Origin of the sequence: Prevotella pectinovora (assembly GCF_000834015.1) — a bacterium.
Lineage (GTDB): Bacteria > Bacteroidota > Bacteroidia > Bacteroidales > Bacteroidaceae > Prevotella > Prevotella pectinovora.
Window position 1 is genome coordinate 1 of the sequence record NZ_JXQI01000071.1, and the last position, 115,343, is coordinate 115,343.

The following is a 115,343-nucleotide window of genomic DNA, read 5'->3' on the forward strand; positions in this document are numbered from 1 at the left end:
GCTTATAGCCAAATCGGTACGATATGAGCCTGAAGCATAGCATTATGCCTTGTATATTTCGCCGATATTGAATATGAATGTCGGATTTCAAGAAGGATTTCGAAAGATTAGAGGCTTTTTGATAGGATGTAGTTACTTCCATACTCTATATCTCATAAACAAATAATAAACTTAGAAGTTGCGCCCGACACGGATTAGGGTATTTACTATGGGATTATTCAATGTTTTCAAAAATAAATACAACAATAACCGATCGGCGGATGATATTACACTAAAGAATGTTGAGCAAAGAGGTGAACCAACTGATTGAATGGTTGTTAATACATGGAAAATAAATGAAGTATGAGTTTGGATGGACATTTCTCAATAAAGAGACTGGTAAGTTGCGAAGAATCGTCTCTTTTTCTTTCAATAAAGGAGATAAAATAATGATGCTAAATTCAGAAAACAAAATCAACAAAGACAAATTGAACTTTATGGTCAATGGAGTATCTTTCAATATGATACTTGTTGAGCATGGTAGCTTTATGATGGGGGCAACGGAAGAACAAGAAGCCCCAAAAGATGTTGAGAAACCGGCACATAAGGTAATAATCACCAGAGACTACTATATTGGTGAAACTCTGGTTACTCAAGAATTATTTAAAGCTGTGATGGGCGACTTTCCTCTTTTTTTTGAGCCATCAGGATTCAAGGGAGAAGATCTGCCAGTAGAGCATGCGTATCGTACTTATTTCCAAGAATTTATAGGGGCTTTAAACTGGAAACTACGAACTGTACTTGCTGGTAAGAAATTCAGACTTCCAACAGAAGCAGAGTGGGAGTTTGCCGCACGAGGCGGAAATAAAAGCAAAGGTTATAAGTATGCAGGAAGTAACAATCTGTGCGAAGTGGCTTGGTATAGTGAAAACAGCAATAATGAGACACATCCTGTAGCAAAACTGAAACCAAACGAATTAGGCATTTACGATATGAGTGGCAATGTCTCAGAGTGGTGTCAAGACAAGTTTTATGAATATTCGCATACCCCCCAGACGAATCCGATAGGACTGAAAAACATAACGGATCCGATAGAAATAAACCATGAGGGATTACGTATATGTCGTGGTGGCAGTTGGTATAACGAAGCCACATTGTGTCGCGTGTCTGATCGAGGCTACATCACTCCTATGCCCACAGCTTGTATAGGTATGCGGCTTGTCCTCTCCGATTGTATATATGAAACTCCAGACGAGAATGCCTATGATACGCATATGTCTGAAGAAGAAAAGCTATATAGAAAATTATGTGTTCCACATTATCTAGATCAAGTATTTGTACATGATCTTGGAGAAGGTATAGCCTTGGTGAAACATGTGATGGGGACAGATTTTAAACCTCGTTATTTGATGGACAAAGAGACGAAATGCGCATATGAGTTCATATCAGATTCTGAGATTCTACTTACTGTTACTGACGAAGATATAGATTGGGATAGTCTTAAAGGGCAGCCACAAGAAGTTCTTGACATGGCGAAAGCACATTCGTTCCATTTTTCTGGGTATATACATCAATATTATAATGGTGTAGCAGAAGTGGAATGGTGGCTTAATCCTGATGGCGTGTACGATATTTATGAGGGAGGTGGTTGCATGCCAGATGATAAAGAAGTCAATCTATTTGGTGCTATTGATCGAAAAGGAAAGGTCGTAAAGAAGTTTCGCCTTAAAAAGATGACATGTAGATTCCAAAATAGAAGTTGTGTCGGCCCAGGGATGGAGATACGCAGCTACGGATTGGGTAAATTTATATGTTCTTCGAAATAGCTGATGGGAATGCTTTTTATTGGCTTTATGATGGTTTTTTGTGCCATAACGCCAGCGATTGTTCTTCGATTGTTTAACGGAGGATGAATGAAGAACGATCGAAGAGTGATCGAGACCCTATCGAGAATCGAACGAGAAGTTATCGAAAAGTAAAATTATAAACAATCAGTCTTGTTTATTCGCTGTCACCGAATAAAAATAGCGAATTTTATTTTGCGCCACCGAATAAAAATCATATCTTTGTAGGAAAAAGCAGAGTATGGATAAGGAAATATTTAGAACGATAATCTCTGAGAATCAAGAATATATAGGAAGCATACCGTTGGTGGAGCGTCCCCTTGACTTGGAAGAGTATGGCAACTATGTGTTTGTGGGTGTAAGACAGGCAGGAAAATCCTACTTGTTGTATCAACGTGTGCAGCAATTATTGGCAGAAGGAAAGCTTTTGGAGGACATTGTTTATGTAAACTTCGATGACGAGCGTCTGCAAGGGATGGCTGCTACAGACTTCGATCTCATAATTCAAGCCTATCACAGCATGTATAGCGGTCAGCCGATATTCTTCTTTGATGAGATACAGAATGTGGATGGTTGGGCTAACTTTGCGCGTCGTCTTGCTAACTTGAAGTATCGTGTTTATGTTACGGGAAGCAATGCCAAGATGCTGAGCCGTGACATAGAGACCGTTTTGGGAGGCAGGTATCTTAGTGTGAATGTCTTTCCGTATAGCTTTAACGAATACCTTACGGCTGTTGGTGTAAACATTGCAGGAGGATGGCAGTATGGCAGGAAGGCTAATGAGTTGCAGCGTCATTTCAGAACTTACTTTGAATGGGGAGGTTTCCCGGAATTGGTCAACTTCCGCGAGAAGCGCATCTGGCTCAACAGCTTGTACAACCGCATATTCTTCAATGACCTTATTGTGCGTCATAAGATAAAGAACGAGGATGCCCTGCGTCTGTGTGTGCGTCGTTTGGCAGAAAGCGTGATGCAACCCTGCTCGTTGAACAGATTGAGCAACTTGGTTAAGTCGACAGGTGTTCGATGCAGTGCGTCAACCATTATGGAGTATGTGAGATATTTGCAGGAGTCTTGTCTGTTGATATCATTGGACAACTATGCCTCTAAGTTCACAGAAAAAGAAACGGTGAAGAAGCACTATTTTGTGGACAACGGACTGTTGCACCTCTTCATCAACAACCCTGACACACTGTTGCTTGAAAACCTATGTGCCATAACATTATATAAGAAGTATGGCTGTGGCATCTATTATTTCAACCGCAATATTGAGGTTGACTTCTATGTACCCGACGAGGGTCTGGCTGTTCAAGCCAGTTATAGAATGAGCGACGAGTCTACATTGGAACGTGAGGTAAAAGCCTTGGTAGCCCTTAATTCTTTATATCCTCTGAAAAAGGCAATGATTGTGACATACGAGGACGAGGGAGTGATGGAGCGCGATGGGTTGAAAATAGAGGTTGTGCCTGTTTGGAAATGGGTGCTAAATGGTGTATAATGAGACATTTGATTCATCGTGCTTACAAAGCAATGTTTGAACAAAGTGAGCTTTATAGAAAAATAAGAATTTTTTTCTGATAGGATATGGTTACTTCTGATCTCTATATCTCATAAACAGACAAACTTAGAAGTTGTGCCCGACACGGATTAGGGAAATCGATATGAAGAAAATTAAGATTACAGAGCAGATACATGTCCTTGGAACTACGTTTAAGGATATTTACGAGATAGCAGACTATTCGTGTAAGGAAATGCCCAAGGATGATGTATATGTAGGACAGTTCGTGAAACATCATCTTTGGTTTGATGAATGTGATTATCTCAGCGACAATTATTGGCATCGTAGCTTTGTATTTGCAAAGTCAAAAGATGAGGTTGAAAACAAATTGGAAAAGTTAAGAGAGTATCAATTCCCTGAATTAAGGGAAGAATTGGCACCAATGATATACTGGGATGATGAATACGATGATATGAAAGTAACGGATGATATTACATTAAAATGACACATAAAGAAAAAAAACAGGCAAGGGGATAGCCAACACTTTGAATACGCATATATAATACAGGGCTCGTTTCAATGTAGGTGTCTTGTCAAGGCTTACTACTTGAAACGAGCCTTATTCGTATAACTAACATTAATATGAAAATAAGATATACAACAATAAGCAAGACTGGTAGAAGGCATAACAATGAGGATGCCTTCAAGGTCATTGATATGCCTGAAAGCAATCGGTTTGTGGGAATAGTCTGTGACGGTATGGGCGGTCATTCCTTTGGAGAGACAGCCAGTGAAACGGTATGCAATACTATATCTGACTTTTGGAAGAAGCATATCAGTATGCCCGATTGTGACTCAAAGGTGAAACTTGCTTGTAAGAAAGCGAGTTGTGCAATTGACAAAAAGACATTTGAACTTCATCATGCAGAGATGGGTACGACCATGGTCATGGTAAGTATTGAGAACGATGTGGCAACCATTGCACATATTGGTGATAGTCGTTGTTATGTACAAAGACCTGGTGATGGATTACTTTATCAGACAAAAGACCATATCCGGCTTGATTTCGGATGGGAGATTGTTGCCAAATGCTTCTTCTCTTACCGCCCCGAAGTGGCTGTACCAGATATTCGACAAATCCAGCTGAAGGCTGGTGACAGAATATTATTGTGTTCGGACGGACTATACAAAAGCATAGCTCCAGACATCCTGCAAGCAAGGATGTTGGACGACAAGCCCTTGGAAGAGATACTTGATGTATTTGACTTTCTCTGTCAAAAACAAGGTGATGACAACTATACGGCAATATTGATGGAAATAGAATAAAATAAGGATAAGATGAGAAAGATACTATTAGAAATTGATTTGGCTATCTGTTCATTGTGGACTATAGCCGCATTGGGAAGCAGAATAGCATGGGTCGCTACTCCTGCAACATGGATTGTAATGTTACTTATTATGTCACGTCTGCTGCTCTCGTTCACGCTTTACCATAGGGAAAAGAAATCATGGATTCCAGGACTGCTGTTCATGGGATTGGCAGCCTTCGCTGTCAGTACAGAACTTGACATAAAACTTAATGAACTTGCCTCAAAAGTATTTCCATTGTTGAACATCGACTTTGACCAATGGTGGTATGTAGGGCTTACTTTAGCTGTGGCTACATGGTTGTGGGTAGTTCCTTTGGCGGTCTTCCTCGTCAATATCTTCCGTAAGGGTTTTCTGACAGACACCTTGACATGGAAAGACGCACTTGGCAAACTGCTCTGGACGGATAAGACTGCAAGGACATACTGTTCCCTACTGTTGATAACAACAGGCACATTGTATGCTGGTCTCGCTATGAATGCGAGGATATGTCTGTTCGCCTGTGTCGTGGCTCCGACACTGAGTTTCCATCTGCTTAAAAGATATTATGGATTGGAGAAAGGAAAAGTGTGGGTGTTGGTTATATCCATGCTGATATTCTTCTTTGCCCAACCCCATGCCGGACTGTTGCGAATGTCCATGTTGGGCATCAGTTTTAGCATGGTGATCTATGTATGTAGTTCCTTCTACCAGGACAAGAAAAAATTGTTACTGTCCGTTATATCAGCCATCTATGTGGGCATATTGTTGCCAAGTTTGGCCATAGGCAACAACCAATATACCTGCTTCAATGTAGGAAGAACCGGATATTATTCCCTTGACACTTATCCAGGCATATTCAGCATAGAGGACAAGAAAACAGGGAAGATAGGACTGCGTAGCAGATACGGCCTGTTGGTGAAACCGGAGTATGATGCCTTTGTCTATCATACATCAAGACATTGGTTTGGTGAGTTGGAACTGCGTAAGAACGGATATTACACCCTCTATGACATCTGTAATAGCGAGTATCGTAAAGACAATCATATTAGCCATCAACTGCAGGACAGTATCTGTCAAATTGTAGAAGAGCACCTCTCGGAGTACGACTATAAATCTGATGAAAGACTGGAAGTAAAACTAATAGAAGCAAAGAACAGCCAAGTACGCACTCATATCAAGGCTTTGAAAAACGGATCTGTCATTTACGACTACGATGACAAGGAAGCGTTTATACCAACAGATTCCATTTCATATACTCCAGGAACAATAGTTCGTGACTCCTTAATCATGTTAAAATGGTGTCAGTTGAAATCACTTAGCTATGCACACAGTGCGACCACAAATGATTCCGCTGTCTATAACATTCAGGTGACGCTTGCGAGAGAAAACATGCCCAAACCAAAGGAGGCAGAAATGCTTGTGCAAAAAATCTCATGTTTCCTGAGGTGCATTCTTCCAAAGAACTAAAGCTAGCCATTGAAAATATCCGTAGGATAAAGAATGTGGATGAGGTGGCAAGAATAGAAATTAAATAACAAAAATGAACAACATGAAAACTACTGCAATATTCAAAATGTCGGTATTGTTTCTGTTTGTCCTTTCCGTAGTATCCTGTAAAGGAAATAAAGGCGGATTGGATAATCAGGAATCCGATACTGTGATGGTTGCTAAAGACAGCATTCCATTTGTCTTGAAACATCTGGATGTTGACAAGAAAAAAGTGATGGCATACGTTACCTGTTCAGAACATACGGTTGACTCCTTGCTATCCATCGCAGATACAGCGTATAGCAAAACTGGTAGCTACAGTCTGGAAGACTTGGGCATGGACAATGAAGAGTATAACAAGTGGATTACAAAAGCCTACAAAGACACCATTTCTATCGTTATTGCCCTGTTCGATTCATACGCAAGTATGGTCAATTCGGGTACGGATGAAGCAAGCGCATCCTTTGTCTGGCATGAGGTAGCACGACTACAGATGAAGCACTTCTATAAAAAAACAGGTGGCGAATGGCAAGAACCTAATAGTTACGAAAAACTATTTCGGGTAATTAATGGAGTTGTGGAAACATACGACTGTGGTACCCAAGCCGACATGAATATGGCAGCCTGGCGTTCTGTCATGCCTGTTGACTATCGGCTGATAGAAGCATACAAGCAACTGGCGGATCTGTGTAATGACAAAGAGACAACGAAACTCATTCACGATGACTATATGTACACGCTAACCACTTATCGGGCACATCGTGACGGCATCGACGAGTGGTATTCCGATCTGCCTCGTGAGCAAGGTACACTGTTTGAATGGTTGCTAAGAAGCAAACTCGAAAATATCAATCTACTCATCAAGAACTACAAGAGAGGAAAGATAAACAACAATGCTGTCAATAAGAACTTGCAGGAACATCTGTGTCTTGCAAACAAAAGACAGGTAAAACTGACCAAAGATTTTCTTGATAGAGAAAGAGATGAATTTCGATGATGTCAAGCCAATGAAGTGATAGATTGAGGTTACTTCTATACTCTATATCGCATAAACAAACAAATAACAAACTTAGAAGTTGTGCCCGACACGGATTAGGGTATTGAGAAATGAAATCGTTAGCAAGCATTTTTGTCGTATTGTTCAGTATTATGATCGCTGCTACAATTGTTAGTTGTGACTCAAAGCCTTCTACAGCGAATTCGTACGCAAGTGAGGATGTTTATGAGGAGGAAAGCCAGAAAACGTTCCAATGTACGCTATGTAGCGGATATGGCGTTTATGCAGGATATACTTGTAACAGATGTGGTGGAACAGGAGAGATTGTGGCTGATTATGTAGAGACACGTTCAAACTCAGATGTCTCCTTTAGAGGCCGGTCTTTCTATTATGGAAGGTGTAATAGTGGGTGCGGTTGCCAGATTTACGAGCATAAACCAGGTCAGACAGAGTGCGTTAATTGTGCTGCAAATGGGTGTTCAACCACAAAACTCTATCATAAGAAAGAATATTGATACATCTGGGCAATGAAAAATTTTGTTGCAATATTGGTTTCCTCAAAGTTAATGCAATGTTGAGTAAAACAAAACAGAATATTATGATGAAGAATTGGTGCATATATATGATGATGCTGTTGTTCTTTGCAAGTTGCTCTGAACAACAGATAATTGAAGAAACGGCTTCTTCAACAAAGTTGGCAGAGCATAAGAGCATGACTGATGCTCCCCAAGATACAATCATGTCATTGCTCTATCAAGCTCGCTGGGGCGATGGTTCGGCATATCTGAAACTGGCAGATTGTTATCGAGATGGTATTGGGGTAAAGAAGGATTTCTTTGGTATGATTACAATGGCTCACATGGCTGAGTGGCGTGGAGCAATCAATCGCATAGATGACTATATCTACGGCTTGCCAGATGGTAATGATTACAAAACATTATTTCTCCTTATGGATGGCTATAAGTCGTATATTCAAGAGGATCCAGACAGTATAGAGCATGTACTACGTGCGAGCGATAGTCCTGAAGCAAAGACACTCCTCGGAATGATTACTGTTGACCAAGGAGACACAATATCAGGGATGAATATGATAAAAGAGGCAGCAAATCAAGGTTGTTCCTTGGCTGAACTGCTGTTAACCATACCTGATTGGGAAGGCAGACTGAGAGCAGATGCAACAAAGCTTGGCATAATTGCTCATCGTGTACCTCTCGCCTATCTGATTCTTGGTGACCTCTATTATGAACCTGACGATAATGGCAAATCAAACATGCAACTTGCTGTAGAATACTACATGAAAGCAGAAGAACATGCTGTGTTGGACCGACATGGCGCAGAAAGAGTGCTCGACTATTACAGAAATGGAGGGAATGTCCAACTGACAGAAGACGATGTCAAGCGATTGGAACTGATTGTACAACCTAAAGATGTAGAGACGGAATGAAAACAATAAAACAAACAGTTAGAACATTATTACTATTAATGCTAATACTCTGTAACATAGGAGCCTATGCTCAGAGAAAAGAAGTTCTGATGAATTTACGTTTGTAGGTTGTTTCCCTGCTGATAATCCGAAATACAACATCGGTATGGTTGTCATTCGTCCTCGAAAACATCCTGCAACTTTTGGTATACTGGTGAACCTTTATACCTTTGGTTATAAGTGGCATAAACAAAAAAAAGACGTAATGTATTGTCTACATTACGTCTTTCGTAGTTGCGGAGGCAGGACTCGAACATGCGACCTCCAGGTTATGAGCCTGGCGAGCTACCAACTGCTCCACTCCGCGATATTGATTATTTGTGCATTTCTTGATTGCGTGTGCAAAGGTATGAAGTTTTTGGGAAACTGCAAAACTTTTCAGCGGAAATCTTTAGTATTTGGTGTAATATTGACTTGCATCAATGGAATAATGCCGTATTTGTTGATTCGAATCGGTATTTGGGACGTTTTGATGTGTGCGGTGAAGGGATTGCCGCAATATGATAGCGTTCCCATTCAGAATGTTTGGTACGAACGTGATGGATGCGGAGGAGAGATTGCGGCGGAATGGCTTATATGGGTCCGTAATATATGGACATTTGGGTTTGGCAGATTGTTGTCTATAGGTCGGTAGCGGATATTTCGGATTCGTGTCGGAAGGGCATTATATAATAAGGTGTGCAGGGCGTCTGTGGCAGGATGAGAAGAGGACATTCATATTTATAACACTCAAAAACAGTCATTAGCACGTTTAATTTGTCAGGGGTGAATGCTCGTGGTGAATGCTTGTGGATATCCAGTTTCCGTCCGGAGGTTTATGTGGCTAATAAAGGTGGCGACAGGTCGTAAACAGACTGTTGGGGTTAAAAAAGATGTAAAAACAGAACATAAATGGTTATTTATTTTGCAATTTCCATAGAAATAAATACTTTTGCACATGTTAATGGCCGTGTGCAAGAAGACGGGATGTGCATCGAGGGTACAATCGGTGTGTGTCTGAGCGCCATGGCCGGTGGAACATACACGGAACACTTATCATATTATCATGTCAATATCAAAGACCCGACAGAAGTTGGTTGATGTGGCAAGACAGTTGTTTGCCCGCAACGGATTCGAAAACACCACTATGAACGATATCGCCCAGGCTTCAGGGAAGGGGCGCCGCACGCTGTATACCTATTTCAGCAGCAAGGAAGACATCTATTATGCCGTGATAGAGGGAGAGCTGGAGCGCTTGTCGGACAAGCTTGACGAGGTGGCGGCGAGGAATGTCAGGCCTCAGGACAAGATCATCGAACTGATATACACCCATCTGAGCATGATAAAGGAAACCGTGGTGAGAAACGGTAATCTGAGAGCCGCCTTCTTTCGCAACATCTGGATGGTGGAGAAGGTGAGGAAGCATTTCGACGAGGATGAGATAGAACTCTTCCGCAAGGTGTATACCGACGGCAAGCGCGAAGGAGAGTTCGACATCGACAACGTGGAACTCGTAGCCGACATCACCCACTATTGCATCAAGGGACTGGAAGTGCCCTATATCTATGGCCGCCTGGGTCATGGCATCACTCCTGAGGCGAGCAAACCGCTTGTCGCCAAGGTGGTATACGGCGCGCTGGGCAAGATCACGAACAAGAATTCAGACAGTGCGCGTCAGGATTGAAGCATCAGACAGTTTTATCCTTCTCCGTGCTTAGGATTAGGTGACGGGTAGATAGAAATACAGTATATACATATTATAAATATAAATACAACGAAAATGGGATTATTAACTGGTAAGACAGCACTCGTAACGGGTGCGGCACGCGGCATCGGTAAGGCTGTCGCAATGAAATTCGCCCAGGAGGGTGCAAACATCGCATTCACAGACCTCGTGCTCAACGACGATATGGCAGCAGGCCTTGAGGCCACACGCAAGGAAATCGAGGCACTCGGAGTGACCTGCCGCGCTTATGCCGGCAACGCTGCCGACTTTGCCGAGACAGAGAAGACCGTGAAGCAGATCCATGCCGACTTCGGTTCTATCGACATCCTCGTGAACAACGCCGGAATTACAAAAGACGGACTTATGCTGCGTATGACAGAGGCTCAGTGGGACGCTGTGCTGAACGTCAACCTGAAGTCAGCCTTCAATTTCATCCACGCTTGCTCTCCAATCATGTTGCGCCAGCGCGGTGGTTCTATCATCAATATGGCTTCTGTAGTGGGTGTCCACGGCAATGCAGGCCAGTGCAACTATGCCGCTTCAAAGGCAGGTATGATTGCTCTCGCCAAGAGTATCGCCCAGGAGCTCGGACCTAAGGGCATCCGTGCCAACGCCGTTGCTCCAGGCTTTATCGAGACAGCCATGACAGCCCAGCTGCCAGAGGATATCCGCAAGGACTGGATGAAGAAGATTCCATTGCGCCGTGGCGGTCAGACAGAAGATATCGCCAACGTATGCCTCTTCCTGGCTTCAGACATGTCAAGCTATGTCAGCGGTCAGGTTATCCAGATCGACGGCGGAATGAACATGTAATTCAGATACATATCTAAGGTTTAGAGAAGCTCGTCCACTGTGCCTTCATTCCGGAAGGGTAGGGGTGAGCTTCTTTTTTTTGAAGTTTTTTATCCATCAGGCATGAACGTAGTTTACGAAGACAACCATATCATCATCGTCAACAAGCGTAGCGGAGAGATTGTGCAGGGCGACAAGACCGGCGACAAGCCGCTCTCCGACACCGTGAAAGAGTATATCAAGGAGGCGTATGCCAAGCCCGGCAACGTGTTCCTCGGCGTGGTACACCGCTTAGACCGTCCTGTGAGCGGACTTGTGGTCTTTGCACGCACGTCGAAAGCCCTGTCGCGACTCAACGACATGTTCCGTACGGGCGACGTGCATAAGACATATTGGGCGCTCACCAAGAACCGTCCGCCCCACGAGGAAGGAACGATAGAGAGCTGGCTCGTGAGAAACGAGAAGCAGAACAAGAGCTATAGCTACGACCGCGAGAAGCCCGGTGCCAAGAAGGCGATACTGAAATACAAGGTGATCGGTGCGACAGACAACTACACCCTCATCGAAGTGAAGCTCCTCACCGGCCGTCACCATCAGATACGCTGTCAGCTCGCCAGCATCGGCTGTCCTATCAAGGGCGACCTGAAGTATGGTGCCAAGCGCAGCAATCCCGACGGCAGCATCTCGCTGCTCGCCCGTAGGGTGGAGTTTGTGCATCCTGTCTCCAAGCAGCCGATATGCGTTGAGGCTCCCGTTCCGGAATTACCGGAGTGGAAGACGTTCGGGAATTGATGATTCCAGAACGGGGTGCCCCTTTGTTGGGGGCATATTTATGGCTTTATCAGTTAAAATATAAAAAATGTGAGTCTGCTCGCTTTAAATTTAGTATTTTTGCAAATCATTTGTGGAACATTTGCAAATCTATTATTGGCATAAAACATTAACAACAATATAACTTGATGAAACAATTTAGATTAGTTGACAATATACTCGGATGGCTCGCCTTCCTTATTGCGGCCTTTGTATATTGCAGCACTATCGAGCCGACAGCCAGTTTCTGGGACTGTCCGGAGTTTATTACAACAGGTTACAAACTGGAGGTCGGTCACCCGCCTGGCGCACCGTTCTTCATGCTCACCGCCAACCTCTTCTCCCATTTTGCCAGCGACCCGTCGCAGGTGGCGAGGATGGTCAACACCATGAGCGCCCTGCTCAGTGCCACGTGTATCCTGTTCCTCTTCTGGACCATCACGCATCTGACGCGTAAGTTGCTCCTCAACGGATGGGAAGACCTCACCAAGTCAAAGCTCATCGCCATCGAGGCAAGCGGAATGGTGGGTGCGCTGATATACACGTTCAGCGACACCTTCTGGTTCAGCGCCGTAGAGGGAGAGGTATACGCCTATTCATCAGCCTTCACCGCAGTGGTGTTCTGGCTCATTCTGAAATGGGAAGACCATGCCGACGAGCCCCATAGCGACCGCTGGCTCGTGCTCATCATGTATATGACGGGATTGAGCATCGGTGTCCACCTGCTCAACCTGCTCTGTGTGCCGGCAATCGTGCTCGTATATTACTATCGCAAATTCCCGAATGCCAACGGCAAGGGCTCTCTCGTGGCGCTCTTCATCTCGTTCATCATCGTTGCAGCGATACTCTATGGAGTAGTGCCAGGCATCATCAAGGTGGGCGGATGGTTCGAGCTCTTCTTCGTCAACACCCTCGGCTTCAGCTTCAACACAGGAGTGATAATATACATCATGCTGCTCGTGGCCACCGTGGTGTGGGCAATCTACGAGAGTTTCAACGGCAACAACGGCTTGAGGGGCAACCTCTCGTTCGTGCTCTCCGTTGGCCTGCTCGGTATTCCGTTCTACGGATTCGGATGGTCGGCAGTGGTAATCGGAGTCGTGGTGCTGACAATATTGTATCTCGCCCTGAAATACAAGAAAGACGGCAAATACCTCATCACCGCCCGTATGAAGAACACCATGCTGCTCTCCATGCTGATGCTGATGATAGGATATTCCACATACGCCGTAATCGTGATCCGTTCTACCGCCAATCCGCCGATGGACCAGAACTCTCCGGAGGATATCTTCACTCTGGGCAGCTATCTCAGCCGCGACCAGTATGGCGACCGTCCGCTGTTCTACGGACAGGCATACACCTCACAGGTGAAATTCGACGAAGACGGACAGTATTGCATTCCTTCTAAGACCATCGGAGAACCGGTGTACCAGCGTAAGGAGAAAGCAAGCAAGGACGAGAAAGACTCATACTTCATAGTGAACACCAAAGACAAATATAACTATGCCCAGAACATGGTGTTCCCACGTATGTACGACTCATCCCATGCCGATGCCTACGAGAGCTGGATGGGCGGAGTAGACGGATATAACGTGGACTACGACAGATGCGGAGAGCCTATCCAGGTGAAGATGCCTACACAGCTCGAAAACATCCGCTTCTTCCTTTCATATCAGTGCAACTTCATGTACTGGCGCTACTTCATGTGGAACTTCGCCGGTCGTCAGAACGACCTGCAGGGCAATGGAGAGCTGGAGCACGGAAACTGGATTTCAGGAATACCGTTCCTTGACAACTTGCGCCTCGGCGACCAGAGCAAGCTCCCTGACGACCTCAAGGAGAACAAGGGACACAACGTGTTCTATTGCTTGCCGCTGCTGCTCGGTCTTATCGGACTCTTCTGGCAGGCACTCGCCAAGGGCGACAAGGGAACAAAGCAGTTCTGGGTGGTGTTCTTCCTCTTCTTCATGACCGGACTCGCCATCGTGATTTACCTCAACCAGACACCTATGCAGCCTCGTGAGCGCGACTATGCCTACGCCGGATCATTCTATGCCTTCGCGATATGGTGCGGAATGGGTGTGGCAGCAATCATCGACCTGATAAGAGAGAAGTTCAAGAAAGACAATGTAGCATTGGCAGCAGCAATCTCGGTTGCCTGTCTGCTCGTGCCGATACAGATGGCAAGCCAGACATGGGACGACCACGACCGCAGTGGAAGATATACCTGCCGCGATTTCGGACAGAACTATCTCATGTCATTGCAAGACGAGGGCAATCCGATCATCTTCACCAACGGCGACAACGACACCTTCCCTCTCTGGTATGACCAGGATACTGAGGGAATCCGTACCGATGCCCGTGTCTGCAACCTGTCGTATCTGCAGACCGACTGGTATATCGACCAGATGGTGCGCCCGGCATACGACTCTCCGTCGCTGCCAATCACATGGCCGAGACTCGACTACTGCTCAGGCACCAACGAATACATCGAGGTGCATCCAGACGCCAAGCAGGAGGTGCTCAACTTCTATAAGGAGTATCCGGAGCAGGCAAAGGCACAGTGGGGCGACAATCCGTTCGAACTCAAGAACGTGTTGAAATACTGGGTGCGCAGCCGCGACAAGGACAGCCACTTCATCCCTACCGACACACTCTATGTGACGATAGACAAGGACGCCGTGCGCAAGAGCGGCATGATGATGGCGAGCGACACCATTCCAGACCGCATGGTAATCTCGCTGAAAGGCAAGAACGCCCTCTACAAGAGCGACCTCATGATGCTCGAGCTCATCGCACAGAGCAATTGGGTGCGTCCTATCTATGTTGCGATGACCGTGGGACAGGAGAACTACATGAACCTCGGCGACAACTTCATCCAGGAGGGACTCGCCAACCGCATCACGCCGTTTACCACAAACAAGGGCAACGCTAAGAACTTCGACACGGAGAAGACATACTACAACGTGATGAAGCGATTCAAGTTCGGCGGCCTCGACAAACCGGGACTCTATCTCGACGAGACCGTGATGCGCATGTGTAACACCCACCGCAAGCTGATGTCGACCCTCGCCCTGCATCTCATTATAGAGGGCAAGAAAGACAAGGCTGCCAAGGTGCTCGCCTATGCCGACAAGATGATGCCGGCATACAACGTGCCGGTGAACTTCATGAGCGGAGGTCTCGACTATGCCGCCGCCTACGCCGAGATCGGCAACAAGGCAAAGGCAAAGCAGATGCTCGGATATGTGGTGAAGAACGCGGAGCAGTATGCCAACTGGTATCTCTCGCTCAGTCAAGACCGCTTCCTCATGTCGCAGCGCGACTGCATGCTTCAGCTTTATGTCTTGAACCAGGCACTTGAGGTGGCAAACAGTTTCGACCCGGCTGAGGCTCGCCGCATCAACGGTATCCTGAACCGTGTGGCACAGCAGTATTCAGCAAGAGGCGGACAGATGCCGCAGGAATAAGATGAACTTTCAGACAGTCTATCGCATGACAGCCTACAACCCCATGATGACAGTGGAGTAGGGCAGAAACAGGCGATAGACTGTCTTCTCATATCATATCTCTAACGAGAAAACAACAAGACAAAATATGTTTATAGAGCAACCGGCAATATGGTTGCGCTGGCTATATCCCAGAGCGACATGGAGGATGGACAAGAATGAGCGTGCTGTATACCTCACGTTTGACGATGGTCCTATCCCCGAGGCAACACCATTCATTCTGAAGACTCTCGCTGAGTTCGGTGTCCATGCCACTTTCTTTATGGTGGGCGACAATGTGCGCAAGCATCCTGAGCTGTACGACCAGATCGTGGCGGCAGGTCATCAAGTGGGCAACCACACCTTCAACCACTGGGGAGGATTCAAGCATACCACGCGTTCCTACAGTGAGAATGTGCAGAAAGCCAACGATCTCATACATAGCCACCTCTTCCGTCCGCCACACGGATGGATGCGCTGGGAACAGTATTTCTGGGTAGGCCGCAAGTATCGCATCGTGATGTGGGATCTCGTGACCCGCGACTACAGTAAGTGGATGACAGCCGATGATATCGTTGCCAACGTGAAGCGCTATGCCCGCAACGGATCGATAATCACCTTCCACGATTCGCTCAAGAGCATCGACAAACTGCATTATGCTTTGCCCGAGTCGCTGCGCTGGCTGAAGGAACAAGGATATGAGTTCAAGACTTTTGAATAACAGATTATGGAGAATATAGGAAAAGACAAAGTGCTCGCCGCTGTGGTGCGCACTTTTTTTAAGTATTTCACTCTCGGAGTGATAGAAGGCAAGTCTGCCGACAGTGCCGACATGACCGTGTATGAGCCGAAGAACGTGAAGAAGGTGATGTCGGAGCATATCGAGGATGTGTCGAGGATTTTCAATCAGGAAGTGTTCTTCGCCATCTCCCGTATCAATTACGTGGAAGAAGAACTGGAGCGAGAGCTGCAGGCTTTCGTAGCTGCCGGCAACAAGACCACGCCGATGGATCTGATGCGCTTCGCCTGCCGTTCAGATGAGTTCTATGATGTGATGGTGTGCGAATACAAGCGCAATTTCGAGTCGCTGCTCTGTGGTTCCTTTGCCACACTCTCCAAGGCATGTGAGGGCTTCACGGAGTGTGAGGCGCTCGGTAGCATCGCCGTAGACATGGCTGAGAATATCATAAACAGAATTGCCCACCAGGCGTATGGCGAGGGAAAGAAGCTGGTGGCAGAGTGATTGCATAGCAGTCTGTCAATATAAACTGCTTTTGTAAGATTTGCTATTCGTCCCTCCCCTACGGGGGAGGTTAGGTGGGGGCTAGTGTAATTATGCGATGGTTATCATCTGTATTGTATTCTTTTCCACTGACTTCAGCCCCCTCTCGTTCTCCCCCGTAGGGGAGATGCAGATTACTTTTCTTGCATAAGTTGCTTTAGTATATTGCAGCTGCAGTTTACTTTTCTTGCATCAGAAGCTGTTAGTCTATGACGGCTCCAGATTGTCTTCTCAAACATAGGGGAAATGGTTCGAAATTGGGCACGGTGCTTGCCCATATTGGGCAAGCTGCTTTCTCACATGGGGCAAGCAGCTTTCTCACATGGGGCACGTTTCTTGCTTCGGGGGTTGCCCCTCTTGGGCACGTTTTTTTTGTCCATTATCAGTATAAAATAAAACAACGCGGTTCATGGTATTGTCCTATGAACCGCGTTGTATGTTTATCTTGATTGTCTTACATGTAGTGCATCATTTCCTTTGATGTTGTGCATCATTATCTTTGATGTTTCCCATCGCTGATTTTTGATGTCACATATCGATGTGCTTCACCTCTTTTATCTTTGATGCTTCACACCAATTGGAATCAGCCTTACTGCATGTCATATACCACCTGCATCAGCTTCTTTCCGATGGCGTCAGCCTCTTCCATTGTCTTCGCCTCGCTGTAGACACGGATGATTGGTTCGGTGTTGCTCTTGCGCAGATGAACCCACTTGTCGGGGAAGTCAATCTTCACACCGTCGATGTCTGTAACCTTCACGTCCTTCTCGCCGGCAAACATCTCCTTCACCTTCACGAGGATAGCGTCGACGTCGGTTGACGGAGTGAGGTCGATGCGGTTTTTGGCGATGAAATAGTTAGGGAAGGACTTGCGCAGTTCGCTCACCTTCATACCCTTCTTAGCCAGTGAAGAGAGGAAGAGGGCGATGCCCACGAGAGCGTCTCTACCGTAGTGGCTCTCAGGATAGATCACTCCGCCGTTGCCTTCGCCACCGATGAGAGCTCCCACCTCCTTCATCTTTGTCGTCACGTTCACTTCACCCACGGCAGCAGCAGTGTAGGTGCCGCCGTAGCGCTCTGTTACGTCTCTTAAGGCTCTTGTACTGCTCAGGTTAGAAACGGTGTTACCGCCACCCTTGGTGTTAGCCAGGATATAGTCGGCAACAGACACGAGAGTGTATTCCTCGCCGAACATCTTTCCGTCTTCGCAGATGAAAGCCAGACGGTCAACATCAGGGTCCACCACGATACCCAGGTCGTAGCCGCCCTTTGCCATCTCGCCCATGATGCCACCGAGGTTCTTCTCCAGCGGTTCAGGATTGTGGTTGAAATCTCCGTCTGGGATGCCGTTCAGAATCTTGTATTCCACTCCGAGAGCTTCGAAGAGATTCGGCAGTATGATGCCGCCCACAGAGTTGATGGTGTCTACGCATACTTTGAAATGTGCGTTCCTGATTGCCTCTCTGTCTACGAGAGCGAGGTTGAGCACAGAGTCGATATGCTTCTTGTTGAACGTGTCGTCCTTCTTGTAGTGGCCCAGATGGTCAACGTCGCAATAGTTGAAGTCTTCCTTCTCGGCAATCTCAAGCACTTCGTTGCCGTCAGCCTTTGTGAGGAACTCGCCTTCGTTGTTCAGCAGTTTCAGTGCGTTCCACTGGCGAGGGTTGTGGCTGGCTGTGATGATGATACCACCGGCAGCCTTCGACATTATAACGGCAAGCTCCGTAGTAGGAGTGGTGGCAAAACCGATGTCGAGCACGTCGTAGCCCATGCCAATCAATGTGCCGCACACCACGCTGCGAACCATCTCGCCGCTGATGCGTGCGTCTCTGCCCACAACGATGGTGTTGCTGTCAGATTTTCCGCTCTTGCGGATGAATGTGGCGTATGCCGTCACGAATTTCACTATGTCCAGCGGATTCAGCGTGTCGCCTGTCTGTCCGCCTATCGTTCCGCGGATACCGGAAATAGACTTTATCAGTGTCATATCTTTGAATTCCTTTTTATTGGTGAGTGAATTTTTTGTTAATTATAATCATCTGTGATGAAAAAAGGCAAGCTTTCGCCCGCCTTATTGTTTTGTATAGGTTTATCTTCCCCTTTCGTAAGTGATGTTGTACAGGCATGGATAAACACCGCTCGTAGCGTATTGGTGTCCCTGTGTGTGAGGCACGATGAGTCTTACCTTGGCAATCTCGTCGCCCTCCTTCTCCGGTCTGCCCACGTTGATGTAGGTAAACGGCACGAGCCATCCGCTTGGTACCGATGTGCTGCCATAGAGCGAATACATCAGACTCTCGCCGGCTTCGAAAGAGGCGGTGAATGTGCCGCTCGTGTTCTGCACGTTCATCTTGTCTACTACAGAGATGTAATAACCGATCATGTTGGTTGACTGCAGGGAGTCGGTCAGCAAATTGTATTCCTCGTAGCGGCAGAGCACAGTGGTTGTCTCGCCCTTTTCAATCTTCTTGCCGCATCCCTTGCGTATTATCTGCATGTATACGTTGGAGTCGTCGAGATAAACGAATTCGTTTTTTGCAGTGTCGGTGACGCAGCCATTGGCTTCAAACTCACTTTCTTTCAACACCTTGATGCCTTTTTCGCTGATATAGCGGTTGATGGCATTTCTCTCTCGCTTCTTCTGGTCGGCGTATGTCTCGTCGTCGCTGCAGCTTGAGAATACCGTTACTGCTGCCACGAGCGTCATCAGGAAGTATGCTATTTTCTTCATTGTCATTTTTATTCGTTGGAATTTATCCTTGCAAAAATACGAATATTTGTTCAAATACCTATTATTCTCACTGGCTTATTACGTTACTTTAACGTGGCGTCATTGTCATGAATGCATTGTGGCTTACCAGCGGAATTCTCTGATAGCCTTGTTCACAAGCATCTCAGCTTCGTCCATCGTGCAGTTCAGATGACCGCCGGAGGCATTGAGATGTCCGCCGCCGTTGAAGTATTTTTCTGCCATCTTGTTGCAGGGGAAATCGTCTACCGACCTCAGGCTCACCCAAATGGTGTCAGGCTTCTCTGTGTCTTCGCGCAGTGAGATGCTCAGTTTCATGCCCTTTATCTGCAGCGGCATGTTGACGAGTCCCTCGGCATCGCCCTTCATGAAATGGAAATGCTTCAGGTCGCGCCTTGTCAGAGTGAAATAAGCGGCATGGTATTCTGCGAATACGTTAAGTTTGGTATACATCACGTAGCCCATCAGTCTCAGTCGCCAGAGACTGTAGTTGTTGAACACGTTGCGGTATATCTTGTCTTTGTTGATTCCCTTTGTGAGCAGTTGGCTGATGATGAAGAATATCTCCGGACGGTTGGAGTTGTATGTGAAACCTCCCGTGTCGGTCATCATTCCGCAGTATATCGCCACTGCCACATCCTTGTCCATCTCCTCGAATCCGCCAAGCTGCCATATCAGTCGGAACACCAGTTCGCATGTGCTGCACGCCTCGGGGTGAGACACGCTGATGTCAGCATCCACCGTCGGGTTCAGATGATGGTCGATAAGCACCTTGTGGGCCGTAGATTCCGTGATGAGCGTTTCCAGTTCAGCCGTCCTGCTTGCATCGTTGAAATCGAGACACAGCAGCAGGTCAGCATTGCGGGTAGCCGCTTCTGCCTCCTCCTTTTTCTTGTCGTGTCTCAGAATGTCCATCGTGCCCGGCAGCCACTGCAGGAAGTTCGGGAACATGTCGGGCACGATGACCTTCACGTCTTCCTTTCCTCTCTGTTTCAGATAGTTTGCCATACCGAGTGTCGAACCGATGGCATCGCCGTCGGGACTGCGGTGTGTGTATATCGCAATATGATTTGCTTCATCGATAAGACGGTTGAGGCTCTCTACCTCAACCTCAGTAAGTAGGTTTATGTTCATCGGGGATTTATATTTAGTTTACGAGTAGATGAGCCGGCTTGTTTGCTTGTTAACCTGCTTGTCCGCTCGTCTACTCGTATACTTGTCTACTTGTCAACTCGTCAACTCGTTAACTCGTCAACTCGTCAACTTGAAATCTTAGAACAACTTCTTTGGATAAACGCCGTCGTTGACGAGCTTCTGTATGCGCTCCACGGTGCCAGGTCTGTCTTCTGGATAAGTCACTCCGAACCAGTTGCTTGTGGTGTCGAGCACCTTCACTGTCGCTGTGCCTTCGTTGATGAGCTTGTTTACCATCAGCGGGATGAAGAACTCCGACTTCAGGTTCGTCATGTTCTCTGGTTTTGAGAGGAACTCCTTGAAGAATTCGTCGCTGTATTCGAAATAGTCAGGAGTGAATCCCCATACGTTCATGGAAACAGGAGTGTTGTCGTCTACTGTTACCCACTTGTCCTCTTCATCCATATAGCTCACCTTGCCGTCGATGCGCATTATCTTTGTGCGCTCCACAACTGTGGTGAGGTTGTCGTCGGCGTCTTTAGAGCAGATACCGCGAGAAACGGTGCCGTTCTCCGACAGGGTGTTGCCAACGCGGAATCCCACCATGGCATATCTGTTCTTGCTTCCCTCCGGCAGTTCGCTCAGGAATTTGCCAATCACCATGAAGCAGTCGCGGTTGTAGAAGTCGTCGCAGTTGATAACGCAGAAAGGTTCCTTCACCACATCCTTTGCCATCATCACCGCATGGTTAGTACCCCATGGTTTCACTCTGTCCTTAGGGCAAGAGAAACCCTCTGGCAGTGCGTCGAGGCTCTGGAAGCAGAGTTCTGCAGGGATGTGTCCCTCATACTTCTTGAGGATCTTCTCTCTGAAGTCCTCCTCGAAGTCCTTGCGGATAATGAATACAATCTTACCGAATCCAGCCTGTATGGCATCATATATAGAGTAGTCCATGATGGTCTCTCCGTTAGGTCCCAGTCCGTCAAGTTGTTTCAGTCCTCCATACCTGCTGCCCATACCGGCAGCGAGCAAAACTAATGTAGGTTTCATAATCTTAATTTTAAATGTTATATTTATGTTGTTAGTCAGAAAATCATTTTCTGTTTGCTGTCAGAATCTTCTTTAGACAGTCGTGTTAGCAGTTTATTGGAACAGTTGTATTCCGAATACTATCAGTGCGTATCTTATGAACTTGCCCACCGTCATGCTCAATGTCGTCACGGGCAGGTTGGCACGCATCAGTCCGAGTGCCACCGTTATGGCGCTGCCGATTATGGGCACGAAGGCGAAGAATGCCATCAGTGCTCCGCGTCCCGCCATGAAACGCTGTGCCCTCTCTATCTTCTCCTCTTTGATGTGGAGATATTTCTCTATCCAGTCCATGCGTCCGAAGGTGCCTATCCAGTAGTTGAACAGTCCGCCGAGCACGTTGCCCACCGTTCCGGCTATGAGCAGTATCCATGGGTCGAGTCCCATCACCTTCAGTGCTCCTATCACCACTTCGCTGTTGAAAGGCAGCACGCTGCCGGCGAGCAGTGCCGATATGAACATGCCGAGGTATCCGAATTGTGCAAGAAATTCCGTCATGGCATCAAGTTGAAAATTGTTAAACCTAATGTCGCGAGACACATCACTATGAAAGTCACGTTTGTTAGCCAGGTCCTTGTCAGCGCCACATAGTGGGCGAACAGGCAGCTGGTGTTGACTATTATTATCGGCAGCAGATTGTCGAAATGCTGTGGCTGCAATATGATGAACACAAATGAGAGGATGTCCACCGTGATGAACATCTCGAATATCATCCTCGTGCGAATCTTGTCCTGGTAACTGTTGCGCATGTAGTGTATTATTCCTATCACCGCCAGCAGCACCACCAGTCCGAATGTCGCTATGCGGTGTATGTCGAGTGCCTCATATTGCAGGAGCGGTTCAAACTGAGCCAGTTCTGCGAAGTGGTCTATGAATGCGTCGAACTGGTTGGTCACCACATAGTAGCCCACAGCAAACCAGTATGGCATCACCAGTCCGAGCACTGTAGCCCAGAACATCCTGTGTGTCAGCGCCATCATGTTTGATGCCATCAGAATCCACAGGAAAGGCACGAAATACAGAATCTGCACGAAGAAGAGGCTTGCTATTCCCAGGCATGCGAATGAATAGAACGCTATTCCCGGTGCCCTCTTGTCTTGGTAAGAACGCAGCAGCGAGAGATAGAACAGTATGAAACACATACCCGTGGCGCAGCTCTCCAGCGAGCTGAACAGGAATGTGGCAGCACACGTCATTGCCACGAACGAGCATGACACCATGCGGCTGTATATCCTTATCAGCGAGTTGGTGTTGTTGAGCATCATCATCAGCAGCGTGGAAGCCACGAAGAACGCCAGCTGAAGGTATGCCCCTTCAGCCACGGTGCCCGCCCCCAGCCATACCGCTAAGCCATAAATGATCATCACCGGAAAGGCGAAGCGGCTCTCTGCCAGTCTGTTCTGTATTCTCTTTTTCATTCAGAAGCAGTTGTTTCCTACAAGTCCTGTCCGATGTCTCTTCTGAAGTATTTGTCAGTGAAGCAGATCTTGTTTGCCTCAGTGAACGATTTCTGCAGAGCCTCCTCCTTGTCCTTTCCGTAGGAGCTCACAGCGATTACGCGTCCGCCGTTGGTCACCACTTCGCCGTCTTTCATTGCCGTGCCGGAGTGGAACACGATGCTTCCCTCCACCTGGTCAACTCCGCTGATAGGGTAGCCTTTGGCATATTTCTCTGGGTATCCGCCACTCACGAGCATTACGCATACGGCAGCCCTCTCGTCGAATTCAATCTCCTTTTCTGCGATATTTCCCTCGGCAACACCTTCGAGCAGGTCAACGAGGTCGCTCTTTATCCTCAGCATCACGCTCTCCGTCTCCGGGTCACCCATGCGGCAGTTGTATTCTATCACCATAGGGTTGCCCTCCACGTTGATGAGTCCGAAGAATATGAATCCCTTGTAGTCGATGTTCTCCTCTGCAAGTCCCTCCACGGTAGGTCTGATGATGCGGTCTTCCACCTTCTTCATCCATTCCTCCGTTGCAAATGGCACCGGTGTCACGCTTCCCATTCCACCGGTGTTCAGGCCCGTGTCATGCTCTCCGATGCGCTTGTAGTCCTTAGCCTCAGGCAGGATTTTGTAGTCCTTGCCGTCGGTGAGCACGAACACCGAGCATTCTATACCGCTCAGGAATTCCTCTATCACCACCTGTGCCGATGCGTTTCCGAACATGCCGCCGAGCATCTCGCGCAGTTCCTTCTTTGCCTCTTCCAGGGTAGGGAGGATGAGCACACCCTTTCCGGCACACAGTCCGTCAGCCTTCAGCACGTATGGTGCCTTCAGCGTTTCCAGGAATTTCAGTCCCTCTTCGAGCGATGTTCCGTCGAAAGTCCTGTATTTCGCTGTCGGAATGCCGTGGCGCTCCATGAATCCCTTTGCAAAGTCTTTAGAGCCCTCGAGCACGGCGCCCTTCTTCGACGGACCGATTACCGGGATGTCCTTCGTGCGTTCGTCGTTCTTGAAGTCATCATAGATGCCCTTCACCAGTGGGTCCTCAGGTCCTACCACAACCATGTTGACGCCGTTGTCCACGCAGAAGTTTTTCAGAGCCTCAAAGTCGTCGGCTTTGATATTCACGTTTTCGCCCACGAGAGCTGTTCCGGCATTGCCCGGAGCGATGAAGAGTTTTTCCACTTTCTTGCTCTGTGCTATTTTCCAAGCCAGTGCATGCTCGCGACCGCCGCTGCCTAAAAGGAGTATTTTCATAATCTAAATAGAGTTTCTTTTGTTTATATTTGGTGCAAAATTACAATATAAAGTGTTTATCGCCAAATAGTGACGGTGAAAAAATAACTTGGTATGTATTTTACCGTCACACAATAGTGCGTAATTATAGTTAATCATTTTTTTGTTCTTTCATGACTTCGAACATCACCTCGTCGAATGCCCTGTGTGAGAATATCGTTTGGTCAAGTGTTTCGGTGAAAAATATCTCCACGTCTGGTATCTCCGGAATCATCAGCATGAATACGCTTGTATGTAGCCACATGGAGTCTTCGTTGAAGGAGTATAGCAACTTGAACCCGTTGTAGTTCAGGTTTGCCATGTTTATCGCCTTTCTCACTGTCGATACCATTTCAAGGTTTTCCGCCGGGTATTTTCTCCAGAACGTGTCGAAGATGGTGATGAACGGTCTTTCGTTGCTCATTCTCAGGTACATCCGCTCGCCTTTGTATTCAATCCAGTACTCATCTTTGTTCTCGTTATCCTGTTCATACTCTATGCCATGCTTGTCGAGCAGTTGCAGACACAGGTCTTTCGTTCCCGTCCTGCTGCTTTCCATGTTGTTGTCTGTCTGTTTCATAGTCTTCTCTGTTGAAGATGCGGTTGTTGTTGAAGATTCGGTTGCTGCATCGGCCTCGATTTCCTGTTCCCTTTTATGGCTTTTGTATACCAAGCGAGCTATTCCTGCTATCACTCCAATGCCCATGCTTTTCATGAAAGTTTCCGGGTCGTCCATGCCGAATCCGTATCTCAGTATCAGATATGCGACAATCGATGTGGTTACTATTATAATGTATGTCATATTGAAGAATCTTTTTGAGTGGTTCGGATTATCATGGCAGAGCCATTGCCAGTGGTGCTCTAACATATTCCCCAAACGGTAATTATGCCGTTTGTTTTTTGTATTTTACAAAGGTAGTGATAATTATCCGCAAACAAGCATACTGACGATGATTTTTATTCATCTGCTCCACCTTTTCTTTATATCCCTTATGTCAACGAGGGCCTCTGCAAATCGCAGAAGCCCTCGTTGTGATAGCAGTCTTGACTGATGTAGAGTCAAGAAAATGTGATTATCCCAAATTGGGGTTTATTTCAGATAATCCTCGAAATACTGTGTGATGCGCTCATGCAGGTGAACGCTCTTGTGACCCATCATATTGTGACCCTCGCCAGGATAAGCGAAGAAGTCAGGCTGAGTGCCGGCCTCGCTGCAGGCATTGAGGAACATGAGGCAGTTCTGTGGAACAACGGTAGGGTCGTTCATACCAGTGATGATCTGCAGTTTGCCCTTCAGATCCTTGGCCTTGTTCAGGAGCGAAGTCTTTGCATATCCCTCCGGGTTGCTCTCCGGAGTGTCCATATAGCGCTCACCATACATCACCTCATACCATTTCCAGTCGATTACCGGTCCGCCGGCAACTCCCACCTTGAACACGTCAGGATAGTTTGTCATCAGCGAGATTGTCATGAATCCGCCGAAGCTCCATCCATGAACGCCCATGCGGTCCTGATCAACGTAAGGCAGCGACTTGAGATATTCCACTCCCTTCATCTGGTCCTTCATCTCCTCCTGTCCGAGCTGACGGAATGTAGCCTGCTCGAAGTCCTTTCCGCGATGCTCGCTTCCGCGGTTGTCGAGGATGAAGAGCAGATAGCCTTTCTGCGCCATGTATGTCTCCCATGAGCGAGAGCTGTAGTGCCAGCGTGCGTCCACGTTGTGGGCGTGAGGGCCACCGTATACATAAACCACAGTAGGATATTTCTTGTTAGGATCGAAATCCACCGGCTTCACCATTCTCCAGTAGAGGTCGGTAGTGCCGTCGGCAGCCTTCAGCTTGCCGCAAGAGTATTCCGGAATGTTGTATCCCTTCTCCTTCCATGGGTCCTTGGCGTTGAGGATGCAGTGGCTCTTGCCTGTCTGAGTGTCGATAGCCACGATGCGACGGGGCACCGTAGGCTCCTGGTAGTTGTCGAGCAGGTATCTGCCGCTGGCGCTAATTGTCGAACCATCGTGCCATCCCTTGCCGCCTTCATCGATGCGTGTGCGCTTCTTGTTGGCCACGCTCACCGAGTATACGTTCTGCTGGATAGGGCTTGCCTCGTTAGACTTGTATATGATGCTCTTTGTCTTGCTGTTGAAACCGAGCACGCTGAGCACTTCCCATTTTCCTTCTGTCAGCTGCTCTACTTCAAGTGACTCCGTGTTGCTTGCCATTCTGCTGCCGTGCATGCCGAGGGTACAGAGATACAGGTGGTTGTAGCCATCCTGACGGCTCTGCATGATGAACTGTGACTTGTCCCAAGGCAGGAACACGATAGGGTTGAGAGGCTCCACGTATTTCTCGTCCACCTCGCGATACAGTTCACCGGTCTTCTCTCCTGTCTCTGCGTCGTATGCGGTGAGGCGGCAGTCGTTCTGGTCGCGGTTCAGTTCAAACATATACACCTTCTTGCCGTCCGGTGCCCATGCCAGGTTGGTGAAATAGCGGTCAGTAGGGTCGCCGGCTTTCAGATACACCGTCTTTCCCGTCTTCATGTCATACACGCCGATTGTCACCTTGTGGCTCGTCATTCCGCACATAGGATATTTGTCAGGCTCATAGGTGGCCTCACGCTCGAAGGTGTTCACTTGAGGATAGTCAGCCACCATCGACTGGTCCATGCGGTTGAAGGCGAGCTTCGTTCCGTCCGGGCTCCAGAATGTGCCCTTCATCGAGGCGAACTCGTTGCGGTGTACTGCCTGTCCGTATACAATCTCGCGGCTGCCGTCGGTAGAGAGCTGTGTCGTCTTTCCTTCAGCGTCCATCACGTAGAGGTTGTGGTCGCTAACGTATGCCACAGCCTTCGATGCGTTGTTCCAGTCGGCAAACTCCTGTCCCTTTGAAGCCTGGCGCCATACCACCGCTTTCTTCTTGAAGTCGATGAGCATGCGCTCCTGCTTGTTGGCTATGAGCACGAGGCTCTTGCCGGCGTATGGGAACTGTGCCCAGCCGAGGTTCAGTATCTTGGAATCCTCGTTGGTCTTCGCCCATGCGTTGAGCTGTGCCTCGGTGAAGAGAGTCGTCTCTTTGCCGTTGGCTTTGTTCACGAGCTTACACTCCTCAGCGTTGCGGAGCACGAGCTCGTCGCCCCACCATGTGATGTTGCGATACTCTGGAATCATGTTGTGGTAGTTCGTTCCACCGAAGTTCAGGTCTTCGAGTGAGAACTGCTTCAACTGTGCTGCTGCGTTCATAGTGATCAGAATGCAGGCGGCAGCAGCGGCAACTCGTCGTGCCACCGTCTTGATAAGGTTTTTATTCATCATTATATCAGTTAAAACTTTTTTGTTTTTCTGTCATATCCCCTGTCGAAGTTCTTTACGCCACGTCGGTCGCCACGGTCATACTTCTTTCCGCCCTTGTCGTAGTTCTTGCGTCCGCGGCGGTTGTCGTCGTCGTCGAAATCACGGCGGGTCTTCGTTCTCGGCTTCTTGTCAGCCTTCTTGCCGAAGTTCAGTGCGTCGGCATACGGGCTCTTGCGGAATTTGAACGAACGGATGTCCTCCTCCTCGTCCAGATGCTCCAGTTCGTCGAGACGCTTCTTGAATTCGCGGTGCTCCTTGAAGCGGTGCTTTTCAGCCATCTGCTTCTTCTCCTCTTCAGTCTTCAGGATGTTTCCCTCGCTGCGGAACTCGCGGAAACCGCCTTCGAACATCAGATATTTGCGGAACTCGCATTCCAGCGAACCATTATAGAGAGGAATCTTCTGCGACGGTTTCAGTCCGATCTCGTCGAAACACTCCTTGCGGTAGCTCAACACCCAGGCCTCGCCGTTCTTGAAGTTACGCTTCAGCGTCTCTCCAATCATCTTGTATGTTCCGAGCAGGTTCGGTGTAGAGATACGCTCGCCGTATGGCGGGTTGGTTATCATGAAAGCCTTGCCCTCAGGCTGCTTGAAGTCCTTGAAGTCGGCACATGTGATTGTCACGTCCTTGCTCAGTCCGGCAGCCTTAACATTCATGATGGCAGTGTTCACAGCCTTCATGTCCACGTCAGAACCGTAGATATGGTGTGTGAACTCACGCTCCTGCGAGTCGTCGTCGTATATGCTGCTGAAGAGGTCAGCATCGAAATCCTTCCATTTCTCGAATGCGAACTCCTTGCGGAAGAGTCCAGGTGCCATGTTGCGTGCTATGAGGGCAGCCTCCACAACGATAGTTCCCGAACCACACATCGGGTCGTAGAAGTCAGTGTCGCCCTTCCATCCCGACATGAGGATCATTCCGGCAGCCAGCACCTCGTTCAGAGGAGCTTCCACCGATTCCTGTCTGTATCCGCGACGGTGCAGGCTCTCACCGCTCGAGTCGAGCGACAGCGTGCAGCGGTCTTCGGCGATGTGCATGTTGAGGCGTATGTCGGGGTTCGACACCGAGATGTTCGGACGGCTGCCGGTCTTCTCTCTGAACTGGTCAACGATGGCGTCCTTCACTTTGTATGCCACGAACTTAGAGTGGCGGAACTCGTTGGAGAATACCACGGAGTCAACGGCGAAGCTATCTTTCAGGTCGAGATACTTGCTCCAGTCAATCTTCTTCACCTCGTTATAAACATCATCGGCGCTCTGGGCCTTGAAATGCTTTATCGGTTTTAGGATACGAATCGCCGTGTGCAGTTGGAAGTTAGCGCGATACATCATCTCCTTGTCGCCAGTGAACGACACCATGCGGCGACCAATCTCTACGTTGTTAGCTCCGAGTTGCGTTAGCTCCTGTGCCAATACGGGCTCAAGACCCATGAAGGTTTTGGCGATGAGCTCAAATTCCTGTTCCATTATTGAATTAAAAATCTATGATACTTATTTGCTTATTGTCTTGAGAGTGTGTTTGTATTGACACGGTAACACCGCCGGATGTACTGATATAAAATAAGGTGGGAAACGCTTCAAAATTTCCTCAATGCCATTGTCCGAAAGCAATCCTTTGCCATCGCAATGCAGTCGTAGACGGCCTCCCGTGGAGCATTCCGGAGATAATAGACTCTCCGCCGCCTGTTTCAGAATGTCTGTAGTTTTGTCGATTCCCATCATGTGATAAAATTGTCAATTTTCCATCTGCGATAAAAAATGTCAATGCGTGTGCAAATTTACGTCATTTCTCTTTAAGTGCCAAATCTTTTTTATGGAAAGACTATAATTGTGGTGAAAGGAACGGGCTGTAGATTCGGAAATCCGAAAACCCAGAGAGAAACCAAATATATGTCAGCGGCGCGTTGTTCGCTTTGGTCTCTTAATTCACAAATCGCTTGCCACAGTGCATGTGATTTGTAATATACGCTTGACAAAGGGTAGGGTAAATCTCATTTTATCGAATAGTTAATAGACTTTTAAAATCCAAATTATATGATAATATAAATACTTTTTATATCTTTGCCGAGAATTTGTTTCCAATGGTATAAGTGTCTTAGCAAAATAATTAAACAAGTATTTTATGACAAAATTTGTTAGATTAAGTCGTGGACTTGACATCAACCTTGCCGGCAAGGCAGAAAAGACAAAGCGCGTCTTGATGCCCGGTGAGGTGTTTGCCCTCACGCCATCCTCTTTTGAGGGAGTAAAACCAAAGGTGATGGTGAAAGAAGGCGACAGAGTCAAGGCCGGCGATGTATTGTTCATCAACAAAGACTATCCCGAAGTGGGATTCTCTTCACCGGTCAGCGGAGAAGTTTGTCTTGTTGAACGCGGCGACCGTCGAAAGCTCCTCAGCGTGAGGGTGAAAGCCGACGCAAATCAGGAGTTTGTTGACTTCGGAGTGAAAAACGTGAAAGAGATGACCGGCGACGATGTGGAGAAGTCACTTCTCGAAGCGGGCCTCTTCGGTTATATCAACCAGTTGCCCTATGCCGTGTCAACCAATCCGCAGACAAAGCCTAAAGCTATTTTCGTTTCCGCTCTCAGGGATATGCCGCTGGCAGGCGATTTCGAATTCGAACTTGAGGGACAGGAGAAAGATTTCCAGACAGGACTCACGGCGCTCAGCAAGATGGCGAAGACCTATCTCGGCGTCGGCGACAAGCAGAACATCAGCGCTGCCGATGTGGAGGTGGTGACCTTCAAGGGCAAGTGCCCGGCAGGCAACGTGGGAGTGCAGGTCAATCACATCGACCCCGTGAACAAGGGCGAAGTGGTATGGACCGTAGACCCTACGGCGGTGATATTCTTCGGCAGACTCTTCAATAGCGGCCGCGTGGACCTCCGTCGCACGGTAGCCCTCGCCGGTTCTGAGGTTACATCCCCATGCTACGCCGACATGCTCGTGGGCCAAGACATCGAAACCCTCGTGGCAGGAGCCTACCGTGGCGACAACGTGCGCATCATCATGGGCAACCCTCTGACAGGCAAACCGGTGGAGAAAACTGCCGACACAGGTGCTGCATCATACAGCCGTTTCCTCGGCGCACACACCAGCGAGGTGACGATAATCCCCGAAGGCAACGACGCCGACGAGCTGGCAGGCTGGATAATGCCACGCCTGAAGCAGTTCAGCGTGTCGAGAAGCTATTTCTCATGGCTCTTAGGCAAGAACAGGGAGTATCGCCTCGATGCCAGAGTGAAAGGCGGCGAGCGCCACATGATAATGAGCGGCGAATACGACAAGGTGTTCCCTATGGACATCTATGCCGAATATCTCATCAAGGCAATCATCGCCGGTGACATCGACAAGCAGGAACAGCTCGGCATATATGAGGTGAGTCCTGAAGACTTCGCCCTGGCAGAGTTCGTTGACTCCTCCAAGCTCGAGCTGCAGCACATCGTGCGTCAGGGACTCGACATATTGAGAAAGGAAAACAGCTAACTATAAATACAACAGACCATGTCATTTTTAAGAAACTATCTGAACAAAATAAAGCCGAACTTCGAAGAAGGCGGCAAGCTGCATTCGCTGCGCAGCGTCTTCGATGGCTTCGAGACATTCCTATATGTCCCGAACACCACATCGAAGAGCGGCACCAATATCCACGATGCCATTGACTCAAAGCGTATAATGAGTATGGTGGTAATCGCACTGCTGCCGGCACTCCTATTCGGAATGTATAACATCGGCTACCAGAACTATGCCGCAGCACACCAGACAGGCACCCTCCTGGAGATGTTCGCCTACGGATTCCTTGTGATGCTGCCCAAGCTGCTCGTCAGCTATGTGGTAGGTCTGGGAATAGAATTTGCCTGGGCACAGTGGAAAGGTGAGGAGATACAGGAAGGCTACCTCGTCAGCGGTATCATCATCCCGATGATTCTCCCCGTTGGCTGCCCGTTGTGGTGTATCGCCATCGCAGTGGCATTTGCCGTAATCTTCGGTAAGGAAATCTTCGGCGGCACCGGAATGAATATCTTCAACGTGGCACTTCTCGCCCGTGCGTTCCTCTTCTTCTCTTATCCTACGAAGATGAGCGGCGACTCGGTGTGGGTTGCCACCGACAGCATCTTCGGACTCGGCAACACGCTGCCCGACGCCTTCACCTGCGCCACTCCTCTCGGACAGATGGCACAGGGCTCTGCACCGTCGGCATCGCTTTTCGACAGCATCGTGGGACTCATTCCCGGCAGTATCGGCGAGACCAGTGTCATAGCGATAGCCATCGGAGCCGTGATACTCCTCTGGACAGGCATCGCCTCATGGAAGACTATGCTCAGCGTGTTCCTCGGCGGAGGCGTGATGGCAGCGATTTTCCAGGCCACAGGACAGACCCCTGTGGAGTGGTATGAGCATATTGTGCTGGGCGGATTCTGCTTCGGTGCGGTGTTCATGGCTACAGACCCTGTGACATCGGCACGCACGGAGACCGGCAAATGGATATACGGCATACTCATCGGCGCACTCGCCGTAATCATCAGAGTGATGAACCCCGGATATCCAGAGGGAATGATGCTCGCCATCCTCTTCGGCAACATGATGGCTCCGGCAATCGACTTCTATGTTGTTGAGGCAAACATCAGCAAGAGAATGAAACGAGCCAAGAAATAACAATAAGGTATAAAATACTGATTATGAACAAGAATAGCAATACATACATCATAGCATACAGCTGCATAATGGTTGTAGTGGTGGCTTTCCTGCTCGCCTTTGTGAGCAGTTCGCTGAAGCCGGCGCAAGACGTCAACGTGGCGCTCGACAAGAAGAAGCAGATACTTGCCGCCCTCAACATCCGCAACCTCTCCGACCAGGAGAGTGCCGAACAGTATGCAAAAGTGGTAGACCGCGACGCTGTCATCAATGCCGACGGCAAAGAGATAGCCAAGGGCGGAAAAGGTGGCGAGACTGCAGGATTCCTTCTCAACAGCGCCGACTACAAGGCAGGCAAACTCGCAGTTTATTACTGCACCGTAGACGGCAAGCACAAATTCGTGGTGCCTGTCTACGGTATGGGACTCTGGGGACCGATTTGGGGATACATCGCCGTTAACGAAGACTGCAACACCATCTATGGCGCATACTTCAACCATGAGGGCGAGACAGCCGGACTGGGAGCCGAAATCAAGGACTCAAAGGCTTGGCAGGACCTCTTCCGCGGAAAGACCATCTATGGAGCCGACGGCAAACCGGTGATAAAGGTGAAGAAGGCGAGCGAAGTAAAAGACAAGAGCTGCGAGGTCGACGCCGTTACGGGAGCTACCCTCACCTCGGTGGGAGTGAGCGACATGTTGCAGGAGGGCTTCGCAAAATACATGAAACTCTTCGCCGGACAGACCTCACAGACTGAAGCCAACGACGCTGGCGACGGTGAGAAAAAGTAATCATTTAAAGAAGCAATGATAATATGGAAAATAAGATAAAAAGCGTTTTCACAGCGCCTCTCAATTTCATGAACCCGGTGCTCGTTCAGGTGCTCGGTATCTGTTCGGCACTCGCCGTCACGTCGCAGCTCAAGCCTGCCCTTGTGATGGGACTTGCCGTGACCGTGATCACGGCATTCAGCAACCTCATCATCTCGCTCATCCGCAACACCGTGCCAACGCGTATCCGTATCGTGGTGCAGCTCGTTGTGGTGGCAGCCCTCGTTACCATCGTGAGCCAGGTGCTCAAGGCATACGTCTATGATGTCAGCGTGGAACTCTCTGTCTACGTAGGTCTCATCATCACCAACTGTATCCTTATGGGTCGTCTTGAGGCTTTCGCCATGCAGAACAAGCCCTGGCCGTCGTTTGTCGACGGTTTCGCCAACGGACTCGGCTACGGCATCATCCTCGTGGTGGTGGGAGCGGTGAGAGAGCTGCTCGGCAGAGGAACGCTGCTCGGATTTGAAATCCTGCCAAAGAGTGTTTACGAAATGGGATATTTGAACAACGGAACGATGACCATGCCTGCCATGGCGCTCATCCTCATCGGAGTGGTGATATGGATTCATCGTGCTTATTTTTACAAGGAGGAGAAGTAAATGGAACACTTGATAAACCTTTTCTTTAGGTCCATCTTCGTGGACAACATGATTTTCGCATTCTTCCTCGGCATGTGCTCGTTCCTTGCCGTATCCAAGAACGTGAAGACATCGCTCGGTCTCGGCGTCGCCGTGACGTTCGTGCTCGTGGTCACCGTGCCTGCCAACTACCTGTTGCAGACCAAGGTGCTCGGCCCCGACTGTATCATCAAGGGGGTAGACCTGAGCTATCTCTCGTTTATCCTCTTCATCGCGGTAATCGCCGGCATCGTGCAGCTGGTGGAGATGGTGGTTGAACGTTTCTCGCCGACTCTCTATGGAGCGCTCGGTATCTTCCTGCCACTCATCGCCGTTAACTGTGCCATCATGGGAGCGTCGCTCTTCATGCAGCAGCGCATCAACCTCGACCCTTCAAACACCCAGTATCTGGGCAGCGTGGGCGACGCCTTCGTATATGCCCTCGGTTCTGGTCTGGGATGGATTCTCGCCATCGTGAGCATGGGAGCCATAAGGGAGAAGATGCAGTATAGCGATGTGCCGAAGCCATTACAGGGACTCGGAATCTCGTTTATCGTCGTAGGACTCATGGCGATAGCGATGATGTGTTTCTCGGGATTGAAAATATAGACGAGTAGATAAGTTGACAGAATAACTTTAACAGAATTCAAACAATGAACATCAGTTATATATTGGCCAGCATCGGAGTATTCCTTGCAGTGATACTCGTACTCGTGATAGTGCTGCTGGTCGCAAAGAAATATCTTAGTCCGAGCGGCAAGGTGACAATCACCGTCAATGGCTCCAACGTGATAGAAGTGGAGCAGGGCGACACCGTGATGAACTCCCTCAACGACAACGGCATCCATCTGCCGTCGGCTTGCGGCGGAAAGGCAAGCTGCGGACAGTGCAAACTCCAGGTGCTGCGTGGAGGCGGCGAGATTCTCGATTCCGAGAAACCGCATTTCTCGCGCAAGGAGATTAAAGACAACTGGCGTCTGGGCTGCCAGGTGAAGGTGAAGGGCGACATGGAAGTGAAAGTGCCCGAAGAGGTGATGGGAGTGAAGGAATGGGAATGCACGGTGATAGAAAACCGCAACGTTGCCACCTTCATCAAGGAGTTCACCGTGGCTCTGCCAAAGGGAGAGCACATGCACTTCGAACCGGGATCCTACGCTCAGATCCGTATTCCAGCCTTCGATATGGACTACGATAAGGATATCGACAAGTCGCTCATCGGCGACACCTATATGCAGGCATGGAAAGACTTCGGACTCTTCTCGCTGAAATGCAAGAACACCGAGCCTACCATCCGTGCTTATTCTATGGCAAACTATCCCGACGAGGGCGACATCATCATGCTCAACGTGCGTATCGCCACGCCGCCTTTCAAACCGAAAGACCAGGGCAAGGGATTCCTTGATGTCAGTCCGGGTATCGCCTCGTCATACATCTTCTCGCTGAAGCCGGGCGATAAGGTTATCATGTCGGGGCCTTATGGTGAGTTCCGTCCGCAATACGACACAAAGCGTGAGATGATATGGGTGGGCGGAGGCGCCGGAATGGCTCCGCTGCGTGCTCAGATCATGCATATGCTGAGAACGAGAAACTGCCGTGACCGTGAGATGCACTATTTCTATGGAGCGCGTGCACTGGAGGAGATACCGTTCCTCGACGACTTCCTGCAGCTGGAGAAGGAATATCCTAACTTCCATTTCCACCTCGCCCTCGACCGTCCGGACCCGAAGGCAGATGCAGCGGGAGTGAAGTATACGCCGGGCTTCGTGGCTCCTGTGATGGGCGACACCTATCTCAAGCAGCATGAGGACCCTGAGGATTGCGAGTATTATCTCTGCGGACCGCCAATGATGGCGAAGACCGTGCTCGACCTTCTGCATTCACTCGGAGTGGAAGACGATATGATTCGTTTCGATAATTTCGGAGGATAATAAGAACAGACCTCCGACAACTATAAAGAGGGTGTGTCATATGTCTGTGACGCACCCTTTTTGTTTGACTAGCATGTGTGTTGTCTAATGGGTGCAAGTCCCTAACGAGCCCTAGTAGTGGGAATCGTCTAGCCAGAGAGACAAGGGTGTCCGTGGTGACGCGGAATCTGAAAGAAGTCAGCGGCAAATATCTGACCCAACGCACAGAAACTTGATATAAGGCTACTTACAGGGATAAGGCTGCAAAAAGAGTCAAAGTCCAATAACTACTCGGAACTGCATGTAGTAAATCAAGTTCGAAGGGCTGGCTGAAAACAACTTGTCACACAACGTGAGGTGTAAAAGCACGAAACCGCAGTATGCGGAACCGCATGTACGGTGGTGTGAGAGGTCGGTAAACATGAAAGTAGGAGATAAACACCTATGATTAGTGTTTACCTCCTACTCGATAAATAAAAATGTTTTTTAAAGATTTCGTATCTGTGAAAAGGCAAAAAATAAAAAGGGGTGCGTCACAGACTTATGACACACCCTCTTGAAGCATTTTATTTCACTTTCACTTCTATCACATTCTTCGCAGCATCGGCACTCGAACCACCTACGAAGATCTGATATTTGCCGGGAACCACACGCATGGTATTGGTCTGGGAATCCCAACCTTCGAAACTCTGACGAGGCAGACTGATGGTTACCTGCTGCTTCTCGCCTGCCTTCAAAGTAATTCGCTTGAAAGCTTTCAAGGTCTTGATAGGACCCTCAGCATCATCCATTCTACGGATGTAAACCTGAGCCACTTCCGTTCCTTCCCTATTACCTTTATTAGATAAAGAGAAACTCAAGGAATAAGCCGAAGAATTCTTCATTTTTCGTTCTTCATTCTTCACTCTTCGTTCTTCACTCTTAACTTTCTTCAATGTCGGCTTACCATATTCATACGATGTATAGCTCAATCCATGTCCGAATGGGAAGAGAGTCTCGCCCCTAAAGTAACGGTAGGTGCGATTCTTCATCGTATAATCGAGGAAATCAGGAAGATCATTCACGCTCTTATAGAAGGTTACCGGAAGCTTGCCCGATGGATTCACCTCGCCAAAGAGTACCTTTGCCACGGCTTCTCCACCCCGTTCGCCCGGATACCAAGCCTGAAGGATAGATTCCGCATTCTCTGTTTCTGGAACCATGGCAATGGCACTGCCCGAACAGTTGACGAACACCACTCGCTTGCCAGCCCGATGCAACATCTCCATCACCTTGCGCTGAGCCTGAGGCAATTCGATATCAGTTCTGTCGCCACCCTTGAAACCCGGCTCAGAAACCTTCATCTCCTCACCCTCAAGACTAGGAGAGATTCCGCCTACGAAAACCACCACGTCAGCATCGCCAACCTCAGCCAGAAGCTGAGACTCGGTTGGCGTATAGTTCTTCACAATGTCAAACTGCATCACCGCCATATCGGTCTTCTGGAAATAATCCACCTGTATCTTCATCGGCTTTCCCGCCTTCACGGAAATTGGCTTGTTGAGCATCTGCACACGGGCACGTCCCTTCCATACATTCGCCACCGTATCGCCATCAATGATGAGCCGGTAACCATCATCGCACCCCATTCTGACGTTCAAGGTTTCATCCTCTTCCGGAGTAAACACGCCCTCGTATCGGGCAGAGAAATCCGTAAGATTCACTCCCGGTGCAAAGACGGTATTTCCGCCATTGCTCTGGTTGATAGGCGAAGTCATCATGGCTGTAGCCACCGGCTCGCCCTTCATCTCAGAATTGTTCCAATAAGTAGCCTTCATCCCCTTGCTACCATCGGCAGAAGTCAGGAGATTGAATCGGCTTTCTGAAACTTCATTTCTTGTCAACGTGCAGGCAGGAATATACTTGGCATCCTTCACATATTTTCTGATGCCCTGCAGGATGGTGGTGGTAGAAGTAGGATAACCCGAATAGTTGCCCCACTGCATGATGGAATCGTTGGCATTTGGCCCCATCACGACGATCTTCATTCCTGCTGATTTCAGCGGCAGAAGATTTTTCCGGTTCTGAAGAAGCACGATTCCCTCTTCTGCCATCTTCTCAGCCAAATCCTTATGCGCCTTGCTGGCGATGACGGAAGATGGAATCTGAGTCCAAGGCACGTTCTTGTCCTGATCGAAATCACCCAGGCGGAAACGGGCTATCAGCAGGCGCTTCAAGCTCTCGTTCACCTTTTCCTCGCTTATCATTCCTGTCTTCACCGCCTCAGGAAGCGAACGGTAAACGCTTCCGCATTCCACGTCGGTTCCGGCACCAATTGCCTGCGCCGTAGCCTCAGCCGGAGTCTTCGCCGTACCATGTCGGCCGGGCACATAAAAGTCGTTGATGGCTCCGCAATCGGAAGTTATCAATCCCTTGAATCCCCATTCATCACGAAGAATCTGTCGTTCATACCTGGCATTGCTGCAACAAGGTGCTCCGTCAATCCGCTGATAGGCGCACATCACCTCTGCCACATTTGCATCCTGCACCAGTGATTTGAAGGCAGGCAGATAAGTCTCCCACAAATCACGCTCAGGCAAATCCTCTACATTGAAACTGTGCCGGTTCCATTCCGGACCACTATGAACGGCAAAATGCTTGGCACAGGCCAGGAGCTTGACGTATTGGGGAGCCTGTGAGGAAGCCGGAGCCAGAACTCCCGGAGCCGACATCGGTTTGCCATCAAAGGTCTGTCCCTGCAAACCATTCACCACAGCAAGTCCCATTCTTGTGGTCAGATAAGGATCTTCTCCATAAGTTTCCTGTCCACGTCCCCATCGTGGGTCGCGGAAGATATTGATATTCGGAGTCCAGAAACTCAGACTCTGGTAGCGCTTGATGTTGCCGCTCTTCTTCGCCTCCTGCGCCTTGGCTCTTGCCTCATCGCTCACGGCAGTAAACACCTTATATAATAAGGTATCGTCCCACGAAGCCGCCATGTGCATCGTGATAGGAAAAACGGTAACAAATCCGTTTCGTCCCACTCCATGCAGCGCCTCGTTCCACCATTGAAACTGTGGAATGCCCAATCGGGCAATGGCTGGCGAAGTATCCATCATCAACTTCATCTTCTCTTCCAAGGTAAGACGGGAAAGCAAATCATTGGCTCTAGCCTCAACAGAAAGGTTCGTATTCTGATAAGGAAGCAGTTGCTGGGCACTGGCTGAAAGCGACATCGCCATCAGCATCGCCATAGAAAGTAGTTGTTTCTTTATTGATTTTTTATAATTTATTTGATTCATGCATTGATTTTTAAGTTGGTGACCAAGTTACACATTTTTTTTTGAGGATTCCAAAGCTTACTCCTAAGGAGGAGACAAAGGCTACCAAGAATATTGAAGTCAAATAACAATTTCGCATAAATGATTGAGGAGGGTGTGTCATAAGTCTGTGACGCACCCTTTTCAGTACGTGTGATAAGAATATACTGTTGCTGTCAGGTAAGACCTGCATAAAGACCCTATTCCGGTTGGTCTTTTTCATTTTGCAAATAGCCAAATCACAATCCTTGGCAAGGACAACAAAATGTAAAGGAAATGATTACTATCCGTGCCCAAGTGGGGCAAGCAGCTTGCCCCTGTTGAGAAAGCACCTTGCCCCTGTTGGGCAAGCACCGTGCCCAAAAATGGACAAAAGTATCCATGGAATGAGGCTTTTATGTCAATACAGATAGAACATTCTTTCCATCATCTGCCATTTCTGGTCAGACGTGGCATCGGCGGCACATTCCTGAAACATCGCCACATGGCGTTCCCATTCCTCCTGTCGGGGCAGGGTGGCAAGACGCGCCATCGCCTCGTCCCAGCAGAAGTCAAGCGGAGCGTCAACGATCATCACCAGACGGTTGCCAAGGATGTATATCTCCATCTCCAGTATTCCCACTGCTTTTATTCCCTCTTCTATCTCTCGCCAGAAATGATCCTTGTCGTGGGCCTTGCGGTATTCCTTCATCAGTTCTGAGTCGTCTTTCAGTTGCATGGTCTGTACGAAACGCTTCGTTGGCTGTCCGTACTCCTTGCTCTTGTATCCTTCCGTGTTCATAATAGTATTCTGTTAGTTGTAATTATTCAATGCTTGCATATTAGCTTCTTTATTCACAATAATGGCAGATTCGATACACCTTTTTGAGTTTTATTATAGCGCCAATATACACCTTTTTGAGATTTTTTACAGCGAAATTATACACCTTTTTGAGATTTTTAATTGTGCCAATATACACCTTTTTGAGATTTTTTGCAAGTGTAACGTTGAAAACTTATTGGTGGTGCTATAAGACTGTTATTATTTGTGACTATATATTTGTTTGTTGCAGAATCTTCATATATTCGTCGTAGGAGATATGCTCGCCGCCCATGGTCTTCAGGTGAGGAGTCTCAAACTGGCAGTCGATGAGCTTGCCGCCATTGTCCTTCATGATGTGTGCCAACTCTATCAGCGCCAGTTTCGAAGCCGACGGCACGAGTGAGAACATACTCTCACCGAAGAAAGCCGCTCCGATGTTCACACCGTAGAGACCGCCTACGAGCCTGTCGTCCTTGTCCCACACCTCCACGCTGGCAGCGAAGCCCTGTTCGTGTAGCGCCTTGTATGCCTTTATCATATCTTCGCCGAGCCATGCTCCAGCCTCGTCGTAGCGCAGCTGACTGCAGTTGCTTATCACTCCGTCGAAGTCGCGGTTGATGCTCACGGAGTATTCCTGCTTCCTCATCAGAGTGCGCATGGAGTGGCTCACGTGTATCTTCTCGGGGAATATCACGAAGCGGTCCATGGGACAGTACCACCATATTTCCTTGCAGTCGCGGAAACTGTACCATGGGAATATGCCGTTGCTGTATGCCAGCAGCAGGCGGTCGATGCTCAGGTCGCCGCCCACGGCAAACAGTCCGTCGTCTTCGCCCAGCCTCGGGTCGGGGAAGGCTATTGTGGAGTCTAATCCGAATATCATATTGTCAGGATGCCGTTACGGTTTGTGGGTTATGCATTATCTGCCGACTGGCTTTTTGAACTGTTCCTGACAGCCATCACGCCGTTGTTGAAGTCCACTGCCAGAGTGCTGCCCTTCTTTCTCTTTCCAAACAGAATCTCGCGCATTATCAGCGGTTTCAGTTCGTGGGCAATCACACGGTCGGCCTCTCTCGCTCCATATTCCTTGGTGAAACACTTCCCGAGCATGTGTTCGAAGGCAGCGTCGCTGATCTTCAGGGTCAGTTCCTTGGCAGCCACCTTGTTCTTCAGTTCCTTCAGCTTCTTGTTGAGGATAAGGCGTGCCATGTTCTTGTCCATCTCGTTGAACACCACGATGTCGCTGAGTCGGTTGATGAACTCCGGCTTGAAAGTCTTCTTCACCTGCTTCATCATCGCCTCACCTTTCGTCACATTTCCCGTGAATCCCACGTTGGCCTGTGCGGCGAACTGTGCTCCGGCGTTTGATGTCATTATGAGGATCACGTTGCGGAAGTCAGCCTTCTGTCCGCGGTTGTCGGTCAGACGGGCATAGTCCATCACCTGCAGCAGTATGTTGTATATGTCGCTGTGAGCTTTCTCAATCTCGTCGAGCAGCAGCACGCAGTTTGGAGTCTTCCTGATGGCGTCGGTGAGCAGACCGCCGTCCTCATATCCCACGTATCCCGCCGGCGAACCGATAAGTTTCGCCACGGCGTGTTTCTCCGTGTATTCCGACATGTCGAAGCGCACGAGCTCCACTCCGAGCACTTTTGAGAGCATACGTGCCACCTCCGTCTTTCCCACTCCCGTAGGACCGACGAAGAGCAGCGAGGCGAGCGGTTTGTCGTCTTCGGTGAGACCTGCCTTAGCCATCATCACCGCCTCCGTCACTTCGTCAATCGCCTTGTCCTGTCCGTAGATGCTTTCGAGCATCCTCTCGCGCAGGGTCATCAGCGCCCCGTTGTCCTCCTCCTTGAGAGCCGTAGCCTGAATCTTGCACACCTTGACGAGGATGTCGTCGATGAGGCTTTTCGTCACCCACGACCGGCGGCGGTTCTCCACTGGGTGTACCTCCAGATAAGCCCCCGCCTCGTCGAGAAGGTCGATGGCCTTGTCGGGCAGGCAGCGTCCTGATATATGCTTCGCACTGGCTGTCACGGCATATTCCAGAGCCTCCTTGCGATACGACACCTTGTGGTATTTCTGCAGGCTCGGCTGCAGTCCGGTTACTATCTTTATCGCCTCCTCAACCGAAGGCTCCTTGATGTCGATGGTCTGGAAACGGCGCGTCACTGCACCGTCCTTGAGCATCTTGCGGTTGTATTCCTCATGCGTGGTGGCACCCACGAAGCATATTGCGCCGCTCTCAAGATAAGGCTTGAGGATGTTGGAGGCGTCGGGACCACCGTCGCTGCCTCTGCCGGCGCCGATGATGTTGTGTATCTCGTCGAGATAGAGTATGGATTTCTCCTTGCTCGCACCGTCGAGGATCAGTTTCAGACGCTTTTCGAAGTCGCCCCTGAACTGTGCTCCGGCGAGCAGCTGTCCCATGTCCATGCCGTATATCGTGGCACCCTTCAGCCTGTCGGGCACCTGCCCCTTGTTTATCAGGTTTGCCAGTCCGTATATCAATGCCGTCTTGCCTACGCCTGGATCGCCCACGTGCAGAGGGTTGTTCTTCTCCATCCGGCATATCACCTGTATCGTCCTGTCCAGCTCCTTCTCTCTGCCTATCAGCGGCGTGTGGGTCTTGGCAACTTCAGAAATGTTGGTCACAAGACTCTTCCAGTCTTCCGGACTCGTGAACGGCATCGGCTGGCCGTCGTCGTCAAACATATCATCGTCGTCGTCGAGGTCATCATCGTCGAGGTCGGGAGTGTCGTCTTCATATTCCAGAAACTGCGGATATGCTTCGGTGAGGTATTCCATGAATTCGCTCTCATGGTCTTCTATCGCGGTGTCAAGTATATAGGCAGCCATAGAGTCCTGCAGATTGGCGAGTGCCACAATGTATTCTCTCACGCCGGCGAATTCTTTCTTGAATCTCTTGGCTATGGTGCATGCGTTTTGTACCAGGTCAGTAAACTGTGCCGACGGAACGGGCACCTGGTATTTGCCAAACTTCTTGTCCTGGTCTTTGAGATATTTTGTGAGTCTTGCATGCAGCTTGTTGTAGTCCACTCTGCTCTTCTGAAGAGCCAGCTTGAACGGCTCCTGCTGTATCAGTCCCATCAGCAGATGCTCCGGCATTATGTATTCGTGTGCCATGCTTACGGCAATGTCCAATGCCGTCTCCACCGCTTTGTTTATGCTATGTGAGTTTCTTAATTCCATACTTTCCTTCTTTCTGTTTCCGTTTTGTCTTGTCTTTTGTGCCAAGTCTTAAACCCGAATCGGTCATTAGGCCGTTTATAGAATTATTTAATGACTGCTTGCAGTCTTTTGTTTTTTATAAGGCGTCTTTTGTCTGTTTTTAATTCGCAATAGCTCGCTATCACTCATTAAAAGCCAAACAAAATCCACTCTTCTAAAAAAGCAAAATCCAAGCAAGCCCTAATGGCCGATTTGGGTTAAATTCTTCTGCTCTCCGTATCATTCCGGTTCGTATGTGGTCTTGAGCGGAAAGCCCTTCTCCTGTGCCATCAGAGTGACGGTGCGCACCTTCGTTCGTGCCATGTCGTAGGTGTAGACACCTATCATAGCCGAACCTTCGTGGTGTATCTTCAGCATCAGCTGTTCTGCGTCATCGGGAGTTCTATGGAATATCTCTATCAGCACCTTGATTACGAATTCCATCGTCGTGATGTTGTCATTGTGCATCGTCACTTTGTACATCCGGGGTTTCTTGTATCTTATCTTTTGTCTTATGTCTGATTGTTGCTGTGGCATAATTGTATGGGTATTGATTATTTGATATTGTTTCTCTCTGTTCCGCCTTCCGTCAGAACTTGAACATCAGCTTGAACCTCACTCCCTGTTTGTGAGCCGTAGGCAGGTCGAGATAGTTGAGGCGTCTCACGTACTGCACGCTGAGCACCTTGAAGATGTTGCTCACTCCAGCCACGATTTCCACATAGGGCTTGTTCTTGTCCATCAGGTTGGCACCGTCGGGGAATTGCATCAGCTGCGTGTTGCCGATATTACAGGCAGAGTATGGGTTGTTCTTCTCTGTCAGGTTACCCCACAGACATTTCACTCCTATATACTCCCTCCACTTGAGCTTCTTGATGAACGGGATGCGGTTAAGTATCTTGCCGTTCATGTTCCACCACACGTCGATGCTGGCATAGCGGTCGTTCAGGAACTCCATGTTGTTGATGAGGTTGAACGTGCCGTATTGTGCGAGATACGACAGGTTGGCGGCTGGCATGATTAGCAGCGGGAACGGCACCTTGTTCCATTGTATTCCGCCTCTGAGGTCAACGTTCAGGTCGCCCCAGCTGTTCATCCAGAAGCGCTTGTATATCGTGGCTTCGGTGAAGTTGTAGTTGTAGTCGCCTCCCAGCACCCCCTTCACTCCCATCGTGTGGGAGATGGTGAAGACAGGAGCCTCGCGGTTGACCGACACTCTGTTCTGCTTTGTGTTCACCACCGTTTCGCCCGGTGCATATCTCAGCATCACCGAGGCCTCCGTGGTGCGTATCTTCCATGGCTCTGCCGGAGCCACGCCGTTTGCCGACAGCGGTATGAACTTCAGGTCGCCGCACGCCTCATTCTCTTCGGTCTTCAGCTTCGCCATAGCCTTCAGTCCGCCATACCATTCGTATTCGAAGGCGAGCTGCTGTCTGTTGTAGAACATCATCTCCTTCACCTTTGTCCACTTCAGCGATGTGAACACGTTGTCCTTGTCGGTAATAAGGAACTTGTCCGACGGTGAGCATACGTCATGCGACGACGACAGTGTCAGCGTGCGCTTCGGGTATTCGTGGGGCAGATACTGCTTGGCGTTGAACGAATAGGTGAGGTCGGCATTATAGTAGTTCTTCCTGCTGCCCCAGCCGTGGGCGTAGTAGCCCTTCAGAAACCAGTGCCTGTTCAGGTTTGCCGTAGTCTGTCCGCTGAGTCGCGTTCTCGTTCCGTCAACGAAGTTGCTCGTGATCATCGTGTTTATCGGTCCGATGTCGAATTTGCTCGGTGCCTGCTGCGATCCCGTCTCCACGAAATTCTCTATTGCCACCTTGAGGGCGAAGAGAGCGTATTTGAAGTTGCGCGAGTTCTCTATGTCGCGCAGAAACTGCGGCATCCTCGCCTCCGACCTCGTCAGCGGCACCATTCTCACCTGCTGCCAGAACATCCTGTCGCGGATCTTGGCGTCGGGCTGGTATATCTCCTTCTGCTTCCCTTTGAAGTATTTATCCTGTATGGGATCGAAGAGATAGTCTGTCATTCGGGTGTTTCTTATCACTATCGCCTTGGTGAGTACGCTGAGCAGTGACAGCTCCGCCACCATGTCGTCTTGCGTCAGCACCCATTCGCCGTTGTCCAGCTTGGTGTAAGCCTGCTGTATCTGCATGCCCTCCACGAAGTTCACTCCCGACTTGGAAGGCAGCGTCAGATGGCAGCGCTTCACGTGGAGCGTGGAGTCCTTCACAATCCACAGTTCGCCGGAGAATCCGAAGTCCTGTTGGTTGTTGGGCAGGAACTGCAGATGGAAACACGAGTCGCGCTCCACCTTCACCGTGTCTACGATATAGTAGCGGTAGAACTGTATGGCGTCTTTTCCTATCGGACTGGTGAAGCGTGCCTGCAGCAGTCGTATCTGGTCGTCGTAGATGTTCACGTTGCTGAACACGTCTTTCATCACCGTGCCCATCACCTCGCCGGTCTGTATGAACTTGTTCACGCCGTCCATGTGCTGTCCCACGATGATTGTCTTTTCCGAATGAGGGTCCTTGCGGTATATCTGCCGCGAGATGGTCTCGTCAACCATTACCGGCATTATCAGCTTGTTGTTGTATGGGCAAGCCTCCACCTGGTTCACCATCCAGTAGGTCTTCTTCGTGCCCTTCCTTTCCAGTTCCTTCGGCGAGATGTCGTTCACCGCCAGTGTCAGCTTCTGGTATTTGGCATATTGGAAGAAGTCATGGTTTTCTATGTCGGTGCGCTTCTTGGCTGCTATCACCCGTCGCATCAGTGCCACGGCAGGGTTTTCCTTTCTCTTGTATCTCTTGCGCTTTGACTTCACCGTCACTCCCGACAGACTCTTGGTGTCGGGCTTCAGCGTTATGCGCATGTGGTTGGGAGAGTTGGTGCCTATGAGCAGTTTGAGGTCTTGATAGCCCACGGCGCTGAATGTGGCATACCAGCCGTCGTGCTTCTCTATTGTGAACCGACCTCCATTGTCACTCACATACGATTTGCCGTGCCCCTTATACCTGATGCTGGCAAGGGGTATGCTGTCGCCGGTGGCCTCGTCAACGATGACACCGGTGATTTGCTGTGCGCTCGCCATGAGGGTGGAGAGCAGCAGCAATATGAATAATGATTTCAGTCTTTTCATTTCTCTCTTGATTTTCGGAATTGTATCCTAATGTTGTCTTCATCAGACAAAGGTGAGCTCCTTCGCCCGTCATTCCGCCAGCGACAGAATCTCCTTCAGACTCCCTATCACCTTGTCGGCAACGGGATTCTCCACCACCTCGTCTGTCCATCCTTCGCCTTTGAACCATATCGTGTGGCAACCGATGGAGTGGGAGGGCAGGATGTCCTTGTCGTAGCTGTCGCCGACCACTGCCACCTCTTCGGCTTTCATGCCGAGCCGTTCCACTCCCAGGGCGAAGATGCGGGCGTCGGGTTTCCTTATTCCCACTACTGCCGACTCTATGATGTCGCCGAACAGATGGTCGAGGCTGAACTCGCGGAGCACGGTGGCGATATTGCCATAGAAGTTGCTCACGAGCACGAGTGGGTATTTCTTTGCCAATTCCTCCAGCACCAGTGCAGACTCCTTTGTCGTTTGCATGGTCTGCTGATACACGTCGTCGAGGATTCTCTTGAGATATCCTGTGGCGTCGCCCAGATTCCTCTTCTCCTCCAGCCATTGCAGCTGCAGCCTTATCTTAGCCTGCAGTGTGTCGCGGAAGGTGAAGTCGGGTTTCACTATCGGACTGGTGGCAAGCGTGCGCTCGCCGTATACGTAGGCATCTCTGAAATCCTGTTCGCCTACGGGCACTCCGGTTCTCTCATACCCGTGCCACAACACCTTTCCCCAGTGGTTGCCTCTGGTGTCGAGCGTACCGCCGTAGTCAAAGATAAATCCTTTAATCCGCATCGTCAGTCCTCCTTGATATCTGTATTGTGGCAGTCTTCTGACTCCTTGTTCTCATCGGATTCCTCCTTGTTCTCGTTTTCCTTCGTTGCTTTAGCCTCGCTGCAGGCTACTATTCTCTGCACCATCTTGTGACAGAGGTTCTCGTGCTCATGGTGCATGTATATATACATAATGTTCATCACCACGATTTCAAACAGCAGATATAGCCATGGCAGGTCTATCAGGCAGGCGATATACAGGGCGATGGCTCTCATGTTGAAGGTGAGCAGGTTGGTGTATTTCATCAGCGGACGGCTGCCGGCAAGAAATTCCTCTTTCAGCGCAGCAGGCAGGTTCAGCGGTGCACCGTAGCGGTTTGTAGCCTCTGCCATCATGAGTTGGAAATTCTTCGTGCGTCGCTCCTGTGTGGCGCAGTATTTGGCGTAGTTGTAATAGAAGGCACGGAAGAAGAGCGCCTTCTTGGGCTGCTCGCGGAAGATCCGCCATTGTTCCTCCGACTTGTCGAGTTCGCTGCCCTCCTTGCCTTTCAGGAAGAACAGGTGTATCTGTCGGTAGTAGTCGGAGAGCAGACATTGCGGCGAATGGCTCATGATGCCTGCCATGAATGCCATCACCCATATCCATGGTCCCCAGGTCACGTCGGTGCCCGGAATCAGTTCGGTCATCATTCTCATAGAGAGAGCGAAATACACGCAGAAGAATGTAACGTCAGCCGAGAAGCCGTCGAGCACTCGTCCCACGAGTGTCTTCTTTCCTGTCAGTCGTGCCAGCTGTCCGTCGGTGGAGTCGCAGAAGTTGCTCAGCATCATCAGCACCACTCCCCAGATGTTATATTCCAGTTCGCTATGCCAGAACATCCATCCTGCCGCTGCTCCGAGTATCATGCCGAGTATCGTTATCACCGTTGGGTGAACTCCGAGGCGTTTCCACAGCAGTGTGAACACCAGTCCTATAGGTCGTGTGAAATACACGTCCAGCCATTCTTCCGTATCTTTAGATTTCATTGATGCCTTGAGCATCTCCTTAAATGTTGCCATGTCGTTTGTTTTGTTTGTTTTATTAATTGAAGATCCTCAGCAACCTTATTAGCCATTGCTATCTTATCAGTAGCCTTCACCTTCCATTGCTATCTGTCCCTCCCCTACGGGGGAGGTTAGGTGGGGGCTGATGACGTCACTCCGCTATTGTCGCTATTGCCTCTGCCGCATCGTGTCGGCAGACGGAGAAACTGGGCCAGTCGTTGAAGTCGATGATGGCATACGAACCGTCGGACCTCACTATGCAGTCGCCGCCATACACCTCTATTCCCGTAAGCTGAGCCAACCGCGAGGCGTCGCTATGCAGGGCGGCAATGTCGAAGGACGTGTGGCGTGATGTGCCGTTGCGCCTCTCGTCGCCGAACTTTGAGAATCCGCCATCCGTCGGGTAGGTAGTGTGGAAGAATGCCGTTCCTGCCACACCGTAGAATTTCACGAGGTCGCCGTCTACGTGTGCCGTTGTCACGATGTCGGTTATTCCTCTCTTTCTGAATTCCTCTGTGATGATGTCCCTCTCTTTCTCGTCGGCAGCAAATCTTACGTCACCCTTCTCCTGCGCCGCCTCGTCGCCTCGCTTTATCCACCATCCGTGGTCGCCGTGGAGTGGGGCACAGGGAAAGTCGTTCTCTCTCATCATCCTGTCGATGACGCTCCTTGTGGCGTTGAGGACAGGTTGCGGACGGTTTATCACTCTCGCTCCCTCACCTTCCATCTGCGTCAGGATGTCGAGTGCTTTCCTGCTCCTTGCCATAGAGAGGACAAGTAGTGGGGCGCTGGAGTGTGGCAGATGGGCGTCTGGCAGTCTCTGCATCAGCGGCATCCCTTCCGTCTCGATGTCTTCTTCCCTTGTTTTATATATGTTATATCGTGTACTGAGCTTTTCGCATACCGCATCCATGATGGCTTTGTCGCGCTCCACGGAATTTGGCGAATACCTCTCAGCCCGATATATGGAGATTAATTCATACTTCACTTTCATAATTCATAATTTCCCCCGCTTGTCCCTCATAATCCGAAGTATCCCTCATAATCCGAAGTGGCCCTCATAATCCGAAGTAACTAAGTCCCTCTCCCTTCAGGGGGAGGTTAGGAGGAGGCTTTTGAGTCCCTCCCCTACGGGGGAGGCTAGGTGGGGGCTGTTGTCAGCGGCGAGGCTATTGACGTCGTTGTAGCAGATGTCAGCCGATGTGTATGCGCTTAGGAGTCCCTTCCCTTTAGGGGAGGTTAGGAGAGGCTTCATACTCTCAAAAACTCCTCTGCCTTCCCGATGTCGCTCTTGTGGTCGATGTCGAGGATTTTGCTGAAGGGGAAGGCCTCCAGATGCAGTCCATCAGCCACCATAGCCCTTTGGAAATTCCTCATTCTGCTCTCTCCGCGCTCTATGCAGGCATGCAGCGTGGCGATGGATTTTGGGGACAGTCCGTAGATGCCTCCGGAGATATATCGGCAGGAGTCGCTATGGTCGAGGAATCCCGTGATGGTCATCGTCCCATCGGTATCCACATACAGCGGTTTCTCATCGTCGATATAGTCGGTCACCGCCATCAGTCCGTCAGCTGAATATGTCTCCATCGCGTCGTTCAGAGCCATGATATAGTTGCTGAACTCCTTCTCGCGGAATATCGTGTCCACGGTGGTAAGACAGTATGGTGCGCCCTCCAGATACCGGCTTATCTCGTAAAGGCTGTGCATGGAGCTGGGTGTGCTCTTCACCACGAAGCGCAGCGGGATGCGTCTGCCGTTGAGTCCGTCCTCCTGAATCTTCATCAGGTGGCTGCTGACGAGTGTCGTCTTGTCGTTGCAGATCACTACAATCTCCTCGGCGTTGTTGTCAGCGAATATCCTTATCAGGCGATCGATGAGCGGTTCGCCATTCACCTCCACGAGTGGTTTCGGCATTTCTATTCCTTCGGTGGCGAGCCTTGATCCTTCGCCGGCTGCTATTATTGCGTATCTCATATCTCTTGTCGTTGTGGTCAGTTGAGGTTTTTGCTATTGCAGACTTCAACCCAAATCGGTCATTAGGCCGTTTGTTTTCCTTCAAGTGCCTATATTCTGCAAAGTTATCTAAATCCTCTGTAATAAGAAAACAATTTCTTCTATTTAAGTTTTTTTTGTTAGTAGATGATGTGATTCCTTGCTCCTCGTCTGTTTATACCCAGATTTGCATGTTTCGATTATGGAGTGTTTCTCTTATATTGTCTAAAAACCAGAGTATTTGTCAATGAGCAAAATACAACAAGGAATATGTATTTAGGGATTAACGCTTTTGCCCTTTCAGGGTGTACCAATGATAATCCCAAAACGGTCATTAGTCCGTTCAATGTATAATTTTAATAACTGCTTGCAGTCTTTTGCTTTTTATAAGGCGTCTTTTGCTTGTTTTTAATTCGCAATAGCTCGCTATTACTCATTAAAAGCCAAACAAAATCCACTCTTCTAAAAAAGCAAAATACAAGCAAGCCCTAATGACCGATTTGGGATAATACGATAAAATACCCTGGGTATACTGAGTCCAGCACGCGTTGCTCTATCGCTACGATCTTCATGGCTCACATAAGCAAAACAAGCCGGCTGTCATCGTTGACGGCCGGCTTGTGGATAGTTATTCCGAAATAAAATATCGTTACTGTTACAATAACGGACACATCCGCCTGTAAACATCTATGTTGTTAGGAATGTCGGGGTGACATTCGCTTGGGGGTTAATCCTCCCACTGGTCCCAGAGGTTGGTGCTGTGATCCTTAGAACCGGCCTCGAAATCACCATTATTGTTTTCCTGTACACCTGTCTGCACATCCCCAGTGGTGTTCTGAATGCTTCCGGTGTGCATCAGAGTGCCCTTCACTGCCACCTTAACGGCTGTGGGCTTTATATATTGCTTTTTCATGTTTATTGCTGATTAAAGAGTTTAACCTATGGATTACTTCACTACCAACTTCTTGCCACCTACGATGTAGAGGCCGCTGGGCAGACCCTCGGTAGAGGTGGCGCCTTGGCGCACGAGCTGTCCGTTGAGGTTGTAGATGTTGGCGCTGTGCTGCTGCGCTGCCTCGATGCCGTCGATGGCTGTCGTGTTGCCGTTCACCTGTTCGACCACGCCCTCAATCTCATACTCGAAGACCTTTGCAGACTGGCCATTGGCAGGCTGCAACCATCCGCGGAAGCCCTTGGTCTTGGTCGGCTTTGTGCGGTAGTACCAGAGGCCAGCCGTGCCACCCTTGTTGTTGCCGTTGAGCACGTAAGAGTTGGCGGGAATCAGGTCATTGTCGAAGCACTTCACGTAAGTACCCACAAACTGCACCTGTTGATTAGTACCAAACTCCTCAGGGCCTGTATCACCCATCACGCGGCCTGAGTAGGCGTTGTCGGCGATCTCGCTCTTCTTCTTGAAGGTCACACCCACGATGGTGTAGTAGTTCGTCACCGAGATGTTATAGCCGTCTTTGTTAAATGTCTTTTCCGTCTGTCCCTGAGGCATGCCACCGTCGGCCGTCGGCTTCACGAGATAGAGCTTGCCAGCCTCGATAGCGATGGCATCGGGGTCGTTGCGGTTGGCAGTGATCGGGTCGAAGATGATGCGCTGCGGGTGATCTGCTTGGGCACCGACGAACTTAGAGATGTGCACCTGATCGCCGAAGATGCTCTTCACCTGGCCCACAGTGAGGCTGATGGGCAACACCAGTGAGTTCCACTTGTCAGTGTTCATGGTGCGGTGCAGGTAAACGATCGACTTCTGGAGCGTCTTGTTGTCGTCCTGTGCCTGTGCTTTGATATAACCACCATCGGTCTGTTCCTCATCGAGGATGAGCACGTTGGGGGGCGTACCGAGGTACTCAATCTTGAAGTTGTCGAAGCAGGTCCAAGCGTCGTCGTCGGCGTCCTGGTTTGGATCAGCAGCGCTACCCACCTGAATACCAAACGAGAGCGTCTCATATGGTGTTTCGGCTTCATTGGTCGGTGACACATACACCTTCACCGAAGCGTCGAACGTGTTAACATTGGGCGTATCAAGGAGTTTCGAAGCAGCCACATAAGTAGCGGGGCGGCTGTCATCGTCGATCCGGTGCAAGTTGGCGATAGCAAACTTCTCGGTTGATGCCGTGGCGCCAGAGCCTGTGGTATTGTTACCCTTACCGGAAGCAGCGAAGAGGCGAGCGATACCCTTTTTGGTGGTCGTGAAGCCTACGCAGCTAATGCGATACCAACCCTCCTTAACCATGTTATCAGCCTTGATGGTCTGCACCACTGTACCACGCTTACCGTGGATGTTGGCAGTCCAAGCACCACCGTAGGGCAGTTGGAGGTTTTGACCATTACCTGTAAACGTTTCGCTTGTTTCAGGGTCAGACATTACTTTGTCTTCAGTATATCCGTTACCTAAGTAGTAGGTGTAGCCCTCAGTTGTGGTGGTAGATACCTTCGTTTTGCTATCATCTCTTTTGTATTTTACCTCAAGTGAGGTACCAAGTCCATGTCCCCCAAGTTTGCAATCCATTATGACTTCTTCCCCAAGAGAATCGGTTGTTTCGAAAGTAGAGGTATGTGTTTTACTCCCCGACCAATTTGTTGCATGCGTGCTGGTATAGGTATACGTGTACACTTTAGTAGTCTTCGGATATGCATCTTCCGGCTTACACTGCTTATTGCCTGAATAAGAGAGTGTTCCCGTAGTGTTTCCCGTGGCGGTAGCACCCGTCTTCCACGCAGAACAAGCGTTATCGTTACGAGCGAAGTCGAAGTCGTACATCAAGAAGGTAGCGTTCACGGCGTTCACGTGGGCATCGTTAACGGTCTGGAAAGCCGCCTTGCGCTGATCCTCAGTAACGATAACCCACTTGCTGTAAGCTGTTAAATCGGAAGGAATGCCAAGCATGTCTGATGTGGCAGTTTTCAATCGAGCGCTCACGTGAGCATTGGCACCCTCAGCAAACATATAGAATGTTTTGCCAGCCATCACACTGCCCGAACCACTTACCGATGTTATGGCAAAGGTGTAACCCGCATCAACAGAACCTGCGGCTGTGAATGTGCGGTTGGTGGAAGGAATGTCTTTTCTACCATCCACGAAATAGTTAAAAGAATCGTATGAAGAAGTTGTTGTTGTTCCATCCATCAAGGTTAAACAGCCATTTCCAGTACTAGTTTTTCCTTCTTCTTTGACCAACGATGTAAGTTCGAATGTACCATCGGTATTACACTTAAGCGTAAACGGCGTACCCTCCACGTTCATGGTAGCCTCTGTGCCCCAGCGGCCACCCTTACCAAGAAACTGCTTGGTACCAACGTTATAAAGGTAAACGGTTTTGCCATTGGCTTCGGAAGGTGTAGTGCCTGTCCATGCTGCGTTGGGCTGTTCACCCTTTGTTCCTGTTCCAGTAGTCTGTGCAAAACACGTCTGTGCTGTGGCAGCTACCATAAGTGCTGTCACGAAAAGTTTAGCCTTGCGCTTGGATATACCGCAGCGCAATAAACCTGTTGGGAAATGTTTTAATCTCATTTTCTAGTTAATTTATCGTCTTACTTGCTAATGAATTATCTTTCTCTGTATATATTCTACATCTGTGCGGCGACACTGACTTACTGATGCCTTTTCTCTTCTATACTGTGTTGCCTCGGCTTTGCTTTAGTGGGCTTGCGCCTCTTGTTCGTTTTATAGCCTTAGCTTACTTAGCATTAATAAAATTGTATTTCAGATGTCTAACGCATTTGGGCGCCGCTCTCATGTATATGCTTTATCAGCAGTGGCGTCCGCATTTCTGTTTCAGCCTCTGACTTTTATTGACTCGATTTTTATATAATCGATGCAAAGTTAGTGACTTTTTCCGTAGGAGATTGTGTATGTTGTGAGAAAAAATTAATGTGTTATGATATTTTAACAGAGAGGAGGGTTGGTGTCTTGTGTTTTAAAAACCCATCCTGACCTCAAACCCATCCAGACCTCAAACCCATCCAGACCTCAAACCCATCCTGACTTCAAACCCATCCTAACCTTCCCCAAGGGAAGGAACTGGTTACTCTGCTTAATTGACTTAGCCCCCACCTAGCCACAAACCCATCCTAACCTTCCCCAAGGGAAGGAACAAGTTACTCCAGCTACTGACTTCAAACCCATCCTAATCTTCCCCAAGGGAAGGAACTGGTTACTCTGCTTAATTGACTTAGCCCCCACCTAGCCACAAACCCATCCTAACCTTCCCCAAGGGAAGGAACAAGCTACTCCAGCTACTGACTTCAAACCCATCCTGACTTCAAACCCATCCTGACCTTCCCCAAGGGAAGGAACTGGTTACTCTGCTTAATTGACTTAGCCCCCACCTAGCCTCCCCCGAAGGGGAGGGACGGTTACACTTGACTGTTTGATTATCAAAAGATTATCCATAATTAGAGTATCTGTCCCTCCCCTTCGGGGGAGGCTAGGTGGGGGCTGATGCCAGTGTGTGTTCGTATTTTTGCCCAGCTTTGTCTGATATCAGATGAGAAGCCATTAAGAAGGCAAGTCATTGCCATGAAGTCAGAACAGGAGTTCTTCGTCTTCGGTGCCACAGCCGGTGAAGCCATTTTCCTTAGACTTCTCCTGGGTAAATAGATAGTATACGGCGCGCGCCGTGGTGCATACCTCCCCTTTGGAGTTCTCTAGCGTGAGTTCTACGAAAGCCAGGTTGCGCTTCTGTTCGGTGATATGTCCGCGGAGAGTGATCTGCGAGTCGGTGGTGAGCACGGGGCGGCGGTATGACAGTTCCAGCTTCGATGTGACACCCATGACCTGCAGTTTCCTGAACACCACCCATGCCGCCGTCTCGTCGAGCAGCGTTGCCTGTATTCCTCCGTGCAGCGTGTTTCGCCATCCCTGGTATTCGCCGTCGGGTTTCCAGAAGCACACCACGTCGTCGCCGTCTTCATAGAAGTCCATGTGTACGCCGTGGTCATTGTCTTTGCAGCAGCCGAAGCAGTGGAATCCTTCCATGCCGGCGAACGGGTTCGTTATCTTTCTCATAAGCGGGTTGTTGTTTCGTTATTTATAATAATGTGATAGCAAAAGTAATGATTTTTCGGGTAATGGCAAAGGAATAGGTTGGTTTGTTTTGGTTTTTCGAAGAAAACCATGATAAGCCCCTGTGTGGTTAATACGAATTGAATAACAGCCCCCACCTAACCTCAAACCCATCCTAACCTTCCCCAAGGGAAGGAACAGGTTACTCTGTTTACTGACTTCAGCCCCCACCTAACTTTCCTGAAGGGTAACCCATCCTAACCTTCCCCAAGGGAAGGAACTGGTTACTCTGCTTACTGGCTTCAGCCCCCACCTAGCCTCCCTGAAGGGTAACCCATCCTAACCTTCCCCAAGGGAAGGAACAGGTTACTCTGCTTACTGACTTCAGCCCCCACCTAACCTCCCTGAAGGGTAACCCATCCTAACCTTCCCCAAGGGAAGGAACTGGTTACTCCAGCTAAAGGCTATCAGCCCCCACCTAGCCTCCCCCGAAGGGGAGGGACGGTTACACTTGACTGCTTGATTGTCAAAGGATTATCCATGATCAGAGTATCTATCCCTCCCCCGAAGGGGAGGGACGGTTACACTTGACTGTTTGATTATCAAAGGATTATCCGTAATTAGAGTATCTGTCCCTCCCCTTTGGGGGAGGCTAGGTGGGGGCTGAAGTCAGTATGCGGAGTTATATTAGTTGTTTCCCTACAGTTCAAAACTACATATTCCTTCTGAAAAAAACATCAGGTTTGCCCATTATCAATCCGCATATTACTTCCAAAAAGAGAAAACTTGCAGACAGGCAGGGCGAGAAGACCGTCGGAACAATACAGGAAAAAAACGACGTTGTAACAGAAATGTAATATCTGTTTAAACTGCTTGTAATATTGCCAAAGTAATTTTGCAAGCGGATAAATATATTAATTATGGAAACAATCTACTTTGTGATAGTCGCATTCCTGCTCATGCTGGCAGTGTTCGACTTGTTTGTGGGAGTGAGCAACGACGCTGTGAACTTCCTGCAGTCAGCCATAGGTGCCAAGGTGGCACGCTTCAGGACTGTCCTTGTTGTAGCGTCGGCAGGAGTCCTCATCGGAGCGGTGATGAGCGCCGGAATGATGGACGTGGCACGCCATGGCATCATGCACCCCGCCAACTACACCTTCGCCGAGGTGATGACGATATTCCTGGCGGTGATGGTTACCGACGTGGTGGTGCTCGACATCTTCAACACCCTCGGCATGCCAACCTCCACCACCGTGTCGCTCGTCTTCGAGCTTCTCGGTGCCACCTTCATCCTGGCACTCTTCAAGATGAACGCCGACCCGTCGCTCATGATTACTGACCTGATGAACTCCAGCAAGGCGCTGAGCGTCATCATAGCCATCTTCGTGTCGGTGGCGATAGCCTTCTTCTTCGGTACCGCCGTGATGTGGCTCTCGCGACTCGTCTTCACCTTCAGATACAAGAAACACCTGCGCTATAGCATCGCCATCTTCGGCGGTATAGCATTCACAGCCCTCGCATACTTCATCTTCATCAAGGGACTCGGCGGTTCGCCGTTCATCAGCGACGCCACAAAAAACTGGATAAATGACAACACCCAGATGCTGCTGGTCGTAGTGTTTGTGGCTTCCACCATCCTCAACGAGATACTCTATCTGCTGCGCGTGAATGTTTTCAAGATAATAGTGCTGCTCGGAACCTTCGCCCTGGCAATGGCTTTCGCCGGCAACGACCTCGTGAACTTCATAGGAGTGCCCCTCGCCGGTCTCGACTCCATGCAGGACTTCATGGCAAACGGCAACGGCGACCCCAATGCCTTCATGATGACCTCGCTGATGACCTCGGCAAAGAGTCCGCTGATATATCTGGTGCTGGCAGGAATAATAATGATCGTTGCGATGGCGACATCAAAGAAAGCACAGAATGTGGTGAAGACCAGCGTAGACCTGAGCCGTCAGGACGAAGGCGACGAGATGTTCGGATCATCAAAAGTAGCCCGCTCCATCGTGCGCGCCGTGCAGGATATGGGCAACGGACTCTCGAAAATCATGCCAAGCTCTTCGACGAAATGGATTGACAGCAGATTCAACAAAGAAGAAATGGAGCTCGCCCAGGGAGCAGCCTTCGATGAAGTGAGAGCCGCCGTGAACCTCGTGCTCGCCGCCATGCTCATCATCATCGGAACGAACTACAAACTGCCGCTCTCCACCACCTATGTCACCTTCATGGTGGCAATGGGAACATCGCTCGCCGACAAGGCATGGAGCCGCGACAGTGCTGTGTTCCGCGTCACCGGAGTGCTGTCGGTAATCGGTGGATGGTTCGTCACTGCAGGAGTAGCCTTCGCCGCCTGTGCATTGGTTTGCACGATGATGCATTTCGGAGGATTCGTGGTGATGATAGCCTTCATGGTGCTCGACATCTATCTGCTCTGGCGTAGCGGTCAGGCATACAAGAAGAAGAGTTCCGAGGACAAGAAGGATGATATTTTCAACCTGATGATGCGCACGAAAGACAAGGATATCGTATGGGACCTGCTGCGCAAGCATGTGGGACGCACACAGAGCTTCGTGACACGCTTCACCTGTGATGTGTTCAACAAAATCGTGGACGGCGTGAGCAACGAAAGACTCAAGGAACTCAAGGTGAGCTACAGAGAGGTGAACAGCGAGCGCGAAACGCTGAAGAAGCTACGCCGACAGGAATTCCTCGCCATGCGCCGCATTCCGGAGCGCATAGCATTGGAGCGCAACACGTGGTTCCATCTGGGAGTGAACTGCAACCAGCAGTATATGTACTGCCTGCGCCGTATGCTCGACCCGATAAAGGAGCATCTCGACAACAACTTCCAGCCGATGCCAAAGGAGTATATCGACGAGTTTGAGGAGGTGCGCCGCCGCATCAACGAGCTGATGAGTCACACGGAGCAGATGATATCGACAAACCGCTACGACCTCTACCGCGAGACGCTGACCATCGGCGACGAGTGTAAAGACGAGCTGTCGGCACTCAGAGAGCGCCATATCAACCGTATGCAGCAGGATGTCAACGCCGCCCAAAACCTTAAGGTGTCGATGCTCTATCTGAACATGCTGCAGGAGAGCCAGGAGCTGATAAGCATCATGCGCCATCAGCTGAGGGCAGCACGCAAGTTCCTGGAAGAGGATAAAGTGTGAGGAATGTGAGGACTTCAGCCCCCCACCTGACCTCAAACACATCCTGACCTTCCCCAAGGGAAGGAATAAGTTACTTCGGCTATTGACTTCAGCCCCCACCTAACCTCCCCCGTAGGGGAGGGACGGTTACTCTTGACTGTTTGATTATCAAAGGATTATTCATAATCAGAGTATCTATCCCTCCCCTACGGGGGAGGCTAGGTGGGGGCTGATGACAATAGTCGGAGTTACTTCTCTAATCATCTTCAGCCCCCTCTCGTTCTCCCCCGTATGGGAGGGACGGTTACACTTGACCGTTTGATTATCAAAGGATTATCCATAATCAGAGTATCTATCCCTCCCCTACGGGGGAGGTTAGGTGGGGGCTGATGACAATATTCGGAGTTACTTCTCTTATCATCTTTAGCCCCCTCTCGTTCTCTCTCGCATGGGAGGGACGGTTACTTCGGCTATTGACTTCAGCCCCCACCTAGCCTCCCCCGTAGGGGAGGGACGGTTACTCTTGACTGTTTGATTGTCAAAGGATTATCCGTAATCAGAGTATCTGTCCCTCCCCTACGGGGGAGGTTAGGTGGGGGCTGATGACAATAGTCGGAGTTACTTCTCTAATCATCTTCAGCCCCCTCTCGTTCTCTCTCGTATGGGAGGGACGGTTACTTCGGCTATTTGACTTCAGCCCCCACCTAACCTCCCCCGTAGGGGAGGGACGGTTACTCTTGACTGTTTGATTGTCAAAGAATTATTCATATTCAGAGTATCTGTCCCTCCCCTACGGGGGAGGTTAGGTGGGGGCTGATGTCAGAATGCGGAGTTATAATAAGTATTTTTCTTAAGTCAATTGGCACGTAAATCAGCGGAAAAGTATTATATTTGCAAGTCATAAAGTCAATCCCCAATAACCATACCATGACAGGCGACTGGAAATACCTTTTCATCACATACGGAATGGCCATCATGTTCTATTCGATGATGGCATGGCTCTTCTGGTTCCGATCCAAAGGGCGGGCAAAACACATGATAGCCTTCATCATGCTGATGATAGCACTGCAGAATGTGAAAGACCTCGCCATCATAGACACCGACAACGCCTACGACCCCTCGCTGTCGGCAATCGCCACATGTGTAGACATCATCGCTGTGCCGATATACGGCTTCATCCTCGTGGAACTGTGCCGGCCGGGATGGATAAAGACGAGGTGGATGGTGATGACAGAAGTGCCGTTCGTGGTGATGTCGCTGCTCTATGTCTTGACGCAGAACCACCTCTTCTATATGCTCCTCTGGCTGTTGTCGCTCGCCTATGGCCTGTGGTGCATCGTCTGGGTGGCACACGACCTGCCACGCTATCACCGCTGGCTCAAGAACGAATACTCATATCAGGAGAACATCAACCTGCACTGGCTGAGAGGAGTGACACTGCTCTTCTTCATAATCCTCTGCATCTGGGTGGTGGACTGCATATATCCCTCCACCCTCATCGACACCATATATATATTGTCGTCGCTTGTGGGATGGATGGTGGTGTGCTACTTCATCAACAGACAGGAGCTGGTGATAAAAGAAGTGATAGACTCATTGCCGACCGAAACCGCCGAGCCCCATGCCCCCGCTGCTGCCGACGGAGAGACGGAAGAAAGCGACAACGAACGCATCAAGCTACTTTCAGAACAGCTTGAGAAACTCTTCACCGTAGACAAGGTTTATCTCGAACCGCGACTGCGCCTCGTGGACCTGGCACAGAAGTTGGGCACCAACCGAACATACCTCAGCAACTTCTTCAACAAGGAGAGGCAGACCACCTTCTATGAGTTTGTGAACGGCTACCGCATCTCCCACTCGGAGAATCTGCTCACTACCACAGACTACACCCTGGATGTGGTGGCGGAATTGTCGGGATTCAACTCCCTTTCCACCTTCCGCCGCGCCTTTTCGGTGAAAAACAACTGTAGTCCGCAGGAGTACCGGAGTGTCAATACGTCAAATTGTCAGAATTGACGGCCACTGTAAATGCCGCTGAATCAATGCTATGTACGCATTGACACACCATTTTTACCGTTTGACACTCTGAAAAGGACGAAAATTTGTAAATTTGCGCTGTTGTTAAGACATACTTATACAAAGGACCAACTATCCATATATACGACAGACGCAAAGACTTTTACTGGCGAGTAACAGCAATAGCTGAAAAAAATACGTAGAATACCAACCGGAGACTATCTATACTTGGATGATTTAAAAGGGAAGCCCGGCGGCAGCGGTGCCGTCGGGTTATTTTGTGTTGATAAAAAGACAATATTTGTCCTTATTTTGGGCACGGTGCTTGCCCATGTTGGGCACGGTGCTTACCCCGGTTGGGCAACGTGCTTGCCCCGGTTGGGCACGGTTGCTGTCTAAAATGTGCCCAAAATGTAGGTGCTTCAGCAATCATAAATCCATGCAAATCCGATTGCCAGAAGGGTATAAAAAAAGGTCGGATATGTTTCGCAACATAACCCGACCGACATGTTTTCTAACTAACTTATTATCAACTATTCATTACTCTTTTTGAATTCACGCTGCAAAGTTAATACTAAAAGTGGCAATGTCATACCCCTTTTGGGATAAAATAACACGAAAACGTTTGCAGAATCAAGCAAAATGTCTAATTTTGCATACTGATTATAGTACGACTTATATGTAGTATCATATCACCGGCGTATGACACCAACAGAGGCGGTGTTTTTTTTTTGTATAGACTTGTTCATTACATTATAAAGAATTTATATGAAACAGCATAGAGTATCGCTAAAAGACCTGGCGGCGCAGCTCGGAGTCAGCATCGCCACTGTTTCACGAGCCTTGCGCAACAGCCATGAAGTGGGCGAAGAGCTTAGAGAGCGGGTGCAGAAGCTCGCCAAAGAGCTGAACTATCGTCCAAATCCATTCGCACAGAGCCTCAGAAGCGAAGCACCGAAGGTGATAGGAGTGGTAGTGCCCAATCTCGTGACCCACTACTATTCAGCTGTACTCGACGGAATAGAAGACTATGCCTCGCAGGAAGGATATTCGGTGATGGCTATAAACAGCCACGAAGACTATCTGAAAGAAGAGAAGGCTATCAACAACTTCATAAACATGCACGTGGAAGGAATCATAGCCTGTCTGTCGCAAGACACCACAGACTATTCCCACTTCGAGGAGATACACAAGATGGGAATCCCCCTTGTGTTCTTCGCCCGCACCTGCATGCCGGAACTCTTCTCACAAGTGGTGGCAAACGGTGACGAGGCAGCGCAGCAGGCAACGGAGCATCTCATCAAGACCGGCAGCAGGAGAGTGGCGTTTCTCGGAGGTCCCAACCACCTCGACATGGTGAAGCGGCGCAAGCACGGATATCTGGAGGCGCTCAAGGCAAACAAGATACCGATAGACAGAGATATCATAGTGTGCGGCAAGATAAACTTCGCACAGGCACAGCAGCAGACGATACGCCTGTTGAAGAAGGAAAACCGCCCCGATGCCATCCTTGCCTTCAACGACATCATCACCTATGCCGCCTTCACAGCGATAAAGTCGTTGGGACTGCGGATTCCGGAGGATGTGGCGATAATCGGTTTCACCGACACCGAGGCATCTGAATACGTCACACCGAAGCTCTCCACGATAGAAGACCAGTCGCATAAGACAGGAACCCTGGCCTGCGAACTGCTGATGAGAGTGATAAAGGGCGACACGAAACACTACCACGAGGTGGTGCCGATGAAACTCATGATAAGGGAGAGCTCCGCAAAGATAAAAGAAAGCAAGCAGTCATAAAACCGCTACATCAAGCGGTATTACTTAAGGAAAAAGATTATTCATATTTGTGACGCGCCCCCAGCATCGTCATGCCGGAGCGCGTCATGATATTACACAAACTACAATCAACAAAAGTTTCAAGCACATGAAGAAAAATTTCGCATTGGCAGCCCTTGCTGCTGCCGTGATGATGTCGTGCGGCTCTACAAAGAGCGTGGGCGACGCTACAGCTCTCAACGGAGAGTGGAATATAATGGAAGTGAACGGTTCTAAGGTGGACAAGGCAGATGTGGAGGAAGCTCCATTCCTGGGTTTCGATGCCAAGGACAACAACGTGTATGGCTGTACGGGATGCAACAGACTGACAGGAACACTGAAAGTTAAGGGCAACGGCGGCATCGACTTCGGTCAGATGGGCTGCACACGGATGCTCTGCGCCAACATGGAAGTGGAGCGCCAGGTGCTCGACGCTCTCGGAAAGACAGCCAAGTATTCTCTCGACGGCACTGGCAAACTCACACTCACCGACAAGAGCGGCAAGACCGTGATATTGCTGGAGAAGAGAAAGTAAGAGACAATCCCGTCTTATAGAATCAGCCCCTCCCTTTTCGCATTGCGCAAGAAAGGAGGGGCTGATAATTTAACCCAAATCGGTCATTAGGCCGTTTATTGTATTTTTTAATTACTGCTTGCAGTCTTTTGTTTTTTATAAGGCGTCTTTTGTCTGTTTTTAATTCGCAATAGCTCGCTATTACTCATTAAAAGCCAAACAAAATCCACTCTTCTAAAAGAACAAAATCCAAGCAAGCCCTAACGACCGATTCGGGTTTAATATAACGACCGATTCGGGATTAATCATCGCTTTGTGTGGTTCACTCCTGCCATGATATGGCGAATTTCTCAATGCCGAGAGCCTTCAGCATCTTTCCGAATTGCAGAGAGGCATTCTCCCTTGCCGTTTTGATGTTCTCTTCAGTGAGGCAGCGCGTCAGCATCTTGGCGTAGGCACGGTGGTATAGGGAGTCGCGGTCAGCATCCGTCCAGCTGCCCGTCTCTATGAAAGCCTTTGTCCGTGCCTCGTCGATGAAATCCTTGTCGAGCAGTTCAATCTTCGGCAGCGCCACCAGCACACTGTCCCCCTGCTGACGAATCCAGCGAGGCGACACATCATGCATGTTGATGCCAAGACTCAGTTTGCCGTAGTATATCCTCACCAGTTTGTCGTCGCGCAGGAATCCTCTCTTGATGGTGTCCACCAGTTCCTCGTCGTTTACGGAGAGGAATTCCCATTCTCCGATCTGTTTCATCGACGTTATGATGGTAGGCGTCACATCGATTCTGTCGTCCACCTCCAGCCTTGCCGATGAAGTCTTCGCCGTATGGCAGAAGCCAAACACCAATACCACCACGGCAATCACCGCCACTGCCCATAGCATGATGTTCAGTTTTGTGAGCGTTATCTTGTTTTTTCCGGTCTTGTCCATAATATCCCCTTCCTATTTCCTTTCCGCATCACTTGCGGTCACAATCATTTTCTTTATCTCGTTGTCGGAGAAATCCTTGCGGAACGATATCGTTATGTCCTTCTCGTTGAATCCCATTCCCACGAAGAAAGGCACCATCACCCTTGCCGCACTCTCCTTTGCCATCTCCATGATGCCCGTCTGCGGGATGTCGTTGATGATAGCCTGTCGCCCCTGCTGTTCATAGCCCGCCATCTCCTTGTCGGAGAAATTCTGTCGGGTCAGAGCCACATATTTTCTTATCTCGCCGTGGTTGATGCGGCTCGATGTCATCTCGATGCGAGGGTCGGGGAGCGTGACGTCAATCTTGTCGCCGACGCGGCGGACGTTCTTCTCAGAGAACGAGGAGAGATCGATATACGCCTTCACCGTGGCGTCGATGGGGATGGCGATCTTTCGGGAGCCCATGGGCAGCGCCACGTCGTAGTCCTGGTTGAGGAACTTGCCCTTCATGCGTATTTCGTCATCGTGGGTTATTATCTTGTGCATCTTGTATTCCGCGGTATACAGGCGCGAACACTTCTGCACCTGCATCACCAGCATCGGTATGGTGTCAACAGATTCCGGCTGCTGCCGGGGAGTCTGCTTCCGGGAGCACCCGGCCACGGCAAGCGCTGCAAAGACAATAAGAAAGTTAAAGTATAGTCTGTTCATCATTTCGTTTCAATGCTATTTGGATTGTCGAATATATGCAAAGTTAATGAAAAAAAACGTTTGATGAGGCTTTGTGTACCTAATTCTTTCAAAGGTAAAGCATTTTTAGGACTTTACTTCACGCTGGCTCGTTTTTTTGCATTACCTTTGCAGACAGTGACTTGCATACGCCGGATAGTGGGCAGTATGCTTTTATTTGAAAAGGACATAAGAATGAAGAAAACCGTATTTTTCGCCATTGCGGCACTTTGTCTGCTTGGCATCACCTCGTGTGAGGAGAAAAAAAAGACAAAAGATATAATAGCCACGAAACCCGTTGTAAAGCCCGTTCAGAGCGGTCCGAAGAAGATGTCGGAGTTTGAGCGCACAGAAAAGGTGGAGTGGGGCGGCGAGACCTATAAGGTGACCGTGAAGCGCAGCGCCACAGACAATGAGTTTACCGACGACAACGGCAAGCGGTATTATGACAACCGCTTCATGCTGACGATCATCAGACCCGACGGTTCGGAGTTCGTAAGGCGTGAACTCACCAAGGAGTCATACTCCAACATCGTGGATGCTTCCTATCTCGCCAAGTCTACAGCCCTCGGGCTGGCATTCCTTGAGGTGAAAGACGGAAGACTCGTATTCCTCGGCAGCGTGGGATGTCCTGATGAGCTCAGCGATGACTATATCCCAATCTCCATCACCATCTCCCGCAACGGCAGCTTCTCTATGAAGCAGAGCGACACCAATGGCGAGAGTTCAAGCGATGACGAGGGAGTGTAAGGGCGTTTAGTCCCTGTCCAGCCCGTCAACTTTATAAAGCAGATATAAACCCAAATCGGTCATTAGGCCGTTTAATGTCATATTTTACAACTGCTTGCAGTCTTTTGCTTTTTATAAGGTGTCTTTTGCCTGTTTTTAATTCGCAATAGCTCGCTATTACTCATTAAAAGCCAAACAAAATCCACTCTTCTAAAAAGCAAAATACAAGCAAGCCCTAATGACCGCTTTGGGATAAAAATAAAAAACGGCATAATGACTGTGTTTGGGGGCTTAGTCCCAAATCGGTGATTATGCCGTTTTTCTGATTATCTTTTTATCTTTTTATCTAATTATCTTATCGTCAGCTCCACAGGACAGTGGTCGGAGCCGAATATTTCCGTGTGTATCTTTGCTCCAAGCAGTCGGTCGTTGAGCCTTGCCGATGTGATGAAATAATCGATGCGCCACCCTGCGTTCTTCTCCCTCGCATGAAAGCGGTATGACCACCAGGAGTATATCTCCTTCTGGTCAGGATAGAAGAAACGGAAGGTGTCGGTGAATCCACTGTTGAGCAGCGTCGTCATCTTGTTGCGCTCCTCGTCGGTGAATCCCGCATTGCGGCGGTTTGTCTTGGGGTTCTTCAAGTCAATCTCCTCGTGAGCCACGTTCAGGTCGCCACAGAAAATCACCGGTTTCTTTTCGTCCAGTTTCTTGATATAAGCCAGAAAGTCATCCTCCCATGTCATACGGTAGTCCAGTCGGCGCAGCTCATTCTGTGAGTTTGGCACGTAAACGGTGACAAGAAAGAAATCCGGCATCTCCAGCGTAATCACTCTTCCCTCGTGGTCGTGTTCCTCCACTCCTATGCCGTACGACACGTTCAGCGGTTCGTGTCTGGTGAATATCGCCGTACCGGAGTATCCCTTCTTTTCGGCATAGTTCCAATACGACTTGTAACCCTCGAAGCTGATGTCGAGTTGTCCCTCCTGCATCTTCGTTTCCTGCAGACAAAAGAAGTCAGCGTCGAGTTCTTTGAATATTTCGCTGAATCCTTTTCCCACGCAGGCTCTCAGTCCGTTGACGTTCCATGATATCAATTTCATAATAGCATTTTTTTTTTGATAAAATCCTCACGCTCTGAAATGTGAATACATTCCCATTTCTCTCGCTTAATAGGATTTTTAGTTGGTAAACAGTGTACTAATCTCCTCGTCAACTCGTTAACTTGTCAACTTGTCAACTTGTGTATAAATAAGGGCGGACCTGATGCAGCCCGCCCCGATTATAGATGATTTTATTACTGATTTAAAATTGCGTTCAATAGCGCATTGTTTAGAACTTCGCCATTTTGATGGCGTCGATTGCACATTCGTCACCCTTGTTGCCGTATTTGCCTCCGCATCTGTCGAGCGCCTGCTGCATGTCGAGTGTGGTGAGCAATCCGTAGATTACAGGAATCTCGCTCTTGGCGTTGAGCCTTGCGATACCGTAGGTCACACCCTGACAGATGTAGTCGAAGTGTGGAGTCTCACCCTTTATCACGCTTCCCAGGATGATGATGGCGTCGTATCCGCCGTTGAGAGTCATCTGGTGGGCACCATAGATAAGTTCGAAACTTCCCGGCACCGTCTTCACGTGTATGTTTTCAGGCAGAGCGCCATGCTTCTCAAGCGTGCTCATACATCCGTTGAGCAGTGCGCCCGTAATCTCAGGGTTCCACTCAGCCACTACGATGCCGAAGCACATATTGCTCGCGTCGGGTATCTTGTCAAACTCGTAGTCAGACAAGTTGTGTAATGCTGTTGCCATTATTTTGTTGTAGCTCTTTCGATATATTTGTCTATCTGCTGATAAGCGGCAGAGTTGACATACTTCTTCTTGATGTCCTGATAGATCTGCAGAGCCTCGTCCTTCTTGTTCTGGCTCTCAAGGATTTCGCCAGCCTTGATGAGGAAAGTAGGAGAGAGACTGTTGTTGGTGTTGTCCTCAGCCTCGTCGTCAGCCATCTTGGCAGCCTTTTTGAAAGACTCCACAGCCTTGTCGAGCTGGTTCAGGTGAGCATAAGCGTCACCCAGGGCAGCCACTGCAGCAGGGCTGATCATCATGTCGTCGGCAGAAGAATAGTTCTCCAGATAGCTGGCAGCCTCTTTCCATTTGTCGAGGTTTGCGCAGCAGAGTCCGGCATAGAGGTTAGCCAGATTGCCAGCCTTAGTTCCGCTATAGTCAGAAGTGATGGCCTTGAAACCCTTGAATCCGGCACCGTCGCCATTGAAAGCCTTGTCAAACTGCTGGTTTGCGAAGTAATCCTGACCCTTGGCGATTGCAGTGCTTGCCTCGTCCTCTCTTGGCTCAGCATAGTAAGTCTTGTAAGCCAGATAGCCAGCGATGATGATGATGATTGCTAACACACCGTAGATGAGAGCCTTCCTGTTCTTGATGAGGGCAGCCTCTTTCTTGTTCAGAGCGTTGTCATTGTTCTCAGCGCCCTTTTTTTCAACTGATATTGCCATTTTATGATTTTGTTTATTATTCCTAATTTATAAAGCGTGGCAAAATTACGTAAATATTCTCATATATTGAAATTTATGATTGTTTTTTTTCTTTCTTGACTCATAAACCTTTAACTTTGCAGTGATAAAACAATCATTTTCGCCATGCCAGCCCTGTTGACAGAGGTTAGTGGAGACCATGCGAGAGGCAGCGGGCACGACGGAAAAAGATTGTGAGACAATAAATTTGATAATCAGAAAATACTCCGGAAAGAAAGTCATGTATCTAAAGAACATCAATATTCTCGGCTATAAGAACATAAGGGAATCATCGCTCCACCTCTCGCCGGGCATCAACTGCTTCATCGGTTCAAACGGAGAGGGCAAGACGAATTTCCTCGATGCCGTGTATTATCTTTCTTTCTGCCGCAGTGCCACCAGTTCCGTAGACTCCACGGTGATCAACCACGACTCGGATTTCTGTGTCATCGAGGGAGTGTATGAAAACGAGGATGGCGACGAACTGGATATCTATACCGGCATGAAGCGCGGAGTGAAGAAACGCTTCCGCCGCAACAAGAAAGACTACAAGCGCCTGTCGGAACATATCGGACTCATTCCGCTGATTATGATATCCCCCTCAGACACATATCTCATAGAGGGAGCGAGCGACGAGCGGAGGCGCTTGATGGACGTGGTGATATCGCAGACCGACGCCACTTATCTGCAGGCGCTGTCGAGATATAACAAGGCATTGCAGCAGCGCAACTCCCTCCTGAAGATGGAAGAAGAACCAGACGGCGCACTGCTCGACATCTGGGAGGAACAGATGGCAAAGGAGGGCGAACTGATATACGAGAAGCGAAAGGCCTTCGTCAGCGAGCTGCTGCCACAGTTTCAGGATTACCATACACGAATTTCCGGCGGCAAGGAGAAGGTGAGTCTCAACTATGTGTCGCACTGTCAGCGCGGTCCGCTGCTCGATGTTATCCGTCGCGACAGAATGAAAGACCGTGCCGTGGGATATTCCCTGCATGGCGTACACCGGGATGACCTGGAGATGCTTCTCGATGGCTTCCCGATGAAGCGCGAGGGCAGTCAGGGGCAGAACAAGACCTTCGTGGTGGCGCTGAAACTGGCACAGTTCAACTATCTCTCCGCCACAGTGTCGAAGACCTGTCCGATACTTCTCCTCGATGATGTGTTCGACAAGCTCGACGCCATGCGCGTAGAACAGATAGTAAGGCTCGTTTCAGGTGAGGCGTTCGGACAGATATTCATCACCGACACCAACCGCGACCATCTCGACTCTATTCTCGAAGCGAGCGACTCCAGTTACAGGATATTCAATGTGGAGGGGGGAAAGATAGTATAGACCTACATACACACAGCCGTATGGTCTGTTTGTAGGGATTGGATTAAGAATCAAAAAAGGAAAGGAGAAAATATATGTTCAGACGTGATGTACAGAATCTTGCCGATGTGCTCAATCTCTGTTTGAGACGCAACGGCCTTGAGACGCCGCTCCTCCAGCATCGTCTTGTAAACGCATGGGATAGGGTCGTGGGACCGGGCGTGGTGGCATACACCGGAGAGAAGTTCATAAAGAACCAGACCCTGATGGTGAAGATAAAGAATCCCGCCCTTCGTCAAGATCTCTCCATGATGAAGCAGCGGCTTATCACCCGTCTCAATGGTGAGGTGGGCAGCATGATAATAACTGATATAAAGTTTTATTGACCGCAGACCACCATGTCCATCCTGTTGTCATGTTCGTCGGCAGGCACTGCATCTACGAACTGGAACGGGAAACATATACCTATTTTATATGTATTCCCCTTCCTGTTTTCACGCTTTTCATTGACGCCTTTTCCGCTTTCACACTTTTCATTGACGCCCCTCTTTACGGCAGCGTTCAGAAAGCGGTCGTAATATCCCTTTCCTCTGCCGAGGCGGTTGCCGTCCTTGTCGAAAGCCATTCCCGGAATCACCGCCACGTCGATGTCTTCATAATCAGTGAAGAGTTTTCCGCACGGTTCCATGATGCCGAAGCTACCCACCTCCAGGTCAGCGTCGCCATCGTATTCCCTCAGTTCCATCTCGCAGTCGCTGATCACCTTTGGCAACACGATTTTCTTTCCCTCGCCGTGCAGCCTGTGTATCATATCCATGGTATAAACCTCGTCGGGCAGAGAACAATAGAGCATCACCGTTGTTGCCTCCTTGATGCATGGAAGCTCAAGGAGCTTTCCCGTGATTACGGTAGAAAGCGCCTTGAGTTCCTCTTGCGTATGTTGCTTCTTCAGCTGTCTGACAGCCTTTCTCAATTCTGTCTTTGTAAGCATGTTGTTAGTTTTTCTTTGTCAGATTATTATGGTCGGGTTCAGGTCGTCATCCCGTTTCGCCTCATTTGCCATTATGCAGCTTCTTTCCCTTTGCTGCAGCCTTCTTTGTGGCAGCCTTAGGAGCAGGCTGAGGTTTCTTGGGGAACGCCGCATTGTTCTTGAACACGTTGAGGGCAGCGTCTATCACCTTGTCGTCGCCGTTGATATACTGCGTCCATGCCTTCTCGTCGAGGATGTTGTATATGATGCGGCTGTTGATATAGCGGTCGAGCAGTCTGTGCGACTTCTTTATCATCAGGTTGCGCCTCTGGAGTCCGTTCTTGTTGGCGAATGTGGCGAACTTGTCCACGAGGTTCTGTTTCTTCAGATAGTCAGCCAGTTCCATCATCTCCTTATACGAGTTCAGCTTGATGCGGTTGTCGTCGGTATATACGAAGGCAAATTGCAGGATGAGTCCGCTCATGCTCGCCTCTTTCAGGTATGACGTCATGCCGATAGTATCTTCCGGTACGAAGATGTCAGGCGTGATGCCGCCACCGCCATACACCGTCCTGCCGATGCCGGTGTGGTAGGCAGGTCCCGTGTGCTTGATGCTGTCTTGTGAGAAGAATTCGCCGTGCTGGTATCTCGCCAGCAGGTCCTCTTCGTAGTCAACATTGTCGCCAGCCGTATAAGGCTTCTGGATGCAGCGTCCCGATGGGGTGTAGTAGCGGGCGGTGGTCAGACGGATAATGCTGCCGTCGGGGAATTCCATCTGTTTCTGCACCAGTCCCTTTCCGAACGAGCGGCGTCCGATTATCGTTCCGCGGTCGTTGTCCTGTATAGCTCCAGCAAAGATTTCAGAAGCCGATGCCGACGCCTCGTTGATGAGCACTACGAGCGGTATGCTCTGATAGCTGCCGCTGCCGTCGCTGCGGAACTCCTGTCTTGGCGATTTCCTTCCTTCGGTATATACAATGAGCTTGTTCTTGGGCAGGAACTCGTTTATCATCTGCACAGCCGATTCGAGATATCCGCCCGTGTTGTCGCGCAGGTCTATCACGAGGTTTGCGAATCCCTCCTGCGACAGTTCCGCCAGAGCCACGAGCAGTTCGGCGTAAGTGTTCTCACCGAAGTTCTTTATCTTGATATATCCCGTATTCTCATCGAGCATATACACCGCCGAGATGCTCTTCTGAGGAATGTTGGCACGCGTTATGGTGAAGTATTTCACGGCTTTCGATCCATACCTCATCACTCCGATTTTCACCTTAGTGCCCTTTTGTCCCTTCAGTCGGCGCATCGCCTCTTCGTTGGTCACCACCTTTCCAACGAAAGGCTTTCCGTCCACGCTGACTATCTTGTCGCCGGCCAACACGCCGGCCTGCTGTGCCGGACCGTTCTTCACCACGTTCTGCACGTGGATGGTGTCTTGTCGGATAACGAATTCCACACCGATTCCCGAGAACGAGCCCTTGAGGTCGTCCTGCGTTCTCTGCACGTCTTCGGCGCTGATATAAACCGAGTGAGGGTCGAGGTCAGAAAGTATCTGCGGTATCGCCATATCAACGAGCGAGTCGATGTTCACGTCGTCAACATATTGATCGTCGATGATATGCAGCAGGTTGTTCAGTCTGTTGCTTCCCGAGTTTATGATATTCAGTCTGTTGCCCGAGAAATGGTTGGCATAGAAAGTGCCGATCACCACACCCACTATCACGCAGATTGCCATAAGCATCGGCGTCAGTCGGTTGGGTCTATTTTGTCTCATATTCGTCTGGATTAAGATGTATCACATTGATTTTAGCCCTTTTCAGAAGGTCGATGCCCTCGCTGAGCCTGTATTCCCTGGCATAGACGACACGTTTGATGCCGGCCTGTATTATCAGCTTGGAGCATTCTATGCATGGAGCGTCGGTGACGTAGAGCGTCGCTCCGTCGCTGTTGTTGGAGCTTCGGGCGAGTTTCGTTATGGCGTTTGCCTCGGCATGGAGCACGTAGGGGTGAGTCACGTTGTTCTCGTCCTCACACACGTTCTCGAATCCGCTTGGCGTGCCGTTGTAGCCGTCGCTGATTATCATTTTGTCTTTCACGACAAGGCATCCCACCTTTCTTCTCTCGCAGTAGCTGTTCTCCGACCATATACCTGCCATGCGCAGGTATTTGAGGTCAAGCCTGAGCTGTTTCTCTTTGTCGTCCATGATTCTTGATAGTGTTTGTCGTTATTGTTGAGTCTGGCGGTTCTCCTCTGCCGAAGCTTTCTTTATTCCGTTTCTCTCAAGCAGTGCGTCGATGGTAGGTTCACATCCGCGGAATCTCTTGTATAGTGTCATCGGATGCTCCGTGCCGCCCTTCGACAGGATGTTGTCGCGGAAGCTCTGTGCCGTTTCCCTGTTGAAGATGCCGTTCTTCTTGAACACGCTGAAAGCGTCGGCATCGAGCACCTCAGCCCATTTGTAGCTGTAGTATCCGGCGGCATATCCTCCAGCCATGATGTGGCTGAACTGCACCGTCATGCACGTGTCTTTCAGCTGTTCCAGCACCATCGCTTTCTGCCATGCCTTTTTCTCAAACGGTATGATGTCGTCGGTGAAGGCATCCTTCTTTGTATAGTACGCCATGTCGAGCAGTCCGAAGCTCACCTGCCTCATGCAGCCGTATGCCACCATGAAGTTGCGGCTCTTCCTGATCCGCTCTATCAGTTCGTCGGGCAGCGGTTCGCCGGTCTTGTAGTGGAAGGCGAAGGTGCGCAGGAACTCCTTCTCGGCGCCATAGTTCTCCATGAACTGCGACGGCAGTTCCACGAAGTCCCACCACACGTTGGTTCCTGAAAGGCTCTCGAATCTGGTGTTTGCGAACATGCCGTGCAGGCTGTGTCCGAATTCGTGGAGGAAAGTCTCCACCTCGCCCAGTGTCAGCAGCGCCGGCTTCTCGGCAGTAGGTTTCGTGAAGTTCATCACCACGCTAACGTGTGGTCTCACGTTCTCCCCCTTCTTGTCAATCCATTGTCCCTGATATTCCGTCATCCATGCTCCGCCCTGCTTTCCCTTGCGCGGATGGAAGTCGGCATAGAACACGGCGAGATACGAACCGTCCTTGTCGAACACCTCGTATGCCTTCACGTCGGGATGATAGACGGGGATGTCCTTGTTCTCCTTGAATGTTATGCCGTATAGTCTGTTTGCCAGTCCGAACACTCCGTCTATCACGCGGCTCAGTTCGAAATAAGGGCGCAGCATCTCGGCGTCGAGGTTGAACTTTTCGAGTTGCAGTTTGTGGGAATAGAAGCTGAAGTCCCAAGGCTCCAGTTTGAAGTCGTCGCCCTCCATGCTCTTCGCCTTCTTCTCGATGTCGGCCACCTCCAGCTTTGCCGTAGGCATATAGGCGTCGATGAGGTCGTCGAGCAGCTTGTACACGTTCTGCGTATTGCTCGCCATACGGTTTTTCAATACATATTCGGCATACGTCTCATATCCCAGCAGCTGTGCTATCTCCCTTCTGAGGTTAACGATTCTCTTGCATATCTCCAGGTTGTTCTCCCCGTTGTCGTGAGTACACATCGTGTTGCGCTGCATATACATCTCGCGTCTCAGTTCGCGGCGTGTGGAATATGTCATAAACGGACTGTAGCTGGGATAGTCGAGTGTGAATATCCATCCCTTCTTCTCCTGTTCCTTTGCAGTCATGGCAGCCGCCTCCTTCGCCGTGTCGGGCAGTCCGTCGAGATCTTTCTCATCGGTGATATGCAGGGTGTATGCCTTTGTCTCCTTCAGCAGATTCTGCGAGAACTGCAGCGACAGCATGCTTGCCTCCTCGGTAAGTTTTCTCAGTTTCTCCTTTCCCTCGTCGTCGAGCAGTGCACCGCTTCTCACGAATCCGTCGTAGCAGTTGTCGAGCAGTCTCTGTTCCTCAGGAGTCAGTTCGCGGTGGTTGTCGTATACCGCCTTTATCCTCTCGAAGAGTTTCTTGTTGAGTCTCACGTCGTTGGCGTGTTTCGTCAGTATCGGCTGCATCTTCTGTGCCAGGGCGTCCATCTCGTCGTTGGTCTCCGCACTGAGCAGGTTGAAGAACACCGTGGAAACCCTCGACAGCAAGTCGTAGTATCCGTCCTTATCGTCGTCAACGTTGATTATCGTGTTGTCGAAAGTTGGTTCTGCGGGATTGTTGATAGTCTTTTCTATCTGTTCGTCGTCGCGCCTGATGCCTTCGAGGAATGCCTCCTCGTAGTCCTCGAGCTTTATCTTGTCGAAAGGCACCGTTTCGTGCGGTGTCTTGTATTGTTCGAGGAATGGGTTCACTCTTTTCGTCTTCTCAATTTCTTTTTCTTCCATACTGTATGTTGTCCTTCTTCTGATTTCGGTTTAAGATACTTATTTATTAATACAAAGATACCCTTTGTTTCTAAATGACACAACAAAATGGGTGACATTTCTCGCTGCTCTATCTTTTTTTAACAGTTGTGATGGTCTTGTGGTTGCTATATAGCTTTGTTTCCGTCCGGCTTTGATAGGGTTGTTGATTTCTTGTCGGCTGATTCACTTGCCTGTCTGGTGGTTTGTCCTCTGATTTCAGGCAAAAATGGATAAATGCATATATTCATATTGTTAATTGGGTAAGTCGTCTGACTTTCTTCTAAAAATCAGCGGACTTGTCCAATCGGAAATACATACAGAAGGTTATCTTTGTTTTCTTCTGAAAAATCACGTTAGGAAAAGAAAATGAATTCTTGTTTTCTCTCGATTAATCAGTTTTTTTTGATAAAAAATGAAGGAAAAGTTTGCAGGTTAAAACTTTTTGTGTACCTTTGCAACCACAAATCACGCTTACGCGTTGTTTGCATTAATAAATTTATGATGGTGCCATAGCTCAGTTGGTAGAGCAAAGGACTGAAAATCCTTGTGTCCCCGGTTCGATTCCTGGTGGTACCACTCCTCCTTTCATTGGTCCTGTTCGCGCAAGCAGCAGGGCTTTTTTTATGTCATTTTTTTTAGTGATATCCGCCATCCGTTTCGCTATGCAGCACTAACCACAAAACTTTATTCCTAACTTATGGTGATGCCAACCGGAAAAATCCGCTGACCCATAATCCGCCAATCCCCATTTGGGACGAACCGTTGCCTGACGATGTAGAATATCACAAGTGTTTGGGGGTGTATAAACATTATATAAACAAAAAAGAGAGATGCTTCCTAAAACCAGGATATCATCTCTCATTTCCCTTCATCTTTTCATTTCCCATTTGTGGAGCCTCTTGTCGGATTCGAACCAACGACCCCGAGATTACAAATCACGTGCTCTGGCCAACTGAGCTAAAGAGGCGGGTGGGCAAGCTACTTGTATCGCGTCGCTACAACCAACTACCTTTGCTACGTTCCCGTCCTGGAGGATTCGAAGGGAGCTGACCGTACAAGACTTACCCGTCTTGTTCACTTTTGCGGGTGCAAAGGTAATGCTTTTTATCTTTTCCACAAACTTTTTCCTTCGAAATTTCAAAAAAAAGTCTGCCTATACTCGTTATACCATATAAAATAAGTACTTTTGCATCGAAATAACAACGAAAGAATAAAGAAAGAACAAAGAATATGGATATCAACAAGTCTTCTAACGACGAATACCGGCAGTTTACCGCCTTTGCCCGAATCGACGGAGCGATAATCGGTGTGATGTGGGTTGTCAGTTTCTTCTGCTTCATTGGCAATCTGCAGATGCCCATGCTCGGACTCGCAGGAATGGCAATCGGCATATACTCCATCATTTTGGCAGCCATGAGGCTCCGCAAGTTCCGCGACCGCATTCTCGGAGGCAGGATCTCCTTTGGCAAAGCCACTCTCTATTCCATAATGACATACTTCTATGCCACTATCCTCATGGCAGTGGGACAGTACGTATATTTCCAGTTTATCGACCAAGGATACATGGTGAACCAGACCATCGCCATGCTTTCAATGCCAGAGACAGCTAAAGCCGTTACGGAGGTGTATGGCATGGATCCCAAGCAGATGATAGCAATCCTGCAGGCTACCATGGGAACGATAAGGCCGATAGAGATAGCGTTCCAGTTTCTGACGCTCAACGTGATATTAGGCATTATCATCAGTGTGCCCGTGGGTGCGCTGATGCGCAAACAATAGATAATACATTTTCAGACTATGGATATATCAGTAGTTATACCTCTATATAATGAGGACGAATCATTGCCGGAGCTCTATGCGTGGATAGCGCGAGTGATGAAGAGCAAAGGCTTTACATACGAGGTGATATTCGTGAACGACGGATCCACCGACAAGTCGTGGGATGTGATAGAGCAGCTTCGCGCTGAGAATCCGCAGAATGTGAAGGGAATAAAATTCCGTCGCAACTACGGTAAGAGTCCCGCTCTGTATTGCGGGTTCCACAAGGCAGAAGGAGATGTGGTGATCACCATGGATGCCGACCTGCAGGATTCTCCCGACGAGATTCCGGAGCTCTACCGCATGATAAAGGAAGACGGCTACGACCTTGTTTCGGGCTACAAGATGAACCGCAAGCAGGGCGACCCCCTCTCCAAGACCATTCCGACAAAGCTCTTCAACGCCACGGCAAGGAAGGTCAGCGGAATACATAATCTGCATGACTTCAACTGCGGATTGAAAGCCTACCGCAAGGATGTGGTGAAGAACATCGAGGTGTATGGCGAGATGCACAGGTATATACCATATCTGGCAAAGAATGCCGGCTTCGACAAGATAGGCGAGAAGCCGGTACACCACCAGGCACGCAAGTTCGGCAAATCGAAATTCATGGGATGGAACCGCTTCTTCAACGGATACCTCGACCTTATAACGCTGTGGTTCCTGAGCAGCTTCGGCAGAAAGCCGATGCACGTGTTCGGATTCCTCGGCACGCTGGTGTTCATGATTGGTTTTCTCTCGGCTCTCGGACTTGGCATAGACAAGCTCTGGTGTCTCGCCAACGGCATTCCGCAGAGACTCGTCACCTCGTCGCCCTTCTTCTACATCGCTCTCACGATGATGATGATCGGAACGCAGCTATTCCTCGCCGGATTCCTCGGCGACCTGATAAGCCGCAACTCCTCTACGAGAAACGACTATCAGGTGGAGAAGGAAATCTGAATCAAGAATACATCTTTGAATCAAGAATAACGAAATATGAATTTTTCACCCTTCCGCCTGTCGTTGCCGGCAATCATCGCCGTTGCCGCTGTCGCAGCATCCTGCTCTTCGGTGGACTGTCCGCTCAACAACAAGGTGCTCACCAATTATGCCCTGCTCGATGGCGACGGGAGAACGGACACTATGAGGCTTGCCATGACGGTGTCGACAAACCGCACCGACGGTTCTGACTCCGTGCTGATAAACAAGGACCAGGACATCACGAAATTCTCGTTGCCCATAAGCAATGCGCAGCCCAGAGACTCCTTCTTCGTGGAGCTGACGGATGGTGTGACGGCATCCCTCGACACCATTGTGGTGGACAAGGAAGATATGATGCACTTTGAGTCCACGGATTGTGCTGCATCATATTTCCACAAGATTAAAGGAGTGACAACAACACATCACGCCATCGACTCCGTGGCTATTAACTATCATAACGTTGACTATGACACATCGAAGACCCACTTCCACATTTATTTCTCGCCTCGCCATTAGCGTGGTGATGCTTCTCCTTGTGATGGCAATCCCTGCCAATGCACAGAAGCGGAATGCCGCTGCCAAGAAGAATGTGGCAGAACGCGACACCGTGGCGCTCTTCCGTGGCTTCTCAGTGTCGGTGGATGCCGTAGGTCCAGTTATGATGGCGGTGAGCGACTACGGACAGTATGAGGCTGCCCTCCATCTCAACCTGCGTGACAGGTATTTCCCTGTGGTAGAGGTGGGTTACGGCAAGGCAGACCACACGGAGGAGAATACACAGATGTCTTATAAGACGAGTGCACCGTTCTTCCGTGCCGGAATGGATTTCAACGTGTTGAAAAACAAACACGACATCTACCGGCTTTATGTGGGAGCGCGGTATGCATTCACTTCATACAAGTATGACCTTGCTTCGCCGGGAGTTGAAGACCCCGTGTGGGGAGGCGTCACGCCATACGAGGTGAAGGGCGCAAAATGCAACTATCATTGGCTTGAGGCTGCCCTGGGAGTAGACGTGAAGCTCGTCGGTCCGCTGCATCTCGGCTGGAGCCTGCGCTACAAGCAGAAGCTGACAGCAGACGAGGGAAAGCTCGGCAAGTCATGGTATGTGCCGGGATTTGGAAAGACTGGCACTACGGCTTTCGGTGCTCTCTTCAACATCTCGCTGGATATATAGCATGGTGCATCCAGAGGAAGGCAATCTCTGATGTTGATGTAAGAAATGAAGGTATACGTCGATATATAATAAAGGTATATAAGGTATAATTCAAAAAGACATAAATGCAGACAAATCAAAGAAATATGGATAATAAAAAGAAAATGAGATACCTCAAGTTGGGTATCCTCTCGTTTGTCGTTATAGCGGCGGTGCTGATTGTAGCCAAGCAGCGCAATGCTCCGTTCCAGAAGAATACGGGCTTCGTGTTCGGCACCGTTTACAATATTACATATCAGAGCGACAAAGACTTGCAGCCGGAAATCGAGGCTGAGCTGAAGAAGGTGGACAATTCGCTTTCCACTTTCAATCCAAAGTCCATTATTTCCAGAATAAACCGCAATGAGGATGTCGTGGCTGACAGTATGTTCACCGAGGTGTTCAAGTTGGCAGAACAGGTGTCTGGAGAGACCGACGGAGCTTTCGACATCACCGTGGCGCCATTGGTGAACGCATGGGGATTCGGATTCAAACACGGCAAGATGCCTGACAACAGGAAGATAAACCAGCTGAGGAAGATTGTGGGCTTCCATAAGGTAAGCATGAAGAGTGGGAGAGTGGTGAAGAAGAATCCTGCCACGATGCTCGACTGCAGTGCCATCGCCAAGGGCTATGGCTGCGATATGGTGGCGCGCCTGCTCGCCTCAAAGGGAATAAAGAACTATATGGTGGAGATAGGAGGAGAGATTGTGGTGAGTGGCGTCAACGACGAGCGTATGCCGTGGAAGATTGGTGTTACGAAGCCTACCGACGATTCGCTGAACGTGAACCAGGAACTGCAGACCGTGCTCAATGTCACCGACAAGGCGATGGCGACAAGTGGAAACTATCGCAATTTCTATTATAAGAACGGCAAGAAATATGCCCATACCATCGACCCCAAGACCGGTCGCCCCGTGCAGCACAATATCCTGTCTGCCACGGTGATAGCCGACAACTGCGCCACTGCCGACGCCTATGCCACATCATTCATGGTGCTCGGTCTCGACAAGGCGAAGAAGGTGTTGGAGAAGCATACGGAGCTGATGGCTTATTTCATCTATTCTGATTCTGAAGGAAAGAATGCTGTGTGGTTCTCTCCTTCGATGAAGGGATATATCGTGGATAAATAATATATCGTGGGTAATCACTTCAATCCATATAGTCTGCTGGCTCGCCTTCCTCTGTTCCAGGGAATGAGCCTGAGCGAGTTTGACAATGTCATAGCTCATGTCAAACTTGGCTTCTCCAAGGTGGAGCGGGGCGGAACGGTTGTTGCCGAAGGAGAGGTGTGCAACGGACTGTCGTTTGTCTTGCAGGGCGAACTGGATGTGGAGACGGTTGCCGACGATGGTGGGTATCGCATAGTGGAGTGTGTTGCCACGCCTTGCGTGTTGCAGCCCGAGCGTTTGTTCGGATTGACACAGCGGTACTCACGCAAATTCATTGCCGCCACGGAGTGTAACCTCCTGACGATAGACAAGGCGGAGATAATGAAAATCGTTACTGCCTCTGAGGTGTTCCGCCTCAATCTGATGAATATCCTTTGCACTTTGACTCAAAGGATGCAGCATCTGCCCTGGCGCCGAAGACCTGAGGGCATCAGAAAGAAGATTGCTTTTTTCCTCTCTTCCCGTTGTCTCCATCCTGCCGGCAAGAAAACGCTTGTCGTTGGTATGGTGAGACTGGCAAGGGAGATCGGCGAGAGCCGTCTCAATGTTTCTAAAGCCCTGCATGAGCTGGAGAGACAGGGACTGCTCGAGATGGGGAGAGAAAAAATCGTGGTGGCAGCGCTGGAGAAACTGTAAGCCCCTCCAACCATTTCCTGCTCCACTGATGAAAATCTGATTTTACCCGCTAATGAAATAATAAAACGGGTTCTGTCGGTTCAAATTAACATATCAAGCGTCCTGATGCTTGATTTTGGTTAAGCGTCCTGATTACCATTGGAGGGAGACGGCTTAATCCCGTTTTAGGATTAGATATTGTCTCTATAATCCGCCGGAGTCATACCGTATTTCTTTGAGAACAGTCTGTAGAACGTCTGTCTCACCGGCACACCGCATTCCTGGGCGATGGCTTCGATAGAATAGTTCGGCTTTTCCTTCAGCAGCTTTGCCGCACGCTCCATACGCAGGTTGTTGATATAGTTAGTGAACGTCAGCTGAGAGTATTTGTCGAATACGGCATTGAAATGGCTTGTCGACATTCCGGCTTCGGCTGCCACTTCGGTTCTCGATAGTTTGGTGCGGATGAACAGGTTCTTTTCGAATATCATCTTCTCAATCTTCAGGAATTGCTCATACTCCTCGTTGTGAGCCTTGCTGTCAGTCTTCTTTTCCGTCTTTACTGTCTCACCGGAGTTCACAGCCTTTCCTTTGTCATCTGTTGCAGATGCCTTGTCATTGGCTGATGCTGCATTATTCACCTTGTCTGGATGTTCCAACATCCTGTCGAAAAGTTCCGTTTTGTATTTAGACAGTTCCCCGATGAGCGATGACGACACCCTGTTCTTGTTCTTTATTATCCTGTTGTCGCGAATGACGAAGACAATCAGTGTGATACAGATGAAGAGCAATACACCCATGATGATGTTTGCCCATCTGTTTATCGTCAGCTGCTTGTCCTGGTTTTCTATATAACTCTTCAGCACTTTCTTGCCCATCTTCTCCGATAGCCATGTGGCGTTCTGCTCCTTGATGCGTCGTGTCAGCGAGTCGCTCAGGTTATATGCCCTCATTCCGGTATTTATCGCCTCCTCATATCTTCCGAGAGCCTGCAGCACACGGGCTTTGTTCATGAGTATGGTGTTGGAGTAAGTGTAGTCCACGGTGTCTCTTCCGTGCGACATCCAAGTCTTCTCCTCTTCGTTGATTTTTTTCAACGCCTCTTTGTATTGCTTTGTCTCCAGCAGATAAGGCACTACGTATGATGCACCGTCGGGCAAGAGGGCAGTACGTGTGGAGAGCAGGTTGTCGAAGCATTCCCTTGCTTTTGCATGATTGCCGCTCTTCTCGTATGCTATTGACAATAGCGAGTAGTATCCGGCGTTTGCCACGTCGTTGGCACCGCTCACATCCTCCTTCAGTTTGTTCAGCTTGTCCAGGCATTTCTTGTATTTCGGCTGCATGTCGATTACCAGCTTGTATTCCTTGATGTCGATAGCCGAATTCGCTTTCAGTGAGTACACGGTGGCGAGGTCGAAATATGTGTCCCAGTCGGGAGTCTTCTTCAGTTGTTCTGTAATTATCTGTATGCAGCGGTCGAAGGTATTTATGGCATGCCACATGTTTCCCACTTCGCCATGACATTCGCCGATGGTCATCAGCAGCTGTGACATGAGTTTTCTGTCCTTATGCTCGTATGCCAACTTTATGCCCTTGTCTGCCATGGTAAGGCTTTCCACATAGTTGCCGCAGCTGTAAAACTGCGATGAAGCCATGTTGTAAAGTTGCCTTTCCTTTTCCGGATATTTGTTGATGTCTGGGTCGTTGAGGGCTGCCACGGCATAGTTTGCCGCCTTGCTGTAGTTTCTCAGCGCGTTGTTGTAAACCATGCTCATAAGGTAATTAGCCTCGATGTTCGTCATCGAACCGTCTTTCTTTCCGGTCTCAATCATCTTCAGGGCGCGCTTGGGCTGAGTCAGACTGATGCCTCTAACGTATTCGAAGGTGTATTTGGAATTTGCCTTCTTTATAGCCGTTGATTTTGCCTGTTCATCCTGTGAACAAGCTATGAAGGCGATAGTCACTGCCAGTATCAGCAATATAGTGTTTAGTTTCTTCTCCATTTGTCTTTTCCTTTCACGTCTTTACCATCCACTTCCGTTGTCGGTATCGGTCCACTTCCTTATATGTCGTTATATTTCACTTGCTTGCTTCAGTGTCAAGGAGTGATGCTGTTTCCCAGGAGGTTTCTCGGTAAGTCTTCTTTGTATGGTTAGTATTGAATGATTTAGCTTTAATTGCGATGCAATTATATATTAATCGCGTTATTTATTCGCTACAAATATAATTATTTTCTTTTATTCATACTTCTTTTCTTTGTTAATAATAGCAAAATAATTACATTTCAAGCCTCTCTTGCGATATGTCGCATTATTTTGTAGATAGCAAATGTTACAAATTGCGTTATTATGCTATTCATATTTTGTAAAACGTTGTGCTTTAGCTTGATGCGATAATTTACGACATTCATTGATTTTGTAACTTTGTAAAAAATATCCTGTTTGGTTTATTTTGTTTTGTATCCAAATTTTATAAAAAACGTGTTGTTTTGTAACAATTGTATTATTCTGCGTAGCGTTACATGAAACAAAGTGTATTGCTACAATGAGTCAAATGAAATTATTGCAAGTATGGAATTATTTCATTTACTTTGCATCGTTACAACAAACAAGAACCTGACACGACGGTCGCCACCTTAGACCGACAGGTTTATCGGAAACAAGCCAACACACCTGCTGAATCTTTATGGTCGCAGGTTCTCCATATATAAAATAAGTAAGCAATAATTAATAATGTTGTGAATCTTAAAACAGATAATGTCGCTAACAAAAAAGTAAGTTTAATCATGGACAGCCTCCTTCGGGAGGCCGCCACAAAAACTAAAAATTATGAAAAGTAAAACTACAAATTTAAATGTCGCTAATTACAGAAGCGTAATCAGGGCTGCCGCAATTCTCATCTTGACGATGATTTGCGGTGGTCTCTGTGCGCAGACCGTTAGTATTAGTCCAAAGACCGGTAATGTGATATCGGCGTCGAGTACCGATAATGAACAACATCTTAATGGCTATGGTGGAGCCTGGGTGCATAACCAATTGCCATTGACATTGATTACTTCAGACGAAGCAACCCTTACAGAAGCAGGTTTGATGAGTGTTCATGCTAATAATGTTTCAGCACAGACTGATGGTAAGCTAATCATTGCTTCAGGTTCGAGTACAATTTGTAATCACATGTCTCTTTCATTACCAAAGGGATATCGCTTTACGAGTTATAAGTTGGTAATAAATTCAAATAGTGAAGCTGCAGTTTCCACAACACTTAAGGAAATGGATGCTACGTTTAAAGATACAAAGGAGTCTGTAACTATACAAAAGACAGGTAGTACGGGCATTACTATGCAGAGAACTTCTATGAACAATACTGACATGGGAAATATTCTGTATTTTAAACAGGAACATCCTAATGCTGGACAATCGGGGCTTGCAAAAGTCGATATAGTTTCCTTTGTCATTACTTTCGAATGTACGGAAAAGTTCAATGAGAACCTTAAGCCAGGTGTAACCACTTTGACGAGAGGTGTAAGTTGTCTTGCTTTGCCTTTCCAGACACAGAGAGTAGACCTTGGATCTATCAAACAGGAAACAGTAAAAGGCTATACATCTTATAAGTATTGGTACAAAAACGTACAGGATCTCAAAGCAGACTTCCTGTTATACGATAAATCTGGTATAGTTGGTGGTACTGCAAAACCTGGAACCGCTGGTGATGGAAACATTGCCAAATTAGGCTTCGATGGAACCAATACTTATATTGGTCTCAAGAACAATACTTATTGGCTTGAAACACCAACTGATGCCGTAGCACAGGGTGAAGTCAACATCCCTGTAGGCTATCGTATTGTGGGCGCTCGCTTGGTTTACGCAAATAATGTTGCTCAGAACATCAAGAATGGTGACAACATTTATATCACCGACGGTAAAGGTAATTATATGAATGCCAGTCTGAAGTTCACAGCAACCAAAGTGGAATGGAATTATGCTACAGATGGAAAGTTGTCAACGAAATCGGAAAACTCAACGGTTTATTTACGTCACATAGAAAATTCTAGTTGGTTAGGTCCTACAACCTATTCTTTGGGAACTACGACCAAGTCTAACCAAGCCTCTTCATTTAATACCGATGGTACAACCCTCTTCTATCGCAGCGGTTCAAATTCTTACATAATTTCTTATGATAGTAATGGTAAAGCCGCCTATAACATTACTCAGTCTAATGCTATCGCTGTTAACTCAGCGGTTACAAGCTCTGACAATTCATTCACTGTCAGGATGTTTGACAAGACAGGTAACAATGTAGCTCAAGAAGTGGCAGTAAACAAAGACAATCCAACTGGCGACATCGTTCTTGAGAAACTTAACAACGACGCCATCAAGTTCCAGATTGAAGGACTTACAGGTGATCAGTTGGCATACGTTTGCCTGCAGGTACAGCTTGAGGCTCTCAACCCATACATCGACAAGATGGATATCTCTTGTACCGAGCCATCGGGAGAGAAGAAACTCAAGAACCAGTATCTCGCCGACGACTTCACCATCGGTACTAACGGTAAGGTGGATTTCGCTGTGCCAAAAAACTTCGGTACTACTGGTTTGCATTTCGCCTTCGAAGGACTCCACCACAAGAATGCCGATGAGACATACGGAGATCCTACTGTTGTGGGCAAGCACTCTCGCTACCACTTCGTGAAGTCTGAATACTACGATTTGATTAATGAGAACCTCCAGGCTCATCGCTCAGAGGCTGCCGACCACGACTACACCAAGAAGATTGAAGTGAAGGTGGCAGGAACACAGGCGTTCAAGTGTAACAACTCCGACACCTTCAAGGCTGGAACAACAGGTGACGGTACATACTATTATGTAGAGAACCGCTATTCAAATGCAGCATACATTACTCAGGGCGGAACATGGAATAAGATGGTCGTGAACAATGGTGACGACTACGTGAAGCGTTATCTCGTGGTCTGCGACGAGACTCGCTACAACATCGCTCCTACGACTACTCCACGCCATGCCTTCTATGCATACTACTCAACAGACCTGAAGTTGACTACAGTAGACTATGTGCCGGAGCTGACTTATACCAAGGTGTACAAAGACGCCGTAGTGCCAAACACTTATGACGCAAACTATTACGTAGGCGTGAAGGTATCGCTGAAAGACACCGACAACAAGCCTATTCCGGAAGGTGAGGGATATGTATACGCTAAGCAGATTATCAAGAAGATAGCTAAGGACGTGGAGACCAAGGTAACCAACGCACCGGTTAACGCCAAGCACATCCTCTATTTCGACGCCAGCAACATCAAGTCGCTGCTCTTCAGTGATGCTGATCCTACATGGGGAACTCTTGCCGACCTCAAGGCACAGCTCGGCGACAACGCACTGCTCTATATGCCGGAGGGTGTGACAGCCAACCTGAAGAACGTAGTGACGAAATCCCTCTCCGGTGACGATTTCGTGTCGGAAAACGATATCGAACTGGTAGACCAGCAGCCGTTCTTCGCTCCTTACAGCATCCGACTCAATGCTGCCAACGAGGTGGTATACAAGAGAAAGGTGACGCTCAACCACAATGAAACAAAGAAGTGGGTATCGCTGATGCTCCCATTCACAGTGGCAGTGGACACAGAGACAGGAAGCTATGTGCAGACCAAAGACAACTGCGCATTCACGTTCTACACGATGAATACCGACAACACATTCAGCAACGCCCAGGAGACAGGCGAATATATCTACGAGGCAGACGCACACTTCTCGCCATTCACAGGACAGTTCGTTACACAGCCAAACAAGGCTTACGTAGTGAGCATCGACCAGATGGAGGAAACCAACAGCGACAAGGTACTCTTCGTTGTTCGCCAGAGCGGTTCTACTATCGAGGCTACACCGGCAACGCTCACACAGCCTCTCATCCAGGGTGAGACTGCAACGGGCAAGATCAAGGGCGAAGCTACAACCCTCGTGAACTACGGTTCATACTGCGGAGTGAAAGTGCCGAAGACTGAAGGAATATTCTATTTCAACAAGGATAAGTTCATCTCATCACTTCTCCTCGACGAGAGATTCCAGGATGTGTACGTATTGCCATTCAGATCATACTACGCATGTCAGAACGGAGCTAACAATGTGCGCTACCTCAACATCTCGCTTGAGCAGAACACTGAGACATCATGGATAGACAATGCAACGGAGACTGCAACGGCGAGCGCCGGCTTCATGTTCTCGGCAGAGACAGGCAAGCTGACCATCACGGCAACGAAGGACCTGCGCACCAATATCCGCAACATCAACGGACAGACAATAGACACTACCTCTCTTAAGGCTGGCGAGACACGCACAGTGGCATTGCCAAGCGGCATCTACATGGTGAATGGAACGAAGGTTGTGGTAAGATAGCCCTCATTCTGATGCACTGACTGAATATTAACGACTTAAAATGAATGAATTATGAAAAAGAATAAATATATCAAGCCGGCAACAGGAGTCGTGAATGTCCAGACCTATGGTAGGATGCTCGCTGGTTCTCACGACAACTGGGCGGACAGTAAATCTCACAAGAAAGGACTGTGGGATGACGATGCTAATGAATATGATGAGTCTGCCAATTCCAATTGGGCAGGCTATCAGAAAGATTCACCTTCATGGTGAGAGTGATTGACTTGCTTGCGCATTTCAGAACAGTTTTTCAGAAATGCGTTGTTTGACAAGAAACCCCAGGCTCTGTGAAGAACTTGGGGTTTCGATTATTTTTTGCGTAGTAGGTTATGGAACGTGATATACAGTTATAATCTGAATACCAGATCGACTTCAGCCCCCTCTCTTTCTCCTCCGTAGGACAACCCATCCTAACCTTCCCCAAGGGAAGGAACTGGTTACTCCGATTATGGATAATCCTTTGACAATCATACAGTCAATAGTATCTGTCCCTCCACTTCGGGGGAGGTTAGGTGGGGGCTGAAGTCAATAGTAGGAGTAATTTATTTCTCCTCTTGGAAAAGGTCTTAAGATCATGATGGAAAACAAAAGAGACTTGTCGGCAGTCGTGTGGCTGCGAGACAAGTCTCTTTGTAGTTGGTATTTATTCTTTGCCCATATTCAAGCTTCACATTTTGTTTGTGTGAAGACAAACACCATTTAGTCAAACGAGCAATTGTTTTTAATATCTTTAACGTCATATTTTCGTTTTTCTCAGAAAAAGACCGTAATTTTGCATTTACTTTCCAAAATGGGGAGTAGTTCTTTTACTTTTTGAATAAGTATCAAGAGACAGCTTAAGTGCTGAACCAACCGAGCAGACATAGCCACGGTGGTAAAAATGATACGGGTTTAAGGATTTAGTAATAATCATTAAATTAAAAGTTATGTCACAAGAAACAGAAACTTTTGAAATCATCTTAGGTCGTGTGGAGCACATCAACGCTTCGCACTTTAATTGTTTGTCATTCGCCAAGGCTTCGGACATGGTGAATGGCATTAACGTGCGTCTTTCTAACATGGCAGGTGGCTATCCATTTTCATTCGGAGGTGTAACTTGGCATGATAGTGAGACGCTTTATCTATGTGGTGAGTTTTCGGACTCATCAGAAAAGCATCTGTTGGTACAAGAGGATATGCAACGTCAGACAAGTGGCTTTGCAGCTAAACGTTTTATCAAGAAAAGAAACAGTAACCTCATCCGCCAAGATTTTGCCGATTTCCGCATACAATGGATGCTCTACGTTGTATGGCAGAAGTGTAAGGGTAATGCCGACTTTGCAAATTTACTCTTAAAGCTACCACATGACGCTATCATCATAGAGGACACTACCAAGCAACATGGTGACACCAGAGAAGTTTGGGGATGCACCAATACAGAGTTGGCTATAAGAAGAGCTGAGCTTAAAAAGAAAGTTACAAGACAGGCTAAGTCGGACAATCCAAAGATTAGCAAGGCTGCATTGAAGCGTATAGTTAATAGTGAGACTTGCAAAGTCAATGGCATTGGAACGTTTGTCGGTCAGAATAACTTAGGCAAGATTCTCATGATTTGCCGTGATTGTCTTATACAAGGCGTAGAACCACCAATAGACTACAACCTCTTGGAGGCGAAAGATATTCACATTTTAGGCAAACGTATTTCATTCATACATTAAATAGATTAGAACATGACACATAGTAACACAGAACAACCAAAGAACAGCATCACATTAATGAATGGTGCTGTACTTGAGTGTATCCCAAAAGAATCACATCAAGGCGACTTTATAGCCGATAAAATAAAATTGGATGCAACAGGTACATATTTGAGTTTAGGCAACAAGCCTTGTAAGCCACAACCACGAACATCAGAAGAATTTGAACGACAGAAGAAGCTCTTCACGGATAACGCTTTCTACCTTTTGGCGCATCAAGAGCGCATCATGCGTGACAGTAGAATGTTTCTTGCTCCTGTAGCTGTACAAAACGGACTCGCCTACACAGGTACTTCGGGATTCAATGCTCCAACATTGGGCATATACTTGGAATGGTGGAATGAATGTTCTATGGCTTTACGAGTAGATAAAGAGAACCGAAGAAGCCTTGTATTTCACTTGGCAGGCAGTCCGTTAAGCGGTGCGAACCACTGTGCCGAGGTTTACGAGGATGGCAGGACAGAACCGGTACAAGTTTCTTCATTTATAAGCCATTGGCGACCATTCACTGCTATCAATACACGTTATGATGAGGCAAAGCATATCTATCAAGCCTACACACTTGAACAGGTACTTGACATCCTGCACGCTGAGGATGATGAAAGTTGGGACTATTCATCTGTAATTAAGGAACGCTTTATGCAGGCTGAGATAAACGAATTGAAAAAGAAAGTAGAGCGACTAACCAAAGAATCCGATAAATGGTACTCTATGTATAAAGATACTTATATGAAGTACAAGGATGCTGAGATTAGTGAGGCTTTTTCAACTTTTCAATCCTTCAGAGAGGAGTGTGAGGCTCAAATCAACTCTATCAAGATGCGTAAGCGAACATTGAAGGCAGAACTGAAAAGCGGTCGTATGGATAACATCGCTTATCAGCACACGTTAACGCCGCTGAATAAGCAAATAAGAGAGTTGGAGTTTAGGGTAAGCACCCAAAAGTATGAGTTAGTTAACAAATACCTCTCAGAGGGTATAAGTTACGATGCGATAGAAAGTTACATGAACAAAAAGAATAACATTTAAAAGTAAGAACAATGATTGAAAAAGTAAATCCAAGCCATCCGGATAAAGTGGCAGACCGCATCGCAGGAGCTATTGTAGACCTTGCGTACAAGAAAGAAGAGAATCCGAAAATAGCAGTTGAAGTACTGCTCGGACATGGTGTTGCAAATCTCATTATTGAGAGTAGTGTGAACATTTCTAACGCTGAGGCTGAGGATATTGTTAGCCGTATTACTAAGCGTAGAGACTTGAAAGTATCTCTCGTAATGGTAGCTCAAGACCCAATACTTGCAAGCAACCAAGACGGAGGAATCCGCTGTGGCGACAATGGTATTTTCCGAGGCGTTCCACTCACAGAGGAGGAGCGTACCCTCAGCAAAATAGCCCATGACATCTATGAGCGTTATCCTTCAGATGGTAAGTATGTATTAGGCAATGGTAAGTTGATTATCTGTCAAAGTAACGCCAAGACTGAGGACTTAAAGAAGCTCTATCCAAATGCTGTTATCAATCCTCTTGGAGATTGGAGTGGCGGAACAGATGTCGATTCGGGTGCAACAAACAGAAAGTTGGGCAGTGATATGGCGCAATCAGTTTCGGGTGGCGGTTTAATGGGAAAGGACCTTTCCAAGGCAGATGTTTCCGTCAATATCTACGCTTTCTTGAAAGCTCAAAAAACAGGCAAGCCTGTGGAGTTGTTTTGTGCCATCGGTGACACAGAGATAGATGGTAAACCTTATCGTGAAATAGTGGAAATCGCTCGTAACTACATCACGAGAATTGGCGGATTCGAGAAATTTGCCGAGTGGGGATTGTTCTAATAAGCAAGTGACATGTACAAATTTGATATAGACATAACTCCATCCCTCAACGGAAAGAAATTCATTTGGAAGGCATTTGTGAAATGTATACCATTATGCAGCTGACAGGTCATACCAATGAACGCACGTTCTACAAATATGTAAAGGCAACCCCCGAACAGATTGCCAAGCTATTGGATTTCAACTCTATCGGATAGCTATCCTATCGGGGATAAGCAGGGACGAAATCGGGGACGGTTTTGGATAAAATGTACAAGAAAGGGGATTTGTTGACAATCAAGCTATTACGTCAACGAATCCCCTAACTTATTGAGTTTAAATTAATTCATCTTTATTTGAGTGGCTGTTCATCGGTATTCCGACTATTCCCACTCGATAGTTGCTGGTGGCTTTGAGGAGATGTCGTAGCATACGCGGTTTACTCCACGTACCTTGTTTATTATCTCGTTGCTCACCTTGGCCATGAAATCGTATGGCAGATGAGCCCAGTCAGCAGTCATGGCATCGGTAGAAGTCACGGCGCGCAGAGCAACAGGATGCTCGTAAGTGCGCTCGTCGCCCATCACACCCACAGAACGTACTGTGGAGAGGAGCACCGTGCCCGCCTGCCATATCTGGTCGTAGAGAGACACCTCAATCTCGCCGTTCTGCATGTCGGCAGGAACGCCGGCAGCCAATACGCGACGCGCATCCTCTCCGGAGAGACGCACCTTGTAGTCGCGCAGACCGCGGATATAGATATCGTCGGCATCCTGTAGGATGCGAACCTTCTCAGGAGTGATGTCGCCGAGGATACGCACTGCCAGTCCCGGACCCGGGAACGGATGGCGTGTGATGAGATGCTCAGGCATTGCCATCGAACGACCCACGCGACGCACCTCGTCTTTGAACAGCCATTTCAGCGGTTCGCAGAGTTGCAGGTTCATCTCCTTTGGCAGTCCGCCCACGTTGTGGTGGCTCTTTATCACCTTGCCAGTGATGTTGAGGCTTTCGATGCGGTCAGGGTATATAGTGCCCTGAGCCAGCCATTTTGCTCCCGTCTGCTTCTTCGCCTCGGCGTTGAACACCTCTACGAAGTCCCTTCCGATAATCTTGCGCTTCTTTTCAGGATCTGTCACTCCTGCCAGGTCGGCGAAGAATTTCTCGCTCGCGTCCACACCGATAACGTTCAGACCCAAGCACTTGTAGTCCTCCATCACGTCGCGGAACTCGTTCTTGCGCAGCATACCATGGTCTACGAAGATACAGGTGAGGTTCTTGCCTATTGCCTTGTTGAGCAATACAGCGGCAACGCTTGAGTCCACGCCGCCGGAGAGTCCGAGAATCACCTTGTCGTCGCCCAGCTGCTCCTTCAGTTCCTTCACCGTAGTCTCCACAAAGGAGTCTGCGCTCCAGTCCTGGCGGCTTCCGCAGATGTCAACCACGAAGTTCTTCAGCAACTGAGTGCCCTGCAGCGAGTGGAACACCTCTGGATGGAACTGCACCGCCCATACCGGCTGCTTTGTAGAAGCGTAGGCAGCAAACTTCACGTTTGCAGTCGACGCGATACACTTGTAGTCCTCCGGTATCGCCGTTATCGTGTCGCCGTGGCTCATCCACACCTGCGATTTGTCCACGAAGCCTTTGAATAGAGGGTCCTCCTTGTCGAACTGCTCCAGACATGCCCTTCCGTACTCGCGAGAGTCGGCAGCCTCCACCTTTCCACCGTTGGAATAGGAGATGTATTGCGCTCCATAGCAGATGCCCAGAACGGGTATTCTGCCGATGAATTGGCTGAGGTCAACCTTAAACGCCTCCTTGTCGTGAACAGAGTAGGGGCTTCCGCTGAGTATCACTCCAATGACGCTCTCGTCGTCTTTCGGAAACTTGTTGTAAGGCATAATCTCGCAGAAGGTGTCGAGCTCGCGCACGCGGCGTCCGATGAGCTGCGTGGTCTGTGAGCCGAAGTCTAAAATAATGATCTTCTGTTGCATTTACTTATATAGTTTAGATGATATTGTTTCTTGTATCTGAGTCACTTTATATCCATTAAAATCCATTTATAACCCGGAGATGAAATCCTCAGCCTCCTTCAGCGTGTCGAGCTTCCCTACATCGAGCAGGCGGAGGTCCTTTTTCAGATATCCCCGGATATTGTGGTCGGCACATGCTTTGAGATAGAAGTCAATGATGCCGAATTTGTCGCCGAACCCGTTGAACAGCGGGAACAGCCTTGGTGAAAATGCATGTATGCCGGCGAAGGCGTATTTGTGGCATTTGTCCGGATCGAGACCTTCATGAGGTGATTTCACCTCTCCCGTCTCAATGTTGGTCCATCCCACGAGCCTCATGTCGTCGTTGAAGAGCAGATAGCGTTTCGTCTTTCTCTCGCTCACGAGCAGCAGTGCATCGACACCGCTCTCATGGTCAGCTTCGGCATAAAAACGTTGCAGGTCTACGTTGCTCAGTATGTCCACATTGTGTATCAGTATCGGCCTGTCGCCGAGGAAGAGTGGCGCAGCCTTCTTTATTCCGCCTCCCGTGTCGAGCAGCTTCTGCGATTCGTCGGATATGCGGATGTCAACACCGAAGTTGTTATTGTCTTTTAGGTAGTCTGTTATCTGTTCGGCAAAGTGGTGTACGTTCACTACGATGCGCTCCGCATCGCTTGCCTTCAGCTTCTCTATGACGTGCCTTATGAGCGGTTCTCCTCCCACGCTCACCATAGCCTTTGGCATGTGGTCGGTGAGCGGCTTGAGTCGGGTGCCGAGTCCGGCGGCGAATATCATAGCCTGCATCATGTCTTTTTTATAATTATAAAAATGGATATGCGTGCAAAATTACTTATTTTCTTTGTAACGGCAAACATTTCTTACGCATAATGTGAATCCCACGTTGCAATGAATGTTTGGATTATGTTAAAATCAACAATGTATGAGCAGAAATAGGGGAGCAAGGGGCGGTAATTGCCATAAATTCGTTACTTTTGCAGATAGATATTATAGATATTGACTCGAAAGATTTTAATAGGTAAAGAGTTATGAACATTCTTTTATGCGGTGGTGCCGGATTCATCGGCACCCACACAATCATTGAACTTGACAAGGCTGGTCACAGCGTAGTAGTGGTGGACAATTTCTTCAACTCCAAGCCGGAGGCGCTCAAGAGAGTATCAGAGCTTATCGGCAAGGAGGTGAAATGCTATAACGCCGATGTGAGAGACAGAGATGCGATGGAGAAGATCTTCGGCGAGAACCAGTTCGACGCCGTTATCCACTATGCCGGACTGAAATCCGTCGGAGAGTCGGTGGCAAAGCCATTGGAGTATTATGAGAACAATATGGTGGCAACGTTTGTCCTCGTTGACGTGATGCGCAAGCACGGCTGCAAGAACATCATCTTCTCAAGTTCAGCCACTGTGTATGGCGACCCGGCGATGATTCCTATCACAGAGGAGTGTCCGAAGGGCTACTGCACAAATCCTTACGGCCAGACAAAGTGGATGCTTGAGGAAGTGCTTAAAGACGTACACCATGCCGATCCTGAATGGAACGTGGTATTGCTGAGATATTTCAATCCTATCGGTGCACATCCGAGCGGCAAAATCGGCGAAGACCCTAACGGTATTCCAAACAACCTCATGCCTTACATCACACAAGTGGCAGTGGGCAAGAGAGAAGAGCTCGGCGTGTTTGGCAACGACTACGACACACCTGACGGAACGGGAGTGCGCGACTATATCCATGTGTGCGACCTGGCTGCCGGTCATGTGTGTGCGCTGAAGGCTATCGAGCGCAACTGCGGACTTGCCGTATATAACCTCGGAACAGGTCACGGATATTCGGTGCTCGACGTGGTGAAAGCCTTCGAGAAGGCCAACGGCATCAAGATAAAGTATTCTATCAAGCCACGCCGTGCCGGTGACATAGCCACCTGCTACTGCAATCCTGCAAAGGCAAAGGCAGAGCTGGGCTGGGAGGCACACTATGGCATCGAGGAAATGTGTCGCGACAGTTGGAATTGGCAGAAGAACAATCCTAACGGATACGAAGACTGATGATTGATATTCCCTCCCTTAGCTGTATTAGCCTGTAGGCTTTATTTCTTGCAGGGTGGTGATGCCAGGTTGAGGAGGAAACAAAGATATTCTGAATTCTCTGATTCTTGAATTCTTGACGACACGATCCGGATTGACGGTTGTAATGGTCAAGAGTTGAGGAATTGGAGATTTTTTTTGTTTAACCCAAATCGGGCATTAGCGCTTGCTTGGATTTTGCTTTTAGAAGAGTGGATTTTGATACGTGTTTTTTATCTTTTTTAATCATACTTTTCTTTGAACTATACCTAATAATAGGTAATTGTTTATACCTTTGCATTTGTATATAACAAGAATTAAGTATGTCATGGAAATAGAAGAAAGAGAAAAAAAGATTTATCGTGTCACGCTGATGGGAAGTGTCGGCAATGTGGTGCTTCTCGTGTTCAAGTTCGTTGCCGGTATCCTCGGCGGTTCGGCAGCCATGATTGCTGATGCCGTGCATTCATTGTCAGATTTCCTCACAGACATTGTGGTGATAGCCTTCGTGCGCATCAGTTCAAAACCCGTTGATGAAGACCACGACTATGGCCACGGCAAATATGAGACACTCGCCACATCGATAATCGGTCTCGCCCTGCTCGCTGTGGGACTATACATATTCTATAACGGATGCCTTCAGATATGGGATGTGATGCGTGGCGAGGAAATTCATCAGCCGGGAATGATAGCCCTTTTGGCTGCCCTCTTGAGTATCGCACTGAAAGAATGGACCTTCCGCTTTACGGCACGTGTGGGAAAACAAGTTGGGTCGCAGGCAGTAGTTGCAAATGCCTGGCACCATCGCAGCGACGCCCTCTCCTCGATAGGTACAGCTGTGGGAATCGGTGGAGCGATATTGTTGGGAAAGAGTTGGGCGGTGCTCGACCCTATAGCTGCCGTTGTGGTGAGCCTTTTCATTGTGAAGACAGCCCTCGGACTAATCGGCAGCTCGTTTGGAGAACTGCTCGAGAAGAGCCTGCCGAAGGAAATGGAAGACGAGATTGTTGCCATTGCCAATAGAGAACCGTGTGTCAGCGACATCCACAATCTCTGCACCCGTCATATAGGCAACGACATTGCCATAGAGATGCACCTCAGAATGCCGGGCGACATCAGTCTGACGACTTCGCATGAGCATGCCACGAACATAGAACATGAGTTACGTCGCCGCTTCGGCATGCGCACGCATATCAATATCCATGTGGAGCCGCTGAAATGATCCATCGGTCATTATGCCGTTAGAAGTATGTAAACCCAAACAAAATCCACTCTTCTAAAATGCAAAATCCAGGCAAGCCCTAACGACCGATTTGGGTTATAAATCGGGTGCCTATTCTGCCCAAGTGGGGCAAGCAGCGTGCCCATGATGAGAAAGCAGCGTGCCCATGATGGGCAAGCACCGTGCCCAATTTTTGCCGTTAATCTTGTAGACCGCAAATACAATTTCCGTATTACGATAGTGATAATTGTCGTTTCGGTTTTACAGTATTTATTGAAATAAAAAAGTTGTGAGTCTGCCATGAAGGTAAACCCACAACTTTGTCTTTTTCTTCAGCTTGTCCGCAGATTGCGAACCACTGTTTATTTTACTGGAATCTTCTCTACTCTTCTTTCGTGGCGTCCGCCCTCAAAAGGAGTCTTGAAGAATTCGTCCATTATTGTCTCAGCCAATTTGTTGGCGATGAAGCGACCTGGCATAACGAGAACGTTAGCATTGTTGTGCTGACGGATCAAACCAGCCACTTCCTTGTCCCATGCAAGACCAGCGCGGATGCCCTGATGTTTGTTCAGTGTCATCACCATTCCCTCGCCGCTGCCGCAGATAGCGATGCCAGGATAGCACTCGCCGCTCTCTACTGCCTCTGCCAGAGGATGAGCGAAATCAGGATAGTCACAACTTGTGTCGCTGTATGTACCGAAGTCCTTATACTGATAACCTTTAGATTCCAGATACTGGATTACAAACTGCTTCAAAGGGAAACCTGCGTGGTCACATGCCACTCCAACTGTCTTTACTTCCATAGTCGTAAGTTTTTTAAGGGTTATTATTTGCGTTTATAAGCTCAATGTTCTTGGCTTAGGGTTAGAGATGCGGAGGACTCCTTTTTTAGAGAAGTCCTCCCGCGACTCCTATTTGTTTTTCTTCAATCCTTTATAGTCGGTCTGTCTGTCATCCTCTGTTCTCTGTCGCCGCCATCGGCGGGAGAGGTAGGAGAGATACTTACAAGACCGCCGTTTTTTTTTCTTACTTCAAGAGTTCCTTCACCTGCTTGTATACATTCTCAGCAGTGTAGCCGAGTTTCTCGTCGAGCACCTTGTAAGGAGCAGAGAAACCGAAGCTTGGCATACCGAATACCTTGCCGTTGGCACCTACAAGGCCCTCAAGAGTTACAGGCAGACCGGCAGTCATACCGAAAATCTTGCTTCCTGCAGGCAGGATGCTCTCCTGATACTCCTTAGACTGAGTGCGGAACAGACCCTCGCTCGGTACGCTGACAATACGGATCTTCACACCGTCCTTGCGCAGAAGTTCAGCACCTGCCACCAATGTAGACACCTCAGAACCGTCAGCAAGCAGGATAACGTCGAAGTCCTCATCAGATCCAGCCACTACGTATGCACCCTTGCGAGCCTGCTCGTAGTCGTTGCCGGCAGGCAGTTTGGCAACATTCTGGCGAGAGAAGATGAGAGCAGTAGGAGTTTCCATGTTCTCCATTGCCATAGCCCAGCAAACGGTAGTCTCGTCGGCATCAGCAGGACGGAACACGCGAACGCTGTCCTTGCCGTGGTGGTTCTTCAGCTTCTCCATCAGGCGGATCTGTGCCTCCTGTTCAACAGGCTCATGAGTTGGTCCGTCCTCACCGACGCGGAATGCGTCGTGGGTCCAGATGAACTTGATAGGCACCTCCATCAGCGCAGCCATACGTACGGCAGGCTTCATATAGTCAGAGAATACGAAGAATGTGCCGCAAGCCGGTATCACTCCACCGTGCAGATACATACCGATACACATGCACGCCATTGTCAGCTCGCTAACACCAGCCTGGAAGAATGCGCCGCTGAAGTCGCCGCGAACGATAGAGTGGGTCTTCTTCAGGAAACCGTCGGTCTTGTCGCTGTTAGACAGGTCTGCTGAAGAGCAAACCATGTTAGGAACCTGCTCAGCGAGAGCACCGAGACATGCTGCCGAAGCGGCACGAGTGGCAGAACCCTCCTTCTGTGACACTACAGACCAGTCAACCTTAGGAGCGTTGCCGCTGAACCATTCCTTCATCAATTCAGCCTTTTCAGGATTAGCCTTAGCCCAAGCCTCTTCCTCGGCGTGACGCTCGGCAACGATCTTGCGAAGCTCCTCAGCGCGGTCAGCATAGAGCTTCTCCACCTCAGGGAATATAACGAATGGGTTCTCAGGGTCGCCGCCGAGATTCTTGATGGTGTTTACGTAAGCCTCGCCGCCGAGAGGAGCACCGTGAGTCTTGATGCTGTGCTCATAGCTTGAGCCATCCTCCTTGAGTGCGCCCTTACCCATGATAGTCTTGCCGATGATAAGAGTAGGACGCTCCTCCTCTTTCTGTGCGTCGGTGAGAGCCTGGCGTATAGCGTCTGGGTCGTTGCCGTCGATTGTCACCACGTTCCATCCCCAAGCCTTGTATTTGGCAGCGGTATCCTCGTTCATCACCACGTTGCACTCAGTAGAGAGCTGGATGTCGTTGGAGTCGTAGAACATAATGAGGTTGTTGAGTCCAAGGTTGCCGGCGATGCGTCCGACACCCTGTGATATCTCCTCCTGCACACCACCGTCAGAGATGTATGCATAAATCTTGTGCTTGATGACTTCTGAACCGAGTTTTGCCTGGAGGAACTTCTCAGCCACAGCAGCACCGGCTGCAAAGGTGTGGCCCTGTCCGAGCGGACCGGATGTGTTCTCCACACCACGCTTCACGTCGCGCTCAGGGTGTCCTGGAGTAGGAGATTCCCACTGGCGGAACTGCTTCAGTTCGTCGATGGTGAATTTTCCCTGCAATGCGAGAGCGCTGTAGAGCATCGGTGACATGTGTCCTGGGTCGAGGAAGAAGCGGTCGCGACCTTCCCATGTGAGATTGTCCGGATCCCATACCATGAATTCAGAGAACAGCACATTGATGAAATCCGCTCCACCCATGGCTCCTCCCGGATGTCCCGATTTAGCTTTTTCTACCATAGACGCAGCCAGGATGCGGATGTTGTCGGCTGCTCTGTTCATAATCTTCTTGTCGTTCATATCGATTTATGTTTTGTAGTATTCTAAAAGACGATATGTCTTTTATCCTTAATCGCCTTTAGTTAAACAAAGTTTTTCTTTTGTTGCAAAGATATATAAATATTTTGTTTTTGGCGAAGACTAAGGCGAATACTTTATTATTTTTTTAATTTCACTGCTTCTTGCTCCACTGGCAGGCAGTTCTGGTATTCTTTTATGTACTCGTTGAAGCCTTCAACATCTTCTTTCGTAGGAGCGATTTCCACTCCGGTGTTACCGGCAAACACCTTCTTGTCGAGATAGTCGGCAAGGTTCATTTTGCTCTTGTTGTTCACCAGATAGCCGGCCAGCAGCGCGATGCCCCATGCTCCGCCTTCGCCAGCCGTTTCCATTACAGAAATCGGAGAGTTGATGGCGGCAGCCAGTATACGCTGTCCCACGCCTGGGGTCTTGAAGAGTCCGCCGTGGCCAGTGATACGGTCCACTTTCACCTTCTCGTCGTTGAAAAGGATGTCGTTGCCTATCTTCAACACTCCCACTGAAGCGTACAGGTTGGCACGCATGAAGTTGGCAAGGTTGAACTTGCTCTTTGCCGAGCGCATGAAGAGAGGCCTTCCGTCAGCCAGTCCTGTAACGGGTTCTCCCGAGATATAGTTGTATGCCATCAGTCCGCCGCAGTCGGCGTCGCCCTTGAGGGCATGGTTGTAGAGTTTGCCGAACACCTCGTTCATGTCCACCGGTATGCCCAGTAGTTCCTGATATTCCTTGAAGAGGTTCACCCATGCGTTGAGGTCAGAAGTACAGTTGTTGCAGTGTACCATTGCCACCGGACTGCCGTCAGGCGTCGTCACCATGTCGATCATCTCGTAAGGACGCGACAGGGCCTTCTCCAATACAATCATTGAGAACGATGATGTGCCAGCCGACACGTTGCCCGTGCGTTTCCTCACGGCATTGGTGGCCACCATTCCTGTTCCGGCGTCGCCCTCTGGCGGACACACCGGTGTGCCAGGCTTCAGATGACCGGAGATGTCGAGTCGTTTGGCACCTTCGGCAGTAAGAGTGCCGGCATCCTCTCCGGCAGAGAGCACCTGAGGCAAGATGTCGGTTATCTTCCAGTCGAAGCCGTAAGGTGACACGAGTTCATCAAACTTGCGTATCATCTCAGCGTCGTAGTTCTTGGTCTTGGAGTCGATAGGCAGCATGCCGGATGCGTCGCCCACTCCGAGCACTCTCTTGCCCGTTATCTGCCAGTGGATATATCCGGCAAGGGTGGTGAGGAAGTTGATGTCGTTCACATGGTCCTCTTTGTTGAGTATTGCCTGATAGAGGTGGGAGATGCTCCATCGCAGAGGGATGTTGAAGTGGAACAGTTCAGAGAGCTTGGCGGCAGCTTCCGCTGTGTTGGTGTTTCTCCATGTGCGGAAAGGGGCAAGTATCTCCTGCTTCTCGTTGAATGCCATGTATCCGTGCATCATGGCGCTAACGCCGATGGCAGCCAACTGTTCTATCTCAACGTCGTATTTGGATATCACGTTGGCACGAAGGTCGGCGTAGCAGTTCTGCACACCGTTCCATATAGCCTCGATGCTGTAAGTCCACAGTCCGTCGATAAGCTGGTTCTCCCATTCGTGAGAGCCTTGGGCTATCGGGATGTTGTTCTCGTCGATGAGCACTGCCTTGATTCTCGTGGAACCGAATTCGATACCGAGAATAGCCTTGCCTTCTTGTATTGTAGCTTTAGGATTGTTTGTCATTACCTTATTATATATATCAGTGTTAATGTTCTTGTCTGCTGTAATAGTATGGACCAATTATCCCCAATCGGTCATTAGGGCTTGCTTGGATTTTGAGTTTTTAGAAGAGGGGATTTTGTTTGGCTTTTAATGAGTAATAGCGAGCTATTGCGAATTAAAAACAAGCAAAAGACACCTTATAACAAGCAAAATACTGCAAGCAGTTGTAAAATATTACATTAAACGGCCTAATGACCGATTGGGGATTATGATTGTAGGACAACTCTACATGTTTCGAGCTGTCCTACATTCATAATCAGATTTATTATCTCAATGCCTTGTTCAGCATGTAATACACTTCGTTGATGCGGAGGTCTCTCTTTACGCTTTCGAATGTGGAGTCCTTGTCGATATGCAGATATTCGATGTCGAGCATCTCAGCATAGTCCTCCCAATACTCCGGTGTGATGTCGTAGGAGAAGCAGCTGTGGTGAGTGCCGCCGGCGAGAATCCACGAACCGGCACCGATCTCGAAGTTAGGCTGTGGAATCCACAGGGCGTTGGCAACAGGGAGCTTAGGCAGTGGTTTCGGTTTGATGCAGTGTACATCGTTGACGATGAGTCTGAAGCGGTTGCCCATGTCGACTACCGTTGCCGTAACGCCGTCGCCAACCTTTGAGTTGAACACGAGGCGGGCTGTCTGCTGCTTGCGTATGCCGATGCCGAGGTGGTGTACCTCAAGGCGTACTGGCTCGTCGTCGACAGCTATGAGAGGACAAACCTCGAGCATGTGGCTCTGGAGCAGTGAAGAGTTCTCTCCATCGAAGTTCAGTGTGTAGTCCTCGAGGAACGAGCATCCCGTAGGCATACCCTGAGTCATATACCAGAGAGTGCGGTAGAGGGCAGCCGACTTCCAGTCGCCTTCGGCGCCGAAGCCATATCCCTCAGCCATGAGTCGCTGTGATGCGAGGCCCGGAATCTGGTCGAATCCTACGAAGTCGTCGGCATCAGGGTCGCCCCATGAACCGAGGTCGTCGAAGTTTGTTGTGAATCCCTTTGCACCCTTCGCCTTGAGACAGGCACGGATGGCAAGTTCTGCGCGTGCGGCATTCCATATCTTCTTCTTTCCGATTTCCTCGCCAGCCTCGCAAGGCACGATTTTGTATAGCTTGTGGTATTCCTCCACCAATGCGTCGACATCGGCAGGGGCAACCTGCTTCCAGTATTCCATCAGCTCAGACACGCAGCAGTAGTCCACGTGGTAACCGAGAACCTGCTCAGCGCTGACCTTGTCGCCGTCGGTCACGGCAACGTTGTTCATCTGGTCTCCGAAACGAATGATAAGCATGTCTTTGGCGTCGGCAACGGCGGCGGCGACACGAGCCCATACGGCGATGTGTTCCTGTGTCTTCTTCTCCTTCCAGTATCCCACAACCACTTTGCGTGGTTTGCGCAGACGTGAGCAGATATGTCCGAACTCGCGGTCGCCGTGGGCGCTCTGGTTCAGGTTCATGAAGTCCATGTCCATCGTGTCCCAAGGAATCTCCTGGTTGTATTGTGTGTGCAGATGGAGCAGAGGTTTGTGCAGCATCTGCAGTCCGTGTATCCACATCTTGGCTGGCGAGAAGGTGTGCATCCATGTTATCACGCCCACACATTTCTCCTCGTTGTTGGCAGCCATCATGATAGATGCCACTTCCTTGTCAGAGTTTGCTGTTCCTTTATAAACCACCTTTATCGGGATGATACCCGACTTGTTCAATCCGTCGACCATCTCCTGTGAGTGACCGTCAACAATCTTTACTGTCTCGCCTCCGTAGAGGAGCTGTGCTCCAGTAATCCACCAGAGTTCCAAATTCTCAAATGCCTTGATCATTGTTTCGTAGTTGTTTCTTCTTTAGTTATGTTATTATCTCCAGACGGTCATCAGACCATTCATAATGACCGGTTGGAATTCTGATCCTTCCGGATTATTTTTTCTTTTGTCCGTAATAAGCGTTCGGACCGTGTTTGCGGTTGAAATGTTTCTCTATCAACAGAGGGTTCATAGTGGTCTCAGGGTTCACGCTGAATGCCACGAAAGCCATCTTTGCCACCTGTTCCATCACTACGGAGTTGTATACAGCCTCGTCAGCATCCTTTCCCCATGAGAACGGACCGTGGTTTTTCACCAGCACGCCCGGCGTATGTACGTAGTTGATGTCTTTGAAACGGTTCACTATAACCACTCCCGTTTCTTTCTCGTATTCAGCCATCTGGTCTGCCGTCATGTCCCCGGTGCATGGTATGCAGTCGTGGAAATAGTCGGCGTGTGTCGTTCCGATGTTCGGAATGTCCTTTCCTGCCTGTGCCCATGCCGTGGCATAAGTGGAGTGGGTGTGCACGATACCTCCGATTTCGGGAAAGGCACGATAGAGCACGAGGTGAGTAGGAGTGTCAGAAGACGGATTAAGATCGCCTTCCACCACTTTGCCCGTGTTCAGGTCAACCACCACCATGTCAGACGCCTTCATGTTGTCGTATGACACGCCCGAAGGCTTGATTACCACGAGACCTTTCTCGCGGTCGATGCCAGAGACGTTGCCCCAGGTGAAAATCACGAGATTGTGTTTCACGAGGTCGAGGTTGGCACGGAATACTTTTTCTTTCAGTTCTTCTAACATAATATCTTGATATGTGTTTGATGGCCGGTCCTTGTGTCCGGATTCAGTCCTTAAGCCTCCAGACTTTCAGGACCGGCCATGTTGTTGTCATTAGAGTTTGAAATAAGGATCGTCGTCATACGCCTCTTTGTTGAAGCAATACAATGCCGCACCGCGTTTCGACGTTATCTTGTCGATCTTGTCAGTCTTCTCGATGAAGTCGATTGTCTTGATCTTCTTTCTGAAGTTGCGCTTGTCGATTTCCTCGCCGAGGATAGCCTCGTAAACGTGTTGCAGCTGCGTCAGCGTGAAGAGTTCTGGGAGCAGGTTGAAGCTCAGAGGCTCTGTGGAAATGCGGCGGCGGAGCAGGTTGATGGCTTTTCTCACCATTTCGTTGTGGTCGGAATAGAGTCTTGGCATCTTCTCCACATCGATCCACTTCAGCTGGTGCTTCTCGCGTAGCTCGTTGTCGTAGTCTTTCACATTGATGAGTGCACAGTATGCCACGGAGATGACCCTTTCGCCCGGGTCACGGTTTACGGCACCGAAGGCACCCACCTGTTTCATATACAGATTGTCGAGACCGGTGAGATCTCTCAGCGTGCGGTTGGCAGCATCGTCGAGACTCTCGTTCTCCTTCACGAATCCACCGTAGAGCGACCATTCGCCGCGGCCCGGATCCATTCTCCTGTTTCCGATGAGCAGTTTCAACTTGTTTGCTTCAAATCCGAAGATTATGCAGTCTACCGACACATACACCTTGGAGTGTTCTTTATAAAAGTCAGTCATTAGGTATTATTATTTAGGTTTTTATAGTTATTCTTTATGTCGTGTGTCATTGTCAGGGGCGTCTTTTTTACCAGAAGTAGATGTAGAATGCCACTGTGATGGCAAGGATTATAACACTGTGGATCACATCCCACTTCGTCCAGCTTGCCCTTGTGGCAGCCCTCTGCTCAGGTGTGGAAGTGCCGAACACCAGTCCGCGTATCTTGTCTTCAGTAGGCGCAGGAGTCATGAGGCTCACTACCACTACAACCAGACAGCACACGATGAGCATCACACCGCAGAAGTACAGCCAGTTGAAATCGAAGAACACAGTCTTGAACCAGTTGTCTGACGCATCAGTTACATTACTGTAGTATACCTTTGCGCCGAGTCTTGTCAGACCGATTATGATGCCAGCCAGGAGTCCCCACATACCGCCTTTGGCAGTGGCACGCTTCCAGCATATTCCAAGAAGGAATGCCGCTGCGATGCCAGGAGCGAGAACGCTCTGCACGTCCTGAAGGTAATTGTACAACACGTTGCCCACACTTCTCATGATAGGAATCCACAGGATACCGAGAATCACGATTACAACAGTGGCGATCTGTCCGATGCGTACGAGAGATTTCTCTGATGTCTGCGGACGGAGACGCTTGTAGAAGTCGATGGTGAAGAGCATTGCCGAAGAGTTGAACAGCGAAGCCAGCGAACTCATCAATGCTGCGAGGATACCGCAAACCACGAGTCCCTTGAATCCTGCCGGCAGCAGTTTAGCCACGAGGGTAGGGAAGGCAGCATCGCTTATAGCCACGCCGTTGGCGTCAACGGGGAGGAATGCGCCACCGCTCTTCACGTTAAGTGCGTAGGCAATCATTCCAGGGATGAGGAAGATGAACACAGGGAGCAACTTCAGGTATGCACCGAAGATAGTACCGCGGCGGGCCTCCTTCTCATTCTTTCCCGACAGCACACGCTGCACGATGAACTGGTCGGTACACCAATACCAGAAACCGATTACGGCACTGCCCACAAGGGCTCCGAGCCAAGGATATTGCGGATCGCGCAGGTCGCGCATCAGGTCGGTCATCTTGTCGCCATATTCGTTTACAGGCTCAGCAGAACAGATCTGCATCACCTGGTCCCAGCCGCCCACGGCCTTCAGTCCGAGCACGAGGATGATGATGGAACCGAGCAGAAGGATAGGAGTCTGCAACACCGAAGTATAGAGCACGCTCTTCATACCGCCGAAAATGGTATAGAGAGCAGTGATAAGCACCAGTCCGATGGCAGCGATCCAGAAGAAGTCGATGCCCCACAGTTCCTTGATGCCGAACACCTGCTGGAACACGAGACCACCGGCATATACCGTCACGGCAACCTTGGTGAGCACGTAGCTGATGAGCGAAATCACCGACAGTATCGTGCGACTCTCCTTGTTGTATCGTCTCTCCAGGAATTCAGGCATGGTGTAAACCATAGAACGGGTATAGAATGGCACGAACACCCATCCCAGAATAAGTATCATCCATCCCTGTATCTCCCAGTGTGCCATTGCCATTCCTGACGATGCTCCGGCACCGGCGAGACCTATGAGGTGCTCCGAACCGATGTTCGACGCAAAGATCGACGCTCCGATGGCAATCCATGTGGCGTCGCGTCCGCCGAGAAAATAATCTGCAGAGTCGTTGTTCTTCTTGCTCACGACCCATACCACGATTCCTATTAAGGCAAGGCAAAACAGCCCAATTACCAGCCAGTCATATAATTCCATATTAGTTTATTTATTTAGTTAGTAGTTTTGTTTTTTTTGTTAATTGTTGTTGCGGATATCACTCCGCTTAGGTCTTAACCTCCAAACGGCTATTGGAACGCTTGATGTTGCAGTTCCAAAAGAGTTTGCCGTCTTTGGTCAGTGGCAGATTCTCTCAATCCCCATTTATTTCTTTATTCCGAAGCGGTAAGCCACATGGCTGTAATACCTCTCGCCCGGTTTCAGATATGGCGAAGGCCAGTCTTTCTTGTTTGGTGAGTCTGGGTATTTCTGGCTCTCCAGACATACCGACACATGCTTGGGATATTTCACTCCGTGCTTGCAGGCAATGCCCGTGCCCTGGAAGTTGCCGGTATATACCTGTACTCCCGGTTCGTTGGTGAACATCTCGAGCAGGATGCCTGTGACCGGCGAATAGAGCGAAGCGCATACCTTGGTGTCGTCGCCCTTTCCGTTCTTGTATGTGTTCAGACACCAGTTATGGTCGTAGCCAGTGGCGTTCTTTATCTGCTGATATGTTGTGTCGTTGATTGTCTCGCTGATGGCATGAGGCTTGCGGAAGTCCATCGGTGTGCCCTCCACAGGCTTTATCTCGCCCGTTGTCATGTATGTGTCGTCGGCAGGGGTGAAATTGTCGGCATTGACATACAGCACCATGTTTGTTCCCTCTTTCGACGGGTCGCCGTTGAGGTTGAAGTAGCTGTGATTGGTCATGTTCACCACCGTCTCCTTGTCTGTCGTTGCCTCGAAAGTGATGTCGAGAGTATTGTTGCTGAGTACCTTGTATGTTGCAGTGGTCTTCACTGTTCCCGGGAAGTTGTTGTCGCCGTCCGGCGACATGAGTCTCATGACGAGAGTAGTGTCGTTGGGCTGTTCTGCATCATACACCTGATACATCCATCCCGACGGACCGCCATGCAGGCAATGGCCGAAGTTGTTCTGCGGCAGCTGGTAGTCCTTGCCGTTCACGTGAAGATGGCCCTTGTCTATTCTGTTGGCATATCTGCCCACGGTAGATCCGTAGTCGCTCGGACTGTTCACCGAGTCGGCATACTGCCTGATGTTGTCGTAGCCGAGCACCACGTCAGTCGGCTTGCCGTCCTTGTCGGGAACGGTGAGCGATACCACTCTGCCTCCAAAGTTTGTGATGCATACTTCCATCCCACTCTTGTTCTTGAGCGTGAAAAGTTTGACGGGCTTGTTGTTGATGGTTGTGTCGAATGCGGCAGGGTTGAGGCCAGACTCAGTGAGCTGTGTGTTGCCGCCTGTTGAGCATGAAAGCATCGTCGCGATAGCCATTCCTGCTCCAAGAATGATAGATTTTATACCTTTCATATATGTATGCTAAATAGATTTTCGGAACGTAAAGATTCAATGAATTATTTAATTCGTGGCTAAATTACTATTATTTTTCCAATCGGCAATAAAAGATTATGACTTTTTTGTCCGTGTAGGTGTTGTTTCTACACCTTTTTGTCTTTTCTTCATGTTTAAGAGGGTGTTTTGTTATCTTAAGTGTACAATTACAGGGGTATATTAACGAAAAAGCGGAAAGCCACAATGAAATGACTTTCCGCTCGGTTGTGCTATGTTTGGTTTCTTTCTTTTTGCTTTAGCAGATTTTTCTCGAACCGTCTTTGATCACCACATCATATATCTTCGGTTCCTTGCCGTAGCGTTCTGCATATTTCTTCTTCACGTCGGCGATGAAGTGGTCGTAGAGGTCCTCCTTCACGAGGTTGATGGTGCATCCGCCGAAGCCTCCGCCCATGATTCTCGAACCGGTAACGCCATCTTCACGAGCGATGTCGTTGAGATAGTCGAGTTCTTCGCAAGACACCTCGTATTCCTTGCTCAGTCCGTGGTGGGTTTCATACATCTTCTTGCCCACGGTCTCGTAGTCGCCGGCGTTGAGTGCGTCGCATACTGCCAGCACACGGTCTTTCTCTCCCAATACGAATGTGGCGCGCTTCATGTCCTCCTCGCTAACCTCATCCTTTACGGCGTTGAGCATGTCCCAGTCGGCGTCGCGCAGGGTTTCGATAGTCTTCTCAGGATATTTCTTCTGCAAAGCGGCAACCACGTTCTCGCAGCTCTTGCGGCGGTCGTTGTATGCCGATGATGCCAGTTCATGCTTCACCACGGAGTCAACGAGCACCAGTCTGTATCCCTTCGGGTCGAATGGGAAATATTCGAACTCGCGGCTGCGGCAGTCGAGGCGCATCAGTTTGCCCTCCATGCCGAATACGCTCGCAAACTGGTCCATGATGCCACAGTTCACTCCACAGTAGTTGTGTTCCGTTGCCTGTCCTGCCAGCACCATATCCCATTTAGACACCTTGTTCTCGCCGAACAGGTCGTTGAGGGCGTAGGCATAGCAGCTCTCGAGAGCTGCCGATGATGACAGACCGGCTCCGAGAGGCACATCGCCTGCGAATGCGGTGTTGAAGCCTTTCACGTCAACTCCGCGTTTCTTCATCTCCTGAACGATGCCATACAGATAGCGTGCCCAGCTTGCTTTAGGACCTTTTTCATCGTCTATGTCAAATTCCACACGGTCTTTCAGGTCGATGGAATAAGCCATCACCTTGTTGGTGCCGTTGGGACGTATTTCACACATTATTCCTTTGTCTATTGCTCCCGGAAAGACGAAGCCTCCGTTATAGTCGGTATGTTCACCGATGAGGTTTATTCTTCCTGGTGATGCATAAACGTTTCCTGTCTGTCCGTCGAAATGCTTTACAAAACGACTTCTTACATAATCTATCTCCATAGGTTAAATGATTTTGAGTTTGTGATAATATTTATTAGTTAGTCTATTTGTCTGCTGATTGTCATTTAATGCTTGTTGATAAGCCTGTATGTGAGCAGATTGTCATTTCTTTACTCCGAATTTGTATATTGTGGTCTGCTTGTACTGCTCTCCCGGACGTAGCACTACAGACGGGAAGTAAGGACGGTTTGGCGAATCTGGGAAGTGTTGTGCTTCCAGGCATACCGCACTGCGGCGTGGGAACGTAGCGCCATGCTGTCCGCTGATGCCGGTCTCGAAGTTGCCGGTATAGAGTTGCATTCCCGGCTCTGTGGTATACATCTCCATTGTTCTGCCGCTCTTTGGCTCCGTCAGTCGGGCTGCGAAGCTCAGTTCGCCCTCTTCCTTCTTGTTCAGCACGTAGTTGTGGTCGTATCCGCTGCCGTTGCGCAACTGCTCGTTGTCGGAGTCGATGCGCTCGCCGATGGCTTTCGGTGTGCGGAAGTCGAACGGTGTGCCCTCCACGAAGCGTATCTCGCCAGTAGGGATGCTGTTGCCATCGATTGGCAGATAGAAGTCGGCGTTGATCTCGCATTCCACGTTGTATACGTCCGGAGTTGGGTTGGCTATTCCAGCAAGACTGAAGAATCCGTGGTTTGTCAGACAGATTACGGTCTTCTTGTTTGTCGTTGCCATATAGTCGATGATCAGTTCGTTGTCATCGTTGAAGGTGTATGTAACGGTAACTTTCATCTCACCGGAGAATCCCTCTTCACCGTAGCTCGACACGTAGTTGAGAACCACCGTCTCGTCGTTCATCCTCAGAGCGTCCCACACCTTCTTGTTGAATCCCTCGTTACCGCCGTGAAGCGAGTTCTCACCGTCGTTGATAGGCAACTGGTATACCTTTCCACCGAGTTGGAAACGTCCTTTGCAGATACGGTTTCCGTAGCGGCCGATGAGTGTGGAGAGATATGGCTCCGGACTGTTTATCACGTCCTGTATGTTGTCGTGTCCTTGAATGACGTTGGCATAGTTGCCGTCTTTGTCAGGAACCATTATGGCTACCAGCGCACCGCCATAGTTTGTCAGTGCCACCTCATTGCCATTCTTGTTCTTGAGAATATATAAATCAGTTTTCTTTCCGTTTACTGTGGTTTGAAAATCCTCTCTCTTCAAACCACATAGATTAGGTGCTTCGTTTGTGTTCATAATCAAATGTTATTAGTTAGTATTCTATTTACTGCAAAGTAAAAGAAAAATAATGAAACGAGCAAAAGAAAAACAATAAATCGAAAGCAATAAGTGTTAATTTCCACTAATGTGGATTCAGAGGTTGGCCATAATCCCATATCGGTCATTAGGGTTTGCTTGGATTTTGTCCTTTTAGGAGAGTGGATTTTGTTTGGCTTTTAACCCAAATCGGTCGTTAGGGCTTGCTTGGATTTTGATTTTTAGAAGAGTGGATTTTGTTTGGCTTTTAATGAGTAATAGCGAGCTATTGCGAATTAAAAACCAAGCAAAAGACGCCTTATAAAAAGCAAAAGACTGCAAGTAGTTGTAAAATATTACATTGAATGGCCTAATGACCGTTTGGGTGGTTACTGGTGGTGTTTAATATTTCTACTAATCCTCAAATCTCATCCACATATTCTTGAAGTTGATAATAAATTTCCTATGTGCCATTAACGTTGGTAAACCGATTCTGCAATCATATTCCTCATTCTGTTCTGAAGATGTTACTACTGGAATGTTTGTCTCGGTATATTGTTCGCCAGCAAGGGTAAATGTCCATGACACAGGTATCGTTTTTACGACATTGACACCACCGACACCTGCCGTGCGCAATGAATCAGTTGCCGTTCTACCAGTAAAACAGTTTTCGTTCTTTTTATAATAGCGATTTGTCAGGATGGTTCCCGATGCGCCAGTGTCAACTATTGCATCAATCTTTCTCCCTGAACGACCATCTGTTAATGGCAAATGGAAAAGGCGCTGAGGCGAACGATAGAAATTAGGAGCATATGTAGGTGTTGGTGTGTACGAGGCTGGGATTACAAGCTGCATTCTGTCAAAATCGAAACAGATCTCACCCAATGGCATCATTGTCTGGTTGCCTATAACGCATTCGTATCCAAGTTCCTCCAACTTTTTGTTTGCTAACGGATTGTCAGTTCTCATATCGACAACAAAAAATGGCACATTTCGATAAACTAAATCACCAAGTTTTAGGGAGTCCACCACTACTAAGCCTTTGCTCTCAACATAAGACATACCCAACATCTGTATGTTCTTGGTCTGTATGACAGTTGCCTTTATATGCTCGGCAAACTTAGTAGTCATTATATTTATACCTGCCCCTGAATCGTAATTGCATTTCACTTCTTTTCCATTGATATTAGCCATAACAGACATCATTTCTGGATTTTTGCGGTCACCTGTATGTGTTAACAAGGGCACACTCACGTTATTGTTTGGTCTCTCCACAGAAAACGTGCCGCATTTCGAAAGCTTAGAATAAATGTCCTCATAGGCTTCAAATACAGGATTTACAGTTTGTCCACCCTTGTGGTATGCCTCGTTCAGACTGTGTAATAATGCGGAAGCCTTATCGTAGTGTCCCAATGTTGCATAATCTTCTGCCATGAAATACATAATTGAAGGTACAGATGAATTTAGTTCTTCTTGATACTTCTCCAAAATTTCTTTGCCATATTTGATAGCGCTGTCCGGTTCATTATAGAATTGACTTATAAAGAATTTGGAGAGCGGTTTTAGAAATGGTGTCTGCAAGTTCTTTCCATCAGACATATACAAAGATCTAAGTTCGGCCCAATTACTGCCATTCATAGCCTCGCCTATTCTCTCGTCAATGCTTTTTACTTGTCCAAATGAAATTGTAGCAAATAATAATGCCACAAATGTTATACTTATTCTTCTAATTGTCATAATCATTATTTTAAGTTTTTGTTCTTATGAAATATCCACAAGTTTCTCATATCATATTTTTTGCTTTACATATAAAGGCGTCTTACTCTCTATTAATCCTTTCCACCAATTCGTCTGGTGTAAGTATCTCCATCTTGGAGAAACCAAACCACTTTTTGCCCAAGTCCTTTATGGATGCTCCTATATGATACACATCATCGTCTATACAAAGGAAGCGGTCATGTGACAAACGGAATGTTTCAACATCAATCGGTGCATATTGAGCATTATGACGGTCTATGTCGAGTTGGAACTGGCGGCTTATCTGCTGAGTGTAGATGATTGCAGACACGTTATTATCTCTTTTATCGAGCAATGTCAGTACAGTCTCGTCAACATAGTTGTCGATAAGGACAATACGTTTCCTTGCACTCTTAATCAAGTCGGACACGAAAGTATAGGCATCATAAACTTGCCCATTGTAGAACACACCCTGCTTTGGCTTTGCGTTGCCCTCGTCCAATCTGCGAAACACCTCGTCTATGCGCTTGTCTGTTTCTTGCTGATGTTGCTGCATTTCCAATTGATGGTACTCCATTGTCGAGAGACGCTGAAACACTTCGGCATTGTTCTGTAGAAAGTGACGCATTGAAGTGAAAGCTCGCATTATTCGAATATTCACCTCAATCGCAGTGTCAGAACGTAAAACACTACTAAGCATAGCGACTCCGTTTTCAGTAAATACGTAAGGCATGTATTTCAAATGTTGTCCGCGTCCTTCGTTTAAGGTCGCAATTTGCGACCTTAAACATTCGTCCTTGGTCAATTGAAACATGAAATCTTCTGGAAATCGTTTAATATTACGTTTTACTTGCTCATTAAGACGCTTTGTTTCAACGCCATAAAGTGTGGCAAGGTCACGGTCAAGCATAACTTGTTGTCCTCTAATGATTTTTATTAGAGACTCTATATTGTCAACACCAACCAACTGGTCACGATTTGTGACCAGTTCGCCGTTTCCTGTCTTTTCCGTTATGTCTGCCATATTTCTATCTTTATTTTTGAGGTCACAAATTGTGACCTTAAACGTAGTGTTGTTATATTGCGTACAAAGGTGGTGCTTTTAGCCTTTAAGCCACTATTCCTCGTCTACTCGTCAATTTGTTTCTTTGTCTGCTTGTAAGCTTGCTTTTCAGAAATCCGTCAGGAAATCCGCCACCACATAGCTGCTGCCGCCGACGAAGATGAAATCATCCTTGTCGGCATCCTTGAGAGCGGCGGTGTAGGCTGCAGCAACAGTAGGGTAGGAGTTGCCTCGCAACTGATGTTTCTCGCCATCCTCTTTTACCTTCTCCACAGGTATTGCCCTGTGGGTAGATGCCTGTGTAAAATAATATATGGCGTTCTTTGGCAGCAGTTCGCAAACCCTGTCGATGTCTTTGTCGTCCACCATACCGAATACCATTCTCAATTGCTTGCAAGGTTGCTTCTTAATCTGTTCGCTCAGATATTGCCAGCCAGCCACGTTGTGCCCCGTGTCGCAAATCACGGTAGGGCTTGTCTGTATCCTCTCCCAGCGTCCGCGTAGGCCAGTGGTTTCTGTCACATTGGCAAAACCCTTCTTGATGCAGTCCTGGTCTTTTATTATCCCCATGCTGATGAGCTGTCGACAGGCGCAGAGCACGGTATTGGCGTTGCGCTCCTGATAGTAGCCTCCCAGTTCACCATGCAGTCTGCCGAAGTCTTTTGTCTCGTAGTCGAAGCCTTGTCCTGAGTTTGGAGTGGCAGTCAGAATCTCCTTGTCGTCTTGTGCGAATGTGATAGGAGCATTCTCCTGCATTGCCTTAGATTCAAACACTGGGCGCGTCTCCTCCGTGTATTCGCCGATTATTACGGGAGTCTCTGGTTTTATCACTCCGGCTTTCTCTGTGGCTATCTTTGCGAGAGTGTCGCCAAGAAACTGTGTGTGGTCGAAACTGATGTTCGTTATTATCGCCAGTTCCGGAGATATGATATTGGTGCAGTCGAGTCTGCCACCCAGTCCCACTTCTATCACGGCATAGTCAACAGCCTCTTCTGCGAAGTATTTGAAAGCGAGGGCAGTGGTGAGTTCGAAGAAGCTCGGATGAAGAGGTTCGAAAAACTCCCTCTCCTTTTCCACGAAGTCGATTACATATTCCTCGCTGACGCATTTGCCGTTGATCCTTATCCTCTCTCTGAAGTCCACGAGATGCGGTGATGTGTATAGTCCCACCTTGTAGCCTCCAGCCTGGAGAATTGCGGCGATGGTGTGGGAGCAGGAGCCTTTACCGTTTGTTCCTGCCACGTGGATGCTCTTGAATTTTCTGTGTGGATGACCGAAATGCCTGTCCAGCTCCTCGGTGTTGTACAGACCCTCCTTGTATGCCGACGCACCGACCTTCTGGAACATCGGCACGCTGTCATAAAGATATTGTATCGTTTCCTCGTAATTCATCATTTTCTCATTTTTTCTTTTTCAATCCTTTGTATGCAAGGAATGCTACCACTACTACAGCGAGAGCGAGAAGCACGTAGCCAATCTCATGACTGTATTTCAACGCCTGCTGATACACGTCCTGTGTAGTCTTGTAGTCGGTGTATTTGTATATCGCCCATCCTATCATGGCGAGCACGGTATTCCACACGCCGGCACCGAGAGTGGTGAAGGTGAGGAATCTGCCCACATTCATGCCAGACAATCCGGCAGGGATGCTGATGAGCTGTCTCACGGCAGGAACGAGTCGTCCGAAGAATGTGGAGGTGGCTCCGTGTTTGCGGAAGAACTCCTCTGCCTTTTCCACCGACTGGCGGTCTATGAGACACATGTGTCCTATTCTGCTGTCGGCAAATTTGTATATTATCGGTCTGCCGAGCCATTTGGCGAGGTAATAGTTCACAAGCGCACCGATGTCGGCACCGATGGTTGCGAAGACGATCACCAGTATGAATGTCATGTTGCTGTCAGGGTCCATCGCCTTCCATGCTGCCGGCGGCACTACTACTTCTGATGGGAATGGGATGAACGAGCTTTCGATTGCCATGAATAGTGTCACTACCCAATAGCTCAGATTGTCGAGAATCCAGAGAAAAAGATCTGCAGAGTTCATGATTTGTTTGTATAATTATTGTTATGGTTATCTATGTTTATAGTTATCAGGATGCAAAGTTAATGATTTGCCTGTTTAGCACAAAAGACGCGATGCCTAAAACAACATATATTATCTAAAACAACATATATTATGACTGTTTTAACATCTATGATGACAATATACAAACAACAATGGCGGAATGAAAGACACTCCGCCATTGTTGCTTGTCAGACTGTATTGCAGTCTGTTCTATTATCAGTGTTTATGTGTCAGGTGTCGCTACGGTCAGCTGAAATAACTTCTGAATTTCTGGAAGATGGTCTGCTTTGTCGTAGTGTCACCCTTGAAGTTGTCGCTCTTCTGCATCTCTTCGAGCGCTGTCTTCTCCTCCTTTGTCAGTGTCTTCGGAACATACACGCTGATGTGTACCACAAGATCTCCGGTGCTATGTCCGTAGCCTTGTATCGCCGGCAGTCCCTTGCCCCTGAGTCGGAGCGTCTTGCCAGGCTGCGTGCCTGGTTCAATCTTTATCTTCACTTTGCCGCCGCTGATGGTAGGCACCTCAACTTGTCCGCCGAGAGCTGCCGTAGGGAAGTCAAGGAGCAGGTTGTAGATGAGGTCCTTTTCTTCGCGGATGAAGGTGTCGCTCGGTTCTTCCTCTATGAGCACCTGAATGTTGCCGGCCACACCGTTGTGTATTCCAGCGTTGCCTTTTCCCGGCACGTTTACCACCATGCCACCGGCCACTCCGGCAGGTATCTTTATCTCGACAACCTCTTCGCCCTTTGTCACTCCGGTGCCGCCACAAGCCTTACACTTGTTCTTGATTATCATGCCCTCGCCCTGACAGGTAGGACATACGCTCTGTGTCTGCATCATGCCGAAGAGACTCTGTGTGGTGCGTGTCACCACTCCGCTGCCGTGACATGTCGGACAGGTTTCCTTGCTGCTGCCCTTTTCGGCTCCGCTACCACCGCAGCATGAGCAGGTGACGTCTTTCTTCACCTTGAATTTCTTTGTCACGCCGGTTGAAATCTCGGCGAGTGTCATTCTAACCTTCAGTCGCAGGTCAGCACCTCTGTGCTGTGCCGGGCGAGCGCCACCGCGTCCGCCGAATCCGCTACCGAATCCGCCTCCGAAACCGCCGCCATGGCCTCCGAACACGTCGCCGAACATCGAGAATATGTCGTCCATGCTGAATCCGCCGCCGAATCCGCCGCCGAAACCTCCGGCTCCGCCGCCCATCGGACCATCGAAGCCGAACTGGTCGTATTGCTGTCTCTTCTGAGGGTCGTGCAATACGTCGTAAGCCTCTGCAGCCTCTTTGAATTTCTCTTCAGCCACCTTGTCGCCAGGGTTGCGGTCAGGGTGATATTTGATGGCGATTTTTCTGTAAGCTTTCTTTATCTCGTCCTCGGATGCGTCTTTGCTTACGCCAAGCACCTCGTAGTAGTCTCTCTTGTTTGCCATATTCTGTCTTTACCTTATTGTCC

At 48.8% G+C, this 115,343-nt stretch carries 90 protein-coding genes, 3 tRNA genes, 1 other RNA gene and 1 riboswitch (1 of these 95 running past the window's edge); of the genes, 40 read left to right on the forward strand and 54 right to left on the reverse strand.

What is annotated here, in order from left to right:
- The first annotated feature begins 335 nt into the window (after positions 1–335).
- From ST42_RS13295 to ST42_RS10525, 7 genes are all read left to right on the forward strand, one after another.
- A complete protein-coding gene (locus ST42_RS13295) occupies positions 336–1,805 on the forward strand; it encodes a formylglycine-generating enzyme family protein (protein WP_052488327.1) in 1,470 nt (489 codons plus the stop codon).
- Between the two features lie 259 nt (positions 1,806–2,064).
- The gene (locus tag ST42_RS10500) at positions 2,065–3,321 is read left to right on the forward strand and encodes an ATP-binding protein (RefSeq protein WP_042518019.1); all 1,257 of its coding nucleotides are present in this window, start codon (positions 2,065–2,067) and stop codon (positions 3,319–3,321) included.
- Between the two features lie 163 nt (positions 3,322–3,484).
- Positions 3,485–3,826: a hypothetical protein gene (locus tag ST42_RS10505; protein ID WP_044073485.1), complete on the forward strand. Its 342-nt coding sequence runs from the start codon at positions 3,485–3,487 to the stop codon at positions 3,824–3,826.
- 137 nt (positions 3,827–3,963) lie between these two features.
- Positions 3,964–4,647: a PP2C family protein-serine/threonine phosphatase gene (locus ST42_RS13300; RefSeq protein ID WP_052488328.1), complete on the forward strand. Its 684-nt coding sequence runs from the start codon at positions 3,964–3,966 to the stop codon at positions 4,645–4,647.
- 12 nt (positions 4,648–4,659) lie between these two features.
- The gene (locus tag ST42_RS10515) at positions 4,660–6,138 is read left to right on the forward strand and encodes a hypothetical protein (protein ID WP_044073486.1); all 1,479 of its coding nucleotides are present in this window, start codon (positions 4,660–4,662) and stop codon (positions 6,136–6,138) included.
- 73 nt (positions 6,139–6,211) lie between these two features.
- Positions 6,212–7,156, forward strand: a complete 945-nt coding sequence (locus ST42_RS10520; protein ID WP_044073488.1) for a hypothetical protein — start codon at positions 6,212–6,214, stop codon at positions 7,154–7,156.
- Positions 7,157–7,667: 511 nt separating this feature from the next.
- Positions 7,668–8,600: a hypothetical protein gene (locus tag ST42_RS10525; RefSeq protein ID WP_156139350.1), complete on the forward strand. Its 933-nt coding sequence runs from the start codon at positions 7,668–7,670 to the stop codon at positions 8,598–8,600.
- Positions 8,601–8,873: 273 nt separating this feature from the next.
- Here ST42_RS10525 and ST42_RS10530 read toward each other — a convergent pair.
- A tRNA-Met gene (locus ST42_RS10530) sits at positions 8,874–8,946 on the reverse strand.
- 738 nt (positions 8,947–9,684) lie between these two features.
- On the opposite strand from ST42_RS10530, the gene ST42_RS10540 reads away from it, so the two are divergent.
- The 6 genes from ST42_RS10540 (at position 9,685) to ST42_RS10565 (ending at position 16,677) form a co-directional block, all read left to right on the forward strand.
- Positions 9,685–10,302, forward strand: a complete 618-nt coding sequence (locus ST42_RS10540) for a TetR/AcrR family transcriptional regulator (RefSeq protein ID WP_044065389.1) — start codon at positions 9,685–9,687, stop codon at positions 10,300–10,302.
- Between the two features lie 96 nt (positions 10,303–10,398).
- On the forward strand, positions 10,399–11,157 hold the full coding sequence (fabG, locus tag ST42_RS10545) for a 3-oxoacyl-[acyl-carrier-protein] reductase (protein ID WP_044065387.1): 759 nt from the start codon (positions 10,399–10,401) through the stop codon (positions 11,155–11,157).
- A gap of 102 nt (positions 11,158–11,259) precedes the next feature.
- Positions 11,260–11,928: an RluA family pseudouridine synthase gene (locus ST42_RS10550; protein ID WP_042518783.1), complete on the forward strand. Its 669-nt coding sequence runs from the start codon at positions 11,260–11,262 to the stop codon at positions 11,926–11,928.
- A gap of 167 nt (positions 11,929–12,095) precedes the next feature.
- Positions 12,096–15,416 carry a glycosyltransferase family 117 protein gene (locus tag ST42_RS10555; protein ID WP_044073492.1) on the forward strand — a complete coding sequence of 1,107 codons (3,321 nt, stop codon included), beginning with the start codon at positions 12,096–12,098 and terminating at the stop codon, positions 15,414–15,416.
- Between the two features lie 127 nt (positions 15,417–15,543).
- Positions 15,544–16,155 (forward strand): polysaccharide deacetylase family protein, encoded by a 612-nt coding sequence (locus ST42_RS10560; RefSeq protein WP_022315593.1) that lies wholly within the window; start codon positions 15,544–15,546, stop codon positions 16,153–16,155.
- Between the two features lie 6 nt (positions 16,156–16,161).
- Entirely contained in the window at positions 16,162–16,677 is a 516-nt protein-coding gene (locus ST42_RS10565; protein WP_044073493.1) for a hypothetical protein, read from the forward strand.
- Between the two features lie 628 nt (positions 16,678–17,305).
- On the opposite strand, the gene glmM is transcribed toward ST42_RS10565, so the two are convergent.
- The 10 genes from glmM to ST42_RS10615 form a co-directional block, all read right to left on the reverse strand.
- Positions 17,306–18,703, reverse strand: coding sequence for a phosphoglucosamine mutase (glmM, locus tag ST42_RS10570; protein WP_044073494.1), 1,398 nt, complete (start codon positions 18,701–18,703; stop codon positions 17,306–17,308).
- 102 nt (positions 18,704–18,805) lie between these two features.
- The gene (locus tag ST42_RS10575; protein WP_042518790.1) at positions 18,806–19,447 is read right to left on the reverse strand and encodes a DUF4827 domain-containing protein; all 642 of its coding nucleotides are present in this window, start codon (positions 19,445–19,447) and stop codon (positions 18,806–18,808) included.
- A 123-nt stretch (positions 19,448–19,570) separates the two neighbouring features.
- Positions 19,571–20,599 carry a DHH family phosphoesterase gene (locus ST42_RS10580; RefSeq protein WP_044073496.1) on the reverse strand — a complete coding sequence of 343 codons (1,029 nt, stop codon included), beginning with the start codon at positions 20,597–20,599 and terminating at the stop codon, positions 19,571–19,573.
- A gap of 138 nt (positions 20,600–20,737) precedes the next feature.
- Positions 20,738–21,649, reverse strand: coding sequence for a glycosyltransferase family protein (locus tag ST42_RS10585; RefSeq protein ID WP_044073497.1), 912 nt, complete (start codon positions 21,647–21,649; stop codon positions 20,738–20,740).
- A 93-nt stretch (positions 21,650–21,742) separates the two neighbouring features.
- Positions 21,743–22,186 (reverse strand): YqaA family protein, encoded by a 444-nt coding sequence (locus tag ST42_RS10590; protein WP_022315600.1) that lies wholly within the window; start codon positions 22,184–22,186, stop codon positions 21,743–21,745.
- The gene (locus tag ST42_RS10595; protein ID WP_044065380.1) at positions 22,183–23,106 is read right to left on the reverse strand and encodes a hypothetical protein; all 924 of its coding nucleotides are present in this window, start codon (positions 23,104–23,106) and stop codon (positions 22,183–22,185) included. The genes ST42_RS10590 and ST42_RS10595 overlap by 4 nt, the downstream gene beginning before the upstream one ends.
- A gap of 17 nt (positions 23,107–23,123) precedes the next feature.
- On the reverse strand, positions 23,124–24,392 hold the full coding sequence (purD, locus tag ST42_RS10600; RefSeq protein ID WP_022315602.1) for a phosphoribosylamine--glycine ligase: 1,269 nt from the start codon (positions 24,390–24,392) through the stop codon (positions 23,124–23,126).
- Positions 24,393–24,522: 130 nt separating this feature from the next.
- Positions 24,523–25,212 carry a hypothetical protein gene (locus tag ST42_RS10605; protein WP_044073498.1) on the reverse strand — a complete coding sequence of 230 codons (690 nt, stop codon included), beginning with the start codon at positions 25,210–25,212 and terminating at the stop codon, positions 24,523–24,525.
- Between the two features lie 288 nt (positions 25,213–25,500).
- Positions 25,501–27,720: a S9 family peptidase gene (locus ST42_RS10610; RefSeq protein WP_082028644.1), complete on the reverse strand. Its 2,220-nt coding sequence runs from the start codon at positions 27,718–27,720 to the stop codon at positions 25,501–25,503.
- Positions 27,721–27,728: 8 nt separating this feature from the next.
- Entirely contained in the window at positions 27,729–29,225 is a 1,497-nt protein-coding gene (locus ST42_RS10615) for a THUMP domain-containing class I SAM-dependent RNA methyltransferase (RefSeq protein ID WP_044073499.1), read from the reverse strand.
- Between the two features lie 655 nt (positions 29,226–29,880).
- On the opposite strand from ST42_RS10615, the gene ST42_RS10620 reads away from it, so the two are divergent.
- The 6 genes from ST42_RS10620 to nqrF are packed head-to-tail and all read left to right on the forward strand — an operon-like array spanning position 29,881 to position 35,772.
- The gene (locus ST42_RS10620; RefSeq protein ID WP_044073500.1) at positions 29,881–31,245 is read left to right on the forward strand and encodes a Na(+)-translocating NADH-quinone reductase subunit A; all 1,365 of its coding nucleotides are present in this window, start codon (positions 29,881–29,883) and stop codon (positions 31,243–31,245) included.
- Positions 31,246–31,263: 18 nt separating this feature from the next.
- A complete protein-coding gene (locus ST42_RS10625) occupies positions 31,264–32,415 on the forward strand; it encodes an NADH:ubiquinone reductase (Na(+)-transporting) subunit B (protein WP_022315607.1) in 1,152 nt (383 codons plus the stop codon).
- A 23-nt stretch (positions 32,416–32,438) separates the two neighbouring features.
- Positions 32,439–33,185, forward strand: a complete 747-nt coding sequence (nqrC, locus tag ST42_RS10630) for an NADH:ubiquinone reductase (Na(+)-transporting) subunit C (RefSeq protein WP_044073501.1) — start codon at positions 32,439–32,441, stop codon at positions 33,183–33,185.
- 23 nt (positions 33,186–33,208) lie between these two features.
- The gene (locus ST42_RS10635; RefSeq protein ID WP_022315609.1) at positions 33,209–33,826 is read left to right on the forward strand and encodes an NADH:ubiquinone reductase (Na(+)-transporting) subunit D; all 618 of its coding nucleotides are present in this window, start codon (positions 33,209–33,211) and stop codon (positions 33,824–33,826) included.
- Positions 33,827–34,453: an NADH:ubiquinone reductase (Na(+)-transporting) subunit E gene (gene nqrE, locus ST42_RS10640; RefSeq protein ID WP_022315610.1), complete on the forward strand. Its 627-nt coding sequence runs from the start codon at positions 33,827–33,829 to the stop codon at positions 34,451–34,453.
- Positions 34,454–34,497: 44 nt separating this feature from the next.
- Positions 34,498–35,772, forward strand: coding sequence for an NADH:ubiquinone reductase (Na(+)-transporting) subunit F (nqrF, locus tag ST42_RS10645; protein ID WP_044073502.1), 1,275 nt, complete (start codon positions 34,498–34,500; stop codon positions 35,770–35,772).
- 545 nt (positions 35,773–36,317) lie between these two features.
- Here nqrF and xyl3A read toward each other — a convergent pair.
- The 13 genes from xyl3A to ST42_RS10710 all read right to left on the reverse strand — a co-directional run bounded on the left by xyl3A (position 36,318) and on the right by ST42_RS10710 (position 55,039).
- The gene (gene xyl3A, locus ST42_RS10650; RefSeq protein ID WP_231557020.1) at positions 36,318–39,032 is read right to left on the reverse strand and encodes a xylan 1,4-beta-xylosidase; all 2,715 of its coding nucleotides are present in this window, start codon (positions 39,030–39,032) and stop codon (positions 36,318–36,320) included.
- Between the two features lie 418 nt (positions 39,033–39,450).
- A complete protein-coding gene (locus ST42_RS10655; RefSeq protein ID WP_044073503.1) occupies positions 39,451–39,831 on the reverse strand; it encodes an L-rhamnose mutarotase in 381 nt (126 codons plus the stop codon).
- Positions 39,832–40,081: 250 nt separating this feature from the next.
- Positions 40,082–40,735, reverse strand: a complete 654-nt coding sequence (gene aat, locus ST42_RS10660) for a leucyl/phenylalanyl-tRNA--protein transferase (protein ID WP_042518822.1) — start codon at positions 40,733–40,735, stop codon at positions 40,082–40,084.
- Between the two features lie 29 nt (positions 40,736–40,764).
- Positions 40,765–43,068, reverse strand: coding sequence for an AAA family ATPase (locus ST42_RS10665; protein WP_044073541.1), 2,304 nt, complete (start codon positions 43,066–43,068; stop codon positions 40,765–40,767).
- 258 nt (positions 43,069–43,326) lie between these two features.
- Positions 43,327–43,569, reverse strand: a complete 243-nt coding sequence (locus ST42_RS10670; protein ID WP_231557023.1) for an ATP-dependent Clp protease adaptor ClpS — start codon at positions 43,567–43,569, stop codon at positions 43,327–43,329.
- A 106-nt stretch (positions 43,570–43,675) separates the two neighbouring features.
- On the reverse strand, positions 43,676–46,234 hold the full coding sequence (locus ST42_RS10675) for a DUF5686 family protein (protein WP_044073504.1): 2,559 nt from the start codon (positions 46,232–46,234) through the stop codon (positions 43,676–43,678).
- Positions 46,235–46,303: 69 nt separating this feature from the next.
- Complete coding sequence (locus tag ST42_RS10680) at positions 46,304–47,005, reverse strand: HAD family hydrolase (RefSeq protein ID WP_022316400.1); 702 nt, start codon at positions 47,003–47,005, stop codon at positions 46,304–46,306.
- Between the two features lie 2 nt (positions 47,006–47,007).
- On the reverse strand, positions 47,008–48,042 hold the full coding sequence (locus ST42_RS10685) for a CDP-alcohol phosphatidyltransferase family protein (RefSeq protein ID WP_022316399.1): 1,035 nt from the start codon (positions 48,040–48,042) through the stop codon (positions 47,008–47,010).
- A gap of 136 nt (positions 48,043–48,178) precedes the next feature.
- The gene (locus ST42_RS10690) at positions 48,179–49,021 is read right to left on the reverse strand and encodes a hypothetical protein (RefSeq protein WP_044073505.1); all 843 of its coding nucleotides are present in this window, start codon (positions 49,019–49,021) and stop codon (positions 48,179–48,181) included.
- A 257-nt stretch (positions 49,022–49,278) separates the two neighbouring features.
- The gene (locus ST42_RS10695) at positions 49,279–50,001 is read right to left on the reverse strand and encodes a nucleotidyltransferase family protein (RefSeq protein ID WP_044073506.1); all 723 of its coding nucleotides are present in this window, start codon (positions 49,999–50,001) and stop codon (positions 49,279–49,281) included.
- A 745-nt stretch (positions 50,002–50,746) separates the two neighbouring features.
- Complete coding sequence (locus ST42_RS10700) at positions 50,747–50,932, reverse strand: hypothetical protein (RefSeq protein ID WP_042518833.1); 186 nt, start codon at positions 50,930–50,932, stop codon at positions 50,747–50,749.
- A gap of 33 nt (positions 50,933–50,965) precedes the next feature.
- Positions 50,966–53,542, reverse strand: coding sequence for a hypothetical protein (locus ST42_RS10705; protein ID WP_156139351.1), 2,577 nt, complete (start codon positions 53,540–53,542; stop codon positions 50,966–50,968).
- A 1,014-nt stretch (positions 53,543–54,556) separates the two neighbouring features.
- Complete coding sequence (locus ST42_RS10710; RefSeq protein WP_042518836.1) at positions 54,557–55,039, reverse strand: PaaI family thioesterase; 483 nt, start codon at positions 55,037–55,039, stop codon at positions 54,557–54,559.
- Positions 55,040–55,956: 917 nt separating this feature from the next.
- Here ST42_RS10710 and ST42_RS10715 point away from each other — a divergent pair.
- The 4 genes from ST42_RS10715 to ST42_RS10730 all read left to right on the forward strand — a co-directional run bounded on the left by ST42_RS10715 (position 55,957) and on the right by ST42_RS10730 (position 62,560).
- Entirely contained in the window at positions 55,957–58,212 is a 2,256-nt protein-coding gene (locus ST42_RS10715) for an inorganic phosphate transporter (RefSeq protein WP_044073509.1), read from the forward strand.
- A gap of 906 nt (positions 58,213–59,118) precedes the next feature.
- A complete protein-coding gene (locus ST42_RS10720) occupies positions 59,119–60,207 on the forward strand; it encodes a helix-turn-helix domain-containing protein (protein WP_052488329.1) in 1,089 nt (362 codons plus the stop codon).
- Between the two features lie 768 nt (positions 60,208–60,975).
- On the forward strand, positions 60,976–62,007 hold the full coding sequence (locus ST42_RS10725; RefSeq protein WP_044073510.1) for a LacI family DNA-binding transcriptional regulator: 1,032 nt from the start codon (positions 60,976–60,978) through the stop codon (positions 62,005–62,007).
- Positions 62,008–62,134: 127 nt separating this feature from the next.
- Positions 62,135–62,560 (forward strand): META domain-containing protein, encoded by a 426-nt coding sequence (locus ST42_RS10730; RefSeq protein ID WP_022317670.1) that lies wholly within the window; start codon positions 62,135–62,137, stop codon positions 62,558–62,560.
- A 301-nt stretch (positions 62,561–62,861) separates the two neighbouring features.
- Here the strand turns inward: ST42_RS10730 and ST42_RS10735 are convergent, their stop codons facing one another.
- Positions 62,862–63,473: a DUF4230 domain-containing protein gene (locus ST42_RS10735; protein ID WP_042518845.1), complete on the reverse strand. Its 612-nt coding sequence runs from the start codon at positions 63,471–63,473 to the stop codon at positions 62,862–62,864.
- Positions 63,474–63,485: 12 nt separating this feature from the next.
- Complete coding sequence (locus tag ST42_RS10740; protein ID WP_022317672.1) at positions 63,486–64,169, reverse strand: DUF4230 domain-containing protein; 684 nt, start codon at positions 64,167–64,169, stop codon at positions 63,486–63,488.
- A gap of 210 nt (positions 64,170–64,379) precedes the next feature.
- Here ST42_RS10740 and ST42_RS10745 point away from each other — a divergent pair, with 210 nt between their 5' ends.
- Positions 64,380–64,934, forward strand: coding sequence for a DUF4738 domain-containing protein (locus ST42_RS10745; protein ID WP_044073544.1), 555 nt, complete (start codon positions 64,380–64,382; stop codon positions 64,932–64,934).
- A gap of 329 nt (positions 64,935–65,263) precedes the next feature.
- Here ST42_RS10745 and ST42_RS10750 read toward each other — a convergent pair whose 3' ends face one another.
- The 3 genes from ST42_RS10750 to ST42_RS10760 all read right to left on the reverse strand — a co-directional run bounded on the left by ST42_RS10750 (position 65,264) and on the right by ST42_RS10760 (position 67,423).
- Complete coding sequence (locus tag ST42_RS10750; protein ID WP_197068941.1) at positions 65,264–66,019, reverse strand: exodeoxyribonuclease III; 756 nt, start codon at positions 66,017–66,019, stop codon at positions 65,264–65,266.
- A gap of 226 nt (positions 66,020–66,245) precedes the next feature.
- The gene (gene ribH / locus ST42_RS10755; RefSeq protein ID WP_022317675.1) at positions 66,246–66,722 is read right to left on the reverse strand and encodes a 6,7-dimethyl-8-ribityllumazine synthase; all 477 of its coding nucleotides are present in this window, start codon (positions 66,720–66,722) and stop codon (positions 66,246–66,248) included.
- Positions 66,722–67,423 (reverse strand): tetratricopeptide repeat protein, encoded by a 702-nt coding sequence (locus ST42_RS10760; protein WP_022317676.1) that lies wholly within the window; start codon positions 67,421–67,423, stop codon positions 66,722–66,724. Before ST42_RS10760 ends, ribH begins: the two co-directional genes overlap by 1 nt.
- 259 nt (positions 67,424–67,682) lie before the next feature.
- Between ST42_RS10760 and recF the strand changes: the two genes are divergently transcribed.
- Positions 67,683–68,777, forward strand: a complete 1,095-nt coding sequence (recF, locus tag ST42_RS10765; RefSeq protein WP_044073545.1) for a DNA replication/repair protein RecF — start codon at positions 67,683–67,685, stop codon at positions 68,775–68,777.
- 74 nt (positions 68,778–68,851) lie between these two features.
- Positions 68,852–69,142, forward strand: a complete 291-nt coding sequence (locus tag ST42_RS10770) for a DUF721 domain-containing protein (RefSeq protein WP_042518849.1) — start codon at positions 68,852–68,854, stop codon at positions 69,140–69,142.
- Here ST42_RS10770 and ST42_RS10775 read toward each other — a convergent pair.
- From ST42_RS10775 to ST42_RS10790, 4 genes are all read right to left on the reverse strand, one after another.
- Entirely contained in the window at positions 69,136–69,747 is a 612-nt protein-coding gene (locus ST42_RS10775) for a 5-formyltetrahydrofolate cyclo-ligase (protein WP_044073512.1), read from the reverse strand. The genes ST42_RS10770 and ST42_RS10775 overlap by 7 nt on opposite strands.
- A 61-nt stretch (positions 69,748–69,808) precedes the next feature.
- Positions 69,809–71,497 carry a S41 family peptidase gene (locus ST42_RS10780; RefSeq protein ID WP_044073514.1) on the reverse strand — a complete coding sequence of 563 codons (1,689 nt, stop codon included), beginning with the start codon at positions 71,495–71,497 and terminating at the stop codon, positions 69,809–69,811.
- Complete coding sequence (locus ST42_RS10785; protein WP_022317681.1) at positions 71,484–71,927, reverse strand: deoxycytidylate deaminase; 444 nt, start codon at positions 71,925–71,927, stop codon at positions 71,484–71,486. Before ST42_RS10785 ends, ST42_RS10780 begins: the two co-directional genes overlap by 14 nt.
- A 21-nt stretch (positions 71,928–71,948) precedes the next feature.
- Positions 71,949–74,057: a M3 family metallopeptidase gene (locus tag ST42_RS10790; protein WP_044073515.1), complete on the reverse strand. Its 2,109-nt coding sequence runs from the start codon at positions 74,055–74,057 to the stop codon at positions 71,949–71,951.
- Between the two features lie 524 nt (positions 74,058–74,581).
- On the opposite strand from ST42_RS10790, the gene ST42_RS10795 reads away from it, so the two are divergent.
- Positions 74,582–74,654, forward strand: a tRNA-Phe gene (locus ST42_RS10795).
- A 314-nt stretch (positions 74,655–74,968) separates the two neighbouring features.
- Here ST42_RS10795 and ST42_RS10800 read toward each other — a convergent pair.
- Positions 74,969–75,045 (reverse strand) — tRNA-Thr (locus tag ST42_RS10800).
- A 1-nt stretch (position 75,046) separates the two neighbouring features.
- Positions 75,047–75,145, reverse strand: an RNA gene (gene ffs, locus ST42_RS13630) — signal recognition particle sRNA small type.
- A 163-nt stretch (positions 75,146–75,308) separates the two neighbouring features.
- Here ffs and ST42_RS10805 point away from each other — a divergent pair.
- The 6 genes from ST42_RS10805 to ST42_RS10830 all read left to right on the forward strand — a co-directional run bounded on the left by ST42_RS10805 (position 75,309) and on the right by ST42_RS10830 (position 79,862).
- Entirely contained in the window at positions 75,309–75,857 is a 549-nt protein-coding gene (locus ST42_RS10805) for a DUF4199 domain-containing protein (protein ID WP_042518857.1), read from the forward strand.
- 18 nt (positions 75,858–75,875) lie between these two features.
- Positions 75,876–76,838, forward strand: coding sequence for a glycosyltransferase family 2 protein (locus ST42_RS10810; protein WP_022316074.1), 963 nt, complete (start codon positions 75,876–75,878; stop codon positions 76,836–76,838).
- 36 nt (positions 76,839–76,874) lie between these two features.
- Positions 76,875–77,375 carry a DUF6452 family protein gene (locus ST42_RS10815; protein WP_044073516.1) on the forward strand — a complete coding sequence of 167 codons (501 nt, stop codon included), beginning with the start codon at positions 76,875–76,877 and terminating at the stop codon, positions 77,373–77,375.
- The gene (locus ST42_RS10820; protein WP_156132500.1) at positions 77,326–78,036 is read left to right on the forward strand and encodes a DUF6048 family protein; all 711 of its coding nucleotides are present in this window, start codon (positions 77,326–77,328) and stop codon (positions 78,034–78,036) included. The genes ST42_RS10815 and ST42_RS10820 overlap by 50 nt, the downstream gene beginning before the upstream one ends.
- 143 nt (positions 78,037–78,179) lie before the next feature.
- Positions 78,180–79,187 (forward strand): FAD:protein FMN transferase, encoded by a 1,008-nt coding sequence (locus ST42_RS10825; protein ID WP_231557025.1) that lies wholly within the window; start codon positions 78,180–78,182, stop codon positions 79,185–79,187.
- 6 nt (positions 79,188–79,193) lie between these two features.
- Positions 79,194–79,862 carry a Crp/Fnr family transcriptional regulator gene (locus tag ST42_RS10830; RefSeq protein WP_022316070.1) on the forward strand — a complete coding sequence of 223 codons (669 nt, stop codon included), beginning with the start codon at positions 79,194–79,196 and terminating at the stop codon, positions 79,860–79,862.
- Positions 79,863–80,032: 170 nt separating this feature from the next.
- Here the strand turns inward: ST42_RS10830 and ST42_RS10835 are convergent, their stop codons facing one another.
- A complete protein-coding gene (locus ST42_RS10835; protein ID WP_044073517.1) occupies positions 80,033–81,844 on the reverse strand; it encodes a helix-turn-helix transcriptional regulator in 1,812 nt (603 codons plus the stop codon).
- Between the two features lie 1,350 nt (positions 81,845–83,194).
- Between ST42_RS10835 and ST42_RS10840 the strand changes: the two genes are divergently transcribed.
- The 5 genes from ST42_RS10840 to ST42_RS10860 all read left to right on the forward strand — a co-directional run bounded on the left by ST42_RS10840 (position 83,195) and on the right by ST42_RS10860 (position 89,846).
- Positions 83,195–86,242 carry a hypothetical protein gene (locus ST42_RS10840; RefSeq protein WP_044073518.1) on the forward strand — a complete coding sequence of 1,016 codons (3,048 nt, stop codon included), beginning with the start codon at positions 83,195–83,197 and terminating at the stop codon, positions 86,240–86,242.
- Positions 86,243–86,293: 51 nt separating this feature from the next.
- A complete protein-coding gene (locus tag ST42_RS10845) occupies positions 86,294–86,494 on the forward strand; it encodes a hypothetical protein (RefSeq protein WP_022317617.1) in 201 nt (66 codons plus the stop codon).
- Positions 86,495–87,097: 603 nt separating this feature from the next.
- Positions 87,098–87,197, forward strand: a riboswitch (SAM-I-IV-variant riboswitch).
- A 10-nt stretch (positions 87,198–87,207) separates the two neighbouring features.
- Positions 87,208–87,978 carry an NADAR family protein gene (locus ST42_RS10850; protein ID WP_044073519.1) on the forward strand — a complete coding sequence of 257 codons (771 nt, stop codon included), beginning with the start codon at positions 87,208–87,210 and terminating at the stop codon, positions 87,976–87,978.
- A 12-nt stretch (positions 87,979–87,990) separates the two neighbouring features.
- Entirely contained in the window at positions 87,991–89,046 is a 1,056-nt protein-coding gene (locus ST42_RS10855) for a hypothetical protein (protein WP_052488332.1), read from the forward strand.
- Positions 89,047–89,057: 11 nt separating this feature from the next.
- Complete coding sequence (locus ST42_RS10860) at positions 89,058–89,846, forward strand: S-adenosylmethionine synthetase N-terminal domain-containing protein (RefSeq protein WP_044073520.1); 789 nt, start codon at positions 89,058–89,060, stop codon at positions 89,844–89,846.
- A gap of 362 nt (positions 89,847–90,208) precedes the next feature.
- On the opposite strand, the gene guaA is transcribed toward ST42_RS10860, so the two are convergent.
- Both guaA and ST42_RS10870 read right to left on the reverse strand, forming a co-directional pair.
- The gene (guaA, locus tag ST42_RS10865; protein WP_044073521.1) at positions 90,209–91,819 is read right to left on the reverse strand and encodes a glutamine-hydrolyzing GMP synthase; all 1,611 of its coding nucleotides are present in this window, start codon (positions 91,817–91,819) and stop codon (positions 90,209–90,211) included.
- A gap of 66 nt (positions 91,820–91,885) precedes the next feature.
- On the reverse strand, positions 91,886–92,626 hold the full coding sequence (locus ST42_RS10870) for a nucleotidyltransferase family protein (RefSeq protein WP_022317626.1): 741 nt from the start codon (positions 92,624–92,626) through the stop codon (positions 91,886–91,888).
- Between the two features lie 239 nt (positions 92,627–92,865).
- On the opposite strand from ST42_RS10870, the gene galE reads away from it, so the two are divergent.
- On the forward strand, positions 92,866–93,882 hold the full coding sequence (gene galE / locus ST42_RS10875) for a UDP-glucose 4-epimerase GalE (RefSeq protein ID WP_022317627.1): 1,017 nt from the start codon (positions 92,866–92,868) through the stop codon (positions 93,880–93,882).
- Positions 93,883–94,228: 346 nt separating this feature from the next.
- Complete coding sequence (locus tag ST42_RS10880; protein ID WP_044073522.1) at positions 94,229–95,122, forward strand: cation diffusion facilitator family transporter; 894 nt, start codon at positions 94,229–94,231, stop codon at positions 95,120–95,122.
- 362 nt (positions 95,123–95,484) lie between these two features.
- Here ST42_RS10880 and rpiB read toward each other — a convergent pair whose 3' ends face one another.
- From rpiB to ST42_RS10960, 16 genes are all read right to left on the reverse strand, one after another.
- Positions 95,485–95,925 carry a ribose 5-phosphate isomerase B gene (rpiB, locus tag ST42_RS10885; RefSeq protein ID WP_022317629.1) on the reverse strand — a complete coding sequence of 147 codons (441 nt, stop codon included), beginning with the start codon at positions 95,923–95,925 and terminating at the stop codon, positions 95,485–95,487.
- Between the two features lie 223 nt (positions 95,926–96,148).
- Complete coding sequence (locus ST42_RS10890) at positions 96,149–98,164, reverse strand: transketolase family protein (protein ID WP_044073523.1); 2,016 nt, start codon at positions 98,162–98,164, stop codon at positions 96,149–96,151.
- Between the two features lie 137 nt (positions 98,165–98,301).
- A complete protein-coding gene (locus tag ST42_RS10895) occupies positions 98,302–99,900 on the reverse strand; it encodes a xylulokinase (protein WP_022317631.1) in 1,599 nt (532 codons plus the stop codon).
- 304 nt (positions 99,901–100,204) lie between these two features.
- Positions 100,205–101,755, reverse strand: a complete 1,551-nt coding sequence (gene araA / locus ST42_RS10900; RefSeq protein WP_022317632.1) for an L-arabinose isomerase — start codon at positions 101,753–101,755, stop codon at positions 100,205–100,207.
- Positions 101,756–101,849: 94 nt separating this feature from the next.
- Positions 101,850–102,542, reverse strand: coding sequence for an L-ribulose-5-phosphate 4-epimerase (locus ST42_RS10905; RefSeq protein WP_022317633.1), 693 nt, complete (start codon positions 102,540–102,542; stop codon positions 101,850–101,852).
- A 90-nt stretch (positions 102,543–102,632) separates the two neighbouring features.
- The gene (locus tag ST42_RS10910; protein ID WP_022317634.1) at positions 102,633–103,310 is read right to left on the reverse strand and encodes an NUDIX hydrolase; all 678 of its coding nucleotides are present in this window, start codon (positions 103,308–103,310) and stop codon (positions 102,633–102,635) included.
- A gap of 67 nt (positions 103,311–103,377) precedes the next feature.
- Entirely contained in the window at positions 103,378–105,060 is a 1,683-nt protein-coding gene (locus ST42_RS10915) for a sodium:solute symporter (protein ID WP_022317635.1), read from the reverse strand.
- Positions 105,061–105,225: 165 nt separating this feature from the next.
- Positions 105,226–106,395, reverse strand: a complete 1,170-nt coding sequence (locus tag ST42_RS10920) for an aldose epimerase family protein (protein WP_022317636.1) — start codon at positions 106,393–106,395, stop codon at positions 105,226–105,228.
- A gap of 277 nt (positions 106,396–106,672) precedes the next feature.
- Entirely contained in the window at positions 106,673–107,833 is a 1,161-nt protein-coding gene (galK, locus tag ST42_RS10925; protein ID WP_042518912.1) for a galactokinase, read from the reverse strand.
- 102 nt (positions 107,834–107,935) lie between these two features.
- On the reverse strand, positions 107,936–109,024 hold the full coding sequence (locus tag ST42_RS10930; protein WP_044073524.1) for an aldose epimerase family protein: 1,089 nt from the start codon (positions 109,022–109,024) through the stop codon (positions 107,936–107,938).
- A gap of 414 nt (positions 109,025–109,438) precedes the next feature.
- Positions 109,439–110,761 carry a pepsin/retropepsin-like aspartic protease family protein gene (locus ST42_RS10935; RefSeq protein WP_197068940.1) on the reverse strand — a complete coding sequence of 441 codons (1,323 nt, stop codon included), beginning with the start codon at positions 110,759–110,761 and terminating at the stop codon, positions 109,439–109,441.
- Between the two features lie 82 nt (positions 110,762–110,843).
- Positions 110,844–111,785, reverse strand: coding sequence for an ORF6N domain-containing protein (locus tag ST42_RS10940; RefSeq protein WP_044073526.1), 942 nt, complete (start codon positions 111,783–111,785; stop codon positions 110,844–110,846).
- Positions 111,786–111,932: 147 nt separating this feature from the next.
- On the reverse strand, positions 111,933–113,216 hold the full coding sequence (locus tag ST42_RS10945) for a bifunctional folylpolyglutamate synthase/dihydrofolate synthase (protein WP_044073548.1): 1,284 nt from the start codon (positions 113,214–113,216) through the stop codon (positions 111,933–111,935).
- 7 nt (positions 113,217–113,223) lie between these two features.
- The gene (locus ST42_RS10950) at positions 113,224–113,868 is read right to left on the reverse strand and encodes a DedA family protein (protein WP_394358849.1); all 645 of its coding nucleotides are present in this window, start codon (positions 113,866–113,868) and stop codon (positions 113,224–113,226) included.
- Positions 113,869–114,135: 267 nt separating this feature from the next.
- Positions 114,136–115,320, reverse strand: coding sequence for a molecular chaperone DnaJ (gene dnaJ / locus ST42_RS10955; RefSeq protein ID WP_044073527.1), 1,185 nt, complete (start codon positions 115,318–115,320; stop codon positions 114,136–114,138).
- 14 nt (positions 115,321–115,334) lie between these two features.
- Positions 115,335–115,343, reverse strand: the end of a protein-coding gene (locus tag ST42_RS10960) for a nucleotide exchange factor GrpE (RefSeq protein ID WP_022315909.1). The gene runs 576 nt beyond the window's last position; the window shows 9 of its 585 coding nt (coding positions 577–585); its start codon lies beyond the right edge, outside the window; its stop codon occupies positions 115,335–115,337.

Coding starts and splice junctions, on each gene's coding strand:
- ST42_RS10635 (WP_022315609.1), top strand. CDS start 33,209: ATGGAAAATAAGATAAAAAGCGTTTTCACAGCGCCTCTCAATTTCATG.
- ST42_RS10790 (WP_044073515.1), bottom strand. CDS start 74,057: ATGGAAGAAAAAGAAATTGAGAAGACGAAAAGAGTGAACCCATTCCTC.
- ST42_RS10920 (WP_022317636.1), bottom strand. CDS start 106,395: ATGAAAGGTATAAAATCTATCATTCTTGGAGCAGGAATGGCTATCGCG.
- aat (WP_042518822.1), bottom strand. CDS start 40,735: ATGATATTCGGATTAGACTCCACAATAGCCTTCCCCGACCCGAGGCTG.
- ST42_RS10910 (WP_022317634.1), bottom strand. CDS start 103,310: ATGACTGACTTTTATAAAGAACACTCCAAGGTGTATGTGTCGGTAGAC.
- ST42_RS10695 (WP_044073506.1), bottom strand. CDS start 50,001: ATGAGATACGCAATAATAGCAGCCGGCGAAGGATCAAGGCTCGCCACC.
- ST42_RS13300 (WP_052488328.1), top strand. CDS start 3,964: ATGAAAATAAGATATACAACAATAAGCAAGACTGGTAGAAGGCATAAC.
- ST42_RS10810 (WP_022316074.1), top strand. CDS start 75,876: ATGGATATATCAGTAGTTATACCTCTATATAATGAGGACGAATCATTG.
- ST42_RS10560 (WP_022315593.1), top strand. CDS start 15,544: ATGTTTATAGAGCAACCGGCAATATGGTTGCGCTGGCTATATCCCAGA.
- ST42_RS10550 (WP_042518783.1), top strand. CDS start 11,260: ATGAACGTAGTTTACGAAGACAACCATATCATCATCGTCAACAAGCGT.
- dnaJ (WP_044073527.1), bottom strand. CDS start 115,320: ATGGCAAACAAGAGAGACTACTACGAGGTGCTTGGCGTAAGCAAAGAC.
- ST42_RS10945 (WP_044073548.1), bottom strand. CDS start 113,216: ATGAATTACGAGGAAACGATACAATATCTTTATGACAGCGTGCCGATG.
- ST42_RS10725 (WP_044073510.1), top strand. CDS start 60,976: ATGAAACAGCATAGAGTATCGCTAAAAGACCTGGCGGCGCAGCTCGGA.
- ST42_RS10855 (WP_052488332.1), top strand. CDS start 87,991: ATGACACATAGTAACACAGAACAACCAAAGAACAGCATCACATTAATG.
- ST42_RS10710 (WP_042518836.1), bottom strand. CDS start 55,039: ATGAGAAAGATAACGAACCCGTTCGCCGGCATGGAAGGATTCCACTGC.
- ST42_RS10505 (WP_044073485.1), top strand. CDS start 3,485: ATGAAGAAAATTAAGATTACAGAGCAGATACATGTCCTTGGAACTACG.
- ST42_RS10780 (WP_044073514.1), bottom strand. CDS start 71,497: ATGAGACAAAATAGACCCAACCGACTGACGCCGATGCTTATGGCAATC.
- purD (WP_022315602.1), bottom strand. CDS start 24,392: ATGAAAATACTCCTTTTAGGCAGCGGCGGTCGCGAGCATGCACTGGCT.
- ST42_RS10585 (WP_044073497.1), bottom strand. CDS start 21,649: ATGAAACCTACATTAGTTTTGCTCGCTGCCGGTATGGGCAGCAGGTAT.
- nqrC (WP_044073501.1), top strand. CDS start 32,439: ATGAACAAGAATAGCAATACATACATCATAGCATACAGCTGCATAATG.
- ST42_RS10700 (WP_042518833.1), bottom strand. CDS start 50,932: ATGAAAAAGCAATATATAAAGCCCACAGCCGTTAAGGTGGCAGTGAAG.
- ST42_RS10950 (WP_394358849.1), bottom strand. CDS start 113,868: ATGAACTCTGCAGATCTTTTTCTCTGGATTCTCGACAATCTGAGCTAT.
- ST42_RS10740 (WP_022317672.1), bottom strand. CDS start 64,169: ATGATGAACAGACTATACTTTAACTTTCTTATTGTCTTTGCAGCGCTT.
- araA (WP_022317632.1), bottom strand. CDS start 101,755: ATGATCAAGGCATTTGAGAATTTGGAACTCTGGTGGATTACTGGAGCA.
- nqrF (WP_044073502.1), top strand. CDS start 34,498: ATGAACATCAGTTATATATTGGCCAGCATCGGAGTATTCCTTGCAGTG.
- ST42_RS10940 (WP_044073526.1), bottom strand. CDS start 111,785: ATGGCAGACATAACGGAAAAGACAGGAAACGGCGAACTGGTCACAAAT.
- guaA (WP_044073521.1), bottom strand. CDS start 91,819: ATGCAACAGAAGATCATTATTTTAGACTTCGGCTCACAGACCACGCAG.
- ST42_RS10720 (WP_052488329.1), top strand. CDS start 59,119: ATGACAGGCGACTGGAAATACCTTTTCATCACATACGGAATGGCCATC.
- ST42_RS10575 (WP_042518790.1), bottom strand. CDS start 19,447: ATGAAGAAAATAGCATACTTCCTGATGACGCTCGTGGCAGCAGTAACG.
- ST42_RS10935 (WP_197068940.1), bottom strand. CDS start 110,761: ATGACAATTAGAAGAATAAGTATAACATTTGTGGCATTATTATTTGCT.
- ST42_RS10895 (WP_022317631.1), bottom strand. CDS start 99,900: ATGACAAACAATCCTAAAGCTACAATACAAGAAGGCAAGGCTATTCTC.
- ST42_RS10820 (WP_156132500.1), top strand. CDS start 77,326: ATGACACATCGAAGACCCACTTCCACATTTATTTCTCGCCTCGCCATT.
- ribH (WP_022317675.1), bottom strand. CDS start 66,722: ATGGCAACAGCATTACACAACTTGTCTGACTACGAGTTTGACAAGATA.
- ST42_RS10890 (WP_044073523.1), bottom strand. CDS start 98,164: ATGAACGACAAGAAGATTATGAACAGAGCAGCCGACAACATCCGCATC.
- ST42_RS10620 (WP_044073500.1), top strand. CDS start 29,881: ATGACAAAATTTGTTAGATTAAGTCGTGGACTTGACATCAACCTTGCC.
- ST42_RS10845 (WP_022317617.1), top strand. CDS start 86,294: ATGAAAAAGAATAAATATATCAAGCCGGCAACAGGAGTCGTGAATGTC.
- ST42_RS10915 (WP_022317635.1), bottom strand. CDS start 105,060: ATGGAATTATATGACTGGCTGGTAATTGGGCTGTTTTGCCTTGCCTTA.
- ST42_RS13295 (WP_052488327.1), top strand. CDS start 336: ATGAAGTATGAGTTTGGATGGACATTTCTCAATAAAGAGACTGGTAAG.
- ST42_RS10715 (WP_044073509.1), top strand. CDS start 55,957: ATGGAAACAATCTACTTTGTGATAGTCGCATTCCTGCTCATGCTGGCA.
- ST42_RS10500 (WP_042518019.1), top strand. CDS start 2,065: ATGGATAAGGAAATATTTAGAACGATAATCTCTGAGAATCAAGAATAT.
- ST42_RS10785 (WP_022317681.1), bottom strand. CDS start 71,927: ATGGACGACAAAGAGAAACAGCTCAGGCTTGACCTCAAATACCTGCGC.
- ST42_RS10515 (WP_044073486.1), top strand. CDS start 4,660: ATGAGAAAGATACTATTAGAAATTGATTTGGCTATCTGTTCATTGTGG.
- ST42_RS10860 (WP_044073520.1), top strand. CDS start 89,058: ATGATTGAAAAAGTAAATCCAAGCCATCCGGATAAAGTGGCAGACCGC.
- ST42_RS10705 (WP_156139351.1), bottom strand. CDS start 53,542: ATGAGATTAAAACATTTCCCAACAGGTTTATTGCGCTGCGGTATATCC.
- ST42_RS10850 (WP_044073519.1), top strand. CDS start 87,208: ATGTCACAAGAAACAGAAACTTTTGAAATCATCTTAGGTCGTGTGGAG.
- ST42_RS10555 (WP_044073492.1), top strand. CDS start 12,096: ATGAAACAATTTAGATTAGTTGACAATATACTCGGATGGCTCGCCTTC.
- galK (WP_042518912.1), bottom strand. CDS start 107,833: ATGGAGATAGATTATGTAAGAAGTCGTTTTGTAAAGCATTTCGACGGA.
- ST42_RS10615 (WP_044073499.1), bottom strand. CDS start 29,225: ATGGAACAGGAATTTGAGCTCATCGCCAAAACCTTCATGGGTCTTGAG.
- ST42_RS10540 (WP_044065389.1), top strand. CDS start 9,685: ATGTCAATATCAAAGACCCGACAGAAGTTGGTTGATGTGGCAAGACAG.
- ST42_RS10770 (WP_042518849.1), top strand. CDS start 68,852: ATGTTCAGACGTGATGTACAGAATCTTGCCGATGTGCTCAATCTCTGT.
- ST42_RS10580 (WP_044073496.1), bottom strand. CDS start 20,599: ATGAACATAAACCTACTTACTGAGGTTGAGGTAGAGAGCCTCAACCGT.
- ST42_RS10610 (WP_082028644.1), bottom strand. CDS start 27,720: ATGATGAATAAAAACCTTATCAAGACGGTGGCACGACGAGTTGCCGCT.
- ST42_RS10730 (WP_022317670.1), top strand. CDS start 62,135: ATGAAGAAAAATTTCGCATTGGCAGCCCTTGCTGCTGCCGTGATGATG.
- ST42_RS10760 (WP_022317676.1), bottom strand. CDS start 67,423: ATGGCAATATCAGTTGAAAAAAAGGGCGCTGAGAACAATGACAACGCT.
- recF (WP_044073545.1), top strand. CDS start 67,683: ATGTATCTAAAGAACATCAATATTCTCGGCTATAAGAACATAAGGGAA.
- ST42_RS10905 (WP_022317633.1), bottom strand. CDS start 102,542: ATGTTAGAAGAACTGAAAGAAAAAGTATTCCGTGCCAACCTCGACCTC.
- ST42_RS10745 (WP_044073544.1), top strand. CDS start 64,380: ATGAAGAAAACCGTATTTTTCGCCATTGCGGCACTTTGTCTGCTTGGC.
- ST42_RS10565 (WP_044073493.1), top strand. CDS start 16,162: ATGGAGAATATAGGAAAAGACAAAGTGCTCGCCGCTGTGGTGCGCACT.
- ST42_RS10840 (WP_044073518.1), top strand. CDS start 83,195: ATGAACAATACTGACATGGGAAATATTCTGTATTTTAAACAGGAACAT.
- ST42_RS10735 (WP_042518845.1), bottom strand. CDS start 63,473: ATGGACAAGACCGGAAAAAACAAGATAACGCTCACAAAACTGAACATC.
- galE (WP_022317627.1), top strand. CDS start 92,866: ATGAACATTCTTTTATGCGGTGGTGCCGGATTCATCGGCACCCACACA.
- ST42_RS10670 (WP_231557023.1), bottom strand. CDS start 43,569: ATGTACAAAGTGACGATGCACAATGACAACATCACGACGATGGAATTC.
- ST42_RS10835 (WP_044073517.1), bottom strand. CDS start 81,844: ATGGAGAAGAAACTAAACACTATATTGCTGATACTGGCAGTGACTATC.
- ST42_RS10825 (WP_231557025.1), top strand. CDS start 78,180: ATGAGATACCTCAAGTTGGGTATCCTCTCGTTTGTCGTTATAGCGGCG.
- ST42_RS10520 (WP_044073488.1), top strand. CDS start 6,212: ATGAACAACATGAAAACTACTGCAATATTCAAAATGTCGGTATTGTTT.
- ST42_RS10775 (WP_044073512.1), bottom strand. CDS start 69,747: ATGCTTACAAAGACAGAATTGAGAAAGGCTGTCAGACAGCTGAAGAAG.
- ST42_RS10655 (WP_044073503.1), bottom strand. CDS start 39,831: ATGAACACGGAAGGATACAAGAGCAAGGAGTACGGACAGCCAACGAAG.
- ST42_RS10805 (WP_042518857.1), top strand. CDS start 75,309: ATGGATATCAACAAGTCTTCTAACGACGAATACCGGCAGTTTACCGCC.
- xyl3A (WP_231557020.1), bottom strand. CDS start 39,032: ATGAATCAAATAAATTATAAAAAATCAATAAAGAAACAACTACTTTCT.
- rpiB (WP_022317629.1), bottom strand. CDS start 95,925: ATGGAAGTAAAGACAGTTGGAGTGGCATGTGACCACGCAGGTTTCCCT.
- ST42_RS10590 (WP_022315600.1), bottom strand. CDS start 22,186: ATGACGGAATTTCTTGCACAATTCGGATACCTCGGCATGTTCATATCG.
- fabG (WP_044065387.1), top strand. CDS start 10,399: ATGGGATTATTAACTGGTAAGACAGCACTCGTAACGGGTGCGGCACGC.
- ST42_RS10605 (WP_044073498.1), bottom strand. CDS start 25,212: ATGACATACATTATAATAGTAACCACATCGATTGTCGCATATCTGATA.
- ST42_RS10675 (WP_044073504.1), bottom strand. CDS start 46,234: ATGAAAAGACTGAAATCATTATTCATATTGCTGCTGCTCTCCACCCTC.
- ST42_RS10690 (WP_044073505.1), bottom strand. CDS start 49,021: ATGAAAGTGAAGTATGAATTAATCTCCATATATCGGGCTGAGAGGTAT.
- ST42_RS10680 (WP_022316400.1), bottom strand. CDS start 47,005: ATGCGGATTAAAGGATTTATCTTTGACTACGGCGGTACGCTCGACACC.
- ST42_RS10685 (WP_022316399.1), bottom strand. CDS start 48,042: ATGGCAACATTTAAGGAGATGCTCAAGGCATCAATGAAATCTAAAGAT.
- ST42_RS10930 (WP_044073524.1), bottom strand. CDS start 109,024: ATGAACACAAACGAAGCACCTAATCTATGTGGTTTGAAGAGAGAGGAT.
- ST42_RS10870 (WP_022317626.1), bottom strand. CDS start 92,626: ATGATGCAGGCTATGATATTCGCCGCCGGACTCGGCACCCGACTCAAG.
- nqrE (WP_022315610.1), top strand. CDS start 33,827: ATGGAACACTTGATAAACCTTTTCTTTAGGTCCATCTTCGTGGACAAC.
- ST42_RS10665 (WP_044073541.1), bottom strand. CDS start 43,068: ATGGAATTAAGAAACTCACATAGCATAAACAAAGCGGTGGAGACGGCA.
- ST42_RS10595 (WP_044065380.1), bottom strand. CDS start 23,106: ATGAAAAAGAGAATACAGAACAGACTGGCAGAGAGCCGCTTCGCCTTT.
- ST42_RS10880 (WP_044073522.1), top strand. CDS start 94,229: ATGGAAATAGAAGAAAGAGAAAAAAAGATTTATCGTGTCACGCTGATG.
- ST42_RS10815 (WP_044073516.1), top strand. CDS start 76,875: ATGAATTTTTCACCCTTCCGCCTGTCGTTGCCGGCAATCATCGCCGTT.
- ST42_RS10625 (WP_022315607.1), top strand. CDS start 31,264: ATGTCATTTTTAAGAAACTATCTGAACAAAATAAAGCCGAACTTCGAA.
- glmM (WP_044073494.1), bottom strand. CDS start 18,703: ATGACACTGATAAAGTCTATTTCCGGTATCCGCGGAACGATAGGCGGA.